Source organism: Mesorhizobium sp. WSM3864 (assembly GCF_002294955.1).
Taxonomy (GTDB): domain Bacteria; phylum Pseudomonadota; class Alphaproteobacteria; order Rhizobiales; family Rhizobiaceae; genus Mesorhizobium.
In genome coordinates, this window is the sequence record NZ_NSGD01000009.1 from 1 (window position 1) to 110611 (window position 110611).

Here is a 110611-nt window from a genome sequence, read left to right on the forward strand (position 1 = left end):
AGCCTCTCAAGAATCCTTCTTTTGCGGCTTGGCAATAGCCAATCAACTTATCTGCGATTCCCCTGCCCTCGAGGGGGGAGATCTGCGCGGCTCAGCTCTTGCTACTTGCCAGCACCAGCACCGGCTTCTCGCTGTAGAGCGCGGGAAACAGCGCTTTCAAATTCTCGATCTTCGGCAGGTCGTTGTAGACGATGTAGGGGTAAGTCGGGTTCAGCGTCAGGAAATCCTGATGGTAATCCTCGGCCGGATAGAAGGTCTTGCCGGTTTCCAGCGTCGTCACGATCGGCTTCGAAAACACCTTGGCCTTGTCGAGCTGGGCGATGTAGCTCTCGGCGATCTTCTTCTGCTCGTCGTTCTCGGCGAAGATCGTCGAGCGGTACTGCGTGCCCTGGTCCGGCCCCTGGTAGTTGAGCTGCGTCGGGTTGTGCGCGACCGAGAAATAGACCTGCAGCAATTGGCCATAGGTCACCTTCGACGGATCGTAGGTGATCTCGACCGATTCCGCGTGGCCGGTGCGGCCGGTGCCGACGACCTCGTAGACGGCGTTCTCGGCGCTGCCGCCGGCGTAGCCGGAGACGGCCTTGCTGACGCCCTTGACGTGTTGGAACACGCCCTGCACGCCCCAGAAGCAGCCGCCGGCGAAGATCGCTTTCTCCCTGCCGCTGGCGGCCTTTTCATCCAAAACCGGCGGCGGGATCACCACCGCGTCCTCGGCCGAACGCGCCGGCGTCTGCCAGAAGACGGCCGCGGCCGCCGTCAGCACCAGCGCTGCAAGCGGGGCCAGCGAGCGCCGCGCCGCCTTTTTGTCGATGCCGTTCATGTCGGATCTCCTTGTTCGTTGTTCCACTATATACGAAGCAAGCCGCCGCTGGTTTCTCACTTTGCCGTGCGGCGGCTTCTGGCCGATGGCGATTGTTGCCAAGAGACCGGGCCGCTGACTTATTGCGCCGGCGCCATCGCGTCGGCAGGCTTCATCGCATCCGTCACGGGCTTCATCGCATCCGCGGGCTTCATGGCATCCGTGGCGGGTTTCATCGCCTGGGTCGCCATCGCATCGGGCTTCATTTTATCCGCGGGCTTCATCGCGCCGGTCGGCATCATAGCATCGGTCGCCGGCTTCATGGCTTCGGTCGCCATCGCATTGGCGGGCTTCATCGCGTCGGTCGTGTCGTCGGCGCGGGCGCCGGCAACGAACGCGGCAGCGGCAAGCGCGAAAGCCAGCGCCGGCAGCGTAAGGAATTTGGTCATGCTAGTTCTCCTTGGGTTGCGGCGCGCGGATGCGGGCCCTTGGTTAAGCGTTGCCGCTCTGATGCGGCCCGCGCGAAAAGAAAAATCAGTTTGCCGCGGCGGCCAGGATCGGCCCGCCGGCCGGCGTCTGCACCAGCACTGCCGTGCTCAAGCCCTTGGGTGCCGCAGGCAGCGGCAGCGTCGTCGCCTCGCCGTTCCAGCGGCCGAGCCTCTGCAGCGAATGCACGACATTGGCATGCGGCAGCGTGCGTCCGGTGTTCTCGCCGCGCGCCACCGGCACCTCGACGACGCCGCGTGCGTAGCGCACCAGCCAGACATCGGCCGCCCTGCCGGGCGCTGTGCCGGCGCCGATGCTCACCTTGCCGTCGCCGAGCGAGAGCGCCGGACCCTTGGCGTACGGGGTTGTCGAGATCAGCCGCTCGATCTCGCCGGGCGCCGCACCGACGGCGTCGGCGCTGCCGTTCACCACCACCTGCGGCGTGAACGGCCCGTCATGGCCGAGCGGCGGCTCGTAGGCGACCTGGCGCTGGGTGAATTCCTGCCGGCCGAAACTGTCCTTCCAGCCGAGATAGTCCCAGTAGGTGACGTTGAAGGACAGCGCCAGCACGCCCGGCCGGTCCTTGACCTTGATCAGATTGGCATTGGCCGGCGGGCAGGACGAGCAGCCCTGGCTGGTGAACAGCTCGACCACGGTAAGCGGCTCAGCGGAAGCGGCATCGAGCGTGGCGGCAAGCGCAGCAAATGCCGCGCCGGCAAGCAGGCCGATCCTTGTCTTCAATCCGGTCATTGGAAGCAGTCTCCGTAGCGGGGCAATGCTCCCATTTCGCCGCCGCGGAGGACTTCGTTACAGCTTCACCGGTTTGTGATTGAGAGGCGCCTTCCCCTTCTCCCCTTGTGGGAGAAGGTGGATCGGCGCGCAGCGCCGAGACGGATGAGGGGCGCTCCAGCGGAGTGAGACGCTCGCGAGCGCGTCTGCTAGATTCTTGTCTAGACTTAAGGCGCCGCCAAGCTGGAGCACCCCTCATCCGTCGCCTTCGGCGACACCTTCTCCCACAAGGGGAGAAGCGAGGGCGCTACTGCGTCAGCACCGTCTCGGACGGCCGCTGATCGAAGGCGCATTTGCCGGTCACATTGTAGAAGAAATCGGCATTGGAAACCGGCGCCGGCACCGGGTTGCCGCCGTCTTCCCAGGCCTGGTAGCCGGTCTGGCCGCAGGGCACCGAGGTGAAGATGTCGACTTTCTGGCCGGTCGCGACCTCGGGCATATCGGTGGCGCTGGTGCCGATATAGAGCCGGTTCGAGGTGTTGGGATCGTTCGACTTCAGCACCTTCGGGTTGCCCGAGGGAACATCCATTTGCAGATAGAGCTGGTCCATCTGGCTGACATCGATCACAGCGCCGGCGCCATTGGCCGGATAGAAGGTATCGGCGCAGGTCGTGACGTACTTGTTGCTGCCGCTGGTCTGGGTGATCGCCCCGCTCGGCAGATTGTTGAAATTGTCGACCGTCGAGGTCGTGCAGACCTGTTTCTGCACCACGGTCGTGGTCGACCCGTTGATGGTGCTCACCGTGGTTGTGCCGTAGCCCTTCGGGTCGCCATAGCCGTTGTAGTTATAGCTGATCGTCATCAGCGGCTTGGCCTTGGTCTGGCCGAACTGGGTGCCGTAGAGCGTCATCGTCTTGTTCCAGTAGCCCGACACCTTCGTCACCTTGAAGGTGGACTGCACCAGCGTCGGCATCTTGCGCACCGAGGAGCCGACGCCGACATCGACCGAATTGATCCTGGCGATCTGCATGAAACTGGTTGGCATCGGATAGGCCGCCGTGGCGCTGAAGGTCGCCGTGCCGTCGGCGGCGACGTTGACGGCGGTGAGCGTCGCGTCGCCCAGCCCGCTATTGGCGACATAGGCCTGCTGCAAGGCCGTCTGGCGATCGGCCTTCGAGGTCGTGGTCGGCAGCGTGGTGATCGACAGGATCGCGGCGTCAAGCGCCTGCTGCATGTTGCTCCTGGTCGTCACCGCCGAGGTGTAGTCGACGGAAAAGCCGACCGCGAGCAGCAGCGGGATCGCCAACAGCGCCATCATCGGCAGCATCGAGCCGCCTTGCGATCGAACGAAATCTCTTGCCGACGAGAACATGCCCCAACCCCATACACACCGGCAATGCAACCTGCCTGCCACCAGAGGTGGAGATATGCCCAAAATGAGTGCATGAAAGTTTAAGTGGATTTGAATTTTTGCGCGGAGGCGCCCTAACCTTCAAACGCTTGCGCTGCCCCTCACCTGCCTGCCGGCATCCTCTCCCCGTATGGTAACGGGGAGAGGGGCGCCCCCATCGACGATTTCGCCAATTTGGAACGCTGCAAGAAAGGTACCGAGGCGGCGGCCAGCCCCTTCTCCCCGTCACTTACGGGGAGAAGTGCCCGGCAGGGCGATGAGGGGCAGCGCCGGCCTCCGATCATTGGCCGTGTTCAGACATTGGCGAGCGTGTTTGCCTGCTCTGCTCCGATCTCCCCGGGCCCACCGCTTGCCCCTCAACCCCGCCCCTGCTAAAGCGCGCCGCATGACGACGCCCCTCGACCACATCAGAAATTTCTCCATCGTCGCCCATATCGACCATGGCAAATCCACGCTTGCCGACCGGCTGATCCAGCTCACCGGCGCGCTGGAGGAGCGCGACATGAAGGAGCAGGTGCTGGACTCGATGGACATCGAGCGCGAGCGCGGCATCACCATCAAGGCCCAGACCGTTCGGCTGAACTACCGCGCCAAAAACGGCGAGGACTACGTGCTGAACCTCATCGACACCCCCGGCCATGTCGACTTCGCCTACGAGGTGTCGCGCTCGCTCGCCGCCTGCGAGGGCTCGCTGCTGGTGGTCGACGCCTCGCAAGGGGTCGAGGCGCAGACCTTGGCCAATGTCTATCAGGCGATCGACAACAACCACGAGATTGTCGTGGTGCTGAACAAGGTCGACCTGCCGGCGGCTGAACCCGAGCGCATCCGCGAGCAGGTCGAGGAGGTGATCGGCCTCGACGCCTCCAACGCCGTGCTGATCTCGGCCAAGACGGGGCTTGGCGTGCCGGACGTGCTGGAGGCGATCGTCCACCAGCTGCCGCCGCCGCGCGAGGGCGACATCGCAGCGCCCTTGAAGGCGATGCTGGTCGACAGCTGGTATGACGCCTATCTCGGCGTCATCGTGCTGGTGCGCGTCATCGACGGCGTGATGAAGAAGGGCCAGACCATCCGCATGATGGGCACCGGGGCAAAGTATCTCGTCGAGCGCACCGGCGTCTTCAAGCCGGCCCGCGTCAATGTCGACGAGCTCGGCCCCGGCGAGTTCGGCTTCTTCACCGGCTCGATCAAGGAAGTGGCCGACACCCGCGTCGGCGACACCATCACCGAGGACCGCCGCCCGACGCAAAAGGCGCTGCCCGGCTTCAAGCCGGCGCAGCCGGTGGTGTTCTGCGGCCTGTTCCCGGTCGACGCCGCCGATTTCGAGGATCTGCGCGCCGCCGTCGGCAAGCTGCGCCTCAACGACGCCTCCTTCTCCTACGAAATGGAGACCTCGGCCGCGCTCGGCTTCGGCTTCCGCTGCGGCTTCCTCGGGCTGTTGCACCTGGAGATCATCCAGGAGCGGCTGGAGCGCGAGTTCAACCTCGACCTCATCGCCACCGCGCCGTCGGTCGTCTACCGCATGAACCTCATCGACGGCACGACGAAGGAACTGCACAATCCGGCCGACATGCCCGACGTGGTCAAGATCGCCTCGATCGAGGAGCCGTGGATCCGCGCCACCATCCTGACGCCCGACGACTATCTCGGCGGCATTCTGAAACTCTGCCAGGACAGGCGCGGCATCCAGGCCGATCTCTCCTATGTCGGCAAGCGCGCCATGCTGACCTATGATCTGCCGCTCAACGAGGTCGTGTTCGATTTCTACGACCGGCTGAAGTCGATCTCCAAGGGCTACGCCTCCTTCGACTATCACCTGACCAACTATCGCGAGGGCGACCTGGTGAAGATGTCGATCCTGGTCAATGACGAGCCGGTCGACGCTTTGTCCATGCTGGTGCACCGCTCAGCGGCGGAAAAGCGCGGCCGCGCCATGTGCGAGAAGCTGAAGGAGCTGATCCCGCAGCATCTGTTCAAGATCCCGATCCAGGCCGCGATCGGCGGCCGCATCATCGCCCGCGAGACCGTCTCGGCGCTCAGGAAGGACGTCACCGCCAAATGCTACGGCGGCGACGTCTCGCGCAAGCGCAAGCTGCTCGACAAGCAGAAAGAGGGCAAGAAGCGGATGCGCCAGTTCGGCAAGGTGGATATCCCGCAGGAGGCGTTTATCCAGGCGCTGAAGATGGGGGATTGAGGGGGCGGGTATCAGACCGGCCCATAGCGTGGAAAGATTTCAATTCCGATCATTTTTATCGCCGATTCCAGGGTCTTGGTGAGTGCTGCCACGTCGGCACCACCATAGTCCTTGTCGTTTAAGCAAATTGAAATATGGGACTTGCTGATGTCAGGGCTACCACCGATAACATGAAGGTGAGGGCTTCGTTTGTAAAAATAGGAAACGTCGCCTGACTTAATCAGCGGATCGCAGTGAAGACAGAGCAGCTGCTTATCAGCAAACGTCTTCGATATTTGATGGATATGCAAGTATGCACGCTCTAAGACATAGTCTCCCTTCTTATTGAGATCTACCCAAACCTCATAGTAGTTAAAATATATTCCATCGACCTTTGTTTTGACTCTAGTGGAGCCGGCATCAGTTATGGATGCTGCTGACACACCATTGGATATAACGCCAAGAGTATAATTCTGACCAGATCCTATGGGCCTTATTTCAATTTTGTTTTTGTCGACCACTAGCGGCGAAAGAATGCGTCGAATATCTCTCTGCCGATTAATGAGTTCCCGAGCAGCGAGGCTATTCCCAGCCATTATTGGATACCCAACAGAATCTTTCGCTCGCTTTGATTGAAACCGTATGCCTCAGCTATAAGAGCATCGAGTTCACTCTCTAAATTATCTGAATCTCTTCCAGACTGAAACCTGTCAACGGCATCAATAATCCGATTTGTAGTGGCAACGTCGACCTTCAGCAAGTTAGGGATCGGAATTCGCTTAAGCAAGTTTGTTTCTATGCGACTATAGCCTCCCGCGTATTTTGGTGCGTAGGTCCTTAAAAACCAATTGCAAACGGACGAATTAAGAATACCAACAAAAAGCTTCAACAACTGCGCATCATCAAACTGCCCCTTGGGAACGATAAACGGCGAGCGGCTCACCGTAAACGACCCCTTCCAGTCCACTGCGAAACGCGGTGTCAGCATCAAATGCGGACAAACGATTTTGGGTCCTTTGATCTGCTGAGGGTTGCGTGGTCTTTCCGGGCGCCACCAAGGCGTATGGCCGGCACGCACGGGTCCGCGACTCTCCAGTCGCGTGCGGTTGCTTAGCAGGTATTCCCACGTCTTCGGATACCGGTCCCGTAGCTCGTCTTCAGAGAGAGCCTGCATTTTCTCGAAGGGGTAGAGGATTACTTGATCGGAACGCGTGGGAAGCGAAAACTTGGCGATCTGTCGATCAGGTAGATAGTTAATATATATAGCCTCTTCCCCCTTAGGGATATCAGCTCGGCGTATCATAAAAATGTCGTCAGCACCGGTAACAACACCTTGGAGAACCTTCATATAATCTGACAAGGTCGGAAGACTTTTGAGCTTGTCATCAATAGACATCTGCTCGGGGCTGACTATAACCCAGTCGTGGCGCTGAAAGAAGCTCTGGTTGACAGAGAAAACTCTATAGAACGGCGAGTCGACCGTTATTCCATCGAGGCATGCTTGCAATGCTGAGCCCACAAATTCGGTAACGTGAGCCACTTGCGCTGTAGCAATGACTTTCGAAGGATCCAACCTCTTTTGTACGATCAGAAGTATACTGTAAGCCCCAACGCCTTCAAACACGTCAACGGAGCTGAGGTCGACCAAGCAACGGATATCGAATCGTTCCGAGATGAGGCGGCGAATAGGAAATGAGTTCTCAGCGTTCAGGAAAGTTTGCGGCAAAACCATGCATACGAATCCATCGGGTTCGACAGCATTGAGCGATAGCTTCAGAAACGCGATATACGCGTCAATACGCCCCCCAAACTCGTCACCCAGATATTTGGAATATAGCTCTCGGTCCTGAGGGGCCAGATGGTCATATTTGATATAGGGCGGATTAGTAAGCACTGCACCGTAGGCATCGGTCTCAATCTGGTGAGTGTATGCCTCCGCGATCGCATCAACTGCTTTTATTGGAAGATTTGTTGGAAGTTCGTCGGTTGCGACTAGATGCAAAAGCGCCAGTGACAAGCGTGTGGCAGCGCAGGCGTTGGGATCCTTATCAAGGCCTTCAGTACGCTGGAATGCCTCCTTGATCGTGGCGCCAGTAGTGCCCGGGATCGTCGGGTTGCATTGCAATTCGAGCAGAGTTCTCAGGAAAATTCCGGATCCGCACGCAGGATCAATAACTCGAAGAGAACGAAATCGTCTGGGCGTTACGTTGTCCTGAATGTAGCGGGAGAAGAACCCCGCGATAAATTGAGGGGTGTAAACTGCACCGGTTCGAACGGGAACGTAGTCAGCTGATGAAGGGTTTATAAATGAAAGCTGGGCTTGGTCATTCTCCTGTTCCGGCCCGAGAAGCGCGACATAACGTTCATAGATTCGGCTCAGCGCATGTTTGGACATTAATGCAAAATTAAAATCGTAAGACGCATCCCTTGGCGCATAGAAATCTCGGCAGAGATTTAGTGCTGTCGCTCGGTCGACGGCCCCGAATGGGGCGAGCAACGCCATGTCTATGAAGTCCGATATCGGGCGGTCGACGCCGGTTGCATTTAGCGATTCGGACAGTAGGCCACCCAGATCGATTTCCGCCTGTGGCCACCGCCCGAGTTTTGTCATTAGCGCTCGATCGGTTCGATGCGGTCTGTCGAGGTTTCGATCTTCACAACCACGTACAAATATCAGCGCGTTGAAGAGAGCCGATAGATTTTCGTTCTGCGCATTCGGGTAGTCTGCTCTTAGTAGGCGCTTCCAGCGAGTAAGGACTTGAACCAGCGCCTCATCACAAGGCCGAAGAGTCCGTCGGAAATTCTCAACTTCGATTAGGCGAGTAACTTCGGCGGAGGAGAGCCGCCTTTCAAAGTCGGCCGGAATAATTGGAAATATGCGGTCAGCTAACGGCTCCGAAGGGGATTCAGCCAAGTTGTTGACTTGCCTAATATCCGTCTGTGACACGAAAATATGCCACTCGACTAGGTTGTTGTAGGAAATAGCCAGCAATGACCGCAATTGTGCAGGACTGAGGTCGCTGGCGCGATATGGCGCCTTCAAAAAGGAAATGATTGCAGAGTTTTCAAGGCCGTGTTCAACGACCAGATGGTCTTCTGCGGCGTCCACACCAAAAGAGGCTTTAAACTCATAGCTAGGGGTCCACTCGAGTTGCTCAGCAAAACCACGCATTGCAAGCAACTTCATGTCAGAGGGCGTTGCGCTATCAACGATGCGCAAAAAATTGTCGTATGCAGTCGACATGGCTGACCCGTTCACAATCTGCGATTTCTATGACTCGCAGGCAACCCAGAGGCAAGTCAGCAACTGGCAATTCCCGACAACGATTTGTCAGGACGACGATGGGCCAATTCCCTATTCCATTAAAGTGAACCGGAAGGAATGGTCCACGTCGAATACGACCCAAGTGGTCGGTCGAATTCAATCTGTGCCTCTTTCCTCAAGAATTTGCATTGAGATCGTGTTGAGCCTCGATCCTCGGTGTTGCGGGCCGAATCGCCGCCCCTTTTGGAACGCCTGACCTCGTTGTATCCTCTCCCCGGCTCGGGGAGACATCACATGCGCTCCACCTCGGACACCGTCGCCGCGATCGGCCTCGCCATCGGCGGCGCGTTGGGCATGGCAGGCGCCTTCGTTGCAAGCGACGCGCTGCGCGAAACGCTGTGGACCATCGACGGCGTGGGCGTCGTCGTCGCCACTGCGCTGCTCACGATGAAATACCAGCGGCTGGGCAATGACCTCGTCGCGGCCGGCTTCCTCACCTACCTCGCCGGCGAAAGCCTGCTTCTGGCCGGCAATGCGGCGGGCCTTGAGGCCAGCGTGCCGTCCTATGTCGGCGGCATTGCGCTGTGGGCGGCGGGGCTCACCATGGTCAGCGCGCCAAAAACCTTCGCGCTGTGGATGCGGCTCACCGCTTTCGTCGCGGCCGTGCTCTTCGTCGTCTCGGCGGTAATGATGCTCTGGGGCGCGCCGCTTTTGCCCACATCGGCGCCTTTGCCCGCCGCCGGCTATCCGTTCCTGGTCCTCACCTTCATCGGCTGGATCTGGACGCTGCTGAAATCGCAGCGCTGAGCGGGCGAAAAATGGCCGCGCCGCTTGAAATCCGCAACAGCGCATCGGGTAAGATCCTGCCCGCGGTGGGACCGTTCCTGATCGGCGGCATCTTTGGCTTCGGCGCGCTGCAGGGCGTCGCCTCGGGCACGTCCGGCGGCCATGTGCTGTGGATCGCGCTGCTCGGCGTCGCCTTCCTGGCGCTCGGCGTCTTCATCTCGCGCGGCGCTTTCGACAATTCGGTCAAGGTCACGCTTGATCAGCGCGGTTTTCGCGATGCTCGCGCCGGCGATGTGCTGGTGCCGTGGAACAAGGTGCGGAGCGTGCGCCTCGCCTCCGGCGGCAAGGGCGCGGCGATGCTCAATTTCGAACTCACGGAGGAGCCGCCCGACGCAATCAAATACGCCGCCGCCAATGCCTTCGGCCTGATGCCCTTCGGCAAGACCACCGTGCACATGGAGATCTCCTCGCTCGACATCCACGACCAGGACTTGATCGAGGCGGTGAAGACATTCGCGCCGCATGTGGTGGTGAGGCGCTGATCTCCCCCCTCGAGGGGGAGATGTCGCCAAAGGCGACAGAGGGGGTCGCCGCGCGTGGAGCGCCGACGCCGTGCGGCACGAGATGAGGTCGGCGTTCTACGCGCAAGGACCCCCTCTGACCGCTTCGCGGCCATCTCCCCCTCGAGGGGGGAGATTACCGGTGCTTCCCGTGCTCTACTCCCATCGGGGACCTCGCCATGATTCGCGCTCTGCTCGTCGCTCTTCTCCTCACCGCGCCGGCCTTCGCCGCCGACATGTCGGTCTTTGTCCGCAACCAGCGCTCCGACGGCGTCGCGCTGGAACTGTTCAGCCGCGACAGCGAAAAGGTCTGGCCGGGCGGCGACAAGGTTTTTCTCATCCGCCCGCAGGCGCGCAAATCCGTGCCGATCTCCTGCGAGCCCGGCGAGCACATCTGCTGGGGCGCCTGGGTGGCCGGCAACGATTCCGTCACCGCCGGCGTCGGCCCCGACAACGACCAGCCCTGCGACACCTGCTGCTTCATCTGTACTGACCACTCGACCGAGACGGTGGATCTGGCGGAGTGAAGCTGCCAATCTCCCCCCTCGAGGGGGAGATGTCGCCAAAGGCGACAGAGGGGGTCGGTCCGACCGGACTCGGCCTCCGGCTGCAGAACGAGGCTGGCGCTCCATGCGAGATGACCCCCTCTAGCCTGCCGGCCATCTCCCCCTCAAGGGGGGAGATCAGCTGTCACACCGGCCCTCGCCTATTGCCAACATTGCAGGAATGGCGCGGCGCGGAAGTTGGCCAATCTCCCTCCCTGAGGGGGAGATGTCCGGCAGGACAGAGGGGGGTGGCTTGGCGCTGGCGTCTCAGCAAACTCTTCGAAGCCGCACCATCTCTGCTCTTGGCCCATCGCTCCCGCCTTTATCCGCCGGCCCGTATCGGCTAAGGGGCAGGCACCAAACCTCTTGCCCGGACTTGCCACCGCCAAATGACCGCCAAGCCAAAACCGCTCTTCCTCGGCATCGACACCGGCGGCACCTATACCGATGCCGTGCTGTGGTCGGAGGAGGGCGGGCCCCTGGACAACCCAGATAAGGGCAAGGTGCTGGCCAAGGCCAAGGCGCTGACCACGCGCCACGACCTCGCCGTCGGCATTTCCGGCGCGGTCGACGCGGTGCTGGAGAAATCCGGCACCGACCCGGCCGCGATCAAGCTGGTGTCGATGTCGACCACGCTTGCCACAAACGCGCTGGTCGAGGGCCAGGGCGGGCGCGTCGCGCTGGTGATGATCGGCTTTTCCGAGGCCGACCTCGCCCGCGACGGGCTGAAGACGGCTCTCGGCAGCGATCCGGTGGTGTTCTGCCCCGGCGGCCATGACGTACACGGCAATGCCGCGAAGCTCGATCTTTCCGGCCTCGAGGCGGCGTTGCCGGAGCTTGGGGGTTCGGTGTCGGGTTTCGCCGTCTGCGCCTATTTCGCCACCCGCAACCCGGCGCATGAGCTCGCCGCGCGCGACCTGATCCGCGAAAAGACCGGCCTGCCGGTCACCGCCAGCCACGAGCTTTCGGCCAAGCTCGGCGGGCCGCGCCGCGCGCTCACCACTTTGCTCAACGCCCGGCTGATCTCGATGATCGACCGGCTGGTCGCGGCGACCGAAGGCTTTCTTAGCCGGCGCGGCATCGCCGCACCTTTGATGGTGGTGCGCGGCGACGGCGCGCTGGTGTCGGCGGCCTTTGCCCGCCAGCGGCCGATCGAGACGATCCTCTCCGGTCCGGCCGCCAGCCTGGTCGGCGCCCGCCATATGACCGGGCTCGACGACGCCATGGTCTCCGACATCGGCGGCACCACCACCGACGTCGCCGTGCTGGATAGCGGCCGGCCGCGGCTCGATCCGGAAGGCGCCACCGTCGGCGGCTTCCGCACCATGGTCGAAGCCGTCGCCATGCGCACCTTCGGCCTCGGCGGCGACTCCGAAGTGGCGCTGGAGGACGGCGCGCTCGACCCGAAGATCCTGCTCGGGCCGCGCCGCCTGGTGCCGCTGGCGCTGGCCGGCTTGGCGCATGGCGAGGGGGTCACCGCCGAGCTGGAGCGGCAGCTGCGCGCGCCGAATCCCGGCCGCATGGACGGGCGTTTTGCCGTGCGCACCGGCGTGCCGGATCGCCTCGCCGCCGGCCTCACCGCGCCGGAAGCGAAACTCTACGAGGCGATCGGCGCGACCCCGCTGGCGCTTGACCGGCTGCTCAGCTCCAACGCCCAGAACGCCACGCTGAACCGGCTGGTGGCGCGCGGCCTGGTGCACATCTGCGGCTTCACGCCGTCCGACGCCGCCCATGTGCTCGGCAAGCAGTCGAACTGGGATCCCGCCGCCGCGCGCCTCGGCGCCGAGCTGTTTTCCCGCCGCCGCGACGGCCGCGGCCAGCCGATCGCCGCGACGCCGGAAGTGCTCGCCCAGCGCGTGCTCGTCACGCTGACGCGCTGGTCGGCCGAATACATCCTCGAAACCGCTTTTGCCGAGGATGGGCTGGACGGCGCCGCGACCGTCGCGCATGCGCTGGTGCAGCGCGCCGTCGATGCGCATCCCGGCATCGCCCGCTTCAGCGTCGCGCTCGACCGTCCGGTGATCGGCCTCGGCGCCTCGGCGCCGCTGCATTATGCCGGCCTGCCGCCGCTGATCGGCAATGGCTGCATCGTGCCGGAGGACACCGACGTCGCCAACGCGCTCGGCGCGGTCGTCGGCCAGGTCCGGGTCTCGGCCGAGGCCCGCGTCAGCCAGCCCAGGGAAGGGCTCTTCCGGCTCGCCTCGGGACAGACGGTGCGCGACTTCACCGAGGAGGAGAAGGCGATCGCCGCGGCGGAAGCCGACGTGCGGGCGATCGTTGCCGAGCGCGCGAAGAATGCCGGCACCGACAGCGCCGAAATCGATGTTTCCACCGAGTTCAAGGTCTCGACGGTCGAGAACCAGCGCATGTTCATCGAGGCGCATGTGGTGGCGGTGGCGTCAGGGCGCCCAAGGATTGCGGTTTAGAAGCAATCTCCCCCCTTGAGGGGGAGATGTCGCCGAAGGAGACAGAGGGGGTCGGCCCGACTGGGCCCGGCCTGCTGCAACGAATAGAGCTCGCGCTCCACGCGAGGCGACCCCCTCTGGCCTGCCGGCCATCTCCCCCTCAAGGGGGGAGATTCGCTTGCCGCCAAAATCCGCACCTTCACCCTAAGCCGAATTGACCCTTGAACCCCAAACATGTCAAAGCCCCGGCAAAGCCTTACCCATCTGGAGACGTGCTGATGACCGACCGCATCGAGATCGCCGGGTTGCAGATTGCCCGGGAGCTCCATGACTTCGTCGCCGAGGAGGCAGCAGTCGGCACCGGCATCGATCCGGAAAAGTTCTGGACCGGCTTTTCAGAGATCGTCCACGACCTCGCGCCGAAGAACCGCGCGCTGCTCGCCAAGCGCGACGCCATGCAGGAGAGGCTGGACGACTGGTACCGCGCCAACGGCGCGCCGGTCGACATGGAGCTGTACAAAACTTTCCTCGAAGAGATCGGCTATCTGGTGCCGGAAGGTCCGGCCTTCAGCGTCTCGACCGAAAATGTCGATCCGGAGATCGCGGTCGTCGCCGGGCCGCAGCTGGTCGTGCCGGTGATGAACGCGCGCTATGCGCTCAATGCCGCCAATGCGCGCTGGGGCTCGCTTTATGACGCGCTCTACGGCACCGACGCCATTCCCGAGACCGCAGGCGCCGAAAAGGGCAAAACGTTCAATCCCACGCGCGGCGCCAAGGTGATCGCCTGGGTCAGGGACTTCCTCGACCAGTCCGTGCCGCTCACCACTGGCAAATGGGCCGGCGTCAACGGGCTCTCGGTGGCGAACGGCGCGCTGAAGGTCGGCGAAGGCGCCGGCGCCACCACGCTTGCCGATCCAAAGCAGTTCGTCGGCTATCGCGGCGACGCCGACACTCCGGAAGCCGTGCTTTTGGTAAAGAACGGCCTGCATATCGAGATCGTCGTCGATCATGCCAGTCAGATCGGCAAGACCGATGCGGCCGGCATTGCCGACGTCATCCTCGAGGCCGCCTTGACCACCATCCAGGACTGCGAGGATTCGGTCGCCGCGGTCGATGCCGAGGACAAGGTCGTCGTCTATCGCAACTGGCTCGGCCTGATGAAGGGCGACTTGGCGGAAGAGATCACCAAGGCCGGCAAGAGCTTTGTCCGCAAGCTCAATCCGGACCGCCGCTACACGGCGCCGAATGGCGGCCAGCTGCTGCTGCCCGGACGCTCGCTGATGCTGGTCAGGAATGTCGGCCACCTGATGACCAATCCGGCGATCCTCGACCGCGACGGCAATGAGGTGCCGGAAGGCATCATGGACGCGGCGCTCACCGCGCTGATCGCGCTGCACGATGTCGGCGACAACGGCCGCCGCGCCAACTCCCGTGCCGGCTCGATGTATGTGGTGAAGCCGAAGATGCACGGGCCGGAGGAAGTCGGCTTCGCCGTGGAAATCTTCGACCGCGTCGAGGCCCTGCTCGGCATGGCCAAGAACACCATCAAGATGGGCATCATGGACGAGGAGCGGCGGACCACCGTCAACCTCAAGGAAGCGATCCGCGCCGCAAGGGAGCGCGTCGTGTTCATCAACACCGGCTTCCTCGACCGCACCGGCGACGAGATCCACACCTCAATGGAAGCCGGCCCGATGATCCGCAAGGGCGACATGAAGCAGGCGGCCTGGATTTCCGCCTATGAGGCGTGGAACGTCGACACCGGCCTCGAATGCGGGCTCGCCGGCCACGCCCAGATCGGCAAGGGCATGTGGGCGATGCCGGATTTGATGGCGGCGATGCTGGAACAGAAGATCGCGCATCCCAAGGCCGGCGCCAACACCGCCTGGGTGCCCTCGCCGACCGCGGCGACGCTGCACGCCACGCACTATCATAAAGTGGATGTGCACGCCGTGCAGGCGGCGCTGAGGAGCCGGCCGAAGGCCAGGCTCGACGACATCCTGTCGGTGCCCGTGGCGGTGCGGCCGAACTGGACGCCGGACGAGATCCAGCGCGAGCTCGACAACAACGCGCAAGGCATTCTCGGCTATGTCGTGCGCTGGATCGATCAGGGTGTCGGCTGCTCGAAAGTGCCCGATATCAACGATGTCGGCCTGATGGAAGACCGCGCCACGCTGCGCATTTCCTCGCAGCACGTCGCCAACTGGCTGCGCCACAAGGTGTGCTCGGAGATCCAGGTCCGGGATTCGCTGCAGCGCATGGCGGCGATCGTCGATCGCCAGAATGTCGGCGACCCGTTCTACCGGCCGATGGCGCCGGATTTCGACAAGTCGATCGCCTTCCAGGCCGCCTGCGACCTGGTGTTCAAGGGGACAGTCCAGCCCAACGGCTACACCGAGCCGGTGCTGCATGCGCGCAGGCTGGAGCTGAAGGCGAGGGACCGGGCGGGGTAGCGCCGCGAAGCTCGCCAGGGACCTTACGCCGCCTGCGCCATGCGCTCCGCGCTCATGCGGTAGGAGATCGCCTCGGCGAGATGGATGCGGCCGACGGTTTCGCTGGCGTCGAGATCGGCGAGCGTCCGCGCGACCTTCAGCACGCGGTGATAGGCTCGCGCCGAGAAGGCGAGCTTTTCGCTGGCGTCCTTGAGCAGCGTCAGCCCGGCGGCGTCGGGCCTGGCGATCGCCTCGACGACCGAAGGCGGGCAGTGCGCGTTGGTGGTGGCCGCAGCACCCAGCCTTTCCAGCCGCTCGCGCTGCATGGCCCGGGCGCGCGCCACGCGCTGCGCCACAGCGGCGCTGGTCTCGGCCTTGTCCGGCCGGATCAGGTCGCTCGCCGAGACCGCCGGCACCTCGATCCTGAGATCGATGCGGTCGAGCAGCGGGCCGGAAATGCGCGCCTGGTATTCGGTGCGGCAGCGCTCGCCGCGCAGGCAGCGATAGCCGGGCTCGCCCGACATGCCGCAGCGGCACGGGTTCATCGCCGCCACCAGCTGGATGCGCGCCGGATAGGTGACGCGGTGGTTGGCGCGCGCGATCACGCAGTCGCCGGTCTCCAGCGGCTGGCGCAGCGCGTCCAACGTCTGCGGCGTGAATTCCGGGAATTCGTCGAGGAACAGCACGCCGTGATGCGCAAGCGACACTTCGCCCGGCCGCACGCGCAAGCCGCCGCCCACCATCGCCGCCATCGACGCCGAATGATGTGGCGCGCGGAACGGCCGTCGGTCTGTCAGCTTGCCTTCGCCGAGCTCGCCCGCCACCGACGCGATCATCGAGACTTCGAGCAGCTCCTTCGGCGCCAGCGGCGGCAAGATCGAGGGCAGCCTTTGCGCCAGCATCGACTTGCCCGAGCCCGGCGGTCCGACCATCAGGAGATTGTGGCCGCCCGCCGCCGCCACTTCCAGCGCCCGCTTGGCGCTTTCCTGGCCCTTGATGTCGGCAAGGTCCGGCAGATCGCGCGCGGCGACCTGGATGCCTGCCTCGGGACGCGACAGCACCTGGGTGCCGCGAAAATGGTTGGCGATGGCGATCAGGCTGCGCGGCGCCAGGATATCGAAATCCTTGCCGGCCCAGGCTGCCTCCGGCCCGCAGGCGAACGGACAGATCAGGCCTTTGCCTTCGGCGTTGGCGCCGATCGCCGCCGGCAGCGCGCCGGCGACAGCGGCAATGGTGCCGTCGAGCGACAATTCGCCGAGCACGACATAGCCGGCCAGCATATCGCCCGGAATGGCGCCGAGCGCGGCCATCAATCCGAGCGCGATCGGCAGATCGTAGTGGCTGCCTTCCTTGGGCAGGTCCGCCGGCGCGAGATTCACCGTCACCTTCTTCGACGGCATCGACAGGCCGGAGGCATGAAGCGCGGCCTGCACGCGTTCCCGGCTCTCTGCCACCGCCTTGTCCGGCAGGCCGACGATCTGCATCCCGACCTTGCCCGGGGCGATCATCACCTGGACATCGACCGGCACGGCCTCGATGCCCTGGAAAGCCACCGTGCGAACCCGCGCTACCATCTTGTCTCAAGCCCCCGGATACCGGCTCGCTCGCCGGCCCTGCGATCAGGCGGCGAGCGGGTTTGGTTTAGACAACCACAGATTTTCGGCTTAAGCAAGAACATTACGGGAACATACGGTCCCGCCCACCGGGCAGCTGAGGGGCGCTACTTCCGCTTCCCTTCCACGCAGTCCCAGAACAGGGCAGCAATGTCCGCGCCGCCGAAGCGCCGCACCTCGCGCACGCCGGTCGGCGAGGTGACGTTGATCTCGGTCATGTAGTCGCCGATGACATCGATGCCGACGAGGATGAAGCCGCGTTCCCGGAGCGCCGGCCCGATGCGGGCACAGATCTCGCGTTCGCGCTCCGTCAGCTCGGTCTTCTCGGCGCGGCCGCCGACATGCATGTTGGAGCGCGAATCGTGCTCGGCCGGCACGCGGTTGATGGCGCCCACCGGCTCGCCGTCGATCAGGATGATGCGCTTGTCGCCCTTGCGCACGTCCTTGAGATAGCGCTGCACGATATAGGGTTCGCGGAACAGCTGGCCGAACATTTCGAGCAGCGAGGCAAGGTTTCGGTCGGCCTCGTGCAGATGGAAGATACCCGCCCCGCCATTGCCGTAGAGCGGCTTGACGATGATGTCGCCGAACTCCTTGCGGAAGGCGGCCACCTCCTGAGGGTCCTTGGTGATCAGCGTTTCCGGCATCAGGTCCGGGAATTCGGTGACGAAGATCTTTTCCGGGCTGTTGCGGACCCAGGCCGGGTCGTTGACCACCAGCGTGTTCGGATGGATGCGTTCCAGAATGTGGGTGGTGGTGATGTAGTTCATGTCGAAGGGCGGGTCCTGCCTGAGCAGCACCACGCCCATCTCCGACAGATCGGTGCGCACCGGCTCGCCCAGCGAATAATGGCTGCCCTTCTCGTCGCGCACCTGCATCTCCTCGGCGCGCGCGAACACCTTGCCGTCCCGCATCGACAGGCGGTCGGGCGTGTAGTGGAAAAGCTTGTGGCCCCGCCGCTGCGCTTCCAGCGACAGCGCGAACGTGGTGTCGCCGGCGATCGACACCGTGGAGACATGGTCCATCTGGACGGCGATTTTCAACGGCATCTCGGGTCTCCGGCAATCTCTGCCGCCGATATAGGGAAATCGGCGGCTTCTGCCAATCGGCCAGAGATTATCGGTCGAAGACCAGCCGGGAATAGCCGACGAAGGACAGCGCCATCGCGACCAGCGAGGCGACCGTCAGCGCCGCCAGCGGCGGCAGGGAGGGCAGCCCGAACAGAAGGGCACAATAGACGAGATAATTGACGATGCTGGTGGCGACGCCGACGCCCCCGTAACGCGCGCCTTCCTGCGCGATGCCTCGGCTCGACGGCGCAAAGGTCAGATGCCGGTTGATCTGCCAGGTGACGGTGAGCGCGAAGCCGATCGACAGCACGCGCGCCGCCAGCGGCCCTAGCGGCGTGACGGAAAGCAGCAGCCAGAGCGCGGCCGCATCGGCAACGAAGCCGATGCCGCCGGCAAGCACGAAGCGGCCAAGCCGGACCATCAGGCGGCTCGCGAGGCCTTGCCCGGCTCCCTCTTCCGGGAGGCCTCGCCGTTGAAGCCCGCGCGTCGCTCGATGCGGCCGGCAGGGATGGAAAGATAGAAGATGCGCTTCTGTTCGGCCCGGCCGCGCGACACCGAATCGAGGATCAGCCCGGTGACCATCGCCAGCATGGACAAGAGGAGCAGGCCAACGGACAGCACCCAGGTCGGCATGCGCGGAACAAGTCCTGTCTCGGCGAACTCGATCAGCACCGGGATCATCAGCCCGATGCTGGCCGCCAGGAAGAACAGGGCAAACGTGCCGAAGAAACGCAGCGGCTGCGTCTCCTTCACCAGCATGGCGAACATCCATAGGATCCTGGCGCCGTCGCGGAAAGTCGACAGCTTCGACGATGAGCCTTCCGGGCGGCGGCCGTAGTCGAGCGCCATCTCGTTCACCGGCAGCTTGAGCTGCGAGGCATGGACCGACATCTCGGTCTCGATCTCGAAGCCGCCGGAAACCGCCGGGAAGCTCTTGACGAAGCGCCGCGAAAAGACCCGGTAGCCGGAAAAGATGTCGGTGAAATCGGCGCCGAACAGGCCCTTGTAGAGCCGGTTGAAGATGCGGTTGCCGAAGGCGTGGCCGGAGCGGCCGGCGTCGTCGGTGACGCCGCGCCGGGTGCCCACCACCATGTCCGAGCGCTCGGTCAAGAGTGTGTTGATCAGCTCCGGCGCATCTTCCGGCGCGTAGGTGCCGTCGCCGTCCGCCATCACATATATGTCGGCGTCGATGTCGGCGAACATGCGGCGCACCACATTGCCCTTGCCCTGGCGCGGTTCGCGCACGACGACCGCGCCGGCCGCGCGGGCCCTGAGCGCGGTCAGGTCCTTCGAATTGTTGTCGTAGACATAGATCGTCGCGGAGGGCAGCGTCTCGCGGAAGCGCCGCACGACCTCACCGATCGTCAGCTCCTCATTGTAGCAGGGCAGGAGCACGGCGATCGCCGGCTCGTTGCGGACCTCGTGCGGCATGCCTGTCTCCGGTGCCCGGGCCCAGCCGACCAGCCGCGCCAATGCCGGCGTCTCCGGGCCGCTTTACTATTTATTGAAGCTGTTAATGCCCGGTTTAAGCCTCCACCGCCAAAGACCCTGGACCGCCAGGCGTGGCGCCAAGACCCTTTCCGCATCTTCAGAAAATCGATTTTCCGATACCTTTCCTAAACGCTTTGCTGCCAGTCTGGTCACAAATTCCCCCGTCAGAACAGGAACATGATGCAAACGACGTTTGGCACCGGGCAGCCAGGCAGGGAAAACGCGGATCTGGCCTTCACCGATCCGCTGACCGGACTTGGCAACCATCGTCGCTTTTACGACAAGGTCGATCGCCTGATCAGCGACCGCGCCGACGATCCCGCGCCCTTCACCGTCGGCATTCTCGATCTCGATGGCTTCAAACCGATCAACGATCTGTTCGGCCACAAGGCCGGCGACGACATCCTGATCCAGGTGGCTATGCGCTTGCGTGCCTCGATGGATGGCTATTCCACCGTCTGTCGCATCGGCGCCGACGAGTTCGCCTTCCTCTACCCGATGGTGTTCAGCGAGGAGCAGGCGGCCGAAAAATCGCGCATGCTGATCGAGATCCTGTCGGCGCCCTATGATGTCGGCGAGCGCACCGCCAGATTGTCGGCTTCGGTCGGCTGCTCGCTGTTTTATTCCGGCGACGAGACCACAGAGATCCTGATCAACAAGGCCGAGACCGCGCTCTACCACGCCAAGCGCTCGGGCCGCGGCCGCGTCGTCGTCTACACACGCGAGATGGAGGAGGCCGCCAAGCGCGTCACCCGCATCGAGCAGGCACTGCGCCGCGCCGTCTCGGCCGGCGAGGTCGAGCCGCATTTCCAGCCGATCGTCGACCTCACCAGTCGCCGCACCATCGGCTTCGAGACGCTGGCTCGCTGGACCGACCGCGATCTCGGCATGGTGCCGCCGAGCGTGTTCATTCCCATCGCCGAGGAGCGCGGCATCATCGGCCCACTGTCGCAGCTGGTGCTGCGCAAGGCGACCGAGGCGGCGCGCAACTGGCCGAAGGACCTGTTTTTGTCCTTCAACCTGTCGCCCTCGCAGCTTGTCGACCAGAACACCGGCCTGCATATCCTGGCGATCCTCGACCGCACCGGCTTCGATCCGCGCCGGCTGGAGATCGAGATCACCGAAACCGGCCTGATGACCGACCCGGCTTCGGCCGAGAAGATCGTCGAGGATCTGCGCCGCGTCGGCATCCGCGTCTCGCTCGACGATTTCGGCACCGGCCAGTCCTCGCTCGGGCGCCTGCGCGAATTCCATTTCGACAAGCTGAAGATCGATCGCGCCTTCGTTTCCTCGATCCTCGACGACCGCCCCTCGGAACACATCATCCGTGCCATTCTCGCCATGTGCGAAGGACTCGGCATGGACGTTGTGGCCGAAGGCATCGAGGAGGAAGCGCAGGCCGACCGCCTCGTCCAGTTCGGCTGCGCGGGTGGCCAAGGGTACCTGTTCGGCAAGCCTGTCGATGCCGACGCCACGCTTGGCTATCTGCGCGATTCCTATCGCGGCGCGCTGCGCGCCAAGGCGATCTGATCAAGCCAACCCGCGATCCAAGCCCACCCGTCCGCGCCTCGCGGAAGCGCGGCTGCTATTTTGTCAGACATATTGCCGCCGAAATCGCCTTTTCACCCTTGCTCCCGAGGCCGGCATGGCTAGGATGCGCGCCGGCCAAAGGGAGACAGAAATTATGATGCCATCGGCGCGTTTCGCCGACCTCGACGGCGCCTCGGTGTTGATCACCGGCGGCGGTTCCGGCATCGGCGCGGCGCTGACCGAGGGCTTCATGCGGCAAGGCGCCAAGGTCGCCTTCATCGACATCGCCGACAAGCCCAGCACGGCGCTGGCCGACCGTCTGGAAAAGGAGCTTGGCCAGCGTCCGCTCTATCTCAAGACCGATCTGCGCGACGTCGAGGCGCTGCGCGCCGCGGTAGCGAAGGCGGCAAAAGCGCATGGCGATGTCATTGCGCTGGTCAACAATGCCGCGCTCGACGATCGCCATGAGGTGAAGGATGTCACCATCGAGTTCTGGGACAACAACCTAGCCATCAACCTGCGGCCGCATTTCTTCACCGCCCAGGCGGTGGCGCCGGGCATGAAGCGCGCCGGCGGCGGCTCGATCATCAATTTCAGCTCCACGTCCTACCTCATCAACCATCCCGATCTGCCGGCTTACACCGCCGCCAAGGCCGGTATCCTCGGTCTCACCAAAGGCCTTGCCGGCAAGCTCGGCGCCGACGGCATCCGCGTCAACGCGGTTGCGCCTGGCTGGGTGATCACCGAACGTCAGCGCGAGCTTTGGGTCACCGAGGAGGCGCTTGCCGCCCATGTCGCCAAGCAATGCATCAAGGAGCCCATGCAGCCCGACGACATTGTCGGCACGGTGCTGTTCCTGGCGTCGGACGCCTCGCGCATGCTGACCGCGCAAATGCTGATCGTCGACGGAGGCGTGCTGTGAGCGGCGCGCCTGCGGTCGCCGCCCTCGACTGGGGCACGACCAGGCTCAGGGCCTGGCTGCTTGACGGCGCGGGTCAGCTGCTCGCCGAGCGGCGCGGCGACGACGGCCTGATCACCGCGCGCGAAAAGGGTTTTGCGACGGTGCTGGAGGGCCATCTCGCCGCCATGGGCGCGCCGGAGTCCCTGCCCGTCATCATCTGCGGCATGGCGGGTTCCCGCCAGGGCTGGATCGAGGCGCCATACGTCACCGTGCCTGCCCCGATCGGCGCCATCTTGGCAGGCGCCGCCTGCATCGAAGGCGAGCGCCGCGACATCCGTATCGTGCCCGGCCTCGCCCAGCGCCTCGCCGACGCGCCGGATGTGATGCGCGGCGAGGAAACGCAACTTGCCGGCGCGAATCTGCCGCCAACGGGGCGCCACATCGTCTGCATGCCGGGCACGCATTCCAAATGGGTCGTGGTCGAGGACGGCGCGGTCGCCGGCTTCGGCACCTGGCCGACCGGCGAGTTGTTTTCGGTATTGGCCGCGCATTCGATCCTGAAACATTCGCTGGGCGAGCATCCGGCGCCGGTCACGGCGGATAGTCCGTTTTTCCGCCAGTGGTGCGAGCGGGCGCTGAGCGAAGGCGGCGACGTCACGTCACAGCTGTTTGCGATCCGCGCCGCCGGGCTGCTGCAGGATTTGAAATCCGACGAGGCGGCGGCTTGCCTGTCCGGGCTGTTGATCGGCGGCGAAATCGCTTCGGCGAAGCGGCGCTACGGCGTCGGTGGAGCGCCCGTCGTGCTGATCGCTTCCGGCGCGCTGGCTTCGCTCTATGGCGCCGCTCTTGGCTTCGCCGGTCTTGCTTTTCGGGTCGTCGATGCGGATGAAGCGGTGCGCGCCGGCCTTGTCGAAGCCGCGCGCGAGAACCGCATGATCGGAGGCGACGCGTGACGCAGACAGCACCCTTTCCCAGACTGAAACGCGGGCTGGTCGCCATCTTGCGTGGCCTCAAGCCGACCGAGGCGATCTCAATAGGCCAGGCGATCTTCGACGCCGGCATCGAGGCGATCGAGGTGCCGCTCAATTCGCCGGAACCGTTTTCGTCGATCACCAGGATCGCCGAAGTCCTTCCGGAAACCGCGCTGGTCGGCGCCGGCACGGTGCTGACGGCGGCCGATGTCGATGCCTTGCACAAGGCCGGCGGCCGGCTGCTGGTCAGCCCCAACATCGATGCCGATGTCATGGGCCGCGCCATGCAGTATGGCATGGTGACGATGCCGGGCGTGTTCACGCCCACCGAGGCCTTCCAGGCGATCAGGCTCGGTGCTTCGGCGCTTAAATTCTTCCCGGCAAGCGTGCTCGGCGCTGGCGGCATTTCGGCGATCCGCGCCGTGCTGCCGGCAACGGCGCTGATCGGCGCCGTCGGCGGCGTTTCGGACAAGGATTTTGCCGGCTACAAAGCCGTCGGCGTCAGCGTCTTCGGCTTGGGGTCGAGCCTTTATAAGCCGGGCGCCAGCGTCGATGAAGTGGCTGAGCGCGCCCGCGCCGCGGTCGCGGCCTGGGACGAAGCCTTCGGAGGGATTTGATGGACAGCGTTTCGGTCTTCAGCGATCACATTTGCCAGTTGGGGGAGGGACCGAGCTACGATCCCGGCACCGAGACACTGTTCTGGTTCGACATCGTCAATGGCAAGCTTCTGGAAAAGCCGCTCGCCGGCGCGCTGAAAATCCATGATCTCGGCGTGATGGCCAGCGCCATCGCCGTCATCGACGATGCCCGCCAGCTGATCGCCACCGAGACCGGCCTGCAGGTCCGCGATGTGGCGACCGGCAAGTTGACGCTGCACACGCCGATCGAAGCTGACAATCCGCTGACCCGCTCCAACGATTCCCGCGTCCATCCCTGCGGCGCGTTGTGGACCGGCACGATGGGCAAGGACGAGGGCAAGGGCGCCGGCGCGATCTACTGGTTCTTCAAGGGCGAGCTTCGCCGACTGTTCTCCGACATTACCGTGTCCAACTCGATCTGCTTTTCCGACGACGGGACGATCGCCTACTACACCGACACCGCGACCGGGCTTCTGATGCGCGTCGCTTGCGATCCGGCGACCGGCCTGCCGACGGGCGAGCCGAACATCTTCGTCGATCATCGTTCGCAAAAAGGCTATGTCGACGGCTCGGTCGTCGACCGCGACGGGGTGCTGTGGAATGCCGTCTGGGGCGGCAAGGCGGTGAAGGCGTATTCGCCGGACGGCATGCTGCTGCGCGAAATCCCGATGCCGGTAACCCAGCCTTCCTGCCCCGCCTTTGTCGGGCCGAACGCCGACCGCCTTGCGGTGACATCGGCCTGGAAAGGCAAGGACGACAAGCAGCGCAAGCTCGATCCTCAGGCCGGCATGACCTTCCTGCTCGACATTCCGGTCCGGGGCCGCTTCGAGCCGCGCGTGCTGATCGCCTGAGCGGCTTGCGCATTATCGCTCGCTCAGGTCGGTTTCCTGAAAGCCGATTGCAACCGCCATGCGATGGTAGCACCAGACTTTTCTGGGAGCTTCCATGCCGAGCAACGGGCCGACGCTGATCCTTGTCCATGAGCCGGAGAAGGCTTGCTTCGACCGGCTGGTCGCAGACGGCTATCCGGGGGAACGCGCAACCGAGATCTCGTCCTATCTGGCGCAGTCGACCGACCTCGCGCCCGAATTAGGCCAGCTCGCCGCCGCTTGCGAGACGCGCGGCCTAACCTTCATGGCCGTCGAGCTGGACGACGCCGCGACCGTGTTGGCGAACGCCGATCCCGCCAAAACCCTGGTCTGGACGCTGACCGACGGCATCGCCTATTTCCGCGGCGGCGCTTCGCCTGCGCTGGCAAGGCTGAATGGACTGAAGACGATCGGCGCCGACGATTCGTTGTTCGCGCTCTGCCAAGACAAGTTCTGCTCCGGCGCCGTGCTCGGCGCGCTTGGCCTGCCGGTGCCGCCGGCCGGGCTGGCCCGCAATGGGAAATGGCTGGTCGAGCCACCGGCCTCGTCCGCCGGCTGGTTCGTCAAACCCAACCGGCTCGGCGCCAAGATCGGCATCTGGCCGGATTCGCGCTGTCGCGATCTTGGTCATGCGCAGGAGCTCAGCCGGCGTGTCTTTGACCATTATCGCGACGATGTCGTCGTCCAGCCTTATGTCGCCGGCCGCAATGTGCGGGCAAGCTTCCTCGGTCTGAAGCCGGATACCGGCGTCGAGGCGCTCGGCATCGCCTTCGTCGAGTCCGGCGGCGACTTCCAGACCATGGCCGACTCTATGGCGCTCTATGGCGATAGCGGCCAGGCCGCCAGGGACGCAGGCACCTATGCCGAGCCGGAGCTCGAGCAGGTCGCCGTCCGACAGCCGGCGGCCGATCGCGCTATCCGCGCCATCGCGCAGGAGCTGATCGCCGGGCTTGGCCTGAAGGACGTCTTCTCGGTGGACTTCAGGGTCGAAGCCGACGACACCGTCCATCTCATCGAGTTCGAAGTCTGTCCCGGCCTGCCCTGCTTCGATTTCCGCGACTATTGCCGCAGGCAATGGAGCATGAGCCTGGCGGATGCGATGGCGGAGACGGCGACCAGCCGGCTGAGGGCATAAGCTTAGGGATTGGACCGGCCTGCGGCTGCGGAGCGGCTTTGAGACGCCGGCGAAGGATCGCTGCAAATCTCTATTCTGCGCCACCGCCTTCCTTGATCATGTCAAGGCAGAACGATTCAGACGAATTAAACGCCCTCGACCAGCACGATCTCGCCGTCGGCCACTTTCTGGCGAATGTCGACGGCGCGCTGATATTCCGGCGAGTGGTAGCAGTCATGCGCGGCGGCAAGCGATTCGAACTCGATGATCACGTTGCGCGCGCGGCCGGGCCCCTCGGCCTTCTCATGCTTGCCGCCGCGCGCCAGGAATTTCGCGCCGAAGCGCTCGAAAGCCGGTTTGGCGGCGGCGACATAGTCCTTGTAGCCTTCCGGGTCGCGCACATCGACCCGGGCAACCCAATATCCCTTTGGCACTCTTTTCTCCTGTTTCTTTTCGCGAGCAGACGGACTTATGCCGAGCACATTTCGGCCAAGATAGCCTCAGCCGCCGCGCGCCGGTCCGCAGCCTTGACGATCGGCCGGCCGACGACAAGGTGGCTGGAGCCGTTGCGGATCGCTTGCGCCGGCGTCACCACACGCTTTTGGTCGCCATGGTCGCTGCCGCTCGGCCGTATACCCGGCGTGACCACGGCCATGTCGGGACCGACGATCCGGCGCACGGCTTCGGCCTCCTCGGCCGAGCAGACGATGCCGCCCATGCCGGCATGCAGCGCCTGTTCGGCGCGCCTCAGCACCAGCGTGTGCGGATCGTGTTCATAGCCGGCATCGATCATGTCCTGCTCGTCCATCGAGGTCAGCACGGTCACCGCGAGCAGGCAGAGATCGCTGCCCTTGGCTGCTTCCACCGCCGCCTGCATAGCCTTGGGATAGGCATGCAGTGTCAGCATCGAGACCCCCATCCTGACGATATTCTCGACCCCCTTGGCCACCGTGTTGTCGATGTCGAGCAGCTTCATGTCCAGGAAGACCTTGGTGCCGCCGCTGGCGAGCTCGCGCGCGAAATCGAGCCCGCCGGCAAAGGCGAGCTGATAGCCGATCTTGTAGAAAGAGACGCTGCCTTCGAGCTCGCGCACCGTCTGTTCGGCTTCTTTCAGCGTCGGCACGTCGAGGCCGACGATCAGCCTGTCGCGCATGGTCTCGACCGGATGCATCAGACCTCGATCCTCACGGACAGCATGCGCGAGGTTTCGATCAGTGTACGGCATAGGCGCTCCATCGATTGATGCAGTCTGGCGTCGCGGAATTGTCCGTCCTCGGCGAAGGCTTCATCGGCGCCGGAAACCGAGCATTCCGGCGTGATCACTTCCATCTGGCAGCGCACCAGCACTGCGCGCAGGTGGTTGATGCAGCGTATGCCGGCAAACTTGCCCTCGGAGGAGGAGCAGAGCGCGACGGGCTTGCCGTAAAGCGGCCTGAACGAGCGGCTGCCGTCGCGCCGGAGCCGGCTCACCCAGTCGATGGAATTCTTCAAGAGCGGCGGGATCGAGCCGTTATATTCAGGCGTCGCGATCAGCAGCCCGTCATGGGCGGAAATCTGATGGCCGAGCTTCACGGCATTCTCGGGAATGCCTTTGTCCTTCTCAAGATCCTCGTCCATGATCGGCAACGGATAGTCGCCGAGCGAAATGCGGGTCACCTCCGCACCCTGCATGGCGAGTTCCTTTTGCGCGACATCGGCCGTCCGGCCGCTGAAAGCGCCGGTGCGGATCGAGCCTGCGAAAACGAGGATTCTTGGGATTACTGCCATCGGCCACCTGTCGAACGACGTATAGGCCGAAGAGCGATCAATCCCCAAGCGCTTTCGATGGCCAAGCGCTTTCGGTCAACATGCCTCGCGTCGGTAGATCCACAGCTGCGTCGGCGGAATGTTGCGGATGATGAAATCGAAATGCTTGACCGTGTAGTCGCCGCGGCCGGGCGGGATCGGCGACAGCGGGCCGTAGGTCAGCTGCACGATCGGCCGGCCGACGGGAATGCGGTCGAGCAGGCTTTCGATGTAGGCGATGCGCTGGGCGACAGGGAAATTGAGCAGCGGCACGCCGGAGACGACCGAATCGAACACCATGTCGCGCTTGTCGCCGAGTGTTGCGTCGAGGTTGAAGGCGTCGCCCTCGATGACGTTGACGCGCGGGTAGAGCCGGCGCAGATGGCGCACGAAGTCGGTCGAGTATTCGATCGCATAGAGGTTCTCCGGCTTCACGCCCTGGGCGAGGATGGCACGGGTGATGACGCCGGTGCCGGGGCCGACCTCCAGCACCGGCAGGCCCGATTTCGGGTTGACGATCGAGGCCATCTTGCGGGCGGTGACGGAACTGGTGGGAACGATCGAGCCGACAGCTTTCGGCTTGTCGATCCAGCCTTTGAAGAACTTCAGCTCGTCGTCGAATTTTTCCGTCAGCGCTTTGCGCAACCCGGGACCACGTGCCATGCGAGCTCTCCTCAACGCTCCCCGACTCGCTACTTAGCAGCTAGGTGGAACAAGGCAAGGCAAGATCTGGCATAAGATGTTGATGACGTTGAGGCAGCGCGTTAACCCCTGCCGCATCCCACTCAGGGTTCGCCGAAGGATTCGAAAAAGTCCTTCATGCGGGCGAAGAAGCCGCTCGACTGGGGCGAATTGTCCTTCGAGGAGAGCTGCTCGAACTCTTCCAGGAGCTCGCGCTGGCGCCGCGACAGGTTCTGCGGCGTCTCGACCGCGGTCTGGATGTAGAGATCGCCGACATTGGGCTGCCGCAGCACCGGCATGCCCTTGCCCTTCAGCCGGAACTGGCGGCCGTTCTGGGTGCCTTCCGGCACTTTCACCTTGGTCTGAGTGCCGTCGAGCGTGGTGACCTCGAACGAGCCGCCGAGGGCGGCGGTCGTCATCGAGATCGGCACCTTGCAGTAGAGGTCGGCGCCGTCGCGCTGGAAGAATTCGTGCGGCTTGACGGCAAGGAAGATGTAGAGGTCGCCCGATGGGCCGCCGCGCAGGCCGGCCTCGCCCTCATTGGCAAGCCGGATGCGGGTTCCGTCCTCGATGCCGGCCGGGATGTTGACCGACAGCGAACGCTCCTCGGTGACGCGGCCCTGGCCGGCGCATTTCGGGCAGGGGTCTTTGATCGTCTGGCCGCGCCCCTGGCATTGCGGGCAGGTGCGCTCGATCGAGAAGAAGCCTTGCGTTGCCCGCACCTTGCCATGGCCGTGGCACATCGCGCAGGTGACCGGCTGCGTGCCGGGCTTGGCGCCGCTGCCGGAGCATTCCGAACAGGAAATCGATGCCGGCACGCGGATCTGCGCCGTCTTGCCCAAAAACGCCTCTTCCAGCGAGATTTCCATGTTGTAGCGCAGGTCGGCCCCGCGCTCGCGGCCGCCCGACGAGCGGCGCTGGCGGCCACCCATCATGTCGCCGAAAATGTCTTCGAAGATGTCGGCGAAGCCGCCGGCGCCGAAGCCGTGCGCGGCGCCGTTCATGCCGCCCTGCTCGAAGGCGGCGTGGCCGAAACGGTCGTAGGCCGCGCGCTTCTGCGGGTCCTTCAGCGTCTCGTAGGCTTCGTTGATTTCCTTGAACTTGTGCTCGCAGGCATGGTCGCCGGGGTTGCGGTCGGGATGGAACTGCATGGCGAGTTTGCGGAAAGCGCTCTTCAGCTCCTTGTCGTCGGCGCCTTTTTGCACGCCCAGCGTTTCGTAGAAATCAGCTTTCATTTTTTCCCGCTGTCCGGATGCTCAATGTCTTCAAGCATTGTCGCGTCGTCGCCGGCACGTTGTTCGATTTAGGAGCGATGTTGCCCGGATGCCAGAGCCGAGCCGGGCTCACCGGTGTTTTTCCGTCAATTTTTGGGCCAGGTCCGCACTTTTTCGGTGAAGGTTGCAAAAAAGCCCGGCCTTGCGCCGGGCTTTTCGCATTATTTGGCCGTCAGCCGGCTCAGGCCGACTTCTTCTTGTCGTCGTCTTCGTCGATTTCCTCGAAGTCGGCGTCAACCACGTCCGAATCCTTGGCGGCGTCCGCCTTGGCGTCGGCTTCGGCCGCTTCCTTCTGCGAGGCCTCGTACATGGCCTGGCCAAGCTTCATCGAAGCTTCGGCGAGCGACTGCGACTTGGCCTCGATATCGGCCACGTCATCGCCTTCGGCTGCGGACCTCAGCGCCGCAATCGCGTCGGCGATCGCGGTGCGGTCGGCCTCCGAGACCTTGTCGCCATAGTCCTTGAGCGACTTCTCGGACGAATGCACCAGGGATTCGGCCTGGTTGCGGGCCTCAACGAGGGCGCGGCGCTTCTTGTCGGCCTCGGCATTTGCCTCGGCGTCCTTCACCATCTTCTCGATGTCGGCATCGGACAGACCGCCCGAAGCCTGGATGCGGATCTGGTGCTCCTTGCCGGTGCCCTTGTCCTTGGCAGAGACGTTGACGATGCCGTTGGCGTCGATGTCGAAGGTGACCTCGATCTGCGGCACGCCGCGCGGAGCCGGCGGAATGCCGACCAGGTCGAACTGGCCGAGCAGCTTGTTGTCGGCCGCCATCTCGCGCTCGCCCTGGAAGACGCGGATGGTGACCGCCGACTGCGAATCCTCGGCCGTCGAGAATACCTGGCTCTTCTTGGTCGGGATCGTGGTGTTGCGTTCGATCAGCCTGGTGAACACGCCGCCTAGCGTCTCGATGCCGAGCGACAGCGGCGTCACGTCGAGCAACAGCACGTCCTTGACGTCGCCCTGCAGCACGCCGGCCTGGATGGCGGCGCCGAGCGCGACGACCTCATCCGGGTTGACGCCCTTGTGCGGCTCCTTGCCGAAGAACTGCTTCACGATCTCCTGGATCTTGGGCATGCGGGTCATGCCGCCGACCAGCACCACTTCGTCGATCTCGCCCGCCTTCAGGCCGGCATCCTTGAGCGCCGCCTTGCAGGGGTCGATGGTGCGCTGCACGAGGTCCTCGACCAGGCTCTCGAACTTCGCCCGGGTGAGCTTCATCGTCAGGTGCTTCGGCCCGCTGGCGTCGGCAGTGATGAAGGGCAGGTTGATCTCGGTCTGCGTCGTCGACGACAGCTCGATCTTGGCCTTCTCGGCCGCTTCCTTCAGGCGCTGCAGGGCGAGCTTGTCGGCCTTGAGGTCGATGCCTTGCTCCTTCTTGAACTCGGCCGCCAGGTACTCGACCAGGCGCATGTCGAAGTCCTCGCCGCCGAGGAAGGTGTCGCCATTGGTCGACTTCACCTCGAAGACGCCGTCGCCAATCTCGAGCACCGAAATGTCGAACGTGCCGCCGCCAAGGTCATAGACGGCGATGGTCTTGCCGTCCTTCTTCTCCAGACCATAGGCAAGTGCGGCAGCCGTCGGCTCGTTGATGATGCGCAGCACTTCGAGGCCGGCGATCTTGCCGGCGTCCTTGGTCGCCTGGCGCTGGGCATCGTTGAAATAGGCCGGAACGGTGATGACCGCCTTCTCGACCTTCTCGCCGAGATAGGCTTCCGCCGTTTCCTTCATCTTCTGCAGGATCATGGCCGAGATCTGGCTGGGCGAAAGCTTCTTGCCGCCAGCCTCGACCCAGGCATCGCCATTGTCGCCCTTGACGATCTTGTAGGGGACAAGCTTCTTGTCCTTCTCCGTCACCGGATCGTCATAGCGGCGGCCGATCAGGCGCTTGACCGCGAAGATGGTGTTTTCAGGATTGGTGACCGCCTGGCGCTTGGCCGGCTGGCCGACGAGGCGTTCGCCATCGCTGTTGATGGCGACGATGGAAGGGGTCGTGCGCGCGCCTTCCGCATTCTCGATAACCTTGGGCTCCTTGCCGTCCATGATGGCGATGCAGGAGTTGGTGGTTCCGAGGTCGATACCGATTACTTTTGCCATTGTTCTAGTCTCTCCTCTAAGCAGGCTCTCAGGACCCTGATAAGGCGTTCCGACGAAAGCCCCTGTTCACAAGAAATTCCGCCACGGTCCCCGGGTTTTCAAGGCCGGGCGGTTGGCGCGTATATAAGAACAGGCGGCACGAGGCGCAAGCATCCTGCGCAACGCATCCACCAAGCCGATCGCCTGCCGGGAACGGTGCTAAATCGCCAATTTTGCGGCCGATTTGCCGCCCGATACGCCCGGACCGAGGTAATCCGGCGCGGGCAAAAACGTCGCAGTCGCCATGATCCGGGCGTGAATGCCTGCGAACGGAGTTGCGCGGAGCTTCAGAAAGATGTGTTTTCCGCCGGCGATCGCTCTTTCGCCCCGGCTGACAGGCGGCCCAGCGGTCAGGCCGCTTGCGACATCGATCTGTGCACGTCTGCCAGGATCTCGAAGGAGCGCACCCGCGCGGTGTGGTCGAACATCTGCGCCGTCACCATCAATTCGTCGGCGCCGGTGCGGCGTACGAAGGCGTCGATGCCCTGGCGGACCGTCTCCGGCGACCCGACGACGGCACAGGACAGCGCCTGGGCCAGCATGGATTTGGCCACGGGATCAAGGTCGCGGTCGTAGTTTTCGACCGGCGGCGGCAGCTGGCCGGGCCGGCCGCTGCGCAGGTTGACGAAGGCCTGCTGCAGCGAGGTGAACAAAAGCTTCGCCTCGGCATCCGTGGGCGCCGCAAAGACATTGAGGCCGAGCATCACATAAGGCTTGTCGAGCTGCGCCGACGGCTGGAAGCGGGTGCGATAGACCTCCAGCGCGTGGTCGAGTTCGGCCGGCGCGAAATGCGAGGCAAAAGCATAGGGCAGCCCAAGCAGCGCCGCGAGCTGCGCGCCATAGAGGCTGGAGCCAAGGATCCAGACCGGCACGTCCTGGCCTTCGCCCGGCACCGCGCGGATGCGCTGGCCTTCCTCGGCCGGCTGGAAATAGCCCATCAGCTCGACCACGTCCTGGGGGAAGTTGTCGCTGGCCTCCAGGTTGCGGCGAAGCGCCCGCGCCGTCATCATATCGGTGCCTGGCGCGCGACCGAGGCCGAGATCGATGCGGCCGGGGAAAAGTGCTGCCAGCGTGCCGAACTGCTCGGCAATCACCAGCGGCGCATGGTTGGGCAGCATGATGCCGCCGGCGCCGACGCGGATAGTCTTGGTGCCGCTGGCGACATGGGCGATGACAACCGACGTCGCGGCACTGGCAATGCCCGGCATGTTGTGGTGCTCGGCGAGCCAGTAGCGCTTGTAGCCAAGCCGCTCGGCATGGCGGGCAAGGTCGAGCGAATTGGCCAGCGACCGCGAGGCATTGTTGCCTTGCGTGATCGGCGACAGGTCGAGAACCGAAAGGGCCGTCATTGGTCAGGTCTCCGCGATTTGCTTCTGCCGCAACCGGGCCTCGAATTCGGCGCGGTCGGGAATGACGATGGCGAACTGGCCTTCCAGCACGTCGGCGAGTCCGGTCGCCGAGGCGATTTCCCGCTGCTCGCTGCGGCCGCCGAGATGATGGATAGACAGGCGGTTGTTGCGCAGCGCGAGATCGAAGTCATTCATGCAGGCGGGTCCGGCTAGACCGGACCGATATAGGCACTCGCCATGGGCGCCGCAAACAGCCGGCCGGACATGCAGATTGGGCCAGGCCTCACGCGCCGGATTTGTGGTTGTTATCGCCGGCCTCGTCGTCGATCGCCATGGTCTGCTGCGCGGCGAGGAAATTGCCGACATGGCTGAGGCCATCGAAATGGTCGCAGAACACCTTGATGACCACCAGCAGCGGCACCGCCATCAGCGCGCCGACGAAACCCCAGAGCCATGACCAGAAGGCGATGGCGATGAAGATCGCCACCGCGTTTATCTCGAGCCGCCGGCCGACCACCGTCGGGGTCACGAACTGGCCCTCGACGATGTCGCACAACAAAACGAAGGCGGGTGCCAGCAACGCGTAGGGGATCGTATCGAAGCTGATCAGCGCGATGATCGTGACCAGCAGCAAGGTGATCAGCCCGCCGACATAGGGCAGGAAGTTGAGCAGCGCCGCGGCCGCGCCCCAGACCTGCGGGTTCGGCATCCCAAGTCCCCAAAGGCCAAGTCCGATCACCGTGCCGAGGCCGGCATTGATGGCCGCCACGGTAAGCAGGTAATGGGAAATCTCGTGCTCGACGTCATAGACGATGCGCAGCGCGCGCTTCTTGTCGCTGAGGTGGGCGAAGGACTGGACGATCTTCTCGTAGAACAAGGTGCCGGAGGCGAGCAGGAACAGCGACAGCACGAAGACGAGGGTGATGCTCGTGCCGGCTCCCAGAATGTTGCTGGCCGCCGTCGACAGGATGCCGGACGGCGCCAGCGCGACCTTCTGCACGCCCGGTTCCTGCGATGTCTCGGTCAGGGCCTGCAGTTGACGCGAGAGATCCATGACCCTCTCGAGCGGACGCTTGAAAGGCGCCAGCCGCTCGGTGAGTTGCTCGCCGATCGAGTAGCTGTTGTTGATGAGGTCGATGACCGGGCCGCTGAGCAGGTAACCGGCGCTGGCGAAGACGAAGAGGGACAGCAACACCAGCAGTGTCGCGGAGGCCACCTCGGGGATGCCGCGCTTGCGCAGGAAGCGCACGATCGGGGTCAGCGTCAGCGCCAGCAGGAAGGCGAGGATCACCGGCATGAAGAAGGCGCGGGCGAAATAAAGCGCGGCGATCGTTATCAGCACGAAGATGCCGATCAGCAGCAATCGAATCAGGCGCAATTCGGCGCGGGCGCTGGCGCGCTCGTCCGGGCTTTCGGCAACGTTCGAACCCGAAGCGCTCGTTTCGACCTTCATCCGTTCCCTCGCGATCGCCGAGGAAAACGTACGCGCCGCCGCCAAGGTTCCTTAGCCGGCGGTGAGGGCGCATCTTGCCGGGCAGGCGTCCTCAGGCGACGGGCGCCGGCGCGGCCTTCGCCGTTTCCTTGCGCACGACCGGCGCCACCTTGGTGCCGTAGAGCTCGATCGCCTTCATGACCTTGGCATGCGGCATCGTGCCGATCGCCATCTGCAACAGGAAGCGGTCGTTGCCGAAGATCTTGTGCTGGGCGACGATCTTTTCCGCCACCTGTTCGGGATCGCCGACGAACAGCGCGCCGTTCGGCCCGCGCGACTGATCGAAATGCGCCCGCGAGGTCGGCCCCCAGCCGCGCTCGCGGCCGATGCGGTTCATCACCTCGGCCTGCGGTGCGTAGAAATCGTCGGCCGCCTTCTCGGTCGTCTCGCCGACGAAGCCATGCACGTTCAAGCTAGTCGCGAGCGAGGCGGGATCGTTGCCGGCGCGCCTTGCCGCCTCGCGATAGATCTCGAACAGCGGCGCGAAGCGGGCCGGCTCGCCGCCGATGATGGCAAGCGCCAGCGGCAGGCCGAGCACGCCGGCGCGGGCGGCGGACTGCGGCGTCCCGCCAATGGCGATCCAGATCGGCAGCTTGTCCCGGAAAGGTCGGGGATAGACGCCGCGGCCGTTGATCGGCGCGCGCAGCTTGCCCTGCCACGTCACCTTCACCTGGTCGCGGATGGCAAGCAGGAGATCGAGCTTCTCGGCGAAGAGCTCGTCATAGTCCTCGAGATTGTAACCGAACAGCGGAAACGATTCGATGAAGGAGCCGCGCCCGGCCATGATCTCGGCGCGGCCGCCGGACAGAAGGTCGAGCGTCGCGAACTGCTGGAAGACCCGCACCGGATCGTCGGAAGAAAGCACCGTGACCGCGCTGGTGAGCTTGATCCGCTTCGTCCGCTCCGCGGCCGCGGCCAGCGCCACGACCGGCGCCGAGGCTGCATAGTCGGGGCGATGGTGTTCGCCGAGGCCGAACACGTCGAGACCGACCTGGTCGGCCAGCTCGACCTCCTCGATCAGGTTGCGCAGCCGTTCGTGCGGGCCGATGGCGCCGGGGCCCGGCTCCGGGCTGACATCCGCGAAAGTGTAGAGGCCAAGTTCCATTTTCATGCATCCTGATGCGCCGCTTGGGCGTTGATTGTTGGCGCTAGAGGTAGCGACCGGCCCCCAGAGCCGCCAGAGGCGCGATTTGTGAACAGTGCATCGCGCCGCAACGACGTATCCCGACGGCAACAGCCCAGATTTTCATGGCTGGCATACCGTTTTGGCGCTTGAACTCACCGCTTTCGCGCGTATGTAAGCGTCGCGAATTGACTTCAGGGAAGTGGACTTGGCTATTTACAGGGAAAAAGACATATTCGAGCGGCGCAACGCCGCGAACGAGGCAAAGAAGGCGCTCCTGGAGCGCTTCAAGTCAAAGCCGGCGGCGGACGATCCAGCGGTTCTGGCGCGTCAGGCGGAACGCAAGGCGATCCTCGAGGCCCGTGCGATCCGCGAGGCCGAGAAGGCCCGATTGAAGCAGGAAAAGCTGGCGCGCGAAGCGGCCGAGAAGGCTGAACGCGAGGCAGTGGCCGAAGCGGCCCGTATTGCTGCCGAAGAGGCAGCGGCTGCCGAGGCCAAGATCCGCGAAGCCGAGGAAACCGAACGCATCGCCCGCCTGCTCGCCGAGGAGGCCGAACGCAAGGCCAAGCGCGATGCGCGCTACGCCGCCCGCAAGGCGCGCGTCGGTCGCACGCCTCCTGGCTTCTCGGCCCGCTAGGTTCGAGTTCGTTCGAAAAATAAATCAGGGTCGCCAGGAGCGGCCCTGAGTGCGTTCGTGCTGCATCAGGCGACGAGCTTCAGCCCGACGATGCCGCAGACGATCAGCCCGATGCAGGCAAGCCGCACCGCGGTCGCCGGCTCGCCGAGCAGCCATATGCCGAGCAAGGCCGTGCCGACAGTGCCGATGCCGGTCCACACCGCATAAGCCGTGCCGACGGGCAATGTCTTCAACGCAAGCCCGAGCAGGCCAAGGCTGACGATCATCGAGACGATCGTGAGCACGGTCGGCAGCGGCTTCGAGAAACCATCGGTATATTTGAGGCCGATCGCCCAGCCGATCTCGAACAGGCCGGCGAAGAAAAGGAAGTTCCAGGACATTGCGAACGCTCCATCGATCGAGCATCGAATGCTCGACGTTTGACGTGGCGGGTCGTCCCGGCCGGGTTTCGGGGAAGCGAGGTCGTCCTCGCGGTACCGATATAGTGAGTTCTGTACCCCGATCAACAAAACACCGGCAGCATTCGCATGCCGCCGGTTCAAATCCGCATCGAGACGGATCGGCCGCGCTGACGGCCTACTTCTCCTTGATGCGCATCGCCTTGACCGGCGGCGCCTTCGGAGCCGGGGCCGCGGCCGGTTTCTTGGCGTCCTTTTTCGGCTTGCGGGGTTCCTTGCCCGCCTTCATCGCACCTTTCGCCATGATTCGCTCCTCCGATTTGTGGGCAGCACAAGTGAAACAAGAGAAGCGCCCGACCGCAAGAGGCCGCTTGCAGCTTCGAAAGCCGGCTTGCGCTATGTCAACCGTTTTCCCTTGATCCCGCGACCTCGGGATCGATCAGGCAACAGAAATGCATAGGGGCATCTGAACCTCGGAGCGGCTGGCGCATTGTCGGTGGAGCTTTGGGCGGCGGCCGCTGAGCTCCCACTTGGAAGAGGATCGGAAGCGCATGGCAGGGCATAGCGGCTCGAAAAGAGTGATCTACGCCGCGCTCGCCGGCAATGTTGCGATCGCCCTGACCAAATTCGCCGCAGCGTTCTTCACAGGCTCTTCAGCCATGCTGTCGGAGGGCGTGCATTCGCTGGTCGACACCGGCAATGGCGCGCTTCTGCTTTACGGCATGCGCCGTGCCGCGCGCCCGCCCGACCGCACGCATCCGCTCGGACACGGACGCGAACTCTATTTCTGGAGCTTTATCGTCGCGCTTCTGGTTTTCGCGCTGGGCGCGGGCGTTTCCTTCTATGAGGGCGTGATCCACATCATGGCGCCCGAGCCGATCGTCAACGCCAAGGTCAACTACATCGTGCTTGGTCTTTCTTTTCTGTTCGAAGGCAGTTCCTGGCTGGTGGCGCTGAAGGAGTTCCGGGGACAGAAGGGAAGGCTGGGTTGGTTCGAGGCGGTCCGGATGAGCAAGGATCCCAGCATCTACACGGTGCTGTTCGAGGACAGCGCCGCGCTGCTCGGCCTCGTCGTCGCCTTCGTCGGCATCCTGTCTGCCGAGCTCCTGGGTATCCCCGAGCTCGACGGCGCCGGCTCGATCGGCATCGCCGTCATCCTGGGCGCCACCGCCATCTTCTTGGCGCGCGAGAGCAAGGGTCTGCTCATCGGTGAGCCCGCTTCGCCCGAGGTGCAGCGCAAGGTTCTGGCGATCGCTCAGGAAGACCCGGCCGTGCAGCGGGCGAACGGCATACTGAGCGTCCATATCGGCCCGGAGGAGATCGTCGCAGGCCTAAGCATCGAATTCGAGGATCATCTCACGGCGCCTGAGATCGAAGCCTGCGTTGAACGCCTGGAGGCGCGACTGAAAAGCGACATGCCCGAAATCACCAGGCTGTTCGTCAAGCCGCAGGCGACCGGCACATGGGAGCGCAGGCGTAAGGCTATCGCCGGGGCCTTCGAAGAGGATTAGATTTGAGCGAAGCAATCTTTTGGGAGCATGCCGAATGAGAATCGACGGCGGGTGTCATTGCGGCGCCATCACCTACGAAGCGGAAGTCGATCCCGAAAAGACCTCGATCTGCCATTGCACCGATTGCCAGCAACTGACGGGAACGGCCTTTCGCGTGACGGTGGGCGCGCCAGAAGAGGATTACCGGATTACCAAGGGCACGCCGAAGGTCTACATCAAGACCGGATCCAGCGGCGCCAAGCGCGCTCAGGGGTTTTGCGGCGAATGCGGATCGCATCTCTATGCCACGTCGGTCGGCGATGGACCGAAAATCTACGGCATTCGGGTGGGCACGGCGCGCCAGCGCGACCAGCTGGTGCCGAGAAGACAGGTTTGGCACCGCTCGGCGTTGCACTGGCTGCCGGAAATCGAAGGCATCACCACCATCGAGGAGCAGTAACGGAGTTACGACAGCTCAGTCGTCGCCTTCGACGACGCGCAGCCTGAGCTGACCCGTCTTGGAATCGGCCACGCGCGCGCCCGCCTCCACCTTGGCAGGCCCGCGTGGCGGTTCGGGTTCGCCCTCGGCGAACTCCAGCGCCTCGATCTTCTGCCCGCGTTTGGTGACCTTCGTCGTCGAGACGAGGATGTCGTCGATATCCCTGGCCGCCTGGCCGAAATGCGTCTGCAGGCGGCGCACGCGCTCGTCGACTCGCGCCACGTCCTCCATCAGGCGGATGACCTCGCCCTGGATCAGATGCGCCTGCTCGCGCATGCGCGCGTCCTTCAGGATCGCCTGGATGACCTGGATCGACAGCATCAGCAATGACGGCGAGACGATGACGACGCGGGCGCGGTGCGCCTTCTGCACCACGGCCTCGAAATTCTCGTGAATCTCGGCGAACACCGATTCCGAGGGCACGAACATGAAGGCGGTGTCCTGCGTCTCGCCCTGGATAAGGTATTTTTCCGCGATATCGCGGATATGCACCTCGATGTCGCGCCGGAACGCCTGCGCCGCCGCCTTCTGCAAGTCAGCGGCTTCGGCGGCACGAATGGCATTCCAGGCCTCCAGCGGAAACTTGGCGTCGATGGCGAGCATCGGCGCGCCGTTCGGCATCCGCACCAGGCAGTCGGGCCGGCTGCCGTTGGAAAGGCTCGCCTGGAACTCGTAGGCGCCGTGCGGCAGGCCGTCGGCAATGATCGCCTCCATGCGCGACTGGCCGAAGGCGCCGCGAGTCTGCTTGTTGGAGAGGATCGCCTGCAGCTGCACGACCTGTCCGGCTAAAGACTGGATGTTGCCCTGCGCCGTGTCGATCACCGCCAGCCGCTCCTGCAGTTTGGCCAGGCTCTCATGCGTCGACTTGGTCTGCTCGGCCATGGTCTGGCCAAGACGGCCGGTCATGGCGTCGAGCCGCTGTCCGAGCGATTGGGTGAGCTCGGCCTGCCTGGCGCCGAACACTTCGGCGATAGCGCCCATGCGACCCTGCATCTCGGCCTGCGCCTGAAGAATGTCCGCCATCCTGGCCTCGGTGTCGCGGGCATGGTCGGCCGCTTCGGCCGCCGCTGCCGCGCCCGCCTTTCCCGCGCGCCACAACGCGATGACGAGCGCCAGGAACAGCGTCAGCAGCAGCAGCGCTCCGAAGCCAAGCGCCTCGCCGAGCCTGATCGTGGTGGCGCCGAGCCGCGCGACGGGTTGCGAAAAGATCGAGGTCATGTCGTTCATTTGGGCAGCATAGCCGATTCGCTCTGCTGGCACAGATCAAAACGTGAACAAGTCAAAGCCGCCCCGGTTGACGCTTTTCCATCGACGTCTTAGGTGAGACGCCATGTCGATCAAGCCGCTCATCATCCTTCCCGATCCGATCCTGCGCCAGGTTTCCAAACCGGTCGAGCGCGTCGATGGTGACTTGCGCAAGCTCACCGACGACATGCTGGAAACCATGTATGACGCGCCGGGAATCGGGCTGGCGGCGATCCAGGTCGGCGAGCCGCGGCGTTTGCTGGTCATCGACCTCGCCAAGGAAGGCGAGCCGCCGGCGCCGCATGTCTTCATCAATCCGGAAATCCTCGAAAGCTCCGACGAGCGCTCGGTTTATGAGGAAGGCTGCCTGTCGATCCCTGACTACTATGCCGAGGTCGAGCGTCCCGCAGCGGTGCGGGTGAAATATCTCGACCGCGACGGCAAGCTGCAGGAGATGCAGGCCGAAGGCCTGATGGCGACCTGCCTGCAGCACGAGATCGACCATCTTAACGGCGTGCTGTTCATCGACCACATCTCGAAGCTGAAGCGCGACATGGTGGTCAGGAAATTCAAGAAGCTCGCCAAGGACAAGGCGCCGGGCAAGATGGCGGGCTGAACCTCATTCGAGCATTCCACGCAGGATCCAGTCTTTCCCGACTTCGATGGCTTTGGAAGCCAATTCAAACGCAAGCGCGCGAGACTTTGGCGAGAATATTAAACCACGACTAATGCCACTGCAAAAAGCGGCGTGAGGTAGACAGCGAATGCTCGCTCACGTCGTTTGGACAACTCGCCCTTCGTAGATTCCTCATCGAGCGATTTGAACCTGGCGTACGACACGCCCCAATGTCTTTTGACGAGTCTTCATATGAATGGCTCCGAAGGGGCAAGAGGCCCGAATCATATAAGGAAAGCATTCGAACTTGGTTACCGAAGAGTCTTTAAGCGCCGCGCAAACCCGTGCTGGGTATGATTGAGCAAATCGCCTAACCATGATATCATGATATCAAATTGGAGGCTTAGCCTTGAGCGATATGCTAATCAGAAATGTACCAGAACCCCTAAAGCGCGAAATTGAGCAAGCCGCTCGAAAAGTCGGCCAGAGCCTATCGGGCAAAGCCATCGATCTTTTGTGGAAGGGCATGAGTGTGGAAAAGGAAAGAAGGCTAGAGCCAAACTTCTCAGCATGGGAGAGTATCCGCTCCGCATTCGCAAACGAAAGCGCAATTGACAACGAGTTTGCTGAGACAATGGCTGAAATCGAAGCTGCGAGGAAACAGGACTTTGGCCCCTTGGTCGAGGGTTTCGATTGATTATTCTCGATACCAACGTCGTTTCCGAAGCAAGCAGGATCACACCTGATCCGAACGTGGTCGAATGGTTTCGCAAACAGGATCTGCTCAATCTTTACCTGTGCGGCCCGGTCGTCATGGAACAATCTTTCGGCGCCGAAAGATTTCTGAATAAGACCGGCTCTGATCGACACGTTCGTGCTCTCGACCATCTGATCTCGAAGCAGTTTTCGGGTCGCATCGTTGACTTTGCTGGCTCGGTACCTCGCCTTACCGGCAAGCTTCGGGCAATGCGGGAAAATATCGGTCGTCCGGTCAGTCTTTCCGATGCCATGATTGCGGCTATCTGTCTGGCCCATGACGCTACGCTTGCGACACGCAATGTTCGCGACTTCGACGAGCTTGGCCTGAAGCTCGTGAACCCGTTTGAAGCGGACGCCTGAACATAGCATGGCAGGAGAAATGCCCCTTCGCGTCATCTTCATGGGCACGCCGGAGTTTTCCGTGCCGACGCTCAGCGCCATCGCCGAGGCCGGCCACGAGATCGCCGCCGTCTATACGCAGCCGCCGCGCGCCGCCGGCCGGCGCGGGTTGGAATTGACGCCCTCGCCCGTGCAGCGCGAGGCGGAACGGCTCGGGCTCGAGGTGCGCACGCCGACATCGCTCAAGGCAGAGACGGAGCAGCAGGCCTTTGCCGGTTTGCGGGCCGATGTCGCCGTGGTCGTCGCCTATGGCCTCCTTCTGCCGAAACCCGTTCTTGAGGCCACCAGGCTCGGTTGCCTCAACGGCCATGCATCACTTTTGCCGCGTTGGCGCGGTGCTGCTCCCATACAGCGCGCCATCATGGCCGGCGATGTCGAAACCGGCATGATGGTGATGCGCATGGAAGAGGGGCTGGACACCGGCCCGGTGGCATTGGTTGAAAAATGCGTCATTGGTCCCGATATGACCGCCGGGGAATTGCATGACCTCCTCATGGCTCGAGGCGCCTCGCTGATGGTGGATGCGCTCGCACAGTTGGGGATAAATTGTCTGACATTTGCCCCGCAGGCGACGGAAGGGGTGACCTATGCGCGAAAGATCGATAAATCGGAGACACGCGTAGACTGGACGCGGCCTGCCGGCGAAGTCCACAATCACATTCGCGGCCTGTCGCCCTTTCCGGGCGCGTGGTGCGAGGTCGAAATTGGTGGCCGCGTGGAGCGGCTGAAACTGCTTCGCTCGACGCTTTCCAACGGCGTCGGCGAGTCGGGAGGTATTCTCGATGATCGGCTGACGGTCGCCTGCGGGTCAGGCGCGGTGCGGCTGGTCGAAGTTCAACGGGCGGGTGGAAGGCCCGCCGCCGCGCAGGAGTTTTTGCGCGGGGCCAAGATCGAAAAAGGAACGAAACTCCAATGAGCATGATGTCGATACGTGCGGCGACGCCGCGGGATCGCGAGGCGATCCGCCTCGTCGAAGAGCATGCCTTCGGCCAGCAGGCGGAGGCCGGCCTGGTCGATGCGCTGGTCACCGGCGGCGACGCCGTCGTCGAGCTGGTTGCGGAAGAAGATGGCCAGGTCGTCGGCCACATTCTGTTTTCCAGGCTTTTTGTGCAGAACGGCGGCAAGCGCTTCGCGGCCGTGGCGCTGGCGCCGCTGGCCGTCGAGCCGTCCTTCCACGGCACCGGCATCGGCGGCGCGCTGATCCGCGAGGCGCATGTCCGTCTGAAGGAGGCTGGCGAGGCTTTGGCGGTGGTGCTCGGCGATCCGGCCTATTACGGCCGCTTCGGCTACACCCACGCCCGCGCCGAGAAATTCGAGAGCGAATACCAGGGCGAGGCGCTGCAGGCGCTGGCCTGGGGCGACGCGCCCGAGGCCGGCAGACTGCTATACGCTTCGGCCTTCACCGCGCTGGCCGCCTAGGCGAGCGCCAAACGCAGAGCTGGCATGCCGCGTTTTCGGCTCGATATCGAATATGACGGCAGCCAATTCGCCGGCTGGCAGCATCAGGCGGACCAGCTTTCGGTGCAGCAGGCGATCGAGCAGGCGATCGAAAAGTTCTGCGGCGAAGAGGTGCGAATACGTGCCGCCGGCCGCACCGATGCCGGCGTGCACGCGACCGCCCAGGTGGCCCATGTCGATCTGGCCAGGGACTGGGCGGGCGACAAGGTGCGCGACGCCGTCAACGCCCATCTGCAGGCGGCTGGCGCGCGCATCGCCATCCTCAAGGCTGCCGTCGTCGCCGACGATTTCGATGCGCGGTTTTCCGCCACCGGCCGCCATTATCTCTATCGCATCCTCAACCGCCGTGCCCCGTCGGCGCTTGAAAAGGGCAAGGTCTGGTGGGTGCCGAAACGGCTCGATGCCGAGGCCATGCACGAGGCGGCGAGGGTGCTGCTCGGGCGGCACGATTTCACCACCTTCCGCTCCACCCAGTGCCAGGCCGAAAGCCCGGTGCGCACGCTTGACCGGCTCGATGTCACCCGTGCCGGAGATCTCCTCGAGGTGCGAACCTCGGCGCGCTCCTTCCTGCACAACCAGGTGCGCTCGATGGTCGGCTCACTGCGCAGGGTCGGCGACGGCTCCTGGAGCGCCGCCGATCTCAAGGCGGCGCTCGAAGCGCGCAACCGGGCAGCCTGCGGACAGGTAGCGCCGCCCGACGGCCTGTTCTTGGTCGGGGTGGACTATCCAGAAGACGTCTGAGGCGGCGTCGATCAGCCGGCGTCGTCCCCGGCGAGTTCGTCCGACCAATTCGCGCCGCCATAGAAGAGGCGCAGAATCACGACGCGCTCAGGCTCCACAACGAAAGCGACAGTTATCCGGCGCTCAAATCCGACGACGCGAAGGTCCGGCCGCACGTCATCACGGCGCGTGCCGCGTTCTGAGCCATGCTCGAGGCGCTCGCAGAACGCGCGGATGCGAGCGTCGTAGCGGTCTGCAAGGATGGGATTGCTGGCTTGAGCAATGAAGGTGTAAATGCGATCGAGATCGTCGCCGGGATCAAGCGTATAGACGACGGTCCGACGCCTCACGGTTTCTTTTGCGAATAGCGCTCGTGACGCTTGCGCGCCCGTTCTGCCATTTCCTCCGGCGAAATGCCTTTGCCGGGGTTTGCCTTCCACGCATCATAGGCCGGAGCGACCTCCGCGCGCAGCCAACGCTCCACCGCGGCGTCGCGCTCCTGAAGGGCGCGAAGCCCGGCGCGGATGACTTCGCTGCTGGTCGCATACGTGCCCGAGCGGACGAGCTGATCAATGAAGGCCGCTTGCTTGGCCGGCAGGCTGAAGGCGCGTTTTTCGGTAGCGGACATGGCTAGCGCTCCGGGAGGACAGTGGTGTGAAACTATCATACCCCCCTGTTTCACAGAAAAGACTCCGTCAGCCGGCCAAGATCAGCCCCTCGCGCCGTCCGGAATGTCGATGCCGAGCAGCGCCTGCAGCCCGAACAAGACGAGCAGCGAGGCGACGAACATGCCGACAAACACCGCGGTGCCGGCAGCCGCGCCCTTGCCGATCGTCGCGTTGGTCATGCGCCAGGTCAGCACCATCGACAGCGCGAACAGCAGCAGCGAGACCAGGCCGCTGACCTCGTCGGTCGAAGGGAGGAACAGCCTCAGCAGCGCCGAGGGCAGCATCAGCCAGGCGATGATCGCGGAAGCCCAATTGGAGGCGACGACGTAGTGGACGAAGCGGCCGCCGATGCCGGCGCGCGGCGCGACCAGCGCAAGCGCCACCAGCGGCAGCACCCAGGAACCGATGTCGACGGTTGCCAGCCGGAGCAGCATGCCGAGCCGCCCGGCGAACGCATTCGGATCGCCTATCTCATTGGCGATCCCGACCCAGCCGACGATCAGCGCCGGCGCCGCCACGACGATGGCGAAGAAGGAATTCCAAAAACCGTCCGCGGACAGATCGAGCATGCGCAGGCCGTCGGCCCTGCCGAGCATCAGCCGCCAGGCGCCGGCCAGCGAAGCAAAGGTTTCGTCCGTTGAGAGCATGGTCACGTCAGACCTTGTCCGAACCAGTCCTCGATAAAGCGCTCGTATATCCCTGTCAGCGTCTCGAGATCGGCGACCGCCACGCGCTCGTCGACCATGTGCATGGTCTTGCCGACCAGCCCGAACTCGACCACCGGGCAAAAATCCTTGATGAAACGCGCATCCGAAGTGCCGCCGGAGGTGGAGAGCGAAGGCCTCTTGCCGACCACCGCGGCCACGGAACCGCTCAGCGTGTCGATCAGCTTTTCGTCGCGGGTAAGGAAGACATGGCTCGGCCGGTCGCGCCAGACAAGCTCGTAGTCGACGGCGGTCTTCTTGCCCGGCCGATATTTCTTGCGGCCCGCCGCCTGGTCGAGCCGGTTGTGGATCTCGGCCTGGACGGTCTCGGCATCCCAAGTGTCGTTGAAGCGGATGTTGAACGTGGCGGTGGCCTTGGCCGGGATGACATTGGTCGCGGGGTTGCCGACGTCGATCGACGTCACTTCCAGATTGGTCGGCTGGAAATCCTTTGTTCCCCTGTCGAACACCGGATGGAGCAGCGCGTCGACAAGGCTCATAAGCCCGCGCACCGGGTTGTCGGCAAGTTGCGGATAGGCGGCGTGGCCCTGACGGCCATTGACGATGACGCTGCCGGAGAGCGAGCCGCGCCGGCCGATCTTGATCATATCGCCAAGCGCATCCGGATTGGTCGGCTCGCCGACGATCGAGGCGTCCCATTTCTCGCCCTTGGCGGCAGCCCAGTCGAGCAGCTTCACCGTGCCGTTGATGGCCGGCCCTTCCTCGTCGCCGGTGATCAGCAGCGAGACCGAGCCTTTCGGGCCGCCATTGTTCTCGATGTGGCGCGCCACCGCGGCGATGAAGCAGGCTATGCCGCCTTTCATGTCGACGGCGCCGCGGCCATACATCTCGCCATTGGCGATCTCGGCGGCAAAGGGCGGATGCGTCCACGCCGCCTCGTCGCCGACCGGCACCACGTCGGTATGGCCGGCAAACATCAGATGTGGGCCGTTGCCGGAGCGGCGCGCATAGAGATTTTCGATGTTCGGCGTGCCATCTTCCGAGAATATCGGCCGCTCGACGGCGAAGCCGAGTGGCTTCAGCATGTCTTCCAAGGTCTGCAGCGCGCCGCCTTCGGCGGGCGTCACGGAAGGGCAGCGGATCAGGGCGGCAAGGTTCTGGGCGGGGTCGGTCGGCAATTTCATGGCAAAGCGATAGTCGAAAGCGGCAGGCCTGTCACGGTGGCAGATGTTCGCCGAGCAAGCCGCCGACAATATGGTTGTCGTGTCGTATAGTCGCGCGGGCCAGGACGGGATGATCGCATGGCCAAAGAAGGAAAGACGATCGCGATAGCCGGCGCCGGCAGCATCGGCTGCTATGTCGGGGGCTGCCTGGCGCTCGCCGGGCGTAAGGTCGTCTTCCTTGGCCGCGGCCGCATTGTGGAGGCGTTGCGCAAGGACGGGCTGCGGATCAGCGATCTTGACGGCCGGGACCGACGCATCGGGCCTGAGACGCTGGCGGTCAGCGACGATCCGGCGCTGGCGCTGCGCAACGCGGATATCGTTCTGGTCACCGTAAAGAGCGGCGCGACCGAGGAGATGGCGGCGCTTGTTGCGGCTCATGTCCGCCCCGATGCCTTTGTGGTCAGCCTGCAGAATGGCGTCGACAATCCGGACAAACTGCGTGGAGCGCTTCCCGCGCATCGCGTGCTTGCCGGTATGGTCGCGTTCAATGTCGTGCAATCGCCGGATGGCGAGACGCCGTTCAGCGTCCGCCGCGCCAGCGACGGCATGATCATCATCGAGAATACTGAGCCAGGCCTTTCAGCACTGCTCAATGTCGAAGGACTTGGGGTCGAAACCCACGCCGACATGAGGGCTGTGCAGTGGAGCAAACTGCTGATGAACCTCAACAATGCGCTGGTCGCGCTCTCCGACCTGCCGCTGGCAACCGAATTGGCGGACCGCGGCTGGCGCGTCATTCTGGCGGACCAGATCGACGAGGCCCTGGCTGCAATGAAAGCTTGCCGTATCGAGCCGGCGCGCATCGCTGGGCCGCCACCATGGCTGCTGCCGAAAGTGCTGCGGCTTCCGGACTGGCTGTTCGGAATCCTGGCCCGGCGGCTGCTGGCGATCGACCCCAAGGCGCGCTCCTCGATGTGGGACGATCTCCAGCGCGGCAGGCCGACCGAGGTCGACGAATTGCAGGGAGCGATCCTGCGGCACGCGCAAAAGACCGGCGTGCCGGCGCCTGTGACGAAGCGCATCATGGCGCTGGTGCGTCAGGCGGAAGCGGACAGGCGCGGTCCGCCCGGATTGACGCCCCACGAGGTCAGCCGCGGTCCTCGATCAGCGTGATATTTGCGCGACAGGTTCGAGCTCAAATTCTCGGTCTCGTTGACGCCAAGGATGACGACATCGTCATTGACCGATTACATCACGCGTTATCTCTGTGATTTAGAGCCGGATCAGATTTGAGGTCGAAACGACCTAAAAATCATCCGGCGCTAGCGGTCGGCCGGCGCATTCGTGCGGCTGCCGTAGCGATTGGATCCGGGCTGTCCCGGAAACAGGCAGAGCACCAGGAAGGCAACGATCGACACGACGGGAACGAACAGCACCAGCGCCGCGATGCCCGGCTTGTCGAGGTCGTGCAGCCGCTTCACTGCCAGCACGACGTTCGACCACAACGAGGCGAGGAACGTGAGGAAGAAAACGAACGACCACATGTTGCTCTCGGCCGAACCTTCCGGCACCAGCGTGAAGCGATAAAGCGGAAAGGCCTGGACGATAGCAACCAGCAATCCGCCGAGAAAATAAGCCGCGCGGCTGACGCGGCCCGAGGTTTTGAAGAAGAGCCAGATGAAGTCTGCTTTTTCAGGCAAGCGGGTCCGGTCCGTATTGATTGGCGCCCCTGGTGCCTTCGAGCATGCCCAGTTCGATGAGCAGCCAGATGCCGCCGATGATGGGTATAAGGCCGATCAGTGTCCACCAGCCCGACTTCTTACGGTCGTGCCAGCGTTTGGCATAGAGAGCAATCGCGAAATAGATCGATGCCAGCGCGACCAGGATGCCGAGGATGCCGATCTGGTCGCCGCCGGCGGTGGTGAAACGTGTGCCGAGGATCGAGTCGAGAATGAACGCAATGATGGCGATGACGATGAATATGCCGATGCCGGCCCAGAACTTGGCCCGGTTGATGCGGCCGTCGAAACTCGTCAGCAGATACTTCCAGTCCATGACGCCCCTCCGTTGAACCAGCGCGACGGAATGTCGCGCCGGCGGAGGGTGCGTCTGTTCGCGGGAAAGATCAATCGCGCAGCAATTCGTTGATCGACGTCTTGGAGCGGGTCCTGGCGTCGACGCGTTTGACGATGACGGCGCAGTAGAGGCTCGGCCCCGGCTCGCCATTGGGCAGCGGCTTGCCCGGCAGCGAGCCGGCGACGACCACCGAATTTTCCGGCACTTCACCGTAGAAGACCTCGCCGGTGGCGCGGTCGACGATCTTGGTCGACTGGCCGATGAACACGCCCATGCCGAGCACCGAGCCTTCGCGCACGATGCAGCCTTCGACCACCTCGGAGCGCGCGCCGATGAAGCAATTGTCCTCGATGATGGTCGGACCGGCCTGCATCGGTTCCAGCACGCCGCCAATGCCGACGCCGCCGGAGAGATGCACGTTCTTGCCGATCTGGGCGCAAGAGCCGACCGAGGCCCAGGTGTCGACCATGGTGCCTGTATCGACATAAGCGCCGACATTGACGAAGGACGGCATCAGCACCGCGCCCGGCGCGACATAGGCCGAGCGGCGCACGACCGAGGACGGCACGGCGCGGAAGCCGGCCTTCTCGAAATCGACCGCGCCCCAGCCCTCGAACTTCGACGGCACCTTGTCCCACCATACCGAGTGGCCCGGGCCGCCCTTGATGATCTCCATCGGGTTCAGCCGGAAGGAGAGCAGCACCGCCTTCTTCAGCCACTGGTTGACCAGCCATTTGCCGTCGTCCTGCCGCTCGGCGACGCGAACCACGCCGCGGTCGAGCAAGTCGAGCGCCGACTGGATGGCGTCGCGCGTTTCGCCGCGGGTCGCGGTCGAAATCGTATCGCGCTCCTCGAAGGCCTTTTCGATGGTCTTTTCGAGGCTCGCCAGATCGGGCTTCGACATGAATTTGCTCCATTACAAAGCTGTTAAGGCCTGCGCCTTAACCTGTTTTGAAATCGCGCGGACCCTATGTGAAGCCTTAATGGGGGTCAATCGCGACTGCGTCACGGGACGGCGCAAGTAAAGGAATTAGGACGGTGGATTCGATGACACCCATGGAAAAGGCGGGCTGGACGCCGCTGCCCCATTCGGACGAGGATCTCGAGCGGTCGAAAAGCGTGCCGGACACGCCGCAGACGCGGGCCGAAACCTATCGCCTGGCCTGGAACGATCCCGACTTCATGACGCGGCGCGAATTGCGTCCGGTGCGCCTGCAACTCGAGCTCTTGAAGCCGGAGATGATCCTTGCCGAGCGCGGCATCCGCTCGACCGTCATCCTGTTCGGCGGGGCGCGGCTTCCCGAGCCGGGCGGCGCCGCCTGGGCCGCCAAGAACGAGACGCAGAAGAAGAACCTCGAGCTGAACAGCAAATATTACGAAGAGGCGCGCAAGTTCGCCCGGCTGTGCTCGCAGCAGTCGGCCACATCCTATTATCGCGAATTCGTCGTCGTCACCGGCGGCGGACCGGGAGTCATGGAGGCGGGCAATCGCGGCGCCGACGATGTCGGCGCGCCGTCGATCGGCTTGAACATTGTGCTGCCGCACGAACAGGCGCCGAACGCCTATGTGACGCCCGAACTCTGCTTCAACTTCCACTATTTCGCCATCCGCAAGATGCATTTCGTCATGCGCGCCAAGGCGGTCGCCGTTTTTCCCGGCGGCTTCGGCACGATGGACGAATTCTTCGAGACGCTGACGCTGATCCAGACCGGGCGCATGGAGCGCGTGCCGGTGATCCTGTTCGGCAAGGCGTTCTGGCAACGGGCGATCGACCTCGACTTCCTTGCCGAGCAAGGCACGATCTCACCCGGCGACCAGGACATCATCGATTTCGTCGACACCGCCGACGAAGCCTGGGACATCGTTCGCCGCTTCTACAGCCTCTGAGCGCGTGCTCGTCGTTACCGCAATGACCAGCGAGTTCTGACGACGGCGCCGGCAATCTGGAGTTGGGTCAGCCCGGGACCTCGACGATTGCGGTCAGGAAGCCGGCGAGGTCGTCGGTGACGAAATCCACGTCGTCCTCATTCGCCGGGTCGCGCTCCCAGATCTCGGAGAAAGTCGGCTCGAAATTGCGCGGCACGACCAGCACCGTCGTCATGCCGAGCGATTTCGGCACCGAGAGGTTGCGCGCCAGGTCCTCGAACATCACCGCGTTGTGGCCGGTCACGGAATGCAGCTCGGCGAACCGCTCATAGGTCTGGCGGGCCGGCTTGGGGTTGAGACCCGCCGCGACGATGTCGAAGATGTCGTCGAAATGATCCAATACGCCGAGCTGGCGCGCGGCGCGCTCGGCATGCTTGCGGTCGCCATTGGTGAAAATGAACTTGCGGCCCGGCAATTGGCGGATCGCGGCACCGAGCACCGGATCGGGCACCAGCCAGGAATAGTCGATGTCGTGCACCTTCTCGAGGAAGTCGTCGGGGTCGATGCCGTGGCGCGCCATCAGCCCGTTCAGCGTCGTGCCGTACTCCAGGTAGAGCTCTTTCTGCAGCTTGCGCGCCTCCTCGCGCGAGAGCGTCAGCAGCTCGCCGACATAGGCGGTCATCTTCACGTCGATCTGCGCGAACAGATTCGAGTGATGCGGATAGAGCGTGTTGTCGAGGTCGAATACCCAATCCGTGACATGGGCAAAACGGGCGGGCTCGGGTGTCGTCGTCATGGCCTCCTTATGGCATGCGGACGCGGAGTTTATCCACAACTTCCGCGCGTCTTGCGTCGTGAAAATGGCGCCTCGCTTCAAATTTTAATCGTCCCGGAAAGGTCACCTTCAGCGCTTGCTGGCACAGAGGCAGTCCGTTGGGAGACAGCGATGAGTCGCATAATCTTGAAGTCTGCAGTCGTCGCGTTCGCTTCGGTCGCTGTCTCGCTCTTGTTGACGCTGGTTGTGGTCCCGGCCATGGGCTTTCCGATCAGCCGCACCGTCTGGCTGACGGCCACAGTTTGCCCTTTGATTCTCGCCTGGATCGCTAGCGTCGGCACCTTCTGGCAAAGCGACCGGCTGAAAAATGCGCATCGCGAGCTTGCCCGCGCGCATGCTCAGCTCGCCGCGGCCCACAGACGCCTGTCGGAGAAGGCAAGCCGCGACGACATGACCGGCATGCTCAACCGCGAGACCTTCTTCGCCGCGCTCGACGGTTCCCGGCGCAAGGCCGATCGCGGCGCCCTGCTGATCATCGATGCCGACCATTTCAAGACCATCAACGACAATTACGGTCACCTGACCGGCGACGATGCGCTGCTTCTGATCGCCGGCGCCATCGAGCGCGGCGTGCGCAGCGGCGATGTGCTCGGCCGAATCGGCGGCGAGGAGTTCGCCGCCTTCCTGGTTGGCGCCACCGAACCGGAAGCAAGGCGCGTGGCCGAGCGCATCCGCCGCGAGGTCGAACTGATCCGCTTTCGCCCTGTCGACGAGCGGACCGTGCCTTTGACGGTCTCGATCGGCGGCATCACCTGTGGCGAGAGCGCCACCGTGTCGGAGCTGATGCGCGCCGCCGACCGCAGGCTCTACGAGGCCAAGCATCGCGGCCGCAACCTGTCCGTTCTCGATCGCGACCTTTCGGAAGCCGCCTGAGGGCTTGCGGCTCTTCGGCACGACCATGGCGCGGAAGAATCTCGGCCGCGTGCGCATCGCCGACTGGATCGGCAAAGGCGGCGATTATCCGACGAATGAGGGGACGGCGGGCCATCACCATATGGGCGGCACCCGCATGGGTACCTGCCGGCTGGGCGGCCACCTCAGGAAGGTGATCACAGTCTGAACTCCCGACAGGCGGGCGGCGCCGGCGCCTGCAATGGCAACCGGCGCCGCCCTGGCGCGCCTTTGGGGGTCGGATCTACAGTCCGTAAACGGCGACCCGCACCAGCACGGCCGCGGCGGCAAGTGCCACCAGCAGGATGCCGAGGCCGATGGGCGAGCCCCAGCCATACCATTCCATGGCCAGCTTGGCGTATCTGTACTCCTCCTCATGCGAGAGAGGGGGGCGCTGTTGAATCAAGCTCATTGTTCACTCCTGTCGGCGACTTTGCCCTTGCTTCGCAAAGGGTGGCATCGCATATTGATACGATAGTCTGAATGTTAGACAACTTGATAGTTAGATGATCGAACTAAATTCGTCAAGCATGAATCGTGCTGAGATGACGGCCGCCGTCAGCCGTGCCGTCATGCGCTGGCAGGACGCGACGCAAGCCTATGACGAGGCGGTCGGGGAGCGGCTTGGGCTGATCGCGGCCGAGCGGCATTGTCTGGGCTTGCTCTACGCGGGGCCGCAATCGGCCGGCGCCGTGGCGGCGGCGACGGGGCTGACGCCGGCAGCGGTGACGGCCTTGATCGACCGCCTTGAGGCGCGTGGGCTCGTTACCCGAACCCGCAGCCTGGAAGACAGGCGCAAGGTGGTGATCGAGGCGACCGAGCTGACCAGAGAATTTTCGGAGCGCTACTATGGCGCCATCGCGCGCGAGGGCGAGAAAGTGATGGCGGGTTTCAGCGACGCCGAGTTGGCGACCGTGCTGCGCTTCATCGACGCCGCGCTGAAGCTGCAGAGCGAGCAGTTGGCGAGGATCAAGGCCGAGCCGGCTTCGGCCGGCTGATGCCCGAGCGACCCAACACTGGCGGCTTGCTTCCGCAAAACCCAGAGCGGCTCAGTCGCCTTTTAGCCACCGAACCGCTCTGACGGCCGGCTGGGCGAAAGCCGGACCCCGAAGCGCGCCGCACCGAACGATTTCGGGCTCGCGCATTTTGTTTCAATGCCTAGACCGTGGCGGGGTCGAGCGCCGGCTGACCCTTGAACCGCGTGACGATCCCGGCGAGGTCGTCGCCGGCGAATGCATCGCGCAATGCGTCGAAGGACGGCAGAACGAAGTAGGCGCGCTGGAACTTGTCGATCTCGTAGCCGGTGCGCATCACCGTCTCCAGGTCGAACGGCACATGATGGGCGTCCTTGCTTTCGACCGCGAATTGCAGCTCGGTGAAAGACGACATCAGTCCTGCGCCGAAAGCCTTTACCGGCTGGCCGGCTTCCTGGATGAGGCCGTATTCGGCGCTGTACCAGTAGAGCCGGGTGATCATCTCGTCGCCGCCCAGCGCGATCATGTCCTCGGCCTTCTCACCATACATCTGCATGAAATCGGCGAACACCGGCTGCGTCAGGATCGGCACATGGCCGAAGAAGTCATGGAACATGTCCGGCTCGACGATGTAGTCGAGTTCCTGCCTGGTCCGCAGCCAGTTGGTGACTGGGAAACGGCGGTTGGCGAGATGGTCGAAGAAGGGGCCGGCGGGGATCAGCCCGGGCACCGCCACGATTTCCCAGCCCGTGAGCTTGCGCAATTTCTCGCTGATGGCGTCGAAATCCGGAATCTTGTCGAGCAGCCCGAGCGTCGCGACGCCGTCGAGATAGGAACGGTGCGCCAGCCTCTGCGTCAGCTTCGTCTGGCGATCGCAGAGCGTGCGCCACACTGCCTGCTCGTCGGCGGAATAGTCGTAATCCTGAGCCACTGTGAAGTCGGCGCGGCACACCGAATAGTCGCCGCGAAGGCCTTGCGCCGCGCATTCGCGGGCATAGTCGGCAACGCTGATCGTCATTTCTTCCTCCTGAAAAAAATCGTCGGTTCCCGGATGGTGGCGTCATCGTAGCCGCGGCTCGTGAGGCAAATCAGCCTTGTTTGTAGCCAAGCGAGGGATTTTGAGGTAAACTTCGCTCAAATTTAAACGTTTAGGAGGGAAAATGCCTCAGTTGGATGAGTTCGAAATAAGAATGCTGGACACCCTGCAACGCGACGGGCGCAAGGCCGTGTCGGAACTCGCGCAGGAGATCGGCCTGTCGACCACGCCCTGCGCGCGGCGCTTCGAGGCGCTGCAAGGCGCCGGCGTCATCAAGGGCTTTGCCGCCGTGCTCAGCCGACGCGCGCTGGGGCTGACGGTCGAGGTGTTCATCCAGGTCCGCCTGGTGAGCCACAGCGACGGCTCGCCGGAAAGTTTTATCGCCGCCGTGCAGCGCATGGACGAGGTCTCGTCCTGCTGGACGATGACCGGCGACCACGATTTCCTGCTGCATGTGATGGTGCCGTCGGTGGACGATCTCAATGCTTTCGTCATGCACCGACTGATGCGGCTGCCCGGCGTCCGCGACGTCCATACCCAGCTTGTGCTGCAGAACATCAAGGGGCCAGGCCACGTGCCGCTCAGCCATCTGCGGCGGTAATCGTACCTGAAACGGTTCTCCGCAAAGAACGGCCGACAATGTGGTCGGAGCGAATCTACTTCGGGACGATTTCCCCGATATCAACTGAAATTAAGGTTACACGAATCTTAACAAAAGACGCGCTCGGAAATTTACGCAATGTTTCGTGCGTCGTCTCTTGCGATCTGGAGAAAGTGTGACCATGCATTATTCGGTAACTCATGATTGTTGCATGGAATCCTTAGCGGGTCGCTAGGCCGGTGCAATTGCATGATCCGTTTACCGGCGGTTAGCAACATTAGTGTCTTATAATGAACCAGGCTTGCCTTCGTCCTTCCGTAAGGACTTGACGGACTTCGCTTGCTCGAACCCGTTCATGCGGAGGATGATCGCAAAGGAGCATTGCATGCAACTGACGGAGGACGTGGCTCAGAGGGTCACTGAAGCGATTTCACGCCCGCCGTGGAAATCCGCCGATCCGACGCTTTTTGCGATGCTGCTGCAGAAGAACGCGGATCAGAATCGCAAGGTCGTGCGCTGGGGCATAGCGGCGGCTGTGTTGAGCTACATATGCTACGGGGCCTTCGACTGGTTCCTTTTCCCGGACATCGCCGACCGTGTGATTCTGACGCGCCTGACGTTGGGATTGACCTTCCTGGTGCTTGTCGAACTTGTTGCTCGACGCGATTTTGCCGTCACCACTCTGCACTACGTTGCTGCTCTGGCGATCGTGGCGGGCGCGATCGGATGGCTGCTGTCGGCCCTCGGAACGACGCATCAGGAGGCGCTGTCCCATTTCATCATCTTCGGCACGGTTTTCATTCTCGGTGCCAACCTTTTCTTCAACTTCCGGCTATGGCTCTCGGCGCTGTCGTCCGCAACCGTGACAATAGCATTCCTCGGCGCCACGCTGTTCTTGCTTCAAGCCGATCTTGGCACCCGTCTGGTGCTTGCAACCTATTTCGTGAATTGCCTTGTTTTGTCGCTTTATCTTTCATGGCGCCTCAGCATGGAGCGCTACCAAACCTTCCTGCATGCCCTTCAGGCGCAGATCCAGGAGCAGGTCGCCATCGAAAATGGTCAAAAGCTCATCGAGATCGCAGACACCGACCCGCTTACCGGGCTTAAGAACCGCAGGGCGATCACCCGGGAATTCGCGGAGTTGTGCAAGGAATGGGCCAGGGACAATGACGAAATAGGCGTCATTCTCATGGACGTGGACTACTTCAAGCGGTTCAACGACCGGCTCGGCCATCAGGCCGGCGACGACTGCCTGATCGAGCTTGCCCGAGCCTTCGACGAGACGGCGGCGTCCAATCACGCCATCGCGGGACGGTACGGCGGCGAAGAATTCGTCGTGCTCTGCAAGGTCGCCGGACCGGATCACCTGCGCGAGGTGACCCATCAATTCTGCCGGGCCGTCGAGGACTTGAACATCTCCCATCCCGATCGGGACGATAAACTCAACATCGTCACCATCAGCGCTGGCGCCTCGTTGACGCGCGCCGATCAAAGCATAGAGCTTCGGATCTTGTTGCAGGAGGCCGATCGCGCGCTTTACGCCTCCAAGTTTTCCGGTCGCGCGACCGTCACCATCTATGATGCGCAGGCCATCGATCAGAAGCGCGCCAGCCAGAATCTTTCGGAACTGCTCAAGCAAGCCGTTTCGGAGGGACTGGTCTCCGTCGTCTATCAGCCGATCTGCGATGCGATATCCGGCAAGGTGCTTGGCCATGAGTCGTTGATGCGGCTGCGCGATTTCGACGGCAGCGTGATCAGCCCGTCCGTGTTCATACCTGTCGCCGAGCAGACCGGCGGGATCGAGGAACTCGGGATATGGGTGATCGATCGGGCTTGCGGTGACATGGTCGAGCACGGATTGGGATCGGTCGTGTCCGTGAACGTCTCGGTCGTCCAGCTCAAGGCTCCGAATTTCCCGCTTCACGTCACCGAGATCCTTGGCCGCCACGGCATGGCGCCTCAGAGGCTGGCGCTCGAGGTCACCGAAGGCAGCGATATATCTCTGGAGGCGCAGGCCGCCAGAAGTATCGAGCAGCTTCGAAATCTGGGCGTTCAGATCTGGCTCGATGATTTCGGAACCGGATTTGCAGGTCTGGCCTGGCTCCGTCGTTTCAAGTTCGACGTCGTCAAGATCGATCGGAGTTTCTTGCACGATTGCCAGACGGTTCGAGGCCTGAGCCTGTTGCAGGACATGGTCAGACTGCTGCGCAATCTGGGCCATACGGTCCTTGTCGAGGGTGTCGAGACGAAAGAGCAGCAGAATTTGCTGCAGCACATGGGCATCCAGTCGATCCAGGGCTTCCTGACCGGACGTCCCGTCCCGATCGAAGAGATCATGCAGGCCAGGCAGGACCTCGTCGCTTAACTCAAAGCAGTGCGGCAGGAATGTAGGGCGGCGCCATCTCGGCGAAACGAGGACGCCGCGCGCTGCATCAGAAGTCGGGCCGCTGCACGGCCCGACTTGAAATCGGAATGTGAAGCGGCTCCGCTATCGCTCCATGGCGGGCGCCGCGAAATCCACGCGTTTGCGGATCTTGCCGTAGACGATGTTCCTATTCGATCCGTAATAGACCTCGGCTTCGACGCGGTTCTTGTCCACCGCGGCATTGATGATGTCCCACATGTCGCCGGCCGACCGCAGGATGAGCGGCCAGTCCATGAACGTCTCCATGTACCCGTCGGTCGTGATCTCGTCGCTGAAATTGGCGAAGAGGAATTCGCCGTCCGGCTTGACCAGTTCCATGGCGCGCTGCAGCAGGCGTGCGCCGACCGGAAGCGGCAGGTAGTCATACAGCCCGGACGCATAGACGAGATCGAATGTGCCAAGCGGGTAGGCGCGCCGCAAAAGACCGCGCACGGATCCGTCCACGGCTTCCACTGCCGTACCGGCGAGGTCGCGGTTGACCGTGCCGACGCTCACCGGGTCCTGGTCGAGACCGATCCAGCGCTTTAACCTTCTCTCGGCGAGTGCCTTTGAGAGTTCGGCTTCCCGCAAATGGCCGCAGGCGATTGCCAGCACCTCGGCGTTTTCTACCCGGGCAGCCGTTTCGTCGACCGTTTTGGCCAGTATCTCGCGGCGCTCGCGCCCCGCCACCGAGCTTGCCGCTTCGCTCGTATAGGCAAAGATCTCGCGGCCGAGTTCGCTCGACGATGCCACGATCTCGTCCGCGCTCGGGTGCTTGTAGTAGATGTCCAGCAGCGTCGCGTCGCCCGAATAGCCGCGCGGCTTTTCGAAGGACCAGCGCGTGAACGGATCCTGCTTCAGGTAGGCCGCCACGCGGTGCTGCTGAGCGAGCGGGATCAGTTCCTGCCAAAGAGCCGGAGCGACCTCCCGGCGCAGTTCATGCAGTCGACCCGCCAGGCGCTCGACGATTTGCCCTGCGGGCTCCTGGCGCGCGAAAGCCTGATGAGCGAGGTCCAGCACCAGGGCGAGCTGGGCCGCCCGCGCCTTGAGCTCGGCGGCGTCGACCGCCTCCGCGGACGCCGCCTTGTGCTTCTTGATCAACGTCGATGTGATGAGGCTCGCCTCATCGATTTTCAGATCGGGATTCAGCGCCATATGGGCATTTCCTTGTGGTCCCCCACCGACAATTATAAATGCTTAGAGTTTTAATAAAAGTTTAGGGTCAACTGCATTAGTTGATGCTAATACTCTCCTTGCCGAAGGTTTGAAGCGCTGAAAACCAGAGCTCGATCGAGCTGCGCAACGCGCACGTCCTTAACCTTTTGTTATGCACTGGGCTGACGCGGTCTCCCGCTCTGCGCGACGTTTCGGGTGTGCCCATCAAATCTGTGGGAAAGCTGCATCGAAACTGCTGAACCGCGCCAAGGCGGCTTCGACATCGCCAAATACGACCGGCGGACCGACGCAACGGAGGTCCGCCATGAACATCGTGCTGGTCAACCCGCCGCATACGGCTATCGGCAGCCGCGTGCCCGACGATCACCTGCCGCCTTTGGGCCTGCTGGCGATCGGCGGTCCGCTGCTCGATGCCGGCCATCGGGTGCGCCTGGTCGACGCGGAGTTCGGGCCGATGCCGCTTTCCACGCTCGTCGATGAGGCCCTGAGCGATAATCCGGATTTCGTCCTGATCGGCCATTCCGGCTCGACCTCGGCGCATCCGACCGCGCTGCGGATCGCGGAAATGATCAAGGCCCGCGCGCTAGGGGTCGTCATCCTCTATGGCGGCGTCTTCCCGACCTATCATTGGCGCGACGTGCTCGCCGCAACGAACGTCTTCGACTTCATCGTGCGCGGCGAGGGTGAGGCGACCGCGCTGGCGCTGGTCGAGGCGCTGGAAAGGCGCCGGCCGGTGTCGGGTGTCGCCGGCATCGCCTATCGCGACGATTGCGGCCGACCCTTTGCGACGCCACCTGCGATGACGATTACCGATCTCGACGCCTGCCGCATCGGCTGGGATCTGATCGAGCATGGCCGCTACAGCTATTGGGGCGGCAAGCGCGCCGTGGTCATGCAGTTCTCGCGCGGCTGTCCGCATCTGTGCAACTATTGCGGCCAGCGCGGCTTCTGGACCCGCTGGCGACATCGCGATCCGGTCAGCTTCGCCAAGGAGATCGCCTGGCTGCACCGCGAGTATGGCGTCGAGCTGGTCAATCTGGCCGACGAGAACCCGACCTCTTCGAAGAAGGCCTGGCGCGCCTTTCTCGATGCCATGATCGCCGAGAACGTGCCGGTGCTGATCGTCGGCTCGACGCGCGCCGACGATATCGTGCGCGATGCCGATATCCTGCACCTTTATCGCAAGGCCGGCGTCATCCGCTGGCTGCTCGGCATGGAGAACACCGACGAGGCCACACTGTCGCTGATCCGCAAGGGCGGCAGCACCAAGTCCGACCGCGAGGCGATCAGGTTGCTTCGCCGGCACGGCATATTGTCCATGGCGACCTGGGTCGCTGGCTTCGAGGATGAGGGTTTTCGCGATCTCTGGCGCGGCTTTCGCCAGCTCATCGCCTATGATCCCGACCAGATCCAGGCGCTCTATGTGACGCCGCATCGCTGGACGCCGTTCTTCCGCATCGCCAAGGAGCGCAGGGTGATCCAGAAGGACATCCGGCTCTGGGATTACAAGCACCAGGTGCTGCATATGACCCGGCTGAAACCGTGGATGCTGTTCTTCGCTGTCAAGCTGATCGAGCTTGCCGTGCAGTCACGGCCGAAAGCGCTGGCGCGGGTCCTTTTCCATCCCGATCCAGAGCAGCGGCATTCGATGCGTTGGTACACCAAGATGGGCCGCCGCGTCTGGTTCCGCGAGGTCTGGGGTTTTCTGGTCCGCGACCGCCGCGTGGCCGCGGGCCCGACGCTTGCCGAATTCTGGGGCGCGCCGCAGGACACCGACGAGGAATCGATGGTCTTTCAGCGCCCGGCGCGAGAGCCGGCCCTGCCCGTCGCGGAAGATAAGCGGGCGGAAAGCAGAAGGATAGCCGGCTAAATAATCGCTACGGCACGATCAGCGTGCCGGCCCCGTGCTCGGTGAACAGCTCGAGCAGCACCGAATGCGGCGTCTTGCCGTTGAGGATGACGACGCCCTCGACGCCGCGCTCGATCGCCTCGATGCAGGTCTCGACCTTCGGGATCATGCCGCCCGATATCGTGCCGTCCTTGATCAGCGCCTTGGCCTCTCCGACCGTCAGCTCGTCGATCAGCTTCTTGTTCTTGTCGAGCACGCCGGGCACGTCGGTCAGGAACAGCAGGCGTGAGGCGCGGCAGGCGCCGGCGATGGCGCCGGCAAAGGTATCGGCGTTGATGTTGTAGGTATGGCCGTCGCGGCCGGGCGCCACCGGCGCCAGCACCGGGATCATCTCGGAACGGGCCAACAGATCGAGCAGAGTGCGGTCGACCTCGACCGGCTCGCCGACGAAACCGAGATCCAGCACCCGCTCGATGTTGGAATCCGGGTCGATCATGGTCTTGCGCGCCTTTTCGGCGAAGACCATGTTGCCGTCCTTGCCGCAGAGCCCGATCGCCCATTCGCCTTCGGCGTTGATCAGCGCCACGATTTCCTTGTTGATCGAGCCGGCCAGCACCATCTCGACGATCTCGACCGTCTTCTGGTCGGTGACGCGCAACCCGCCCTCGAACTTGGATTCGATGCCCATCTTGTTGAGCATGGCGCCGATCTGCGGCCCGCCGCCGTGAACGACGATCGGATTGACGCCGGACTGTTTGAGCAGCGCGATGTCGCGGGCAAAGGCCTTGCCGAGCTCGTTGTCGCCCATGGCATGGCCGCCATACTTCACCACCACCGTCTTGTTCTCGTAGCGCTGCATATAAGGCAGCGCTCTGGAAAGCAGCGCGGCCTGCATTTCGGCGTTGGCGGCGATGTCCGTCATCGGTGCTTTTCCCTAGGTGGCAAGGATGGCGGGCGTCTTAGCGGGAATTGCCGCAGGTCGCAAACCGCTTTGCGCTCACAATGACGAAATCGGCGGGTTTCAAGGTCTGTCGAGATTCAGGTCAGGTCGAGTCGAGAATGGCGGATTTCGAGAACCGGAACAGAGCGTACTTTCTGCTACGTGAGTACCGGAAGCGCAGAAAACCGCCATTCGCAGGCCGGCATCACCTGAATATCGACAGACCTAGCCGGGCACCTTGAGCGGTGCGCGGCGTTTCAGCCATCCTGAAATCTTCTCCATCTGCGCGGCGAGCGACAAAAGCGTCTCCTCGTCGCCGGGCCGTCCCGCGGCTTGGATGCCGAGCGGCAGGCCACCTGCGGTGACATGCACCGGCAGCGCGATCGAGGGCTGGCCGCTGACATTGTGGATCGCCGGCCAGGGAGTGAACCACAGGCTCTTGTCCATCAGTTGGCCGAAAAATGATTTGATCCTGAGCAGCCCGGTAAGATGCAGTTTGTCGAGGACGTTCTCGACGATCTCGTCGGCGCCTTTCGGATCCATCGCGCCGCAGGCGAGCGGCGGGTGCGCAATGATCGGCATCAGCACGGCATCGAAGCGCGCCGTGTCTTCGATCATCTGCCGCGCGGTGGCGTTGAGCCGCTGCACGGCGTCATAGACCTCGCCGGCGGACAGCATTTCGCCGAGGCGGCCGAGCACGCGCGTCGCACGTTCGACCTCGCCGGTCACCGGGCGGCCGACGCGCTTCGCCTCGGCACGCATCATGCCTGCGACGGCCGAGGCGACGCTCTTGCAGAAATCGGCGATGAAGTCGCGGCCGATATAGGGCAGGTCGATCTCTTCCACGATGTGCCCGCCCTCGCGCGCCAGCGCCACCGCGGTGTCAAGCGCTTCGATCGTCTCAGCCGAGATCGGCAGGCCGAGCGGCGATATGCGGTAGACGGCGAGGCTGAGCTTGCCAGGATCGCGCACCGCTGCGGCGGCGAAGGCGCCCTTGGGCTCCCGCGCCGCATAAGGCGACAGCGGATCAGCGCCGTGCGTCAGGTCGAGCAGGACGGCTGTGTCGCGCACCGATCGGCTGACCGCATGGTCGACGACCATGCCGTACCAGCTCTCGCTGGTGAGCGGCGTCAGCGGCACCCGGCCGCGCGAGGTCTTGAGCCCGACCAAGCCGCTGCAGGCCGAAGGCACCCGGATCGAGCCGCCGCCGTCGGAAGCGTGCGCCGCCGGCACCACGCCGGCCGCCACGAGCGCCGCCGATCCGCCGGACGAGCCACCGGTGGTGTGGCCGGTGTTCCAGGGGTTGCGGGTGATGCCGAAGCGGGCCGATTCGGTCATCAGCCGCAGCCCATGCTCGGGCGAGGTGCTGGTAGCGATCGGGATCAGGCCCGCGGCCAGATAGCGCTCGACCATCACCGAGTTGAAATCGGCCGTGAAGGCCGGGATGCGGCTGCCGCCATGGATCGGCACGCCCTTGATGCCGATGCCGAGATCCTTCAGCGCGAAGGGCACGCCGGCGAGCGGCTGCTTGCGGTCGATCGCCTTCGCCCGCGCCCTGGCGGCGTCATAGAGCGGCGTCGCTATGGCGTTGATGTCGGTTCTTGTCGCCTCGGCGCGGGCGATCGCGGCGTCGACCAGCTCCTGCGGCGAGATTTCCCCCTTGTGGACGAGCTCGGCAAGTCCGCTCGCATCCTGTTCCCAAAGCACGCGTTCGATCGACATTGCCGCTCCCCTGTTTTGGCGAAGGCTATCGCATGAAGCCGCAAATCGAAATCCGGATTTGCGTTGATCATCTCGCATTGCGGAAGATGACTTCAGATACTGACGCTGCGGCAGCCTTGGGTGGACAACACCGTCGGCGCCGTTGCAAATAGATCGCAATCTTCTAATTTGCCTGCATGGGGCCTCAGGACATCAGCAAGCTGATCGTCCGGACTTCGATGAAGGACCGGGCTGCGTTCGATCTGCTCTACAAGCAGACCAGCGGGAAACTTTTCGGCGTCTGCCTTCGTGTATTGAGGGACAAGAGTGAGGCGGAAGAAGCGCTGCAGGAGGTCTTCGTCAAGATCTGGACCAAGGCCGATCGTTTCGCGATTTCCGATCTCAGCCCGATTTCCTGGCTGGTGGCCATTGCGCGCAATCATGCGATCGACCGCATCAGGGCCCGGCGCGGTCCTTCCGCCAATATCGATGCAGCGCTCGAGGTCGCCGATCCGGCGCCGGGGCCTGAGGCCATGGCTGTCGCGGGCGGCGAGACCGAACGCATCTACCATTGCCTCGACGAATTGGAGAAAGACCGGGCGGCGGCGGTCCGGGGCGCCTATCTCAACGGCGAAAGCTATGCCGAGCTGGCGGAGCGCCACAAGGTCCCGCTGAACACGATGCGGACTTGGCTGCGGCGAAGCTTGCTCAAACTGAGAGAATGCCTGGAAAGATGACGCTGGCGGAAGAAAACGGACCGGAACGCGGAGGCGACGACCTGCTCGCCGCCGAATACGTTCTCGGCGTTCTGGCAGCCGACGAACGCCAGATCGCCTCCCGCCGCATCGATACCGAGGCGGGTTTTGCCCGCCTGGTCGATGCCTGGGATGCCCATTTCGCGCCGATAGCGGCTGCCTACGCTGCGGTCGAGCCGCCGGCTTCGGTGAAGGCGGCGATCGACCGCCGGCTGTTTGCCTCATCAGTGGTCAACTCCACCGCGCCCAGCACCGGCCTGCTGGGGAGCCTCGCCTTCTGGCGCGGGCTTGCCGCCGCCGCGCTTGCCGCTTTGGTCGTCTTTGTCGCCCTGCCTCTCGTCAATCCGCCGTTGCCGCAGCCCGAGACCAGGCTGGTCGCCTCGCTCGCCGCCGACAACAGCAACGTCAAATACCTCGCTGTCTATGACGCTGCGCGCCAGGAGGTCGGCCTCTCGCATGTTTCCGGCGAACGCGGCGCCGGCAAGGATTTCGAGCTGTGGATGATCGAGGGCAAGACTGCGCCGGTCTCGATGGGCGTCATCCCGGCCGGTCAGAGCGCGCGCATGGCCGTCACGCCGGCCGTGCAGGAGAAGCTGGCGCAAGGCGCCGTGCTCGCCGTCAGTCTCGAGCCGGCCGGCGGTTCGCCGACCGGCCAGCCGACCGGCCCCGTCGTCGCCGCCGGCGATCTGAAGGGCATCTGACGACATTTCGGAAAAGAAATTGGAGACTAGCCCAAGTCTATCCACCCGACATGTGTCGGCAGCAGCGCTTTCGTGCGCTTAGACGCGGTACGTTTGCATCCGGGCCGACGAATAAAAAATCTTCGAAGTTCGCGAAACTAAGTTTTTGACGCGTCGTATCTCCTCGCGTTCCCAGGGATGGGGAAAACAACCCGAGGAGACTGATACAATGCGTAAACTCGCCACCCTTCTGCTTGCCTCTACAATCGGCCTTTCGGCGCTTGGCGCCGTTGCCTATGCCGCCAATCCGATGGTCGGCGGCGCCCCGATGTATGCCAAGAAGAACATCATCGAGAATGCCGTCAATTCGAAGGACCACACCACGCTGGTCGCCGCCGTCAAGGCCGCCGGCTTGGTCGACACGCTGCAGACCCGCGGTCCTTTCACCGTCTTTGCCCCGACCAACGAGGCCTTCGCTGCACTTCCGGCCGGCACCGTCGAGACGCTGCTCAAGCCCGAGAACAAGGACAAGCTGACCAAGATCCTCACCTGCCATGTCATTGCCGCCAAGGCGCTGGCCGCCGACGTCGCCAAGATGGCCAAGGCCGATGGCGGTGCGCATGAGGTCAAGACCGTCGGCGGTTGCGCCCTGACGCTGAAGTCCGAAAAGGGCAAGGTCACGGCGACCGACGAGAACGGCAACGTCGCTCATGTCACGATCGCCGACGTGCGCCAGTCGAACGGCGTCATCCACGTCATCGACAAGGTTCTTCTGCCGAAGATGTAACAAAGCGCGTGCGGCCGGCGAAGTGGCGTATGTCCGCGTCGGCCGCACGGTCTCCCTCCCACGATCCGTGTTGCCGTCAAGCGCCGCTCCGCATCGCCAGCGCTTCGGTCGACGCGGGTGGCGCGCGAACCGTCAACGGCTTTTGCTTTTCCGGTGGCGTCCTAGTTTGTAAGATCACGTCAGGAGGAAAGGCCATGAACCGTCGCGACTTTCTCTGGAGCGGTGCCGCCGCCACTGCCCTCACAATCGGAGCCGGAGCGGCGTTGCGCATGGGCGGCGCGAAGCCGGCTCTGGCCGCCGAGATCTTCGAGATCACCAAGACCGACGCCGAATGGCGCGCCATCCTTTCGGATGCCGCCTTCGACGTGCTGCGCAGGGAGGGCACCGAATATCCGGGCACCAGCCCGCTGCTCAACGAACACCGCAAGGGCATCTTCGCCTGCGCCGGCTGCGACCTGCCGGTCTATCCATCGGAAACGAAGTTCGATTCCGGCACCGGCTGGCCGAGCTTCTGGCAGGAGATCCCCAATGCAATCGGCAAGACCGAAGACCGTTCGCTCGGCATGACGCGCACCGAGGTGCATTGCCGCCGCTGCGGTGGTCATCTCGGCCATGTCTTCGACGACGGCCCGCCGCCAACCGGCCTGCGCCACTGCATCAACGGCGTGGCGCTGACCTTCAAGCCCGCCGCGGCCTGAGCGGACTGCGATCTGCCCAAAGAAATGACCCCGGAAATCGGCGACGATTTCCGGGGTCACGCGTTGAGGACGCCAGGCGGGGGTTCCGGCTCCTCAATGGCCTCCGCCGCCACCGCCGCCTTGCTGCGCCGGCTTGTTGATGAACAGCACGAAAAATCCGAGCGAGGCGAACAGCACGGTCAGCATCATGAACACGTCCATGAACGACAGCAGCGCCGCCTGCTGCTGCACCATGCCGGACAGCTTTGAAATGGCGGCGGTCGTGGCGTCGAGGCCGGCGTTTTGCTGGAAGGTCAGCGTCATGTTCTGCAGCTTGGTCTGCGCGGCCTCGCTGCCCCACTGCACATGCTCCGAAAGCCTTGCATAGTGGAAGGCATTGCGGTCGATCAGCACCGTGTTGATGACTGCCAGGCCGACGGCACCGCCGAGATTGCGGGTCAGGTTGAACAGGCCCGACGCATTCTTCAGCCGCTCCGGCGGCAGCGTGCCGAGCGCGATGTTGTTGATCGGCACCATGCACAGCATCATCGAGCAGCCGCGCAGGATCTGCGGGATCAAGAGCTCATAAAAATCCCAGTCGGCGGTGAGATGCGTCATCCACCATGTGCCGGTGGCGAAGCCGATGAAGCCGACCATCATCATCAGCCTGAGATCGATCTTGTTCGACAGGATGCCGGCAACGGGCGCGGTGAAGAACATCGCCAGGCCGCTGACGAACAGCGCCTCGCCGATCATCATCGAATCGTAACCGCGGATGCGGCCGAGGAACACCGGATAGAGGTAGGTCAACCCGTAAAGGCCGATGCCGACCACGAAGGAGAACAGCGAGCCGAAGGCGAAATTGACATTGTTGAAGGCCCGCAGATCGACGATCGGCTCCTCGGCGGTGAAGACGCGCCAGAAGAAGATGAGACCGCCTATGGTCATGATGATGGCGCAGGCAAAGACGGCCGGCTCCTGCAGCCAGTCATGGTTCGGGCCTTCCTCCAGCACGTATTCCATGCAGCCGAGGAAGGCGGCCATGCCGATCAGGCCCCACCAGTCGAACTTGGAGAACAGCTTGAGGTTCGGCTTGTCGAAATCGATCAGCGACCAGGCAGCCGTCGCCACCAGTATGCCCGGCACGACATTGATCAGGAACAGCCAGTGCCAGGACATGGCATGGCTGATATAGCCGCCGACCGTCGGGCCGATGGTCGGCGCGAGCGTCGCCACCAGGCCGATCATCGGCGAGACGACGGCGCGGCGCGACGGCGGGAAGATGGTGAAGGCGGCAGCGAACACGCTCGGAATCATGCCGCCGCCGATAAAGCCCTGGATGGCGCGGTAGACGATCATCTGGTCGATGTTGGTGGCGGTCGCGGCCAGCGCGCTTGCTGCTGTGAAGCCGGCGGCCGCGGTCGTGAACAGCACGCGCGTCGACAGCATGCGGCTGAGGAAGCCCGACAGCGGGATCATCACCACTTCCGCGATCAGATAGGCGGTCTGAACCCACGGGATCTCGTCGGAGCTGGCGCTGAGGCCGGCCTGGATCTCGGCCAGCGATGCCGAGACGATCTGGATATCGAGGATCGCCATGAACATGCCGAACACCATCGCCAGGAAGGCGATGACGCGGCGCGCCGGCATGTGGTCGGCGGGGGCGGCGGCTGCCGGCCGGGCCGGCGCTGCTCCTGCGGTAATGGTTGCGGTTGCCATCGCATGGCCTCCCTAACGGCAGCTCCAAAAGGTGCGGAGCGTTTTCCGCCCGGAACTGCGTCAAAACAGGCTGGGCGGCTCGGCGCTCAATTGGCCACCGGGCCGCCCCCCAAACTGCTCAGTTGGTCGTCGTGGCCGGCGCGGTGCGGCTGTCGGCGGCGACGATGACGCTCAGGCCGGCGCGCAACTTGCCGGTCTTCAGCACGTCGGCCGGCACGTCGATGCGAACCGGCACGCGCTGCACGACCTTGGTGAAGTTGCCGGTGGCGTTTTCCGGCGGCAGCAGCGAGAACACCGCGCCTGAAGCCGGCGCCAGCGACGAAACCGTGCCCTCGAAGGTCTGGCCGTCGATGGCATCGACCGTGATGCGGACCTTCTCGCCAGGCACCAGCCGGCCAAGCTGCGTCTCCTTGAAGTTGCCGACGATGTAGAGCTTGTCCATCGGCACGACGACGGCGAGCTTCTGGCCGGGGGTGACGAGGTCGCCTTGTTCGACCGAGCGGTTGCCGACGACGCCGTCATAGGGCGCCTTGAGCACTGTGAAGGAAAGGTCGCGCTGCGCCTTGTCGCGGGTGAACTGCAGCGAGGCGAGCGTGCTGGCGGATTCCGCACGCTGGGCTTCGAGCACGCCGATATTGGCCTGCGCGGCGGTGATCTGCGCGTCGGCGCCGGCGAGGGCTGCCTTGGCCTGGTCGAGCGCCGTCTGGGCGTCGTCGAGTTGTGCCTGCGTGCCGACATGCGTCTTGAGCAGCTGCGCCGCGCGGGCCTGTGCGCGTGCCGCATTGTCGGCCGCCGCCTGGTCGGCGATCTTCTGCGCCTGTGCTTGCGCCAGCGAGGCCTGCGCCGCCTTGGTTTGCGCATCGATGCGGTCGAGTGTCTTCGCCAGCGTGGCGATCTGCGCCTCCGCCTGGCCGACCGCGATTTTGTAGTCGCCGTCATCGATGACGAACAGCGGATCGCCGGCCTTGACCCTCTGGTTCTCGCTCACCAGCACCTTGTCCACATAGCCGGAGATTTTCGGCGACACGAACGACATGTCGGCCTGGACATAGGCGTCGTCGGTGGAGATCATGAACCGGCCGTCGGTCCAGTAATCGTAGCCGTACCAGGAGCCGGCGCCGAGGAGGCCCAGCCCGATGATCGGCAGCAGCAGCGAGCGGACAGAGCGCTTCTTCTTGGCCGGCGCTTCGGCAGGCGCGGGAGGAGCGGGCAGTACAGGCGCTTCCGGAGCTTCGGTCGACGGCTGGACCTTGGCGTTGGGGAAATTGCGGACTTCGGCGGTAGCGGGCGCATTCGAGGACATGATAATCTCTCTGGGACAAGTCAGTCAGACTGAACCGTTCGGTTCGAATTGGTGATTGACATAGCGCGAAAAGAGGCCCATATCAAGAGCAAATCGAACCGGTTGGTTCGAAATATTTCGCGAGGTTTGACTTCGATGGTCGAAACGACAGCCGAAAGCGATCTGCTCGACCTGCGCAAAGGCCGTCCCGCGGCCGGGCAGGATCCGATCAAACGGGCCCAGATCATCGAAGGCGCGCGCCGCGTCTTCATCGACAAGGGCTTCGAAGCCGCGTCGATGAACGACATCACGCGCGAGGCCGGCGTCTCCAAGGGCACGATCTATGTCTATTTCGCCAACAAGGAAGAGCTGTTCGAGGCTCTCATCGAGGAAGAGCGTGGCACCATCTTCAAGAATATGTATGAGGTGCTCGACCATTTCGACGATCTGCGCAAGACGCTGGTGAAGTTCGGCATGGTGCTCTCCGCCAAGATCACCTCGGCCAAGGTCATCCAGGCGCAGCGCACCGTGGTCGGCGCTTCCGACAGGATTCCCGAGCTTGGCGCCCGCTTTTACGAGCGCGGTCCCAAGCGTGGCCACGACAAGGTGATGATCTTCCTCAACGAAGCCGTCGAACGCGGCCTGCTGAAGATCGACGATGTCGATCTCGCCGCCTATCAGTTCACCGAGCTCTGCCTCGCCGGCCTCTTCCGCCAGTGCATTTTTTCCTACCGCACCAAGGCGCCGAGCCAGGCCGAGATCGAGCATGTCGTTCGCTCCGGCGTGAACGTCTTTCTGAAGGCCTACGGCACCGAGAAGCTCGCGGCCGAGGAGCAGGCCTCGCTCTCGGCGTGAACCTGCGGCGCGCAGCGATTGCGAAGGAACGCGAGGCGCTTTGACGACGCTACGCCGCCGCGGCAGCCGACTTCGATGCCACCGGTCACCTCCTTCTTCCAGCCCAACTCGAACCGTCGACCGGCACTTTCCCGGCCCTTCCGGAAGAGCTTGTTAACCATCGGTTCCTATGTCTCGGACACGTTTGTTCGACGAATCTCGAGTGTGACATCCATGCGTTTTACCCGTGCCAATCCTTCCGGCGCTTCCGCTTACGGCGACAACGACGACAGCAGCTCGGAAGACGCGCGGCACCATGGCGCTGCCGTGCCGCCGCAGCGGCAAACGGGGCAGGTCGTCACACTGCGAGCCGCCGCTGACGGCGAATCGAACGCCGCCGATTCGGCTGGCGGCGACGAGTTCGGCGGCCAGGCCTGGCAGCAATATTTCTTCCTCGCGCCCAATGTGCGCTTCACTCGCACGCCGGATTCCGACAAACGGCCCGTACCGGAGCCAGTTGATGAAGCGCCGGCCAAGGCGGTGGCTTCCCGCGGGCTCCCCATTCGCCCGGCGCCGCCGGCGCCCCAGCCGACCAATCCGGGCCGGGCAGTCCCCGCCGCGGCCGCCACCGCCCCGGCCAAGCCGCCGCAGGCCATCGTCAAGCCGCAGCAGGCCAGCGCCGCGCCGCCGCGGGCGGCAGCCACTCCGGCGCAAAAGCCGCAGCCGCCGAAATTTCGTTGGTCCTATCTCTCCGACGATGCGTTTTTCGAGTTCAGCCTGCCCTTGCTCGCCGAGCGCCTGGCGCGGGCACGGCTGAACGATCCTTTGCAGACGCCCGCGGCTTCCGCGCGGGTGAGTCCTGCGGCGCAACCGAGCTCGTTCCGCCCCGCCGCAATCGGCGAGGCGACCTCGTTCTACCGCGTCATCGAATGGCGATCGCACGGGCCGGCCGCAAGTCTGGCCCCGCTGACGGCGCCGGTCGATCTGCCCGCGCTCCGGTCCGCTCCTGGGGAAATCGAATCGCGCGCGCCCGCGCCTGAGTCCGTCGCGCCGCGTCCCATCGCAAAGAGCGCCAAGGCCGCCAGACCCGCGCCGTCCCTGCCCGTCGCCGGCAAGGTCGCGCCGCAGCCCGCTTCGGCCGGCTACGAGCTTCCGTCCGAGGAATTGCTGCAGATGCCGCCGGAAGGCCAGGGCTTCTACATGTCTCAGGAGCGGATGGAACAGAACGCGGACCTGCTCGAAAGCGTGCTGGAGGATTTCGGCGTCAAGGGCGAGATCATCCATGTCCGGCCGGGTCCGGTCGTCACGCTCTACGAGTTCGAGCCGGCGCCGGGCGTGAAGTCCAGCCGCGTCATCGGCCTGGCCGACGACATCGCCCGCTCCATGTCGGCCATCTCGGCGCGCGTCGCCGTGGTGCCGGGCCGCAATGTCATCGGCATCGAGCTGCCCAACGAAACGCGCGAGACGGTCTATTTCCGCGAGCTGATCGAATCGGCCGGCTTCCGCAACACGTCGTGCAAGTTGGCGCTGGGGCTGGGCAAGACCATCGGCGGCGAGCCGGTCATCGCCGACCTCGCCAAGATGCCGCATCTGCTGGTCGCCGGCACCACCGGCTCGGGCAAGTCGGTCGCCATCAACACCATGATCCTGTCGCTGCTCTACCGGATGAAGCCGGCGGAGTGCCGCCTCATCATGGTCGATCCCAAGATGCTCGAATTGTCCGTCTATGACGGCATCCCGCATCTGCTCACGCCCGTTGTCACCGATTCCAAGAAAGCGGTCACCGCGCTCAAATGGGCGGTGCGCGAGATGGAAGAGCGCTACCGCAAGATGGCGCGCCTCGGCGTGCGCAACATCGACGGCTACAACCAGCGCGCCGCGGCCGCCCGCGACAAGGGGGAGGTCGTCGTCATGCAGGTGCAGGTCGGCTTCGAGAAGGGCACGGGCGAGCCGCTGTTCGAGGAGCAGGAGATCGACCTCGCGCCGATGCCCTACATCGTCATCATCGTCGACGAGATGGCCGACCTGATGATGGTGGCCGGCAAGGAGATCGAAGGGGCCATCCAGCGGCTGGCGCAGATGGCGCGCGCCGCCGGCATCCATTTGATCATGGCCACACAGCGCCCGTCGGTCGACGTCATCACCGGCACCATCAAGGCCAATTTCCCCACCCGTATCTCCTTCCAGGTGACGTCCAAGATCGACAGCCGCACCATCCTTGGCGAGCAGGGCGCCGAGCAGCTGCTCGGCCAGGGCGACATGCTGCACATGGCCGGCGGCGGGCGCATCGTGCGCGTGCACGGTCCCTTCGTCTCCGATCTCGAGGTCGAGCACGTCGTGGCGCATTTGAAGGCGCAAGGCCGCCCGGAATATCTCGATACGGTCACCGCCGGCGAGGAAGAGGAAGAAGATCCGGCCGACACGGGTCCAGTCTTCGACAAGGGCTCGATCGACGCCGAAGATGGCGACGCCCTCTATGAGGAGGCGGTCAAAGTGGTCAAGCGCGACAAGAAATGCTCGACCTCCTACATCCAGCGCCGCCTCGGCATCGGCTATAACCGCGCCGCCTCGCTGGTCGAACGCATGGAGAAGGAAGGCCTGGTCGGCGCGCCCAACCATGTCGGCAAGCGCGAAATCCTTGCCGGCCGGCGCGACCATGCGCCGGAGCGCGACGAGACGGATTGAGCGGGCGTTAGGGCGCGCAGTCAGGTCGGCCGATCGCGGCTGGTCCTGCCCGTCCTTGTTCTATCTGGGGCCCTCGGGGAGAGGTCAGCCGGGCGAAGCGGAGACTGGGTGAGGGGGAGCGCAGTACGCGGCTGCCCTGCTCCAAGGCGAAAAATGCGTCAGCCGCCGTTCGCCACCAAGGCGATCGCCGCGCGCAGATCCTCGAGCCCTGAGGCCTTTTCCGACGAAGTCGCGAGCACCGCCGGGAACGCCGCCGGCCGTTTCTTGATCTTGGCAAGCGTCTCCTCGATCAGCTTCGGCACGCCGGCTGCCTTGATCTTATCGGTCTTGGTCAGCACGATCTGGTAGGACACCGCCGCCTTGTCGAGCAGCGACAGCACCTCCTCGTCCTTGGCCTTGATGCCGTGCCGGGCGTCGATCAGCACATAGACGCGCTTCAGCGTGACGCGGCCCTGCAGATATTCGAAGATCAGCTTCGTCCAGGCATCGACCTTGTCCTTCGGCGCGCTGGCGTAGCCGTAGCCCGGCATGTCGACCAGCGCCATCGGCGGCAGGTCGGCGCCTTCGCCGGAGAAGCCGTCCGGCACGAAATAGTTCAGCTCCTGCGTACGTCCCGGCGTGTTGGAGGTGCGCGCCAGCCCCTTCTGGCCGACCAGCGCGTTGATCAGCGACGACTTGCCGACATTGGAGCGGCCGGCAAAGGCGATCTCCGGCGGCCCTTCCGGCGGCAGGAATTTCATCGACGGCACGCCGCGGATGAAGATCCACGCGCGGGTGAACAGCTCCGGACTTATGGCAGTTTCGCTCGTGGTTTTATCCGGCGCGTTCAAACGGCGGCCTCCAGCTTGGAAATATCGGCGCCGCGAATGGCGTTGAGGTTGCGGCTGACCTTGTCGACCGGCCAGTTCCACCAGGCCGCTTTCAAAAGCCGTCGCACCGTGAACTCGTCGAAGCGCATCTTCACCACCTTGGCCGCATTGCCGGCGACGATCGCATAGGGCGGCACGTCGTGCGTGACAACCGATTTCGCGGCGACGATCGCGCCATGGCCGATCTCGATGCCCGGCATGATCACCGCATCCATGCCGATCCACACGTCATTGCCGACGATCGTGTCGCCGCGGATCTCTTTCGACCAGGTCTCGGGGTCAAAACCTTCCTCCCAGCCATGGCCAAAAATGTTGAACGGATAGGTGGAGAAGCCGGACATGGCGTGATTGGCGCCGTTCATGATGAAGCGGGCACCCTCGGCGATGGCGCAGAATTTGCCGATGATCAGCCTGTCGCCGATGAAGGGATAGTGGTGCAGCACGCACCTCTCGGCGAATTTGTCCGGGCCGTCGGGATCGTCGTAATAGGTGAAGTCGCCGATCTCGATGTTCGGCGCATTGACCAGCGGCTTCAGGAAGCCGACGCGCGGATGCATCGCAATGGGATGCTTGATGTTGGGGTTGGGTCCGGTCATCGCGGTCAGTCCGTAGTTGGCAGGCACGAGGCGGCGCCCTGGCGACGCTGTCTCCCGATCAAACTACCGTGATCCGGCTGCAGCACCAACCCGCGCTCAGCGGCTGCCGCGACAGATCACGATCGGGTTGGAAAGCGCGCTGTCGAAACCGCTGCCCTGATAGACCTGGACGTTGGAGGCGCCGGGCGGCAGCGTGAAACTGCCGTCGACGACTTTCTGGTCGCCGGCCGAGGTGTGCAGGGCCCAGCTATAGGTGCAGAACTGCGGCGGAGCCTTGGGTTGCACGTGGCTGCAGTTGAGCTGCGCGCCGCCGAGCATTGCGGCGCCGCCGCAGCTCACCGCTTCCTTGGCGGCGGCCGGAAACGCGCATGTCAGGAGGGCAGCCACGGTCGCGATCCTGAGCCGGTTCATCTTCATTTTTCGTGCGTGCCTCTGCCGGCCTTCAGTTGCGCCACGTCGGCGCGACGTTTGCTCCAGGCGGCTTAGCTGGTCTTGCGCACCGCGTCCAGCAGGATTATGTGCATGATGATAATAAGCATGCTCACGAAAGCTTGTCTGCCGACTCCGAAGTTCCTCCCATGCCTTCCTCGCTCACCAGCAGCTTCGTCCTGCACGACGTCGCGCGCCTGCCCGGAAAACGCTTCGAGCAGCGCTCGCGCCGCTCGAGCCTGACTCGCGGGCATTGGCAGGTGCGGCCCTATCTGTCTCGACAGCAAGGCATTCAGCTTTCCGCGGACGCGCGGCAGGAGCTGCAAACACTTTGTCTGATCAAATCCAATCTGCTCGAGGCCTGCGCCCAGCCGGCTGTCGACCGGGAGAAAGTCCATGTCTGAACCAGCCTCACCACGCAAACCCGCCGACGGCGACAATGCCGGCGACAGAAGCAGCGACCAGGTCATTCGCCTGGACAGCCAGCGCGAGCAAAGGCGTGCCGCCAATCCGGCGATCGAAAACGATGAGCTGGAAGCTCCTGTCGCGCCGGAACCCGCTGCGCTCGAAGCACCCTCGGCCCAGCCGAAACCGGCCGCCGTCACGATAGCTTCGCCGGCCCGAGCCAAGCCCCGGCGCAGCCTGACCCGGCCCGTCCTGTTTGCGCTGCTTCCTGTGGCGCTGGCGGTCGGGGGCTATTACTACGTCGTCGGCGGTCAGGTCATGACCACCGACAATGCCTATATCCAGGCGCAGTCGCTCGGCGTCTCCACCGATGTCTCCGGCACCGTGCAGGAGATCGACGCGCATGACAACGAGGCGGTTAAGAGGGGCCAGGTGCTCTTCCGCTTGCGGCCGGCCTCGTTCGAGACGGCGCTGGCCGGCGCTCAAGCGCAACTCGGCACGGTGCGCAACCAGGTGTTGACCTTGCAGGCGAGCTACCAGCAATCGCTGGCGCAGATCGCCCAGGCCGAGGCCGACATCCCCTATTACGAGTCGGCCTTCCAGCGTCAGCAGGACCTGCTCAAGACCTCAACCGCCTCGAAGGCGACTTTCGACAGCGCCCAGCACGATCTCATCGCCGCCCGGCAGAAAGTCATCGTCGCCAAGGCGCAGGCGCAGGCAACGCTCGCCCAGCTCGGCGGCGACGCCGACCAGCCGGTCGAGAAGAACCCCTTCTACCTGCAGGCCAAATCGGCGGTGGATGATGCCGAGCGCAATCTCGGCGATTCCGTCGTCAAGGCGCCGTTCGACGGCGTCGTCACCAATGTCGATGCGCTGCAAGTCGGCAAGTACCTGCCCGCCTCACAGCCGGCCTTCAGCCTGGTCTCGTCGACCGACATCTGGATCGCCGCCGAGCCGAAGGAAACCGAGCTCACTTATGTCCGGCCGGGGCAGAAGGCGACGATCAGCATCGACGGCTATCCGGGCGAGGTCTGGCATGGCGAGGTCGGCAGCATCAGCCCGGCCTCCTCGTCGAGCTTCTCGCTGCTTCCGGCGCAGAACACCAGCGGCAACTGGGTCAAGGTCGTGCAGCGCATTCCGATGCGGGTGACGATCGACGACCCGCAAGGCAAGCCGCCGCTGCGCGGGGGCATGAGCGCGGTTGTCAGCATAGACACCGGCCATGCCCGCGGCCTGCCCGATTTCGTGACCGACCTCTTCAAGCGGTTTGAGCAAAAGTGATGAGCACCGTCGCCACGGGCACGCCTGCGGTCGCCAATCGCGGCGCCATCACCGCCTGCGTCATCCTGGCGGTCATCATGCAGGCGCTGGACACCACCATCGCCAATGTGGCGCTGCCCTATATCCAGGGCAGCGTGTCAGCGAGCGCCGACCAGATCAACTGGGTGCTCACTTCCTATATCGTCGCCGCGGCGGTGATGACGCCGCCTTCGGGCTATCTTGCCAACCGCTTCGGCCGCAAGCGCATCCTGCTGGTCGCCATCACCGGCTTCGTCGTCGCCTCGGTGCTGTGCGGCTTTGCCCAGTCGCTGCCGCAGATCGTCGGCTTTCGGCTGCTTCAAGGCCTGTTCGGCGCCGCCCTTGTACCGCTGTCCCAGAGTATCCTGCTGGACATCTACAGCGTCGAGGAGCGCGGTTCGGCCATGGCGCTGTTCGGCGTCTCGGTGATGGTCGGCCCGGTGCTTGGGCCCGTCATCGGCGGCTGGCTGACCGAGAATGTTTCCTGGCGCTGGGTCTTCTACATCAACGTGCCGATCGGCGTGCTGGCTTTCGCCGGCGTCTCGATGTTCGTGCAGGAGACCAAGCTCGACCTCAAGGCACGGCTCGACTGGTTGGGTTTCGGCATGCTCAGCGTCGCCATCGCTTCGCTGCAGATGTTCCTCGACCGCGGCGAGCAGCTCAACTGGTTCTCCTCGTCCGAGATCATCCTCGAGGCGCTGGTCTGCGCGTCGGCCTTCTATATCTTCATCGTCCACACCTTCACCGCCCGCGACACCTTCGTGAACCCGCGGCTGTTCCTCGACCGGAATTTCGCGGTCGGCATGGTGTTCATCTTCATCATAGGCATCACCTATCTCGCCTCGCTGGCGCTGATGACGCCCTACCTGCAAACGCTGATGGGCTATCCCGTGGTGACCGCCGGCATCGTCATGGGGCCGCGCGGCCTAGGCACCATGGCCTGCATGTTCCTTGTCGGCCGGCTGGTCGGCAAGGTCGACACGCGCTGGCTGCTGTTCACGGGGCTCGCGGTCACCGCCTGGGCGATGTACGACATGACCGGCTGGACCCCGGACGTTTCGCAATGGACGATCATCCGCACCGGCTTCATCCAGGGCGCCGGCTTAGGCTTCCTGTTCGTGCCGCTCACCACCATCACCTTCGCCACGCTGGCGCCGGAACGGCGCGCTGAAGGGACGGGCCTCTACAATCTGTCGCGCAACATCGGCTCCAGCGTCGGCATCTCGGTCGTCACCGCGCTTCTGACGCAGAACCAGCAGATCAACCATGCCAACATCGCCGACTATGTGACGCCCTATAATCCGGCGTTCGGCGATCCGGCGATCGCGCAGGCGCTGAGCCCTTACACCGCCGCCGGCCGCGCCGCGCTCGACGGGCTGGTCACGCTGCAGGCAACGATCATCAGCTATGTCGACGACTTCGAGCTGATGATGTTGCTCTCGCTCGCCGCCATCCCGCTTGTGCTTCTGCTGCGCAAGCCTGGCACACCGGCCAAGGTCGACCACAGCGCCGTCATGGAGTGAGCTGGTGCATGTCGCCCAAAAGCGTGGAGCGGTTTTGGGAAAACGACACTGCATTAAAACAAAGTCCCTAAAGCGCGTCGCGCTTTAGGAGGAAAAACCGGGGTCCCCCCGCGGGACCCCGGCCTGCCGGACGGCCTTCCCAACACCGGCGTCGCTGCGCCGGAAGCCGTCGCGGCTTTTGGGGAGGACCGGGGAAGCTACGAGGCAGGCCATGCCGCAGTTTCGCGGGGGCAGGCCAAATTCCGAAAGACGGCTGCGCGAAGTTCTGTCCGGAGCGCCATAGGGCAAGCCGCCAACGAAAAACCCCGGTCATGCCGGGGTTTTTGGTGTTAGGGCCGGGGTGCCATCTATTCCGCCGGCGATGGTTTCTTGCGGAACATGGCCGCCAGATTGTCCCACAACTCGATCTTGGCGCCCTGGCGCTTCATGATCACGCCCTGCTGCAGGATCGAGAGCAGGTTGTTCCAGGCCCAGTAGATGACGAGGCCGGCCGGGAAGGAACCCATCATGAAGGTGAAGAGGACCGGCATCCAGGTGAACACCGCGGCCTGCGTCGGGTCCGGCGGCGTCGGGTTCATGCGCATCTGCAGGAACATGGTGATGCCCATCACGACCGCCCAGGCGCCCATATGCGGGAGGAAGGCCGGCGGCGCGAAGGGCAGCAGGCCGAACAGGTTGAACACCGAGGTCGGATCGGGCGCCGCGAGGTCGTGGATCCAGCCGAAGAACGGCGCGTGCCGCATCTCGATGGTGATGTAGAGCACCTTGTAGAGCGAGAAGAAGACCGGGATCTGCAGCGCCACCGGCCAGCAGCCGGCCAACGGATTGATCTTTTCCGTCTTGTAGAGCTCCATCATCGCCTGCTGCTGCTTCATCTTGTCGTCCGCGTATTTCTCGCGGATTTCCAGCATCTTCGGCTGCACCTTCTTCATGTTCGCCATCGACGCGTAGGACTTGTTGGCCAGCGGGAAGAAGATGGCCTTGACGATGACGGTCGTGGCCAGGATCGCTAGGCCGAAATTGCCGAAGAATTTGTACAGCGTGTCGATCAGCCAGAACATCGGCTTGGTGATGAAATAGAACCAGCCCCAGTCGATCAGCAAATTGAACTGGCGAATATGGCGGTCAGCCTCATAGGCGTTGATCTTGGCGACTTCCTTGGCGCCGGCGAACACTTCGGTTTCGATGGTTGCGGACTGGCCGGCCTCGATGTTGATCGGATCAGTGAGGAAGTCGGATTGGTAGCGATGGCGCCCGTCCTCGAAATAGCCGTAGCGTGGCTGGAAGGGCTGCTTTTCGGTCGGCACCATGGTGACGGCCCAGTACTTGTCGGTGATGCCGAGCCAGCCGTCGGTCGACTTGCCTGGCTTGACTTCCTTGTCCTTCTCGATGGCGGCGTATTTGTATTCCGTCAGCCCCTCGGTGCCAGTAACGCCGATCAGGCCTTCATGCAGCACATAAGTGCTGGCGACCGCCGGCTTGTCGTAGCGCGTGACGCGACCGTAGTTGAACAGGCTGACGGCAGCGCTTCCCGAATTCTGCACGGTGTCCGAAACGGTGAACATATAATCGTTGTCGACCGAGATGGTGCGCTTGAAGGTCAGGCCCTTGTCGTTGGTGTAGGTCAGCGTCACCGGCGTCGACGGGGTCAGCGTCGGATTGCCCTCAACGCTCCACACCGTGTCGGAACTCGGCACCGCGCCGGTCTTGTCGGTGCCGACGAACCCGATCTCGGCGAAATAGCCGGTCGGTAGCGCCTGCGGATTGAGGAGTTGGATCTCGGGCGAATTCTTGTCGACCGTCTCGGTGTAGTGCTTGAGCTTGAGGTCGTCCAGGCGAGCGCCGGTGAGATTGATCGAGCCCTCGAGGCTCGGCGTGTCGATCTTGATGCGCTTGGTCGCGGCAACAGCCTGGTCACGGCTCTCTACAGTGACTGTCTCGCCGCCAGGTGCGGTCGGGATGGCGCCCGGAGCCGGCGCCGGCGTCCCGGCCGCGCCCGGATTGGTCCCCTGCGCTTCCTTCTTCTGCGCCTCGACGCGCTGCTGCTCGATGCGGGCCTGCTCGCGTTGCTGCTCCATCTTGGGGTTCATGTAGAACACCTGCCAGAGCGTCAGGATCAGCACCGACAGCGCGATGGTGATGAAGAAATTGCGGTTGTTTTCCATCGAAAGCCCTTGGCCTATCGTGTTCCGCGCAGCCGGCGGGAAAGCTCGGCCTTCAACTGGCCGAACGGAATGGCAAGCACGTCTTCGCGCCCGACGATGACATAGTCACTGCCGGGCGCCATGTCATCGGCGGCATGTCGCACGGCTTCTCTCAGCCGCCGCCGGACGCGGTTGCGCACCACGGCGTTGCCGACCTTCTTGGTCACGGTGTAGCCGACGCGTGGCGCACAATCGTCGCCCCGGTCGAGAACCTCGACGAGAAAAAGCCGCCCGCGGCGCTTCTCGCCGCCGCGCACAGCCATGAAATCCGCGCGTTTCAGAAGCCGCCCGGGAGTTTTCCCCTTTGGCTTGCCGGTTGCGGGCAACGATCTCGTCTTTCGTTCAGGCGCTGAGCCGCTTGCGGCCGCGGTTGCGGCGGGCTGCGACGACGCCGCGGCCACCCTTGGTGGCCATGCGGGCACGGAAACCGTGCCGGCGCTTGCGGACGAGTTTGGACGGTTGGTAGGTACGCTTCATTTGTTTTAATACCGCGGCGTGCGGCCCTTCTTGATTCTGTCACACTGTAACAGGAGCTTTGCCGGGCCAGTTATAGGCGCGATCGAAACCGCGCCGGGACGGAAGGCCCGAGCGTGAGCGGGCTTATAGGAAGAAGGATTTTGGAAGTCAATCCAGACCGCCCAAAGGCATTTTTTCACTGGCTGGCGGCGAAATTGGCAAAAAAGCCGCAAATCGCATAATCTTGCTCGATCAAGCCTTCGTGAAAACCGCGTCATGACAATTGAAGTCCTGTCAACGGATGAAAAGCCACGCCCCGCGGCGGCAAGCTCGCCGCGCCGGGTGCCGCTGTCGCGCGGTCTTTCGACCAAGCTTCTGCTTCTCACCATCGTCTTCGTGCTGCTCGCCGAAATCCTGATCTTCCTGCCCTGGATCGCCAGCTACCGGGTGAACTGGCTGAAGGAGCGGCTGAGCACCTCCGCCGCCGTGTCGATCGTGTTGCTGCAGGGCGAGCCCAACTCGCTGTCGCACACCGCCCAGAACGACGTGCTGATGGCGATCGGCGCCAAGGCGATCGCGGTGCGCGACGGCGGCGTCTCGCGGCTGCTGGTCGTGGCCGACATGCCGCCGAAGGTCGACGAGCATATCGACATTGCCAATGTCGGCCTGGTCAACGGCATGACCGGCGCGCTGGAAACGCTGTTCGCCGGCGGCAACCGCATGCTGCGCGTCTTCGGTCCGGTCGGCGACAGCGACAAGGAATTCGAGCTGATCATGCCGGACTATAGTCTGCGCAACGCCATGCTCAGATATTCGCGCAACGTCGCCGTCGTCTCGCTGCTGATCTCGCTGTTCACCGCCATGCTCGTCTATGCGGCGATCGATCTGATCATGATCGGCCCGATCCGCACCATGACGCGCTCGATCCTGTCCTTCTCCGAGGCGCCGGACGATCCCGGCCGCATAATTTGCCCGACGGAGCGTGCCGACGAGATCGGCGTCGCCGAGCGCGAGTTGTCGCAGATGCAGGATCGGCTGCAAAAAATGCTCGCCGAGCAGAAGCACCTCGCCAATCTCGGGCTTGCCGTGTCCAAGATCAACCACGACATGCGCAACATCCTGGCTTCCGCGCAGCTTATGTCGGACCGGTTGCGCCAGGTGAAGGATCCGACCGTGCAGTCCTTCGCGCCGAAGCTCCTGCGCGCGCTCGACCGCGCCGTCGCCTATTCGGAGGGCGTGCTTGCCTATGGCCGCACACAGGAGCCGGCGCCGTCGCGCCGCCGCTTGCGGCTGCGCCAGCTGGTCGACGACGTGCAGGGCCTGCTCGATATCGAGGAGGGCATCGAATTCATCAATGCCGTCGAGCTCACCTTCGAAGTCGACGCCGATTCCGACCAGCTCTTCCGCGTGCTCACCAATCTGTGCCGCAACTCGGTGCAGGCAATGGCGGCCGACACGGAGAGCGCGGTGGTGCGTCGGCTCGCCGTCTCGGCCGAGCGCTTGGGCAGCGTCAGCCGCATCACCGTCAGCGACACCGGCCCCGGCCTCCCGCCCAAGGCGCGCGAGAATCTGTTCGCCGCCTTCCGCGGCTCGGCGCGCAGCGGCGGCACCGGCCTTGGCCTGGCGATCGCCCATGAGCTGATCCGCGCTCATGGCGGCACGGTGGAGCTGGTCGAATCGATCGGCGGCCGCACGGTCTTCGCCGTCACCATCCCCGACCAGCCGGTGCGGCTCGATCAGGCCCGCAACGGCCTGCGCCGCCCGGCTTGACCGTGGCAGGCCAGGGAAGACGTTCCCGCTTCGGAGTTCCGCGAAGCAAAGACCCCGGTCGGAATGTGATCCTGTAAACGCCTGCGACAAAACTTTTGCCGGGCCGGCTTGCTTTTCCGAAATTCAGTCGTTAGGGAACACTCCACATCGCGGCCGGCGTCTCGACCGGATCGCGGGGCCTGTGTCTCACACGGCCTGATGCGCGCCCGTAGCTCAGCTGGATAGAGCACCAGACTACGAATCTGGGGGTCAGGAGTTCGAATCTCTTCGGGCGCGCCATTTTGTAATGCACATACCAATGTGGTGCGGACGTCGTCAGGCTTCCTAAGGTGGCCGCTTCCAGACCCTTTCCGCACATTCCAGTCCGTTTCGGTCCGATGACCGGAGTTGGCCGGTGGCGGTCTCTCCGCTCTTGGTTACCGCTTCTCGAAAGCAGACGTCGGCATGCAGTGCGTCGACGGCTCATTTGTGGCGGCAAGCGGTGACCAAATCTGTGCGTCTCCTCAGGCGCCGGGTGTACTGCGGGGTCAGCCGGCCAGTCGGTTTTCCATGACACCGGCCCGCAACCTTCAGAATATGATAGCTCGCGGCAAGGAAGCCGGTGTTGGTTTATCAGAAAGCCCCGCAGGCGGCAGCGGCGGAACAGTCAGAGCCAGCGGCGAACCTCGGCCTTATAGCGGCGGTAGTCGTCGCCGAACTTCGCTTCGAGATAGCGCTCCTCGCGGTCGATCACCTGCGTCTGGATCGCGATCAGCACCAATGGGAGCAACGCGAAGGCGATCGGCCCGTCGAAGCCGATCGCAAGGCCGGCATAGATAAGCGCCATGCCGAGATACATGGGATTGCGGGTCCACCGATAAGGGCCGGTCGTTGCGATGAGGGTCGTTGGCTGCGACGGCGGAACGTTGGTGCCCAGCCGCCGGAACAGCCCCGCCGCCGCAAGCATCATCGCCGCGCCGGCAACGAACAGCAGCGCGCCCGTCGCGACCAGCAACCGCCAGTCGATGTCGAAAGAGCGCAGGGTGACGAACCGCTCCGCCGCCAGCCCCAACAGCAGCGCTCCCAGATAGACCAAAGGCGGAGGGAAGCGCACACCCGCGCTGTCCGGTTCGACGGCCATGCTCCTCTCCAATCTCTGCTCTCAAACCAGCATGGACTGCTGGGCGAAGATACCTGCCATCGCGCCGTGCGATGATGCCAGGGTAACCGATGGCGGCGTGAGGGGGTTGGCGAGGTCGCCGGCGGCGTAGATGCCGGGCATGCTGGTTTCGCGGCGCTCGTCGACCTTGAGGATGATGCCGACGGGCGTATCGACCGTGGCGAGGCCCAGTGATTGATGCAGGCTTGCGGACGGTTTGTTGCGCGGATGCGCGAACAGGATGTCGACCGCGACATTCGGGCCGGTATCGAGCTTGACGGTGGCGTTATGGCCCCCGTGATGGGCGATCTCGATGATCCGGCCATCGACGACAGGTGTGTTGCGGCGCGCCAGATCGGCCCGGATATCGGGCGGAATGTCATGACCATCGGCGAACACCGTCAACCTGTCGGTCCAATCGTGGAACAGCCTGACCTGATTGTGCGACTGCCGGCCGGACCAGACGAGGCCCCAATGCTGGCCGGCGACTTCAAAGCCGTCGCAATAGGGGCAGGGCACGATGGACGTGCCCCAGCCTTCGGCAAAGCCCGGCACATCAGGCATCTGGTCGATGACGCCATAGCTCAGGATCAGACGGCGCGCCCTAAGGGTTTCGCCATCATCAGTGACGACTGAGAAATCGTCGATGGCGCCGGAGACGCTTTCGGCCCGGGCATTGACCAGCTTGACCGTGGGATAGCGGGCCAGCTGCTGCCGCGCCTCAGCCAAGATGTCCAGCGGTGGCTTGTGATCGTGGCCGAGCAGACCATGCGAGTGGCCGGCGAAGCGGTTGCGCGGCAGGCCGGTATCGAGAACGGTGACCTTGCGGCGGGCACGGCCGAGCTGCAGGGCGCCAGCGAGACCGGCAAAGCTGCCGCCGATGATGATGACGTCATCCATGGTGATGGGCTCCGTGTTGTGGTTGGAGGGGGTTGGGTTGGGCCTGGCGCGCAATATCGTCCAGCGAGTCGCCCATCACTGCGTTGACGATGCCGCATTCGATATCGCCGGGCGGCCCGGATTTGGAGGACATGGTTGAAACCTACCCAATGGCTTGCGCATTTAAGAAACTGTATGGTATCGTAATTCGGGAATTAGGATACTGTCAAGGACTGTAATTGTGGTAACCGCGAAAATCACCCGGGCCCGACGCGGCCGGCCCGCCAACGAGGCGCTTGGCCAAACGATCGTCGACACCGCGGGCGAACTTTTTGCGGAACTGGGTTTTCAAGCGACGACATTGGACAAGGTCGCCCAGCGAGCGAAGATATCCAAGCTCAGCATCTATCGGCACTTCGAGAACAAGGAGACGCTGTTTGGCGCGGCGTTTGCGGCCCGCTGCAATCAGTTAATACCACAGGCCCTTTTTGAAGGCGTCGACGGTTCGGCCGAAGATCAGCTCATGGCGGTGGGATCATCACTGCTTCGCACGCTGTTGCGCCCGGACGTCCGCAATGTCGAAGCCATGGTCATGGCCGACATGACGAGTCAAAAGTCGTTGAGCAAGCTCCATTACGAAGCCGGCCCCGCCCATATCATCGCCCAAATCGAGGCCCTGTTGCGTCAGTTGCACGCGAAGGCGGTTCTGAACGTGCCCGATCCTCTCCGGTCCGCCCGTTTGTTTGCCGCGCTTTTCAAAGGCTCCGATCTCCTGATTATCGCACGCTTCGATGAGGCGAGAGCAGAGGACGACAACGAGATCGAATCCTATTGCCGGTCGGCCGTCGCCATGTTCATCGCCGCGCACGGTGGCAATGACCACGCGGGCGGATAACCTAGCCTAACCTCGTGTCCACCGAACCGGCAGCAGCTCAGTCCAAACCTCTACGCCTTGGGCGGTGTTCCAGGACCTGTGACCGGCGTAACCGCTACCACCCCGTTCGGGGCCTTAGTGCCGGCTTAGGCAGACCGTCAGCTCTCGGGAAGCTGCAACGGTGGTCTGAATGGCGAAAATGGTGGCGCAAAGCGGACGTTCCGTCAGGAATCTGAAGTAACCACAATGGCATACGAGTTCCCAGTTTCATCCTCTCCGGTGCGCCAATTAATCAAACTGAACTCCCGCGCATTTGCCTCGCCGGCCGAAGCGGTCGCTGGCTGCCTACGCTCACGCGGCGAGGTTCACGTGGCGTATTAATCCACGATCCTGATCGGGTCGGCAGTGGTGCCCGGAGCGTTCTTGAGTTCTGCTTTTTTTCATGCACCCTTGCTCGTCTCCAGCCGCAGGCGGCGGCGCGGCCTAAGTCCGCCGGGCGCGAGGCAGTCATTGGCGTTACTAACCCCCTAGCTGTTGCAGCTTGCGACAGGCACGCCTTGCGCCTTCACGGCATCTCTGGCGACACCTCTCCTTGTTGCCATCCCTGCATCGCCCCACGGATTCCGGTTTAGCTGGTGCGCTCGTTTTTGCCGAACGATTGGAAGGTTCATCGATAGGCAACGACACTTGCGGCTTGCGACTGACTTTCTTTGGCAGGATCTTTTTGCGTGGCGGCGTAGGTGCTTGGAACTTGGCAATTCGGCTCTTTGCAATTTCGACGAATGCACCATTCGGAAATGCCGCTAGATAAGCACGATACATCGAGACATCGGATGTATCCTTGATTGATTTCCAGAATTCAAGCTCTGCCGCCGCGTTGATGTCTGGCTGATAGGCGTCTGCCGAAGACGGACTAGACGCGGCATCTGGGTTGAATGAGAATCCCGGCTCCACTAGGGACGAGTTGCTCCAGGGAACCTGCTTCCCAGAAGTCGCGTTCATGACGTCCAACCGGACGCGACGCATGAGAATTTCAATGTCGATCGAAGGAGTCTTTATCCGCTTCACAAGAGAGTCTGCAAACGGACTATGATTGACGGCTCCATCGAGAGCCACGTTGCCGGGTTGTGTTGCAAAGCCGATAAAGACTCCCCTGCCGGCATCCAAGGCTCCCAGCCCCTTTCCTATGGCAAGGCCGCGACTTTGACCCGGTCCACTCAATTGCTTAACGAAAGGATTGTCCCGACAGGCATCGAGAAGGACGATTGCGATATTTTCCTCGGCCGTCATCGCGGCGATGATGTCTTGCAGGCGCTCAGCCTCCAGAGCCAAGTCGGCCGGACGTTGAAGGGCGGCGTCAACCGGCAATAGGTAGTTCTCCCCGTTCGCTTGGAGCCCGTGTCCGGCGAAGTAAAAAAGCGAGACGTCACCCGGCCGCAAGTTTCGCCTGAATTTTCCGATGAGTTCCCTGAACGTTGATGCGTCAGTATCCAGTCCAAGGGTGACGTCGAAGCCCGTCTCTTGCAAAACTCGGGAGATGGCATTCGCATCATTTACCCCGTTGGGAAGCGATGACGCATAACGGTAGGCCGAGTTACCGATTACGAGCGCATGTCTATGGCTGCGTTGACCGATCTGGGTCTCAGAGGAAGCCGGTGTCGACAAGCCGGCCAGCAAAAGAAGGCACGCGCACAGCAAACAAACCTTGGACATTGCGACCTTCCCGAGTAACGGAGAATATTAGCATCCGTTAAAGCGCGTGGGTACCCGTTGTAAGGGCCATCTTGCTTGGGGAAGAGGCCAAACTTGCCGGAGGCCGCTTGGTATGAGGTCTCCGTGCATCGTCAACGCCCTTTCCGGCATCGACTTCAAACACCATCAATCCCCGGAATGAGGCCGCAGCATACAAGGTGGGCAGGCCTCACGAGCTTGTGGCAACACCGTTCGATCGTTCAGCCGACCGCCTTCGTCGCCGCCCTTCCGGCGCTGCGGCCGGAAAAGATGCAGCCGCCGAGGAAGGTCCCTTCGAGCGCCGCATAGCCGTGCACGCCGCCGCCGCCGAAGCCGGCGACCTCGCCCACCGCGTAGAGACCAGGCACCGGCTCGCCCTCCGCGTTGAGCACGCGGCTGTCGAGATCGGTCTGCAGGCCGCCCAGCGTCTTGCGGGTGAGGATGTTGAGGCGGACCGCAATCAACGGACCGTTCGCCGGATCGAGCATCTTGTGCGGCTTTGCGGTGCGGATCAGCCTGTCGCCGAGATAGGCGCGCGCGCCGCGCAGCGCGGTGACCTGCGCATCCTTGGAGAACGGGTTGTCGAGCTGCATGTCGCGGGCGCGGATCTCGCGTTCGACCTGCGCCACATCGAGCAGCGGCTCGCCGGCCAGCCCGTTCATCCGCGCCACCAGCTTCGAAAGGTTGGCCTCGACGATGAAATCTTCGCCCTTTTCCATGAAGGCTTTCACCGGGCCGGGAATGCCCGACGTGGCGCGGCCAAGCACCTGCCGCCAGCTCTTGCCGGTGAGGTCCGGATTCTGCTCCGAGCCCGACAGCGCGAACTCCTTCTGGATGATCTTCTTCGTCAGGATGAACCACGAATAATCGAAGCCGGTGCTCATGATATGGCTGAGCGTGGCTAAAGTGTCGAAGCCTGGGAAAAGCGGCACCGGCAGCCGTCTGCCGCGCGCGTCGAGCCATAGCGAAGAGGGACCCGGCAGGATACGTATGGCGTGATCGGTCCAGACCGGCGCCCAATTCTTGATGCCCTCGACATAGTGCCACATGCGGTCGCGGTTGATGACCCTCCCGCCCGCTGCTTCGGCAATTGCCAGCATGCGGCCGTCGACATGGTCCGGCACGCCGGTGATCATGCGCTTCGGCGGCGCGCCGAGACGCTGCGGCCAGTTCGTACGCACCAGCTCGTGGTTGCCGCCGATGCCGCCGGAAGCGACGATCACGACCTGGGCGTGGAGCTCGAAATCCCCGGCCACGTTGCGCGAGCTCTTGCGTCCACGCTCGACCGTGCTTGGCTCCAGCACGTCGCCGCGCACCCCGGTCACCGTCTTCCCGGTCCGCGTGATCTCGTTGACCCGGTAGCGGAACTTGAACTCGACGAGCCCACGCTTCTGCGCCTCGCGGACGCGCAGCACGAAGGGCTCCAGCACGCCGGGCCCGGTGCCCCAGGTGATGTGGAAGCGCGGCACCGAATTGCCGTGGCCGCAGGCATTGCCGCCGCCGCGCTCGGCCCAGCCGACGACGGGGAAGAATTTCAACCCGCGCTCGATCAGCCAGGAGCGCTTCTCGCCGGCGGCGAAGCCGAGATAGGCTTCAGCCCATTTGCGCGGCCAAAAATCCTCAGCGCGGTCGAAGGCGGCGGTGCCCATCCAGTCTGCGAGCGCGAGGTCGTGGGAATCGCGGATGCGCATGCGCCGCTGCTCGGGCGAGTCGACCAGGAAGAGCCCGCCGAACGACCAGAAGGCCTGGCCGCCCAGCGATTGCTCGGGCTCCTGGTCGACGATGATGATTTTCTTGCCGGCATCGGCAAGTTCTGCCGCGGCGACGAGGCCTGCCAGCCCCGCGCCGACAATGATGACATCCGCGTCGTCAGCCATCTTCGTTCCCCCCAAGCGCCCTTCCGACGGCTGTCAGACGGGCTCCCAGCCGTCCTTGTCGCCGGCGCGGAGGATGGCGTCGATGACCTTCTGGTTGAGGACCGATTCCTCCAGCGTGAAGACACGGTCCTTGCCGCCCTGGGCCGCGCGTACGAAGGCCTCGCATTCCAGCCGGTACTGCTGGGTGCCTGGGAAGCGGAACACCTGCGCTTCGGTGTGGTTCTGGTTGTGCAATTCGATGCGGTGGTGGTCGTAGAGCCCGGCATTGAACGGGCCAAAGACCTCGATGAAACCCTTCTCGCCATGGAACACCATCACCTGCCGCGCCGCCATCTGCGTCGACAGGTAGAAGGACAGTTCGAAGTCGCCGAAATCGGCGCGGATCGAGGAATAGATGTCGGTGCCGAAGGTCTTGTCGCGCTCGATGGTGGCTTGCACGCGGACCGGTTCCTTGCCGGTCGAGAAGCGCGTCGACACGGTCGGATAGACACCGATGTCGGGCAGCGCGCCGCCGCCAAGATCGAGCTGGTTGCGCATGTTGCTGGGATCGACATTGTAATAGGAAAACGCGCCCTGCACGTGGCGCAGGCGGCCGATCGCGCCGCTGGCAATGAGGTCGCGCACCTTGATCCACTGCGGGTGGTAGACGACCATGAAGGCCTCGCAGACCAGCACCTTCTTCTCGTCGCGCAGCTTGATAAGCGGCGGAATGTCCTTGGCGTCGAGCGCAAGCGGCTTCTCGACCAGCACATGTTTTCCCGCCTCGATTGCCTTTGCCGTCCATTCGACATGCTGCGAGGTCGGCAGCGGGATATAGAGGCCGTCGACCTCCTTGGAAGCGAGCAGTTCCTCATAGGTGCCGAAGGCATGCGGCGCGCCGAAACGCTCGCCCAGTGCCTTGGCCTTCGACAGGTCGCGGCTGGCAATCGCCGACAGCACGCCGTTCTCCGAATCTACGATCGCCGGCAAAAGCTGCTCGCGGCCGATCTTGGCCGTCGACAGAACACCCCATCGGAACATCATGCTTCTCCATGTCGGTTACGTCGATGGAGGTGTGCCCCAATTCCGGAGAAAAGCCAATCGCAGACGCGGGCCACAAAGCGCCTTCGTCATCCTCGGGCTTGATCCGAGGATCCATTCCGTGACCTATGACGTAAAGTGCAGGGATGCAGAATTCTGTAACCGTCGCTTCGCTCCTTGCTCCGCCCTAGGATGACGAACCCGAGGATGCGCGACCAGAGCTAACCCTTTCTCCCTGTCAGGGTCATGTCGAAGTCGACGACGTTGGAATAGATCGGCGTGCCGACATCCATGCCGTAGCGCGATCTGAGCACCTTGCCGGTGACATGGAACTTGATGGTTCCTGACTTCAGCCCATCGAGCTCGGCCGTGAACTTTTCCGAAAACGTCTTGCCGCGCGCCGTCAGCCGGCCGGTGACCACGGCGGTGGTCTCGCCGGTGCGGGTCACGTTTGTCGAGCGGAACTGGATCTCCGGATTGTTGGCGCTGTCGAAGACGGCGTCGGAACGCAGGAAAGCATCGATGCGGCCCTGGCCGGTGCCGACGCTTTCCGGAAAGATGGTGAGGTCGACCCTCGAGCGTCCGACATCGGCATTGTCGATGCGGATCGTGCCCTTGAAGCGGCCGAAGGCGCCGCCGAAGCCGCCACCGCCGGCCTTGCCGATGGTGAAGCGGATCGAGGAGCCAGCCGGGCTGATTGTGTAGCTGCCGGCGGCGTCACTGAGCGCCACCGCGGCGTAAACCGGCGCGGCAAGGCAAGCGGCAAAGGCCGCCAATCCGAGGATGCGCGCATGCATCGACATCTTTCCTATCCTGAACCAGCGCATTGCTGTCTTCCCGCCACCAACGAACGGGCGGCCCGCCCTATTCCCGGGCTGACGAAGGCGTGATTATGCGCGTGAGCACGCTGTCGCGCAGCAGGAAATGGTGGCGCATCGCAGCAAGGATATGCAACGCGACCAGCGCGATGCCGGCATAGGCAAGATACCAATGCGCGGCCGACCAGAAGCTTTCCGCGGCGTCGGATTCGGCGAGCGGCAGGTCGGGCATGACGAACTGGTTGAACGGCATCGTCGGGATTTCCAGCGTCGAGACCGAGACCAGCGCCCAGCCGGAGAGCGGCAGCGCAACCTGGAAGGCGTAAAGCGCGAAATGCGCCAACGGCGCTGCCTTGCGCTCCAATGTTCCCACCGAAGGCGGGAGTACTGGCGCCGCATCGCCGACACGCCAGGCGATGCGCAGGATGACCAGCCCAAGCAGCAGGAAGCCGAAGGACTTATGCAGCTGGATCAGCTCGAATGATGTCCGCTGGCTGTCGATCCGCATCATCACGAAGCCGAGCACGAACTGGCCGATGAAGATGAGGCCGATCAGCCAGTGAAGGATGATCATCGCCCAGCCATAGCGGGTGGCGGTGTTGGTGATGGACGATTGCATGGTCGAAAAACGTCGCTGAAATCACCTTTCTTCCAGCCCTCCCCACAATCGGAAGGGTGGAGCCTACCCGCTCACCTTGAAGAAATCGACGAAGGCCCGCAACGCCGGCCGCATCTGGCGGCGGCTTGGGTAGTAGACGAAGAAGCCGTCGAAGGCGGGGCACCAGTCCTCCAGCACGCGCATCAGCCGGCCATCGACGAGCGGCGCCTTCACATAGTCCTCGAAGACGAAGGCGAGCCCGGCGCCGTCGATCGCGGCCTGGGCGATCAGATGGTCCTCGTCGAGGATCAACGGCCCTTGTGCTGCGATCTCGATTTCCTCGCCGTCCTTCTCGAACTCCCAGCGGTAGAGGATGCCGCTGGAGAAGCGGAAGCGGATGCAGCGGTGATCGGCGAGATCGCGCGGATGACGCGGTTTGGGCATGGTCGCGAAGTAGGAGGGCGCGCCGACTACCGCGCCGCGGATGTTCGGCCCGATGCGCGCCGCGATCATGTCGCGCTGCAGGCTTTCGCCCAGCCTGACACCGGCGTCGAACCCACCCTCCACCACATCCGTGAAGCGGTCCTCGATGACGACCTCCAGCACGATCTCGGGATAGGCGGCCATGAAGGCAGCGAGCCGCGGCGTCAGCACCAGATGCGCGGCGGTGCGCGGCACGCTGAGCCTGAGATTGCCGGCCGGGCGGTCGCGCGCCTCGACCGCCGTTTCCAGCGCCAGGTCGATCTCGGACAGCGCCGGCCGCAGGCGCTCCAACAGCCGCGCGCCTTCCTCGGTCGGGGCGACACTGCGCGTGCTGCGCGCCAGCAGCCGCACGCCGAGCCGCGCCTCCAGGCTCGCCACGGCATGGCTGACCGCCGACGGCGCGATGCCGAGCTCGCGGGCAGCGCCGCGGAAGCTGGCGCATTGCGCGACCGCGGCGAGAACGGCCAGCTGGGAAAGGTTCGTCCGGTTCATTGTTCTATTTCATAGAGCATGCCGTGCAAAAGAGACAGAATTATCGAACGCACTGCGAGGCGCTATCTCTCTGCTATCGCAACAAGGAGATGCGCCATGCAAACCCGCAAACTTGGAACTGAACTCGAAGTCTTCCCCGTCGGCCTCGGCTGCATGGGCATGAGCTTCGGCTATGGCGGCCAGCCCGAGGCCGAGGCGATCGCCACGCTGCGCCGCGCCGTCGAGATCGGCGTCACCTTCTTCGACACGGCCGAAGTCTATGGCCCTTACGAGAACGAGATCCTGCTCGGCAAGGCGCTGAAGCCGGTGCGTGAGAAGGTGACGATCGCCACCAAGTTCGGCTTCAAGATCGCCGAGCAAGGCTCAGGCACCGACCGGATGATCGGCGTCGACAGCCGCCCCGAGCACGTCAAGGCGGTGGCCGAATCCTCACTGAAGCGCTTGAACACAGACGTCATCGACCTCTATTACCAGCACCGTGTCGACCCGAACGTGCCGATCGAGGACACGGTCGGCGCCATGGCCGAACTGGTGCGCGAGGGCAAGGTGCGGGCGCTCGGCCTGTCGGAAGTGAGCGGCGCCACGCTGCGCCGGGCGCATGCCGTGCACCCGATCGCCGCCGTGCAGAGCGAGTATTCGCTGTGGAGCCGCGATCCCGAGGACGAGGTCTTTGCCGTTTGCCGCGAGCTCGGCATCGGCTTTGTCCCCTACAGTCCGCTCGGCCGCGGCCTGCTCACCGGCACCATCGCCAAGCGCGATACGCTCGGCGCCGGCGACTGGCGCCTCGGCCTGCCGCGCTTCCAGGCCGAAGCCATGGAAGCCAACAATGCCGTCATTGCCGTGCTGGAAAAGTTGGCGATGGAAAAGGGCGTGACAGCGGCGCAACTGGCGCTCGCTTGGGTGCTGCACCAGGGCGATTTCATCGTGCCGATCCCCGGCGCGCGCAAGATCCGCCATTTGGAGCAGAACACGGCAGCGGCCGGGATCAAGCTGAGCGCCGCCGAGATCGCGGCCATCGGCGACGCGCTGTCGCCCGACAAGGTCGTCGGCAAGCGCTATACCGAAGAGCTGCTGGCGCTGGTGAATGGTTAGACATTTCAGCTTGCTTTGAGACGCTGGCGGGACAGCGCCCCCCTCTGTCCGGCAGGACAGAGGGGGGCGCCTCGCGCTGACCTACCAAGGCACGACGCTGATCTCCGGCCAGTTCTCTCGCGCCCTCCTCCCCTTCGCCTCATGCGTCCGCTGGTTGTCCAGCACCCGGTTCGGCGTGATGCGGAACGAAAAAATGTCGTCGAGCCCGAACGGCGCCACCAAATCTAGGCATCCCTCGGCACCGTACCGCACGCCAACCGCATGCGTCTTCGACGCGAAATAGCCGACCGATTCACTCGCGCTCGTGTAGCGCGGGCATGCCTGGCCGAACTTGGCCGGATACCACAGGTGCACGCGTGCCTGGTTGCGCACCTCCACCGGCAGCGTCAGTCCTTCGAAATGCTGCGCCGCCCGGCGGATCACCGCGTCCTCGGCCTCGTAGGAGAGATCGGTGCCGTCGAAATAGAACAGATCGACATCCTTGATGCCGTAGCCTGAGGGCCTGCCGGTGAGATGGTTCCAGATGCTGTTGTAAAGCGCGCCGGAAACCACCAGCCAGTCCGGCAACGCCAGTTCACGCACTCGCGCCAGCGTTTTGGCCAGCAGCGGGTCCGCCGCCACGATTTCGAGGAACGCCGCGCGCTGCTCCTCGAAAGGCAGGCCGGAATAGCGGAGATGGTGCATCGCCCTTTGGAGGGCGATTCGCCACCTTCCGGCAATCCTTTATGCTCTCAGCACGCCGCCCGTCTGCTTGTTGACGTTCTCGACGATGCGCTTGGCCAGCGCCTCGAGATCCTCGTCGGTCAGCGTCTTTTCGACCGGCTGGATCGAGACTTCGATGGCGATCGACTTCTTGGCGGCGCCGAGCGCAGCGCCCTCGAAGACGTCGAACACCGAAACGCCGGTGACGAGCTTCTTGTCGGCGGCCAAAGCTGCCCGCACCAGCGTGCCGGCCTCGACCGTCCGGTCGACGACGAAAGCAAAATCGCGCTTCACCGCCTGGAAGGGTGAAAGCTCCAGCTTCGGCTTGGTGCGCGTCGGCTTGGCCTTCGGCTCCGGCACGGCATCGACAAAGACCTCGAAGCCGCAGAGCGGCCCGGAGGCGTCGAGCACTTCGAGCGTCTTTGGATGGAACTCGCCGAAAGTGCCGAGCACGGTCTTCGGCCCGAGCTTGATCGTGCCTGAGCGTCCGGGATGGTACCAGGCCGGGCCGCCGGGCTCGATCTGCAGCCTGTCGACCGGCGCGCCGCAAGCTTCGAGCGACGCGATCGCATCGGCCTTGACGTCGAACACCCCGACCGGCCCGGCATTGCCGGCCCAGCTGCGGCTCGAGCCTTCGAGCTTGGCGGTGCCCCGCCGCACGCCGGCGGCGACGCGCCGCTGCTGGTCTGCCAAGTCGCCTTCATAGGTGCCGGAGACCTCGAACAGCGCCACGTCGCCGATGCCCCGATCGGCATTGCGCTGGGCGGCGCTGATCAGCCCAGGCAGCAGCGACGGCCGCATGTCTGACATGTCGGCGGCGATCGGGTTGGCGAGCTTCAGCCGGTTCTGGCCGCCGCCGAACAGCTCGGCGTGTTTCGCCGGAATGAACGACCAGGTGACCGCCTCCATCATGCCGCGCACGGCGAGCGCGCGCTTGGCGGCCCGGGTGCGCACCTGCAGCGTGGTCAGGATCCTGCCGTTGACCGCGTCATGCGAGGTGAGCGGCTGCGGCGCTATGTTGTCGACGCCGTGGATGCGCATCACTTCCTCGACGAGATCGGCCTTGCCGTCGACATCCGGACGCCAGGAGGGGACCTTCACCTCGACGGCGTCACCCGAGCTGCGCGGCTCGAAGCCGAGTCGGGTTAGGATTGCGAGCGCTTCTTCTCTCGGCACCTCGATGCCGGTCAGCCGCTTCACTTCCGACAGCGGGAAAGAAATGATCTTCGGCTTGTGGCCGGCATAGCCCGCCACCTCGATTTCGGTCGGCGTGCCGCCGCAGAATTCCAGCACCAGCTTGGTCGCGAGCTCGACGCCGGGAACCATGAACTCAGGGTCGACGCCGCGCTCGAAGCGGTAGCGCGCATCGCTGATGATGCCGAGCGTGCGACCGGTGCGGGCCGTCGTGATCGGGTCCCAGAGCGCCGATTCGATCAGCACGTCGGTGGTGTTCTCGTCGCAGCCCGAATGCTCGCCGCCCATGATGCCGGCAATCGATTCGATGCCGTTGTCGTCGGCGATCACGCACATCTCCGGCGTCAGCGAGTATTCGCGTCCGTCGAGCGCCAGCACCTTTTCACCGTCCCTGGCGCGGCGTACCACAAGGTTGCCGGCGACCTTCTTCGCGTCGAACACATGCAGCGGCCGGCCGCGGTCGAAGGTGACGTAGTTGGTGATGTCGACCAGCGCGCTGATCGGCCGAAGCCCGATGGCGATCAGCCGCTGCTGCAGCCATTTCGGCGACGGGCCGTTCTTCACGCCCTTCACCAGCGTCAGCGCGAAGCCGGGGCAGAGTTCCGGTGCCTCGATCTTGACCTTGACCGGGCACATGCCGTCGCCGGCATGCGGCATGATCGCGCCGCCGGTCAGCCGGCCGAGGCCGCTCGCCGCAAGATCGCGCGCGATGCCGTAGACGCTGGTGGCATCGGGGCGGTTCGGCGTCAGGTTGATCTCGATCACCGGATCGTCGAGATGGGCGTAGGCGGCGAAGCTGGTGCCGACCGGTGCGTCTTCGGGCAGGTCGATGATGCCGGTATGCTCGTCCGAAAGCTGCAGCTCGCGTTCGGAGCACATCATGCCATGGCTCTCGACGCCGCGAATCTTGCCGACCGAAAGCGTCACGTCGATGCCGGGAATATAGGTGCCGGGCGCAGCAAAAGCGCCGACAAGGCCGGCGCGTGCGTTGGGCGCCCCGCACACCACCTGCACCGGCGGCCTGCCGTCGCCGGCATCGACCGTAAGCACCCGCAGCCGGTCGGCGTCGGGATGCTGCACGGCAGTCAGCACCTTGGCTATGACAAAGGGTTTTAGGCCCGCCTTGTCGTCGACATGTTCGACTTCGAGGCCGATCGCCGTCAGCCGCTCGACGATTTCGGCAAGCGAGGCGTCGGTCTCGAGATGGTCCTTGAGCCAGGAGAGGGTGAATTTCATGACTGTGTTCCGTAGGAAGGGCTTTGCGCGTCAGGTCTAGCCACGCTCGTCTTGAGGTGCCGCGGCAGTGAATCGGGCATATGCAGGAAGGGCAGCTGCTCGCGCACATGTGCATGCAGCGTCGGCCTGAAATAGGCAGGCATGTCCATGGCGCCGAGCGTGAAGTAAATATGGCCGGCGAGCCGCTCGTCGCTATAGGCGATCGGCGAGCCGCAAATGCCGCAGAACGAGCGCGCCACCGGGCCGTTCCGGTAGCTCTTCAGCGACTTGCCTTCGAGCGCGATCTGGTCGGCCGTGAAGCCGATAAAGGCCGACACCGGCGCGCCGCTGGCGCGCCGGCAATCGCCGCAATGGCAATAGCTGATGTGGTGCGGCTCGGCCGAGGCCTCGAACCGCACCGCGCCGCAGCGGCAACCCCCGGTGTGGGGAGCGGTCATGTGGAAAGGCCCCCGAACAGCGTCGGCATGTCGAGCGGCCGGAAGCCGTAATGCGTGAGCCAGCGCACGTCGGCGTCGAAGAAGGCGCGCAGGTCCGGCATGCCGTATTTCAGCATGGCGATGCGGTCGATACCCATGCCCCAGGCAAAGCCCTGGTATTCGTCGGGATCGAGCCCGCCGTAACGCAACACGTTGGGATGCACCATGCCGCAGCCCAGGATCTCCATCCAGTCGGAGCCTTCGCCGAAGCGCACTTCTCCCGGCCGCGAGCGGTCGCACTGGATGTCGACCTCGAGGCTGGGCTCGGTGAACGGAAAGAAGGACGGCCGGAAGCGCATCTTGACGCTCGGCACTTCGAAGAAGGCCTTGCAGAATTCCTCCAGCACCCACTTCATGTTGGCGATGTTGGCGGTCTTGTCGATTACCAGCCCCTCGACCTGATGGAACATCGGCGAGTGCGTTGCGTCCGAATCCTGCCGGTAGGTCTTGCCGGGGATGACGATGCGGATCGGCGGCTTCTGCTGCTCCATGGTGCGGATCTGCACGGGCGAGGTGTGCGTGCGCAAAAGCTTGCGTTCGCCCTTCTCGTCCGGCTGGAAGAAGAAGGTGTCGTGCATCTCGCGCGCGGGGTGGCCTTCCGGGAAATTGAGCGCGGTGAAATTGTAATAGTCGGTCTCGATGTCCGGACCTTCCGCGATCGCGAAGCCGAGGTCGCCGAAGATCGCGGCGATTTCGTCGATCACCTGGCTGATCGGATGGATGCGGCCGCGCTCGGCCGGCGACTGGCGCACCGGCAGCGTGACGTCGACCGTCTCGGCGGCGAGCCGCGCCGCGATCGCCACGTCCTTCAGCTCCGACTTGCGCGCCGTCAGCGCTTCGGTGACGCGGTTCTTCAGCCCATTGATCGCCGGACCCTTGACCTGGCGCTCCTCGGCGCTCATGGCGCCGAGCGTTTTCAGCATTTCGGAGACCGAGCCCTTCTTGCCCAGCGCCGAGACGCGCACAGCCTCGATCGCCTGCTCGTCGGCCGCGGCCGCGATGTCGGCCATCAAAGAAGCTTCAAGGGTTTCAAGATTTCCAGCGGTGGCGTTCACGGCGAAACTCTCTCGATCGGGCAACCACCGGGGTTCGGTGCGTCACCAATTTGGTTGCATCAGGCATAAGAAAAACCCGCGCCAGCCGTGCCAGCGCGGGTTCCCCAAAATCAGAATAGCGAATGCTTGGGAAGCGCTGGCTTAGGCGACAGCGCTCTCAAAAGCATTCGGCGTGGTGTTCTTCAGATATTCGAGCGCCACCTTGGCCTTGGCCACAAGGGCTGCGAAAGCCTGCGGCTCGTGAATGGCCATGTCCGAAAGGACCTTGCGGTCGATCTCGATGCCGGCCTTGTTGAGGCCGTCGATGAAGCGGCCATAGGTCAGGCCGTGCTCGTGCACCGCTGCATTGATGCGCTGGATCCACAGCGCGCGGAACGAGCGCTTGCGGTTCTTGCGGTCGCGATAGGCGTACTGCAGCGACTTTTCCACCGCCTGCTTGGCGATGCGGATGGTGTTCTTGCGACGGCCGTAGAAGCCCTTGGCGGCTTTCAGGACCTTCTTGTGCTTGGCGTGGGCGGTGACGCCTCTCTTCACGCGTGCCATGTCATGATCTCCTTAAAACGCTGTTCCGGACCGAATGCTTAAAGGCCGTTCGGCAGAAAATTCTTGATGACCTTCTTGCCGTCCGGTTCAGCCAGAACCATCGTGCCGCGGGCATCGCGAATGAACTTGTTGGAACGCTTGATCATGCCGTGGCGCTTGCCGGCGGCAGCCGACAGCACCTTGCCGGTGGCGGTAATCTTGAACCGCTTCTTGGCGGCCGATTTGGTCTTCATCTTGGGCATTTTGCTACTCCGTAATGTGGCGCACCATCGCGCTTCTTTTCTCGCTTCGGGCCGACCAGAGCCCGAAAAGCAAATGAAACCGCCACGGCATGCCCTGCCGGGCGGTTTTTGTTTTTGCTCTGCGTATCGTGCTTTCCGTAAATCAGAGATGATTTCCGGCCCGATACGCAGAACGGCGGTCCTATAGATCAAACAGGGCTCGTGCGCAACACCTCACGCCCTGCGGTAGTGTCTCAGTTTGAAATATGCGCTTCCGCCTAGGGGTTATCGCCTGCGCCGAACTCCTATGTACTTACCGCAAAGCACAAGACGCTGAAGATGACGCCGGCAATGGCCGCTGGCGTGTCCAAGACGCTCTGGTCGATGGACGACCATTGCGCGAAGATGGACGCCGTTGCTCCGAAGCCGGGCAAGCGCGGTCCCTACGGGAAAAGTACGAAAGGCCAAATGAGCATCCACGTATTGAAAATCATAGCCTGCGCGAACAGGCACACCCAGTATCCCGATGGGGAACGCCACGCACTTTTGGTCTACATCAATGCCCACGACTTGGGGACTGCACTCTCATCATCACCACGGTTTCTGGCCGAATGCGGATGGGAGCTGATCGAGGTAAGAGGCTCGAAAAGGCTGGAAATCGAAATTTCTTCGATCAGCGACGAACCGTTGCGAAACGCAGCTGCGACTGCGGTCCAAGAGGGTTACGGTATCGTCGTCTATGCGACTCCGATTGCTGATCTCAATTCCTAATTTCAAACTGAGACACTACCCGCCCCGCGGCGCGCTTTCCCGTTCAGGGCAGCGTGAACCACACCGGCAGCACCCCCGACTGCTGCGCGCCGTCGATCAGTTCGAAGGCCGGCAGCGCCACCAGGAACACCAGCCCGTCGAGCAGCGTGTTCAACAGCAGGCGCGGCTTGAAGCTGCCGGTGTCGCCTTCCTGGTAGAGTGAAAGCTTCGGAAAGAAGCGAGGCACGCGCGCCAGATAGGCTTTGTAGGGAGCGCCGAGGACTTCCTTGAGATAGCGCTCCTCGCGCAGGATGACGACGTGGAAGGCGCCGGCGCAAAGGACCGCGAAGAGGATGATGCCGGAAAACGAGCCGATCTGCGCGCCAACGCCGGCTGCCGCCACGGTCGAGAACAGATAGAGCGGGTTGCGGGTGATCGAATAGGGCCCGCCGGTGACCACTTCGGAGGATTTGCGGCCGCCGATGTAGAGCGTCGACCACAAGCGCCCGACGATGCCCAGGAAGATCAGGAGCACGCCGAACATCTCGATCGTCTCGTGCACGGGCGTCTCGGGAGGGAACGTCGACTGGCCGAACAGGAGTGCCGCAAACAGCACCACGATGAGCACCGCCAGCACGATGCGGCGCATATACTGGTAGCCGCCCAACCCTTCTATCTGGTTGTCGGTCGGGATCTTTGTTTCATCGACCATGGCCAATCCGATCGTCGTGTTTTGATCGCGATCGGGAACACCCGATCGTCGATTTGCTCGCGATCAAGGAGCTCGATCGTCGAGGAGCCGGCGATCGGATAGAAAAACAGGCGCCCCCGCCGATCGTCGGGTCGCCCTGCGCGGCAATTCAGGCGGATTTTGGAGCGCCAAGCAGCGCCGGCCGGTCAATTCTCTCTCGCGAAACCGTGATCGGCGCGACAGCTTGCGGCGATCGCGCCGGAATGGCTCCAGGACGGAAAGGAAAACGTGAGGCGCACCGTCAGCGGGGCGCCAGCACCATCATCATCTGTCGGCCTTCGAGCTTCGGCTCGGCCTCGACCTTGGCGATCGGCGCGACTTCCTCGCGCACCTTGTTCAGGAGCTGCATGCCGAGTTCCATATGCGCCATTTCGCGGCCGCGGAAACGCAGCGTCAGCTTGACCTTGTCGCCGTCCTCGAAGAAGCGCCGCACGGCCTTCATCTTGGTTTCGTAGTCATGGCTGTCGATGTTCGGGCGCATCTTGATCTCCTTGATCTCGATGACCTTCTGGTTCTTGCGCGCCTCGGCCGCCTTCTTCTGGTTGGCGTATTTCAGCTTGCCGAGATCGAGGATCTTGACGACGGGCGGCTGCGCGTTGGGCGATATCTCGACGAGATCTAGCCCGGCCTCTTCGGCCAGCAGCAGCGCGTCGTTGATGGAAACTTCGCCACGGTTGTGGCCTTCTGCGTCGATGAGCTGGACCCGGGGCACCCGGATGTCTCGGTTGGAGCGCGGACCGTCCTTGGTCGGGGCCGCTGCTTTGAAAGGTCTGCGAATGGTCGTGGTCTCCTCGGCCGTTTCGTTCAGGGTTTCTTTGAGTTCAATCGCTTGGACGCGCCTATGTGGTGAGCGCGCGGCCGGAGTCAATAGCACAGCCTCGCCAGGAAATCACCTCAAAGCTTGCCATTGCCTGCACCAAGCAAAGAAAAGGTGCGAGCACTTTTCCGCGAACCGCCGGATGTGCCAAAAGACCGGCCGGAAGGACGAGGTCATGGACGCCAGCGCACCAGTTTTCATCGACGTGAACGGAACGCAGATCGCTGTCAGGCAGGCGCCGGGCTCAGCGCCGGGCATCGTCTGGCTGGGCGGCTACAAGTCCGACATGCTCGGCACCAAGGCCGAGGCGCTGTCGGCCTGGGCGAGCCGCGAAGGCCGCGCCTATCTGCGCCACGACTATTCCGGCCACGGCGAATCGGGCGGCGAATTCGCCGAGGGCACGATCTCGAAATGGCTGGCCGAGAGCCTCGCCGTCTTTCGCCGCTTCAGCAAGGGCAAGCAGATCCTGGTCGGCTCCTCGATGGGGGCGTGGATTGCGCTGCGCATGGTGCAGGAATTGCGCAAGGCCGGCGACGACCGCATCGCCGGCCTGGTGCTGCTTGCGCCGGCGCCCGACTTTACCGTCGAGCTGATCGAGCCGGTGCTGACCAGGGCGCAGAAGCGCGACCTTTCGAAAAAGGGATTCTTCGAGGAACCGTCCGACTATTCCGCCGAGCCCTATATCTACACGCGCGCGCTGATCGAGGACGGCCGCGCGAACCGGGTGATGACCGGGCCGATCGACACTCATTGCCCGGTGCATATCCTGCAGGGTCTCGCCGATCCCGACGTGCCTTCCGGCCATGCGCTGAAGCTCGCCGCACTGCTGCCGGCCGATGACGTCACGCTGTCGCTTATCCCCGACGGCGATCATCGCCTCTCCCGCCCGGAGGATCTCGACCTGCTCAACCGCGCCGTCGGCGACCTGGTCCAGCGGGTTTCATGAGCATGCGCATTTCAATCCCGATATCCGCCTTCGTTGCGGCCATCGTCGGCTTTGGCGGCACTTTAGCCATCGTCATTGCCGCCGCCAAGGCGATCGGCGCCACTCAGGTCGAGACCGCGAGCGGGGTGACGGCGATCTGCCTGGCCATGGCCCTAGAATGCCTGTGGCTGTCCTGGCGCACGAAAATGCCGGTCATCACCGCCTGGTCGACCCCGGGCCTGGCGCTGATCGCGGTCTCCAGCGGCTTCACCATGGCGCAAGCCGTCGGCGCTTTCATCGTCACCGGCATCCTCTTGATCGCCACCGGCCTGTTCAAGCCGCTGACCCGGCTGATCGCGCAGATTCCGGCCTCGGTGGCGTCCGGCATGCTGGCCGGCATCCTGGTCGGCTTCGCCATCAGTGCGGTCAAGGCCATTCCCGCCGATCCGTGGCTGATCCTGCCGCTGATCGCCGCCTTCTTCGTCATCCGGCTGTTCAACCCGGCGGTTTCGGTCCTTGTCGTGCTGATCGGCGGCGGCCTTGCCGCCTTCCTCACCGGCCGCGTCGGCGGCCTGCCGGCGCCGGAATTGTCGACACTGACGCTGATCGCTCCGCAGTTCACCGTTTCGGCGATCATTGGCCTGGCCTTGCCGCTCTACCTCGTCACCATGGCCTCCCAGAACCTCTCCGGTCTCGCGGTGCTGAAAGCCGCCGGCTACCACCCGGAACCTGGCCCGCTGATCGGCGTCACCGGGCTGTTCTCGCTGCTCTCGGCGCCGTTCGGCGCCTCGACGACCAATCTGGCGGCGATCTCCGCGGCGATCTGCACCGGCCCGGATGTCCATCCGGATCCCGCCGAGCGCTGGAAGACGGGGCCGTTCTATGCGCTCGCCTATCTGGTCTTCGCCATCTTCGGCGCTTCGCTGGTGGCGATCTTCGCCGTCCTGCCGCAGAGCCTGATCGTGCTGGTCGCCGGCCTGGCGCTGATGGCGCCTTTAGCCAACGCGCTCTCGATCGCGCTCCATGATGCGGGCGAGCGCATGCCGGCCACGCTCACCTTTGCGGTGACGGCCTCAGGGCTCACCTTGTTCGGCGTCGGCGCGGCTTTTTGGGGGCTGGTCGCCGGAATGGCAGTGCTTTTCCTCGAGAAACTCAAAAAGCGATAATCATTTCAGGCCTTTCGCCGGTTTTGGCCGGACTTGCCTTGAATCGCCGATTTCGCCTTCCCATTTCGATTCCACGCAGCCGGTTTGGCTGTCTCCAACGGAAGGATTGGGAGAAAATGAACACAAGTGCATTGATCCGTCCGGCCTGGACGCCGGCGACCATCGCGCTGATGGTGATCGGCTTCATGGTGTTCTGGCCGCTGGGCTTCGCCATGCTTGCCTACATCATCTGGGGCGACCGGCTCGAAGGCTTCAAGCGCGATGTCAACCGCGCCACCGACGGCATCTTCGCCGGCTGCCGCCGTGGCTCGGAAAAGGCGGCCCGCTGGGGCCATGGCTCGTCCCGCACCGGCAACGTCGCTTTCGACGACTGGCGCGAGAAGGAACTCGAACGCCTCGCCGAGGAGCGCCGCAAGCTCGACGAGATGCTGAACGAGTTCGACGAGTATGCCCGCGAGCTGCGCCGTGCCAAGGACCAGGAAGAGTTCGACCGCTTCATGGCCGAGCGCAACAAGCGGACCGCGCCGACGACGACGAGTGGTCCGACCGGAGCGACGGGGCCGAAGCGCGGCAAGGGCTCGAACCTCCTTGACGACTGAGCCTCAATCATAAGGCTCGGCCGACATGCGGCGTCGCGCAAGCGGCGCCGTTTCTTTTTTGTTCCCCATGTAGCCTCACTCTACTGGTCGTTTTTCTCGAATCGCGTATCGTCCGGCCATGACCCTCGGCTTCTTTCGCAATCTGACCAAGCCAGAACCCAAGCCCGTCGTGGAGCGCGAGCATTGCGTCGCCGGCCGCACCCTGCCGCTCAAAATCGTCGAGAGCGCGAGGGCCCGGCGGTTGACGCTGCGTATCGATTCCGGCGGCCAGGGGCTGCGCATAACCGTGCCGCCCGGCTTGCGCCGCGGCGAGGTGGAGAAGTTCCTCGACCGCCATCAGGACTGGCTGGAGCAGCGCCTGGCCAAGGTGCCGATGCGCCCGCAGGTGCGGCCCGGCATCAAGATCCCGATCCGCGGCGTGCCGCACCGCATCGTCCATGAGCCGGCGAAACGCGGCACCGTCACCATCGCGCGCGACGAGCGCGGCCCGCTGCTCATCATCCATGGCGAGCGTGTCCACCTGCCGCGCCGCATCGCCGATTATCTGAAACGCGAGGCCAAGCGCGAGATCGAGAAGCTGGTGGTCAAGCACACCGAGGCGATCGGCAAGCGCGCCAAGGCGATCCGCTACAAGGATACCTCCAGCCGCTGGGGGTCATGCACCTCGGAGGGCAATCTGTCCTTCTCGTGGCGCATCATGATGGCGCCGCCGCCGGTCATCAATTACCTGGTGGCGCATGAGGTCGCGCATCTGAAAGAGATGAACCATGGCCCGAAATTCTGGAAGCTGTGCGAAAAGCTCTGCCCCGACACCGATCGCTGCAAGGACTGGCTGAAGCGCAACGGCGGCGCGCTGCAGGCGATCGTGTTTGAGTAGGCGTCGCCCTGGCACCCGTATAGCTGGCGGCCCACCGAAGCCGCTCAATCGTCATTCGCCGCGTTGAGTTCCTCCGGCCGCAGCCCTTCCTCACTCGCATGGGGCCACGGCAGAAAATTCCGGTCGAACGCGTCGCTGCCGAAATAGTCGAGCGCCCGGTGCGCCTCGGCGCCGTTGAAAGCGGACTTGTCCATCAGATGCACGATCACCTCGCGCGCCTGCGCGATCTTCTGCCTGAGTTCGGCGACGGTCTTGTCGGTCATGATCTTTCTGCTCCCGCCTGTGTCCCTACTCGAAAGGTAGCGCTTTCCGTCGGCCCGGCAACGGCATGCTTTTTCTCGACTCTTGCGGCTTTTCGTGCCAATCCCGCGCCATGACGCTCGACATCAAGATCTGCGGATTGAAGACCGACGCCGCGATGGCCGCCGCGCTCGCCGGCGGGGCCAGCCACGTCGGCTTCATCTTCTTTGCCAAAAGCCCGCGCTTCGTCCATCCGGCCGAGGCCGGCCGTCTGCGCCAGGCGGCCATCGGCAAGGCCAAGGCGGTTGCCGTCACCGTCGATGCGGATGATGACTTTCTCGACGATATTGTCGCGAAGATGCAGCCGGATATGCTGCAACTGCATGGCTCCGAAACGCCGGTGCGTGTGGCGGAACTAAAGGCTCGCCATGGCCTGCCGGTGATGAAGGTGCTGTCGGTCAGCGAAGCTGCGGATCTCGAGCGGATGAAGCCCTATGTCGGCGTTGCCGACCGCTTGATGTTCGACGCCAAGCCGCCCCAGGGATCGCAATTGCCTGGCGGCAATGGCGTCGCCTTCGACTGGCGCATCCTTGCCGGCCTTGACGCCGGCCTCGATTACATGCTTTCCGGAGGGCTCAACGCCGCCAATGTCGGCGATGCCCTCAGACTGGCCAATCCGCCCGGGATAGACATCTCCTCCGGCGTGGAGAGCGCTCCGGGCGTCAAGGAACCGGCGCTGATCGAGCAGTTTTTCCGGGCCGTCAGGGCCGCGCGCGACGACCGCGCCGCCTGAGGAAGTTTTCAAACCCGAGCATGTCCCGGAAAAGTGGGAACCGGTTTTCCGATAAGGACGTGCTCAGAAGCAAAGACTCAGGAGATCGGCGATGAACAGGCCGGCTATGCCCAATTCCTTCCGCACCGGGCCCGACGAGCAGGGCATGTTCGGCATTTTCGGCGGCCGCTTCGTCGCCGAGACGCTGATGCCGCTGATCCTCGATCTCGAAGAGCAGTGGAACAAGGCCAAGAATGATCCGGAGTTCAAGGCGGAGCTGGAGAACCTTTCGACCCATTATGCCGGTAGACCGTCGAAGCTCTATTTCGCCGAAGGCCTGACAAGGCATCTTCGGGAGGTTTCCTCGGCGAAGGGCCTCGGGGGCGGCGCCAAGGTCTATTTCAAGCGCGAGGACCTGAACCACACCGGCTCGCACAAGATCAACAATTGCCTCGGCCAGATCCTGCTCGCCAAGCGCATGGGCAAGAAGCGCATCATCGCCGAGACCGGTGCCGGCCAGCATGGCGTCGCTTCCGCCACGGTCGCTGCGCGCTTCGGCTATCCTTGCGTGGTTTACATGGGTGCCACCGACGTCGCCCGCCAGAGCCCGAACGTCTTTCGCATGAAGCTGCTCGGCGCCGAGGTGCGCCCGGTCACCGCCGGCCACGGCACGCTGAAGGACGCCATGAACGAAGCTCTGCGTGACTGGGTCACCAATGTCGAGGACACCTATTACCTGATCGGCACCGCCGCCGGCCCGCATCCCTATCCGGAGCTGGTGCGCGACTTCCAGTCGGTGATCGGCACGGAAGCGCGCGCCCAGATGCTGGAGCAGGAAGGCCGGCTGCCCGACGTCATCATCGCCGCCGTCGGCGGCGGCTCCAACGCCATTGGCCTTTTCCACCCGTTCCTCGACGACAAGGATGTGCGCATCATCGGCATCGAGGCCGGCGGTCGCGGCCTCGACGGCGTCGAGCACTGCGCCTCGATGAATGCCGGCGCGCCGGGCGTGCTGCACGGCAATCGCACCTATCTCTTGCAGAATGCGGATGGCCAGATTCTCGACGGCCATTCGATCTCGGCCGGTCTCGATTATCCGGGCGTCGGGCCCGAGCATGCCTGGCTGCGCGATTCGGGTCGCGTCGAATATGAGCCGATCCTCGACGACGAGGCGCTGGAGGCCTTCCAACTGACGACCCGGGTCGAAGGCATCATCCCGGCGCTGGAATCGGCGCACGCCATCGCGCATGCGATGAAGATCGTGCCGAAAATGGACAAGGACCAGATCGTCATCGTCAACCTGTCCGGCCGCGGCGACAAGGACGTGCACACGGTGGCCAAGATGCTGGGCATGGAGATCTGACAATGACGACCCGCATCGACCGCCGCATGGCGAAGCTCAAATCCGAGGGCCGTCCGGCTTTGGTCACCTATTTCATGGGCGGCGATCCCGACTACGAGACATCTTTGGCTATCATGAAGGCGCTTCCCGGCGCCGGCAGCGATGTCATCGAGCTCGGCATGCCGTTCTCCGATCCGATGGCCGACGGCCCGGCCATTCAGGCGGCGGGTCTCAGGGCGCTGAAAGGCGGCCAGACGCTGGTCAAGACGCTGAAGATGGCGTCCGAATTCCGCGCCGGCGACGACGAAACGCCGATCGTGCTGATGGGCTACTACAACCCGATCTACATTTACGGCGTCGATCGTTTCCTGGCTGACGCCAAGGCGAGCGGCATCGACGGCCTGATCGTTGTCGACCTGCCGCCGGAAATGGACGAGGAGCTCTGCGTTCCGGCGCTGAAGGCGGGCATTAATTTCATCCGCCTGGCGACGCCGACCACCGACGACAAGCGCCTGCCGAAGGTGCTCGAGAACACCTCCGGCTTCGTCTACTACGTGTCGATGACGGGCATCACCGGCTCGGCCTTGGCCGACACTGCCAAGGTGTCGGCGGCGGTCAAACGCATCAAGGGTCACACCGCGCTGCCGGTCTGCGTCGGCTTCGGCGTCAAGACCGCCGAGCAGGCGCGTACCATCGGCGCCTCCGCCGACGGCGTCGTCGTCGGCACGGCCATCGTCAACGCGGTCGCCAATGTGCTCGGGCCCAAGGGCGAGAAGACCGCCGATCCGGCCGAAGCGGTCGCCACGCTGGTCAGCGGGCTTGCCCAGGGCGTCCGCTCGGCCCGCCTTGCTGCCGCCGAATAGTCTGACTATTTGTTTTTACGCAATTCCGGACGGAAAACCGCCACACACTTTTCCTGGAATTGCTGGACGTCTCTTCGTCGGGACAGGAGCCGAAGCGATGAACTGGATCACCAACTACGTTCGACCGAAGATCAATTCGATGCTCGGCCGGCGCACCGACATGCCGGAAAATCTCTGGATCAAGGATCCCGAGACCGGCGAGATGATTTTCCACAAGGACCTCGAATCCAACCAGTTCGTCATCCCGTCTTCCGGCCACCATATGAAGATCTCGGCCAAGGAGCGGCTGAAATACTTCTTCGACGACGGCAGATACGAGACGCTGGAAAACCCCAAGGTCGTGCAGGATCCGCTGAAGTTCCGCGATGAGAAGCGCTACACCGATCGGCTGAAAGAGGCGAAAGCCAAGACAAGCCTCGAGGACGCGATTCTTAACGCAGTCGGCACCATCGAAGGCCTGCCGGTGGTGGTTACCGTGCAGGATTTCGCCTTCATGGGCGGCTCGCTCGGCATGGCCGCGGGCGAGGCCATCGTCCATGCCTTCGAGGTCGCTTTGCAGCGCAGGCGGCCGCTGATCCTGTTCGCCGCCTCGGGCGGCGCCCGCATGCAGGAAGGCATCCTCTCGCTGATGCAGTTGCCGCGCACCACGGTCGGCGTCGACCGGCTGAAGGAAGCCGGCCTGCCCTATATCGTGGTGCTCACCAACCCGACCACCGGCGGCGTGACCGCGTCCTATGCCATGCTGGGCGACGTTCACATCGCCGAGCCCGGCGCGCTGATCGGCTTCGCCGGGCCACGCGTCATCGAGCAGACGATCCGCGAGAAACTCCCCGATGGCTTCCAGCGCGCCGAATATCTGATGGAACACGGCATGGTCGACATGGTGGTCTCGCGTCTGGAGATGCGCTCGACCATCGCACGACTGTTGAAGATGCTGCTCAAGACCCCAGTGGCCGAGACGCCATTGGAGCCTGAGATCCTGCCGCCGGCGGTCGTCAACGCCGAATCCCGGCCGCAGGCCTGACGCGACATCGTTTGCCGCCCACCGCGATTGCGCCAGCTGCGCTGCGCAGTAGCTGTTTGCGCATGATCCCTTTCCAAAACCGATCCCGGTTTTCGGGCTCATGCGCCAGAGCAATTCCAGCAAGAGTGCGCAGCGGTTTTGCGTCCGGAATTGCACACGAACGAAAAGCATTGAAGGCGATCCTGTTCTTTCGCCGCAAATGCTCTAGGATTCCGCCATGACAACGCTCGCCGCCGCTCGTGAAATCGAACATCTGATGACGCTCCATCCGAAAGGTTTCGACCTTTCGCTGGACCGCATCGCCCGCCTGCTCGAGCGTCTCGGCAACCCGCAGGACCGGCTGCCGCCGGTCATCCACATCGCCGGCACCAACGGCAAGGGCTCCTGCGCCGCCTTCTCGCGTGCGCTGCTGGAGGCGGCCGGTCATCTCGTCCACGTGCACACCTCGCCGCATCTGGTGAACTGGCACGAGCGCTACCGGCTGGCCGCCGAGGGCGGCGGCAAGCTGGTCGACGACGATGTCTTTGCCGAGGCCATCGCGCGCGTCGCCAAGGCCAATCAAGGCCAGAAGATCACCGTTTTCGAGATCCTCACCGCCGTCACCTTCATCCTGTTTTCCGAGCATCCGGCCGAGGCGGCGATCATCGAGGTCGGGCTCGGCGGCCGCTTCGATGCCACCAATGTCATTTCGCGGCCTGCCGTCTCGGTGATCATGCCTGTGTCGATGGATCACGAAGCCTATCTCGGCGACCGCGTTGAGCTGATCGCGGCCGAAAAGGCCGGCATCATGAAGCGCGGCTGCCCGGTGGTGATCGGCGCGCAGGAAAGCGAGACCGCGCTGGAGGTGCTGATCGAGACCGCGGAGCGGCTGGATTGCCCGACCGTCGTTTACGGTCAGGATTTCCTGGCCTTCGAGGAGAACGGCCGCATGGTCTATCAGGACGAGGACGGTCTGATGGACCTGCCGCTGCCGCGCCTGCCCGGTCGGCATCAGTTCGCCAATGCCGCCGCGGCGATCGCCGCGGTCAAGGCCGCCGGCTTCGAGATAAGCCATCGCGCTGCCGAAAAAGCGATGACCAGCACCGCGTGGCCGGCCCGGATGCAAAAGCTGACGCAGGGCAGGTTGGTTGAGCTTGCCCCAAAGGGCGCCGAGATCTGGCTCGACGGCGGCCACAATCCGGGCGCCGGCGTCGTCATCGCCGAAGCGCTGGCCGAGCAGGAGGAAAAGAATCCGCGCCCGCTGATCCTCATCGCCGGCATGATCAACACCAAGGACCAGACCGGCTATTTCAGCGCCTTCAAGGGGCTTGCCCGCCATGTCTACACGGTGCCGGTGAGCAAGAGCGATGCCGGCGTGCCCAATGACGAGCTCGCGCTGCGCGCCACCGAGGCCGGCCTGTCGGCCGAGCCGGTCAACTCCGTCGCCGACGCGCTGATGCTGCTGCGCGACAGCTGGGACGGTCCGGCGCCGCGCATCCTCATCGGCGGCTCGCTCTATTTCGCCGGCGCTGTGCTGGACGAGAACGGCACGCCGCCGACCTGATAGCGCCGAGGCAGCCGCGAGGAGCAATCGTGATCAAGGTGAACCAACTGGCCCATGTCTGCATCTTCGCGCATGACCTTGAGGCGACGCGCGGCTTCTACCGGGATGTGCTCGGCATGGACACCCGGTTCAACTTTATGCGCGACGGCAAGATCTTCGGTTTCTATCTCGATTGCGGCGGCCGCAGCCATGTCGAGGTGTTCGAGAAGGCCGAAGCCCGCTACAGCGAGGCGAACCAGATCAACCACTTCTGCCTGGAGGTGGAAGACATGGACGCCGCGATCACCCATATCCGGTCGCAAGAGGTCGAGGTCACGGCGAAGAAGCTCGCTTGCGACGGCACCTGGCAGGCCTGGATCAAAGACCCCAACGGCGTGAAGATCGAGCTGTTCGAATACACGGACAAAAGCGCGCAATTCATCGGCGGCGATCGCGTCGCCGATTGGTAGCGGCGCCTGCCTCGAAGGTTATTTCAGCTCGATCTCGATAAAGGCGTATTCGCCGTCATTGGCGTTGATGACATCGTGCTCGACGCCTTCCCGGCGGAAATAGGGCGCGCCTTGCTTCATCTCCGCGAAGGATTCGCCGTCCTTGGTCACCAGCTTCACCTTGCCGTCCATCAGCGGCACGATGACATAGTCGTGGCCATGGCGGTGCCAGCCGGTGTTGGCGCCCGGGGCGAAGCGGTATTCGGTGACGATCACGCGCTCATTGTCGACGTGAACTGTGGCCTTGGCTGTTCCGGTCATGGGGCTCTCCTTTTCTTAAGGAAAGGAGATGGCTGCCCGAAGCGTCAGGGCCAGAGCGCCGTCAGCGATGGCGCCAAGGAAAAAGCCCGGCGCGATGGCCGG

113 protein-coding genes, 1 tRNA gene and 1 pseudogene are annotated in these 110611 nt (G+C 63.8%); 53 read left to right on the top strand and 62 right to left on the bottom strand.

Translation table 11 applies throughout. The annotated features are described in order from the left end of the window. Positions 1-91: 91 nt before the first annotated feature. The 4 genes from msrA to CK215_RS18960 form a co-directional block, all read right to left on the bottom strand. Positions 92-820, bottom strand: coding sequence for a peptide-methionine (S)-S-oxide reductase MsrA (gene msrA / locus CK215_RS18945; RefSeq protein ID WP_095831823.1), 729 nt, complete (start codon positions 818-820; stop codon positions 92-94). 119 nt (positions 821-939) lie between these two features. Next, a complete protein-coding gene (locus CK215_RS18950; protein WP_095776802.1) occupies positions 940-1248 on the bottom strand; it encodes a hypothetical protein in 309 nt (102 codons plus the stop codon). Positions 1249-1333: 85 nt separating this feature from the next. After that, positions 1334-2035, bottom strand: a complete 702-nt coding sequence (locus tag CK215_RS18955) for a DUF1223 domain-containing protein (protein ID WP_095776803.1) — start codon at positions 2033-2035, stop codon at positions 1334-1336. Between the two features lie 286 nt (positions 2036-2321). After that, complete coding sequence (locus CK215_RS18960; RefSeq protein WP_095831824.1) at positions 2322-3386, bottom strand: pilus assembly protein TadG-related protein; 1065 nt, start codon at positions 3384-3386, stop codon at positions 2322-2324. 424 nt (positions 3387-3810) lie between these two features. On the opposite strand from CK215_RS18960, the gene lepA reads away from it, so the two are divergent. Next, complete coding sequence (lepA, locus tag CK215_RS18965; protein ID WP_095831923.1) at positions 3811-5616, top strand: translation elongation factor 4; 1806 nt, start codon at positions 3811-3813, stop codon at positions 5614-5616. Positions 5617-5627: 11 nt separating this feature from the next. On the opposite strand, the gene CK215_RS18970 is transcribed toward lepA, so the two are convergent. Then, the gene (locus CK215_RS18970) at positions 5628-6191 is read right to left on the bottom strand and encodes a hypothetical protein (RefSeq protein WP_095831825.1); all 564 of its coding nucleotides are present in this window, start codon (positions 6189-6191) and stop codon (positions 5628-5630) included. Next, positions 6191-8839, bottom strand: a complete 2649-nt coding sequence (locus tag CK215_RS18975) for an N-6 DNA methylase (protein ID WP_095831826.1) — start codon at positions 8837-8839, stop codon at positions 6191-6193. The genes CK215_RS18970 and CK215_RS18975 overlap by 1 nt, the downstream gene beginning before the upstream one ends. Before the next feature lie 315 nt (positions 8840-9154). Between CK215_RS18975 and CK215_RS31350 the strand changes: the two genes are divergently transcribed. From CK215_RS31350 to CK215_RS19005, 5 genes are all read left to right on the top strand, one after another. Further along, positions 9155-9667, top strand: coding sequence for a hypothetical protein (locus tag CK215_RS31350; protein ID WP_170950330.1), 513 nt, complete (start codon positions 9155-9157; stop codon positions 9665-9667). An 11-nt stretch (positions 9668-9678) separates the two neighbouring features. Further along, positions 9679-10188 carry a hypothetical protein gene (locus CK215_RS18985; RefSeq protein WP_095831827.1) on the top strand — a complete coding sequence of 170 codons (510 nt, stop codon included), beginning with the start codon at positions 9679-9681 and terminating at the stop codon, positions 10186-10188. Positions 10189-10385: 197 nt separating this feature from the next. Further along, positions 10386-10733, top strand: a complete 348-nt coding sequence (locus CK215_RS18990) for a hypothetical protein (RefSeq protein WP_095831828.1) — start codon at positions 10386-10388, stop codon at positions 10731-10733. Between the two features lie 407 nt (positions 10734-11140). Then, positions 11141-13177: a hydantoinase/oxoprolinase family protein gene (locus tag CK215_RS19000; protein ID WP_095831829.1), complete on the top strand. Its 2037-nt coding sequence runs from the start codon at positions 11141-11143 to the stop codon at positions 13175-13177. A 257-nt stretch (positions 13178-13434) separates the two neighbouring features. After that, on the top strand, positions 13435-15609 hold the full coding sequence (locus CK215_RS19005) for a malate synthase G (protein ID WP_095831830.1): 2175 nt from the start codon (positions 13435-13437) through the stop codon (positions 15607-15609). 23 nt (positions 15610-15632) lie between these two features. Here the strand turns inward: CK215_RS19005 and CK215_RS19010 are convergent, their stop codons facing one another. The 4 genes from CK215_RS19010 to CK215_RS19025 form a co-directional block, all read right to left on the bottom strand. Beyond that, positions 15633-17162, bottom strand: a complete 1530-nt coding sequence (locus CK215_RS19010; protein WP_095831831.1) for a YifB family Mg chelatase-like AAA ATPase — start codon at positions 17160-17162, stop codon at positions 15633-15635. Between the two features lie 146 nt (positions 17163-17308). Next, positions 17309-18250 carry a glutathione synthase gene (gene gshB / locus CK215_RS19015; RefSeq protein WP_095831832.1) on the bottom strand — a complete coding sequence of 314 codons (942 nt, stop codon included), beginning with the start codon at positions 18248-18250 and terminating at the stop codon, positions 17309-17311. A gap of 67 nt (positions 18251-18317) precedes the next feature. Then, complete coding sequence (locus CK215_RS19020) at positions 18318-18692, bottom strand: GtrA family protein (protein ID WP_095831833.1); 375 nt, start codon at positions 18690-18692, stop codon at positions 18318-18320. Further along, positions 18692-19702 carry a glycosyltransferase gene (locus CK215_RS19025; protein ID WP_095782363.1) on the bottom strand — a complete coding sequence of 337 codons (1011 nt, stop codon included), beginning with the start codon at positions 19700-19702 and terminating at the stop codon, positions 18692-18694. Before CK215_RS19025 ends, CK215_RS19020 begins: the two co-directional genes overlap by 1 nt. A gap of 240 nt (positions 19703-19942) precedes the next feature. On the opposite strand from CK215_RS19025, the gene CK215_RS19030 reads away from it, so the two are divergent. The 6 genes from CK215_RS19030 (at position 19943) to CK215_RS19055 (ending at position 25806) form a co-directional block, all read left to right on the top strand. Continuing rightward, positions 19943-21292, top strand: a complete 1350-nt coding sequence (locus CK215_RS19030) for an EAL domain-containing protein (RefSeq protein ID WP_067003303.1) — start codon at positions 19943-19945, stop codon at positions 21290-21292. Between the two features lie 154 nt (positions 21293-21446). Further along, the gene (locus tag CK215_RS19035; protein WP_095831925.1) at positions 21447-22214 is read left to right on the top strand and encodes an SDR family oxidoreductase; all 768 of its coding nucleotides are present in this window, start codon (positions 21447-21449) and stop codon (positions 22212-22214) included. Further along, a complete protein-coding gene (locus CK215_RS19040; RefSeq protein WP_095831834.1) occupies positions 22211-23146 on the top strand; it encodes a 2-dehydro-3-deoxygalactonokinase in 936 nt (311 codons plus the stop codon). Before CK215_RS19035 ends, CK215_RS19040 begins: the two co-directional genes overlap by 4 nt. Beyond that, positions 23143-23781, top strand: a complete 639-nt coding sequence (locus tag CK215_RS19045) for a 2-dehydro-3-deoxy-6-phosphogalactonate aldolase (RefSeq protein ID WP_095827319.1) — start codon at positions 23143-23145, stop codon at positions 23779-23781. The genes CK215_RS19040 and CK215_RS19045 overlap by 4 nt, the downstream gene beginning before the upstream one ends. After that, the gene (locus tag CK215_RS19050; protein WP_170950331.1) at positions 23781-24653 is read left to right on the top strand and encodes an SMP-30/gluconolactonase/LRE family protein; all 873 of its coding nucleotides are present in this window, start codon (positions 23781-23783) and stop codon (positions 24651-24653) included. Before CK215_RS19045 ends, CK215_RS19050 begins: the two co-directional genes overlap by 1 nt. Positions 24654-24747: 94 nt before the next feature. Beyond that, positions 24748-25806, top strand: coding sequence for a D-alanine:D-lactate ligase-like protein (locus CK215_RS19055; RefSeq protein WP_095831836.1), 1059 nt, complete (start codon positions 24748-24750; stop codon positions 25804-25806). Between the two features lie 125 nt (positions 25807-25931). Here the strand turns inward: CK215_RS19055 and CK215_RS19060 are convergent, their stop codons facing one another. From CK215_RS19060 to CK215_RS19105, 10 genes are all read right to left on the bottom strand, one after another. Then, the gene (locus tag CK215_RS19060) at positions 25932-26219 is read right to left on the bottom strand and encodes a DUF1330 domain-containing protein (protein WP_095831837.1); all 288 of its coding nucleotides are present in this window, start codon (positions 26217-26219) and stop codon (positions 25932-25934) included. Between the two features lie 35 nt (positions 26220-26254). Then, positions 26255-26956 (bottom strand): orotidine-5'-phosphate decarboxylase, encoded by a 702-nt coding sequence (gene pyrF, locus CK215_RS19065; protein WP_095831838.1) that lies wholly within the window; start codon positions 26954-26956, stop codon positions 26255-26257. Continuing rightward, positions 26956-27552 carry an NADPH-dependent FMN reductase gene (locus CK215_RS19070; RefSeq protein ID WP_067323746.1) on the bottom strand — a complete coding sequence of 199 codons (597 nt, stop codon included), beginning with the start codon at positions 27550-27552 and terminating at the stop codon, positions 26956-26958. The genes pyrF and CK215_RS19070 overlap by 1 nt, the downstream gene beginning before the upstream one ends. Positions 27553-27627: 75 nt before the next feature. Then, positions 27628-28233 (bottom strand): phospholipid N-methyltransferase PmtA, encoded by a 606-nt coding sequence (gene pmtA, locus CK215_RS19075; RefSeq protein WP_095776821.1) that lies wholly within the window; start codon positions 28231-28233, stop codon positions 27628-27630. Positions 28234-28355: 122 nt separating this feature from the next. Next, the gene (gene dnaJ, locus CK215_RS19080) at positions 28356-29486 is read right to left on the bottom strand and encodes a molecular chaperone DnaJ (RefSeq protein WP_067003083.1); all 1131 of its coding nucleotides are present in this window, start codon (positions 29484-29486) and stop codon (positions 28356-28358) included. 220 nt (positions 29487-29706) lie between these two features. Continuing rightward, positions 29707-31623 (bottom strand): molecular chaperone DnaK, encoded by a 1917-nt coding sequence (dnaK, locus tag CK215_RS19085; RefSeq protein WP_095776822.1) that lies wholly within the window; start codon positions 31621-31623, stop codon positions 29707-29709. 389 nt (positions 31624-32012) lie between these two features. Beyond that, positions 32013-33011, bottom strand: coding sequence for an LLM class flavin-dependent oxidoreductase (locus CK215_RS19090; RefSeq protein WP_095831839.1), 999 nt, complete (start codon positions 33009-33011; stop codon positions 32013-32015). Between the two features lie 3 nt (positions 33012-33014). Beyond that, positions 33015-33206, bottom strand: coding sequence for a hypothetical protein (locus tag CK215_RS19095; RefSeq protein WP_067003077.1), 192 nt, complete (start codon positions 33204-33206; stop codon positions 33015-33017). 88 nt (positions 33207-33294) lie between these two features. Next, positions 33295-34464, bottom strand: coding sequence for an AI-2E family transporter (locus CK215_RS19100; protein WP_067003075.1), 1170 nt, complete (start codon positions 34462-34464; stop codon positions 33295-33297). Positions 34465-34555: 91 nt separating this feature from the next. Further along, the gene (locus CK215_RS19105; RefSeq protein ID WP_067003073.1) at positions 34556-35608 is read right to left on the bottom strand and encodes an LLM class flavin-dependent oxidoreductase; all 1053 of its coding nucleotides are present in this window, start codon (positions 35606-35608) and stop codon (positions 34556-34558) included. Positions 35609-35834: 226 nt separating this feature from the next. Between CK215_RS19105 and CK215_RS19110 the strand changes: the two genes are divergently transcribed. Next, positions 35835-36263: a DUF6481 family protein gene (locus tag CK215_RS19110; protein WP_095776825.1), complete on the top strand. Its 429-nt coding sequence runs from the start codon at positions 35835-35837 to the stop codon at positions 36261-36263. 65 nt (positions 36264-36328) lie between these two features. Here CK215_RS19110 and sugE read toward each other — a convergent pair whose 3' ends face one another. After that, positions 36329-36643 (bottom strand): quaternary ammonium compound efflux SMR transporter SugE, encoded by a 315-nt coding sequence (gene sugE, locus CK215_RS19115; protein WP_095831840.1) that lies wholly within the window; start codon positions 36641-36643, stop codon positions 36329-36331. A gap of 196 nt (positions 36644-36839) precedes the next feature. Then, a complete protein-coding gene (locus tag CK215_RS32265) occupies positions 36840-36965 on the bottom strand; it encodes a hypothetical protein (RefSeq protein ID WP_082953831.1) in 126 nt (41 codons plus the stop codon). 247 nt (positions 36966-37212) lie between these two features. On the opposite strand from CK215_RS32265, the gene CK215_RS19125 reads away from it, so the two are divergent. Both CK215_RS19125 and CK215_RS19130 read left to right on the top strand, forming a co-directional pair. Continuing rightward, complete coding sequence (locus CK215_RS19125) at positions 37213-38172, top strand: cation diffusion facilitator family transporter (RefSeq protein ID WP_095831926.1); 960 nt, start codon at positions 37213-37215, stop codon at positions 38170-38172. A gap of 34 nt (positions 38173-38206) precedes the next feature. Then, positions 38207-38611 carry a GFA family protein gene (locus CK215_RS19130; RefSeq protein ID WP_067323761.1) on the top strand — a complete coding sequence of 135 codons (405 nt, stop codon included), beginning with the start codon at positions 38207-38209 and terminating at the stop codon, positions 38609-38611. A gap of 15 nt (positions 38612-38626) precedes the next feature. Here CK215_RS19130 and CK215_RS19135 read toward each other — a convergent pair whose 3' ends face one another. Beyond that, entirely contained in the window at positions 38627-39877 is a 1251-nt protein-coding gene (locus tag CK215_RS19135; RefSeq protein ID WP_095831841.1) for a DNA recombination protein RmuC, read from the bottom strand. Positions 39878-39980: 103 nt separating this feature from the next. Between CK215_RS19135 and def the strand changes: the two genes are divergently transcribed. From def to truA, 6 genes are all read left to right on the top strand, one after another. After that, positions 39981-40511 carry a peptide deformylase gene (def, locus tag CK215_RS19140; protein ID WP_067003060.1) on the top strand — a complete coding sequence of 177 codons (531 nt, stop codon included), beginning with the start codon at positions 39981-39983 and terminating at the stop codon, positions 40509-40511. A 418-nt stretch (positions 40512-40929) separates the two neighbouring features. After that, positions 40930-41208, top strand: coding sequence for a plasmid stabilization protein (locus tag CK215_RS19145; RefSeq protein ID WP_082953832.1), 279 nt, complete (start codon positions 40930-40932; stop codon positions 41206-41208). After that, positions 41205-41630: a type II toxin-antitoxin system VapC family toxin gene (locus tag CK215_RS19150; RefSeq protein WP_095776830.1), complete on the top strand. Its 426-nt coding sequence runs from the start codon at positions 41205-41207 to the stop codon at positions 41628-41630. The genes CK215_RS19145 and CK215_RS19150 overlap by 4 nt, the downstream gene beginning before the upstream one ends. Positions 41631-41649: 19 nt before the next feature. Next, positions 41650-42585, top strand: coding sequence for a methionyl-tRNA formyltransferase (gene fmt / locus CK215_RS19155; protein ID WP_067003054.1), 936 nt, complete (start codon positions 41650-41652; stop codon positions 42583-42585). Further along, the gene (locus CK215_RS19160; RefSeq protein WP_067323775.1) at positions 42582-43088 is read left to right on the top strand and encodes an N-acetyltransferase; all 507 of its coding nucleotides are present in this window, start codon (positions 42582-42584) and stop codon (positions 43086-43088) included. Before fmt ends, CK215_RS19160 begins: the two co-directional genes overlap by 4 nt. A 24-nt stretch (positions 43089-43112) precedes the next feature. Beyond that, entirely contained in the window at positions 43113-43868 is a 756-nt protein-coding gene (gene truA / locus CK215_RS19165; protein WP_095827310.1) for a tRNA pseudouridine(38-40) synthase TruA, read from the top strand. A gap of 11 nt (positions 43869-43879) precedes the next feature. Here the strand turns inward: truA and CK215_RS19170 are convergent, their stop codons facing one another. From CK215_RS19170 to dapE, 4 genes are all read right to left on the bottom strand, one after another. Next, on the bottom strand, positions 43880-44197 hold the full coding sequence (locus CK215_RS19170; protein ID WP_095831842.1) for a type II toxin-antitoxin system RelE/ParE family toxin: 318 nt from the start codon (positions 44195-44197) through the stop codon (positions 43880-43882). After that, complete coding sequence (locus CK215_RS19175; RefSeq protein ID WP_095827308.1) at positions 44194-44475, bottom strand: type II toxin-antitoxin system ParD family antitoxin; 282 nt, start codon at positions 44473-44475, stop codon at positions 44194-44196. The genes CK215_RS19170 and CK215_RS19175 overlap by 4 nt, the downstream gene beginning before the upstream one ends. 81 nt (positions 44476-44556) lie before the next feature. Continuing rightward, complete coding sequence (locus CK215_RS19180; protein WP_067323778.1) at positions 44557-45162, bottom strand: transporter; 606 nt, start codon at positions 45160-45162, stop codon at positions 44557-44559. Positions 45163-45164: 2 nt separating this feature from the next. After that, positions 45165-46364 carry a succinyl-diaminopimelate desuccinylase gene (dapE, locus tag CK215_RS19185; protein WP_067003044.1) on the bottom strand — a complete coding sequence of 400 codons (1200 nt, stop codon included), beginning with the start codon at positions 46362-46364 and terminating at the stop codon, positions 45165-45167. A gap of 117 nt (positions 46365-46481) precedes the next feature. On the opposite strand from dapE, the gene CK215_RS19190 reads away from it, so the two are divergent. Further along, positions 46482-47516 carry a 2-dehydropantoate 2-reductase gene (locus CK215_RS19190; protein WP_095831843.1) on the top strand — a complete coding sequence of 345 codons (1035 nt, stop codon included), beginning with the start codon at positions 46482-46484 and terminating at the stop codon, positions 47514-47516. 149 nt (positions 47517-47665) lie between these two features. On the opposite strand, the gene CK215_RS19195 is transcribed toward CK215_RS19190, so the two are convergent. The 3 genes from CK215_RS19195 to dapD form a co-directional block, all read right to left on the bottom strand. Further along, the gene (locus tag CK215_RS19195) at positions 47666-48043 is read right to left on the bottom strand and encodes a DUF805 domain-containing protein (protein WP_067003040.1); all 378 of its coding nucleotides are present in this window, start codon (positions 48041-48043) and stop codon (positions 47666-47668) included. Next, on the bottom strand, positions 48036-48398 hold the full coding sequence (locus tag CK215_RS19200) for a DUF805 domain-containing protein (protein ID WP_095831844.1): 363 nt from the start codon (positions 48396-48398) through the stop codon (positions 48036-48038). The genes CK215_RS19195 and CK215_RS19200 overlap by 8 nt, the downstream gene beginning before the upstream one ends. Positions 48399-48468: 70 nt before the next feature. Beyond that, positions 48469-49323 carry a 2,3,4,5-tetrahydropyridine-2,6-dicarboxylate N-succinyltransferase gene (gene dapD / locus CK215_RS19205; RefSeq protein WP_095831845.1) on the bottom strand — a complete coding sequence of 285 codons (855 nt, stop codon included), beginning with the start codon at positions 49321-49323 and terminating at the stop codon, positions 48469-48471. A gap of 143 nt (positions 49324-49466) precedes the next feature. Between dapD and CK215_RS19210 the strand changes: the two genes are divergently transcribed. Continuing rightward, positions 49467-50306 carry an LOG family protein gene (locus CK215_RS19210; protein WP_082953833.1) on the top strand — a complete coding sequence of 280 codons (840 nt, stop codon included), beginning with the start codon at positions 49467-49469 and terminating at the stop codon, positions 50304-50306. A 67-nt stretch (positions 50307-50373) separates the two neighbouring features. Here CK215_RS19210 and CK215_RS19215 read toward each other — a convergent pair whose 3' ends face one another. Then, positions 50374-51081, bottom strand: coding sequence for a pyrimidine 5'-nucleotidase (locus CK215_RS19215; RefSeq protein WP_067003034.1), 708 nt, complete (start codon positions 51079-51081; stop codon positions 50374-50376). A 150-nt stretch (positions 51082-51231) separates the two neighbouring features. Here CK215_RS19215 and CK215_RS19220 point away from each other — a divergent pair, with 150 nt between their 5' ends. Both CK215_RS19220 and CK215_RS19225 read left to right on the top strand, forming a co-directional pair. Then, the gene (locus CK215_RS19220; RefSeq protein WP_067323795.1) at positions 51232-51993 is read left to right on the top strand and encodes a GGDEF domain-containing protein; all 762 of its coding nucleotides are present in this window, start codon (positions 51232-51234) and stop codon (positions 51991-51993) included. Next, positions 51992-52138: pseudogene (locus CK215_RS19225) on the top strand (GMC family oxidoreductase); the annotation flags it as partial. The gene CK215_RS19220 and the pseudogene CK215_RS19225, both read left to right, overlap by 2 nt. 117 nt (positions 52139-52255) lie before the next feature. On the opposite strand, the gene CK215_RS31355 reads toward CK215_RS19225, so the two are convergent. Continuing rightward, the gene (locus CK215_RS31355) at positions 52256-52423 is read right to left on the bottom strand and encodes a hypothetical protein (protein ID WP_164747443.1); all 168 of its coding nucleotides are present in this window, start codon (positions 52421-52423) and stop codon (positions 52256-52258) included. 94 nt (positions 52424-52517) lie between these two features. On the opposite strand from CK215_RS31355, the gene CK215_RS19230 reads away from it, so the two are divergent. Beyond that, complete coding sequence (locus CK215_RS19230) at positions 52518-53009, top strand: MarR family transcriptional regulator (protein WP_095831846.1); 492 nt, start codon at positions 52518-52520, stop codon at positions 53007-53009. Positions 53010-53169: 160 nt separating this feature from the next. Here CK215_RS19230 and phhA read toward each other — a convergent pair whose 3' ends face one another. Beyond that, positions 53170-54003: a phenylalanine 4-monooxygenase gene (gene phhA / locus CK215_RS19235; RefSeq protein ID WP_095776841.1), complete on the bottom strand. Its 834-nt coding sequence runs from the start codon at positions 54001-54003 to the stop codon at positions 53170-53172. A 142-nt stretch (positions 54004-54145) separates the two neighbouring features. Here phhA and CK215_RS19240 point away from each other — a divergent pair, with 142 nt between their 5' ends. Together CK215_RS19240 and CK215_RS19245 are read left to right on the top strand one after the other, a co-directional pair. Beyond that, on the top strand, positions 54146-54622 hold the full coding sequence (locus CK215_RS19240) for an Lrp/AsnC family transcriptional regulator (protein ID WP_095776842.1): 477 nt from the start codon (positions 54146-54148) through the stop codon (positions 54620-54622). A gap of 385 nt (positions 54623-55007) precedes the next feature. Further along, on the top strand, positions 55008-56987 hold the full coding sequence (locus tag CK215_RS19245; protein WP_095827546.1) for a GGDEF and EAL domain-containing protein: 1980 nt from the start codon (positions 55008-55010) through the stop codon (positions 56985-56987). Positions 56988-57110: 123 nt separating this feature from the next. On the opposite strand, the gene CK215_RS19250 is transcribed toward CK215_RS19245, so the two are convergent. Beyond that, positions 57111-58181 carry a class I SAM-dependent methyltransferase gene (locus CK215_RS19250; RefSeq protein WP_095831847.1) on the bottom strand — a complete coding sequence of 357 codons (1071 nt, stop codon included), beginning with the start codon at positions 58179-58181 and terminating at the stop codon, positions 57111-57113. Positions 58182-58506: 325 nt separating this feature from the next. Between CK215_RS19250 and bchE the strand changes: the two genes are divergently transcribed. Further along, a complete protein-coding gene (bchE, locus tag CK215_RS19255; RefSeq protein ID WP_095831848.1) occupies positions 58507-60072 on the top strand; it encodes a magnesium-protoporphyrin IX monomethyl ester anaerobic oxidative cyclase in 1566 nt (521 codons plus the stop codon). Between the two features lie 7 nt (positions 60073-60079). On the opposite strand, the gene argB is transcribed toward bchE, so the two are convergent. Further along, positions 60080-60973: an acetylglutamate kinase gene (argB, locus tag CK215_RS19260; RefSeq protein ID WP_067003018.1), complete on the bottom strand. Its 894-nt coding sequence runs from the start codon at positions 60971-60973 to the stop codon at positions 60080-60082. A gap of 243 nt (positions 60974-61216) precedes the next feature. Beyond that, entirely contained in the window at positions 61217-62713 is a 1497-nt protein-coding gene (locus CK215_RS19265) for an amidase (RefSeq protein ID WP_095831849.1), read from the bottom strand. Positions 62714-62889: 176 nt separating this feature from the next. Here CK215_RS19265 and CK215_RS19270 point away from each other — a divergent pair, with 176 nt between their 5' ends. The 4 genes from CK215_RS19270 (at position 62890) to msrB (ending at position 65612) form a co-directional block, all read left to right on the top strand. Next, complete coding sequence (locus tag CK215_RS19270) at positions 62890-63429, top strand: sigma-70 family RNA polymerase sigma factor (RefSeq protein ID WP_095831850.1); 540 nt, start codon at positions 62890-62892, stop codon at positions 63427-63429. After that, a complete protein-coding gene (locus CK215_RS19275) occupies positions 63426-64148 on the top strand; it encodes an anti-sigma factor (protein WP_095831851.1) in 723 nt (240 codons plus the stop codon). The genes CK215_RS19270 and CK215_RS19275 overlap by 4 nt, the downstream gene beginning before the upstream one ends. A 208-nt stretch (positions 64149-64356) precedes the next feature. Then, positions 64357-64914, top strand: a complete 558-nt coding sequence (locus CK215_RS19280; RefSeq protein ID WP_067323809.1) for a fasciclin domain-containing protein — start codon at positions 64357-64359, stop codon at positions 64912-64914. A gap of 194 nt (positions 64915-65108) precedes the next feature. Continuing rightward, positions 65109-65612 carry a peptide-methionine (R)-S-oxide reductase MsrB gene (gene msrB, locus CK215_RS19285; protein WP_095831852.1) on the top strand — a complete coding sequence of 168 codons (504 nt, stop codon included), beginning with the start codon at positions 65109-65111 and terminating at the stop codon, positions 65610-65612. Between the two features lie 93 nt (positions 65613-65705). On the opposite strand, the gene CK215_RS19290 is transcribed toward msrB, so the two are convergent. Together CK215_RS19290 and CK215_RS19295 are read right to left on the bottom strand one after the other, a co-directional pair. Beyond that, positions 65706-67310 carry a DHA2 family efflux MFS transporter permease subunit gene (locus tag CK215_RS19290; protein ID WP_067003293.1) on the bottom strand — a complete coding sequence of 535 codons (1605 nt, stop codon included), beginning with the start codon at positions 67308-67310 and terminating at the stop codon, positions 65706-65708. Positions 67311-67428: 118 nt separating this feature from the next. Beyond that, positions 67429-68613, bottom strand: coding sequence for an HlyD family secretion protein (locus CK215_RS19295; protein WP_095831853.1), 1185 nt, complete (start codon positions 68611-68613; stop codon positions 67429-67431). Positions 68614-68748: 135 nt separating this feature from the next. Here CK215_RS19295 and CK215_RS19300 point away from each other — a divergent pair, with 135 nt between their 5' ends. Then, positions 68749-69447 carry a TetR/AcrR family transcriptional regulator gene (locus tag CK215_RS19300; protein ID WP_067003003.1) on the top strand — a complete coding sequence of 233 codons (699 nt, stop codon included), beginning with the start codon at positions 68749-68751 and terminating at the stop codon, positions 69445-69447. Positions 69448-69660: 213 nt separating this feature from the next. Beyond that, positions 69661-72111, top strand: a complete 2451-nt coding sequence (locus CK215_RS19305) for a DNA translocase FtsK (RefSeq protein WP_095831854.1) — start codon at positions 69661-69663, stop codon at positions 72109-72111. A 158-nt stretch (positions 72112-72269) separates the two neighbouring features. Here the strand turns inward: CK215_RS19305 and yihA are convergent, their stop codons facing one another. The 3 genes from yihA to CK215_RS19320 form a co-directional block, all read right to left on the bottom strand. Continuing rightward, positions 72270-72941, bottom strand: coding sequence for a ribosome biogenesis GTP-binding protein YihA/YsxC (yihA, locus tag CK215_RS19310; protein ID WP_067002997.1), 672 nt, complete (start codon positions 72939-72941; stop codon positions 72270-72272). Then, positions 72938-73576, bottom strand: a complete 639-nt coding sequence (locus tag CK215_RS19315; protein WP_095831927.1) for a CatB-related O-acetyltransferase — start codon at positions 73574-73576, stop codon at positions 72938-72940. Before CK215_RS19315 ends, yihA begins: the two co-directional genes overlap by 4 nt. A 96-nt stretch (positions 73577-73672) precedes the next feature. Continuing rightward, entirely contained in the window at positions 73673-73987 is a 315-nt protein-coding gene (locus CK215_RS19320; protein ID WP_095825578.1) for a hypothetical protein, read from the bottom strand. Positions 73988-74022: 35 nt separating this feature from the next. On the opposite strand from CK215_RS19320, the gene CK215_RS19325 reads away from it, so the two are divergent. The 3 genes from CK215_RS19325 to CK215_RS19335 are packed head-to-tail and all read left to right on the top strand — an operon-like array spanning position 74023 to position 77232. Beyond that, positions 74023-74409, top strand: coding sequence for a hypothetical protein (locus tag CK215_RS19325; RefSeq protein WP_245418736.1), 387 nt, complete (start codon positions 74023-74025; stop codon positions 74407-74409). Continuing rightward, positions 74402-75691, top strand: coding sequence for an HlyD family secretion protein (locus CK215_RS19330; RefSeq protein ID WP_095831856.1), 1290 nt, complete (start codon positions 74402-74404; stop codon positions 75689-75691). The genes CK215_RS19325 and CK215_RS19330 overlap by 8 nt, the downstream gene beginning before the upstream one ends. After that, entirely contained in the window at positions 75691-77232 is a 1542-nt protein-coding gene (locus CK215_RS19335) for a DHA2 family efflux MFS transporter permease subunit (RefSeq protein WP_095831857.1), read from the top strand. Before CK215_RS19330 ends, CK215_RS19335 begins: the two co-directional genes overlap by 1 nt. Before the next feature lie 347 nt (positions 77233-77579). On the opposite strand, the gene yidC is transcribed toward CK215_RS19335, so the two are convergent. The 3 genes from yidC to rpmH are packed head-to-tail and all read right to left on the bottom strand — an operon-like array spanning position 77580 to position 79913. Next, on the bottom strand, positions 77580-79397 hold the full coding sequence (gene yidC, locus CK215_RS19340; protein ID WP_067002989.1) for a membrane protein insertase YidC: 1818 nt from the start codon (positions 79395-79397) through the stop codon (positions 77580-77582). A gap of 14 nt (positions 79398-79411) precedes the next feature. Continuing rightward, positions 79412-79762, bottom strand: a complete 351-nt coding sequence (gene rnpA / locus CK215_RS19345; RefSeq protein ID WP_095831858.1) for a ribonuclease P protein component — start codon at positions 79760-79762, stop codon at positions 79412-79414. 16 nt (positions 79763-79778) lie between these two features. After that, positions 79779-79913 (bottom strand): 50S ribosomal protein L34, encoded by a 135-nt coding sequence (rpmH, locus tag CK215_RS19350; RefSeq protein ID WP_008833937.1) that lies wholly within the window; start codon positions 79911-79913, stop codon positions 79779-79781. Between the two features lie 255 nt (positions 79914-80168). Here rpmH and CK215_RS19355 point away from each other — a divergent pair, with 255 nt between their 5' ends. Both CK215_RS19355 and CK215_RS19360 read left to right on the top strand, forming a co-directional pair. Further along, complete coding sequence (locus CK215_RS19355) at positions 80169-81662, top strand: HAMP domain-containing sensor histidine kinase (protein ID WP_095831859.1); 1494 nt, start codon at positions 80169-80171, stop codon at positions 81660-81662. 202 nt (positions 81663-81864) lie between these two features. Next, positions 81865-81941: transfer RNA gene (locus CK215_RS19360), tRNA-Arg, on the top strand. A gap of 367 nt (positions 81942-82308) precedes the next feature. Here CK215_RS19360 and CK215_RS19365 read toward each other — a convergent pair. Together CK215_RS19365 and CK215_RS19370 are read right to left on the bottom strand one after the other, a co-directional pair. Further along, the gene (locus CK215_RS19365; protein WP_067002982.1) at positions 82309-82782 is read right to left on the bottom strand and encodes an isoprenylcysteine carboxylmethyltransferase family protein; all 474 of its coding nucleotides are present in this window, start codon (positions 82780-82782) and stop codon (positions 82309-82311) included. A gap of 21 nt (positions 82783-82803) precedes the next feature. Beyond that, positions 82804-83700 (bottom strand): NAD(P)/FAD-dependent oxidoreductase, encoded by an 897-nt coding sequence (locus tag CK215_RS19370; protein ID WP_095776856.1) that lies wholly within the window; start codon positions 83698-83700, stop codon positions 82804-82806. A 220-nt stretch (positions 83701-83920) separates the two neighbouring features. Here CK215_RS19370 and CK215_RS19375 point away from each other — a divergent pair, with 220 nt between their 5' ends. After that, positions 83921-84574 (top strand): TetR/AcrR family transcriptional regulator, encoded by a 654-nt coding sequence (locus CK215_RS19375; protein ID WP_067002978.1) that lies wholly within the window; start codon positions 83921-83923, stop codon positions 84572-84574. 498 nt (positions 84575-85072) lie between these two features. Here the strand turns inward: CK215_RS19375 and CK215_RS19380 are convergent, their stop codons facing one another. The 6 genes from CK215_RS19380 to CK215_RS19405 all read right to left on the bottom strand — a co-directional run bounded on the left by CK215_RS19380 (position 85073) and on the right by CK215_RS19405 (position 91572). After that, entirely contained in the window at positions 85073-86266 is a 1194-nt protein-coding gene (locus CK215_RS19380; RefSeq protein ID WP_095831860.1) for a caspase domain-containing protein, read from the bottom strand. A gap of 239 nt (positions 86267-86505) precedes the next feature. After that, complete coding sequence (locus CK215_RS19385) at positions 86506-88161, bottom strand: FAD-binding dehydrogenase (protein WP_095831861.1); 1656 nt, start codon at positions 88159-88161, stop codon at positions 86506-86508. Positions 88162-88194: 33 nt separating this feature from the next. Beyond that, the gene (locus CK215_RS19390; protein WP_095831928.1) at positions 88195-89181 is read right to left on the bottom strand and encodes a Gfo/Idh/MocA family oxidoreductase; all 987 of its coding nucleotides are present in this window, start codon (positions 89179-89181) and stop codon (positions 88195-88197) included. Positions 89182-89402: 221 nt separating this feature from the next. Then, positions 89403-89978 (bottom strand): YceI family protein, encoded by a 576-nt coding sequence (locus tag CK215_RS19395; RefSeq protein WP_095831929.1) that lies wholly within the window; start codon positions 89976-89978, stop codon positions 89403-89405. 67 nt (positions 89979-90045) lie between these two features. Further along, the gene (locus tag CK215_RS19400) at positions 90046-90618 is read right to left on the bottom strand and encodes a cytochrome b (protein ID WP_095831862.1); all 573 of its coding nucleotides are present in this window, start codon (positions 90616-90618) and stop codon (positions 90046-90048) included. A 63-nt stretch (positions 90619-90681) separates the two neighbouring features. Next, positions 90682-91572 carry a LysR family transcriptional regulator gene (locus tag CK215_RS19405; protein WP_095831863.1) on the bottom strand — a complete coding sequence of 297 codons (891 nt, stop codon included), beginning with the start codon at positions 91570-91572 and terminating at the stop codon, positions 90682-90684. A 96-nt stretch (positions 91573-91668) separates the two neighbouring features. Here CK215_RS19405 and CK215_RS19410 point away from each other — a divergent pair, with 96 nt between their 5' ends. Beyond that, on the top strand, positions 91669-92664 hold the full coding sequence (locus CK215_RS19410) for an aldo/keto reductase (RefSeq protein WP_095831864.1): 996 nt from the start codon (positions 91669-91671) through the stop codon (positions 92662-92664). A gap of 81 nt (positions 92665-92745) precedes the next feature. Here the strand turns inward: CK215_RS19410 and CK215_RS19415 are convergent, their stop codons facing one another. The 6 genes from CK215_RS19415 to rpmI form a co-directional block, all read right to left on the bottom strand. Continuing rightward, positions 92746-93348, bottom strand: a complete 603-nt coding sequence (locus tag CK215_RS19415) for a nucleotidyltransferase family protein (protein ID WP_095831865.1) — start codon at positions 93346-93348, stop codon at positions 92746-92748. Positions 93349-93387: 39 nt separating this feature from the next. Then, positions 93388-95796: a phenylalanine--tRNA ligase subunit beta gene (gene pheT, locus CK215_RS19420; RefSeq protein ID WP_095831866.1), complete on the bottom strand. Its 2409-nt coding sequence runs from the start codon at positions 95794-95796 to the stop codon at positions 93388-93390. Then, complete coding sequence (locus CK215_RS19425; protein ID WP_095831867.1) at positions 95793-96233, bottom strand: GFA family protein; 441 nt, start codon at positions 96231-96233, stop codon at positions 95793-95795. The genes pheT and CK215_RS19425 overlap by 4 nt, the downstream gene beginning before the upstream one ends. After that, complete coding sequence (pheS, locus tag CK215_RS19430; protein ID WP_245322440.1) at positions 96230-97282, bottom strand: phenylalanine--tRNA ligase subunit alpha; 1053 nt, start codon at positions 97280-97282, stop codon at positions 96230-96232. The genes CK215_RS19425 and pheS overlap by 4 nt, the downstream gene beginning before the upstream one ends. Positions 97283-97468: 186 nt before the next feature. Next, positions 97469-97870 (bottom strand): 50S ribosomal protein L20, encoded by a 402-nt coding sequence (gene rplT / locus CK215_RS19435; RefSeq protein WP_040968947.1) that lies wholly within the window; start codon positions 97868-97870, stop codon positions 97469-97471. 38 nt (positions 97871-97908) lie between these two features. After that, positions 97909-98112, bottom strand: a complete 204-nt coding sequence (gene rpmI / locus CK215_RS19440; protein WP_027166935.1) for a 50S ribosomal protein L35 — start codon at positions 98110-98112, stop codon at positions 97909-97911. Between the two features lie 318 nt (positions 98113-98430). Here rpmI and CK215_RS19445 point away from each other — a divergent pair, with 318 nt between their 5' ends. Beyond that, a complete protein-coding gene (locus CK215_RS19445) occupies positions 98431-98862 on the top strand; it encodes a hypothetical protein (RefSeq protein ID WP_095831868.1) in 432 nt (143 codons plus the stop codon). Between the two features lie 43 nt (positions 98863-98905). Here the strand turns inward: CK215_RS19445 and CK215_RS19450 are convergent, their stop codons facing one another. After that, positions 98906-99553 carry an isoprenylcysteine carboxylmethyltransferase family protein gene (locus CK215_RS19450; RefSeq protein ID WP_095776868.1) on the bottom strand — a complete coding sequence of 216 codons (648 nt, stop codon included), beginning with the start codon at positions 99551-99553 and terminating at the stop codon, positions 98906-98908. Between the two features lie 280 nt (positions 99554-99833). Then, positions 99834-100370: a translation initiation factor IF-3 gene (gene infC, locus CK215_RS19455; RefSeq protein WP_067003282.1), complete on the bottom strand. Its 537-nt coding sequence runs from the start codon at positions 100368-100370 to the stop codon at positions 99834-99836. Positions 100371-100584: 214 nt separating this feature from the next. Between infC and CK215_RS19460 the strand changes: the two genes are divergently transcribed. From CK215_RS19460 to CK215_RS19475, 4 genes are all read left to right on the top strand, one after another. Continuing rightward, positions 100585-101355, top strand: a complete 771-nt coding sequence (locus tag CK215_RS19460) for an alpha/beta hydrolase (protein WP_095831930.1) — start codon at positions 100585-100587, stop codon at positions 101353-101355. 2 nt (positions 101356-101357) lie between these two features. Next, positions 101358-102500, top strand: coding sequence for a benzoate/H(+) symporter BenE family transporter (locus tag CK215_RS19465; RefSeq protein ID WP_095831869.1), 1143 nt, complete (start codon positions 101358-101360; stop codon positions 102498-102500). A 116-nt stretch (positions 102501-102616) separates the two neighbouring features. Continuing rightward, entirely contained in the window at positions 102617-103099 is a 483-nt protein-coding gene (locus tag CK215_RS19470) for a DUF2852 domain-containing protein (protein ID WP_067002952.1), read from the top strand. A 118-nt stretch (positions 103100-103217) separates the two neighbouring features. Continuing rightward, on the top strand, positions 103218-103976 hold the full coding sequence (locus CK215_RS19475) for a M48 family metallopeptidase (protein ID WP_067002950.1): 759 nt from the start codon (positions 103218-103220) through the stop codon (positions 103974-103976). Positions 103977-104020: 44 nt separating this feature from the next. Here CK215_RS19475 and CK215_RS19480 read toward each other — a convergent pair whose 3' ends face one another. After that, entirely contained in the window at positions 104021-104239 is a 219-nt protein-coding gene (locus tag CK215_RS19480) for a hypothetical protein (protein ID WP_095782113.1), read from the bottom strand. A 110-nt stretch (positions 104240-104349) separates the two neighbouring features. On the opposite strand from CK215_RS19480, the gene CK215_RS19485 reads away from it, so the two are divergent. From CK215_RS19485 to CK215_RS19510, 6 genes are all read left to right on the top strand, one after another. Next, on the top strand, positions 104350-105009 hold the full coding sequence (locus tag CK215_RS19485; RefSeq protein WP_095831870.1) for a phosphoribosylanthranilate isomerase: 660 nt from the start codon (positions 104350-104352) through the stop codon (positions 105007-105009). A 91-nt stretch (positions 105010-105100) separates the two neighbouring features. Beyond that, positions 105101-106351, top strand: coding sequence for a tryptophan synthase subunit beta (gene trpB / locus CK215_RS19490; protein ID WP_095831871.1), 1251 nt, complete (start codon positions 105101-105103; stop codon positions 106349-106351). 2 nt (positions 106352-106353) lie between these two features. Next, the gene (gene trpA / locus CK215_RS19495; protein ID WP_067002941.1) at positions 106354-107193 is read left to right on the top strand and encodes a tryptophan synthase subunit alpha; all 840 of its coding nucleotides are present in this window, start codon (positions 106354-106356) and stop codon (positions 107191-107193) included. Positions 107194-107290: 97 nt separating this feature from the next. Beyond that, entirely contained in the window at positions 107291-108217 is a 927-nt protein-coding gene (gene accD / locus CK215_RS19500; RefSeq protein WP_067002939.1) for an acetyl-CoA carboxylase, carboxyltransferase subunit beta, read from the top strand. A 217-nt stretch (positions 108218-108434) separates the two neighbouring features. Next, positions 108435-109760, top strand: a complete 1326-nt coding sequence (locus tag CK215_RS19505) for a folylpolyglutamate synthase/dihydrofolate synthase family protein (protein ID WP_095831872.1) — start codon at positions 108435-108437, stop codon at positions 109758-109760. A gap of 29 nt (positions 109761-109789) precedes the next feature. Then, positions 109790-110209 carry a VOC family protein gene (locus tag CK215_RS19510; protein ID WP_095831873.1) on the top strand — a complete coding sequence of 140 codons (420 nt, stop codon included), beginning with the start codon at positions 109790-109792 and terminating at the stop codon, positions 110207-110209. An 18-nt stretch (positions 110210-110227) separates the two neighbouring features. Here the strand turns inward: CK215_RS19510 and CK215_RS19515 are convergent, their stop codons facing one another. Then, positions 110228-110509: a cupin domain-containing protein gene (locus tag CK215_RS19515; RefSeq protein WP_067002933.1), complete on the bottom strand. Its 282-nt coding sequence runs from the start codon at positions 110507-110509 to the stop codon at positions 110228-110230. Between the last annotated feature and the right edge of the window lie 102 nt (positions 110510-110611).

Excerpts from the sequence above, each read along its gene's own strand:
- CK215_RS19000 (WP_095831829.1), top strand. The coding sequence starts at position 11,141 with ATGACCGCCAAGCCAAAACCGCTCTTCCTCGGCATCGACACCGGCGGC.
- CK215_RS31355 (WP_164747443.1), bottom strand. The coding sequence starts at position 52,423 with ATGAGCTTGATTCAACAGCGCCCCCCTCTCTCGCATGAGGAGGAGTAC.
- CK215_RS19480 (WP_095782113.1), bottom strand. The coding sequence starts at position 104,239 with ATGACCGACAAGACCGTCGCCGAACTCAGGCAGAAGATCGCGCAGGCG.
- CK215_RS19090 (WP_095831839.1), bottom strand. The coding sequence starts at position 33,011 with ATGACGGCCCTTTCGGTTCTCGACCTGTCGCCGATCACGCAAGGCAAC.
- dnaK (WP_095776822.1), bottom strand. The coding sequence starts at position 31,623 with ATGGCAAAAGTAATCGGTATCGACCTCGGAACCACCAACTCCTGCATC.
- CK215_RS19320 (WP_095825578.1), bottom strand. The coding sequence starts at position 73,987 with ATGAACCGGCTCAGGATCGCGACCGTGGCTGCCCTCCTGACATGCGCG.
- CK215_RS19355 (WP_095831859.1), top strand. The coding sequence starts at position 80,169 with ATGACAATTGAAGTCCTGTCAACGGATGAAAAGCCACGCCCCGCGGCG.
- CK215_RS19050 (WP_170950331.1), top strand. The coding sequence starts at position 23,781 with ATGGACAGCGTTTCGGTCTTCAGCGATCACATTTGCCAGTTGGGGGAG.
- CK215_RS19270 (WP_095831850.1), top strand. The coding sequence starts at position 62,890 with ATGGGGCCTCAGGACATCAGCAAGCTGATCGTCCGGACTTCGATGAAG.
- pyrF (WP_095831838.1), bottom strand. The coding sequence starts at position 26,956 with ATGCATCCGGTCGAGACCATGCGCGACAGGCTGATCGTCGGCCTCGAC.
- CK215_RS19515 (WP_067002933.1), bottom strand. The coding sequence starts at position 110,509 with ATGACCGGAACAGCCAAGGCCACAGTTCACGTCGACAATGAGCGCGTG.
- CK215_RS19250 (WP_095831847.1), bottom strand. The coding sequence starts at position 58,181 with ATGGCGCTGAATCCCGATCTGAAAATCGATGAGGCGAGCCTCATCACA.
- CK215_RS19030 (WP_067003303.1), top strand. The coding sequence starts at position 19,943 with ATGCAAACGACGTTTGGCACCGGGCAGCCAGGCAGGGAAAACGCGGAT.
- CK215_RS19005 (WP_095831830.1), top strand. The coding sequence starts at position 13,435 with ATGACCGACCGCATCGAGATCGCCGGGTTGCAGATTGCCCGGGAGCTC.
- gshB (WP_095831832.1), bottom strand. The coding sequence starts at position 18,250 with ATGCCGTTGAAAATCGCCGTCCAGATGGACCATGTCTCCACGGTGTCG.
- CK215_RS19035 (WP_095831925.1), top strand. The coding sequence starts at position 21,447 with ATGATGCCATCGGCGCGTTTCGCCGACCTCGACGGCGCCTCGGTGTTG.
- CK215_RS19370 (WP_095776856.1), bottom strand. The coding sequence starts at position 83,700 with ATGGATGACGTCATCATCATCGGCGGCAGCTTTGCCGGTCTCGCTGGC.
- CK215_RS19380 (WP_095831860.1), bottom strand. The coding sequence starts at position 86,266 with ATGTCCAAGGTTTGTTTGCTGTGCGCGTGCCTTCTTTTGCTGGCCGGC.
- CK215_RS19475 (WP_067002950.1), top strand. The coding sequence starts at position 103,218 with ATGACCCTCGGCTTCTTTCGCAATCTGACCAAGCCAGAACCCAAGCCC.
- CK215_RS18990 (WP_095831828.1), top strand. The coding sequence starts at position 10,386 with ATGATTCGCGCTCTGCTCGTCGCTCTTCTCCTCACCGCGCCGGCCTTC.
- CK215_RS19130 (WP_067323761.1), top strand. The coding sequence starts at position 38,207 with ATGAGAATCGACGGCGGGTGTCATTGCGGCGCCATCACCTACGAAGCG.
- CK215_RS19135 (WP_095831841.1), bottom strand. The coding sequence starts at position 39,877 with ATGAACGACATGACCTCGATCTTTTCGCAACCCGTCGCGCGGCTCGGC.
- CK215_RS19400 (WP_095831862.1), bottom strand. The coding sequence starts at position 90,618 with ATGCAATCGTCCATCACCAACACCGCCACCCGCTATGGCTGGGCGATG.
- CK215_RS18970 (WP_095831825.1), bottom strand. The coding sequence starts at position 6,191 with ATGGCTGGGAATAGCCTCGCTGCTCGGGAACTCATTAATCGGCAGAGA.
- CK215_RS19405 (WP_095831863.1), bottom strand. The coding sequence starts at position 91,572 with ATGAACCGGACGAACCTTTCCCAGCTGGCCGTTCTCGCCGCGGTCGCG.
- CK215_RS19145 (WP_082953832.1), top strand. The coding sequence starts at position 40,930 with ATGCTAATCAGAAATGTACCAGAACCCCTAAAGCGCGAAATTGAGCAA.
- CK215_RS19395 (WP_095831929.1), bottom strand. The coding sequence starts at position 89,978 with ATGCATGCGCGCATCCTCGGATTGGCGGCCTTTGCCGCTTGCCTTGCC.
- argB (WP_067003018.1), bottom strand. The coding sequence starts at position 60,973 with ATGACGGACATCGCCGCCAACGCCGAAATGCAGGCCGCGCTGCTTTCC.
- CK215_RS19330 (WP_095831856.1), top strand. The coding sequence starts at position 74,402 with ATGTCTGAACCAGCCTCACCACGCAAACCCGCCGACGGCGACAATGCC.
- pmtA (WP_095776821.1), bottom strand. The coding sequence starts at position 28,233 with ATGGCACGTGGTCCCGGGTTGCGCAAAGCGCTGACGGAAAAATTCGAC.
- lepA (WP_095831923.1), top strand. The coding sequence starts at position 3,811 with ATGACGACGCCCCTCGACCACATCAGAAATTTCTCCATCGTCGCCCAT.
- dnaJ (WP_067003083.1), bottom strand. The coding sequence starts at position 29,486 with ATGAAAGCTGATTTCTACGAAACGCTGGGCGTGCAAAAAGGCGCCGAC.
- CK215_RS19280 (WP_067323809.1), top strand. The coding sequence starts at position 64,357 with ATGCGTAAACTCGCCACCCTTCTGCTTGCCTCTACAATCGGCCTTTCG.
- CK215_RS19240 (WP_095776842.1), top strand. The coding sequence starts at position 54,146 with ATGCCTCAGTTGGATGAGTTCGAAATAAGAATGCTGGACACCCTGCAA.
- CK215_RS19180 (WP_067323778.1), bottom strand. The coding sequence starts at position 45,162 with ATGCTCTCAACGGACGAAACCTTTGCTTCGCTGGCCGGCGCCTGGCGG.
- CK215_RS19245 (WP_095827546.1), top strand. The coding sequence starts at position 55,008 with ATGCAACTGACGGAGGACGTGGCTCAGAGGGTCACTGAAGCGATTTCA.
- truA (WP_095827310.1), top strand. The coding sequence starts at position 43,113 with ATGCCGCGTTTTCGGCTCGATATCGAATATGACGGCAGCCAATTCGCC.
- rplT (WP_040968947.1), bottom strand. The coding sequence starts at position 97,870 with ATGGCACGCGTGAAGAGAGGCGTCACCGCCCACGCCAAGCACAAGAAG.
- bchE (WP_095831848.1), top strand. The coding sequence starts at position 58,507 with ATGAACATCGTGCTGGTCAACCCGCCGCATACGGCTATCGGCAGCCGC.
- CK215_RS19290 (WP_067003293.1), bottom strand. The coding sequence starts at position 67,310 with ATGGCAACCGCAACCATTACCGCAGGAGCAGCGCCGGCCCGGCCGGCA.
- CK215_RS19450 (WP_095776868.1), bottom strand. The coding sequence starts at position 99,553 with ATGGTCGATGAAACAAAGATCCCGACCGACAACCAGATAGAAGGGTTG.
- CK215_RS18955 (WP_095776803.1), bottom strand. The coding sequence starts at position 2,035 with ATGACCGGATTGAAGACAAGGATCGGCCTGCTTGCCGGCGCGGCATTT.
- CK215_RS19010 (WP_095831831.1), bottom strand. The coding sequence starts at position 17,162 with ATGGTAGCGCGGGTTCGCACGGTGGCTTTCCAGGGCATCGAGGCCGTG.
- def (WP_067003060.1), top strand. The coding sequence starts at position 39,981 with ATGTCGATCAAGCCGCTCATCATCCTTCCCGATCCGATCCTGCGCCAG.
- CK215_RS19415 (WP_095831865.1), bottom strand. The coding sequence starts at position 93,348 with ATGCACCATCTCCGCTATTCCGGCCTGCCTTTCGAGGAGCAGCGCGCG.
- CK215_RS19300 (WP_067003003.1), top strand. The coding sequence starts at position 68,749 with ATGGTCGAAACGACAGCCGAAAGCGATCTGCTCGACCTGCGCAAAGGC.
- CK215_RS19210 (WP_082953833.1), top strand. The coding sequence starts at position 49,467 with ATGACACCCATGGAAAAGGCGGGCTGGACGCCGCTGCCCCATTCGGAC.
- sugE (WP_095831840.1), bottom strand. The coding sequence starts at position 36,643 with ATGTCCTGGAACTTCCTTTTCTTCGCCGGCCTGTTCGAGATCGGCTGG.
- CK215_RS19095 (WP_067003077.1), bottom strand. The coding sequence starts at position 33,206 with ATGAATGACTTCGATCTCGCGCTGCGCAACAACCGCCTGTCTATCCAT.
- yidC (WP_067002989.1), bottom strand. The coding sequence starts at position 79,397 with ATGGAAAACAACCGCAATTTCTTCATCACCATCGCGCTGTCGGTGCTG.
- dapE (WP_067003044.1), bottom strand. The coding sequence starts at position 46,364 with ATGAAATTGCCGACCGACCCCGCCCAGAACCTTGCCGCCCTGATCCGC.
- phhA (WP_095776841.1), bottom strand. The coding sequence starts at position 54,003 with ATGACGATCAGCGTTGCCGACTATGCCCGCGAATGCGCGGCGCAAGGC.
- CK215_RS19460 (WP_095831930.1), top strand. The coding sequence starts at position 100,585 with ATGGACGCCAGCGCACCAGTTTTCATCGACGTGAACGGAACGCAGATC.
- CK215_RS19070 (WP_067323746.1), bottom strand. The coding sequence starts at position 27,552 with ATGGCAGTAATCCCAAGAATCCTCGTTTTCGCAGGCTCGATCCGCACC.
- CK215_RS19425 (WP_095831867.1), bottom strand. The coding sequence starts at position 96,233 with ATGACCGCTCCCCACACCGGGGGTTGCCGCTGCGGCGCGGTGCGGTTC.
- CK215_RS32265 (WP_082953831.1), bottom strand. The coding sequence starts at position 36,965 with ATGGCGAAAGGTGCGATGAAGGCGGGCAAGGAACCCCGCAAGCCGAAA.
- CK215_RS19275 (WP_095831851.1), top strand. The coding sequence starts at position 63,426 with ATGACGCTGGCGGAAGAAAACGGACCGGAACGCGGAGGCGACGACCTG.
- msrA (WP_095831823.1), bottom strand. The coding sequence starts at position 820 with ATGAACGGCATCGACAAAAAGGCGGCGCGGCGCTCGCTGGCCCCGCTT.
- CK215_RS18985 (WP_095831827.1), top strand. The coding sequence starts at position 9,679 with ATGGCCGCGCCGCTTGAAATCCGCAACAGCGCATCGGGTAAGATCCTG.
- CK215_RS19365 (WP_067002982.1), bottom strand. The coding sequence starts at position 82,782 with ATGGCCGTCGAACCGGACAGCGCGGGTGTGCGCTTCCCTCCGCCTTTG.
- pheT (WP_095831866.1), bottom strand. The coding sequence starts at position 95,796 with ATGAAATTCACCCTCTCCTGGCTCAAGGACCATCTCGAGACCGACGCC.
- CK215_RS19020 (WP_095831833.1), bottom strand. The coding sequence starts at position 18,692 with ATGGTCCGGCTTGGCCGCTTCGTGCTTGCCGGCGGCATCGGCTTCGTT.
- CK215_RS19025 (WP_095782363.1), bottom strand. The coding sequence starts at position 19,702 with ATGCCGCACGAGGTCCGCAACGAGCCGGCGATCGCCGTGCTCCTGCCC.
- trpB (WP_095831871.1), top strand. The coding sequence starts at position 105,101 with ATGAACAGGCCGGCTATGCCCAATTCCTTCCGCACCGGGCCCGACGAG.
- msrB (WP_095831852.1), top strand. The coding sequence starts at position 65,109 with ATGAACCGTCGCGACTTTCTCTGGAGCGGTGCCGCCGCCACTGCCCTC.
- CK215_RS19100 (WP_067003075.1), bottom strand. The coding sequence starts at position 34,464 with ATGAAGGTCGAAACGAGCGCTTCGGGTTCGAACGTTGCCGAAAGCCCG.
- CK215_RS19215 (WP_067003034.1), bottom strand. The coding sequence starts at position 51,081 with ATGACGACGACACCCGAGCCCGCCCGTTTTGCCCATGTCACGGATTGG.
- CK215_RS19175 (WP_095827308.1), bottom strand. The coding sequence starts at position 44,475 with ATGTCCGCTACCGAAAAACGCGCCTTCAGCCTGCCGGCCAAGCAAGCG.
- CK215_RS19125 (WP_095831926.1), top strand. The coding sequence starts at position 37,213 with ATGGCAGGGCATAGCGGCTCGAAAAGAGTGATCTACGCCGCGCTCGCC.
- dapD (WP_095831845.1), bottom strand. The coding sequence starts at position 49,323 with ATGTCGAAGCCCGATCTGGCGAGCCTCGAAAAGACCATCGAAAAGGCC.
- CK215_RS19190 (WP_095831843.1), top strand. The coding sequence starts at position 46,482 with ATGGCCAAAGAAGGAAAGACGATCGCGATAGCCGGCGCCGGCAGCATC.
- CK215_RS19335 (WP_095831857.1), top strand. The coding sequence starts at position 75,691 with ATGAGCACCGTCGCCACGGGCACGCCTGCGGTCGCCAATCGCGGCGCC.
- pheS (WP_245322440.1), bottom strand. The coding sequence starts at position 97,282 with ATGGCCGACATCGCGGCCGCGGCCGACGAGCAGGCGATCGAGGCTGTG.
- CK215_RS19390 (WP_095831928.1), bottom strand. The coding sequence starts at position 89,181 with ATGTTCCGATGGGGTGTTCTGTCGACGGCCAAGATCGGCCGCGAGCAG.
- CK215_RS19105 (WP_067003073.1), bottom strand. The coding sequence starts at position 35,608 with ATGGAACTTGGCCTCTACACTTTCGCGGATGTCAGCCCGGAGCCGGGC.
- CK215_RS19315 (WP_095831927.1), bottom strand. The coding sequence starts at position 73,576 with ATGACCGGACCCAACCCCAACATCAAGCATCCCATTGCGATGCATCCG.
- CK215_RS19055 (WP_095831836.1), top strand. The coding sequence starts at position 24,748 with ATGCCGAGCAACGGGCCGACGCTGATCCTTGTCCATGAGCCGGAGAAG.
- CK215_RS19160 (WP_067323775.1), top strand. The coding sequence starts at position 42,582 with ATGAGCATGATGTCGATACGTGCGGCGACGCCGCGGGATCGCGAGGCG.
- fmt (WP_067003054.1), top strand. The coding sequence starts at position 41,650 with ATGCCCCTTCGCGTCATCTTCATGGGCACGCCGGAGTTTTCCGTGCCG.
- CK215_RS19465 (WP_095831869.1), top strand. The coding sequence starts at position 101,358 with ATGCGCATTTCAATCCCGATATCCGCCTTCGTTGCGGCCATCGTCGGC.
- CK215_RS18960 (WP_095831824.1), bottom strand. The coding sequence starts at position 3,386 with ATGTTCTCGTCGGCAAGAGATTTCGTTCGATCGCAAGGCGGCTCGATG.
- CK215_RS19295 (WP_095831853.1), bottom strand. The coding sequence starts at position 68,613 with ATGTCCTCGAATGCGCCCGCTACCGCCGAAGTCCGCAATTTCCCCAAC.
- CK215_RS19505 (WP_095831872.1), top strand. The coding sequence starts at position 108,435 with ATGACAACGCTCGCCGCCGCTCGTGAAATCGAACATCTGATGACGCTC.
- accD (WP_067002939.1), top strand. The coding sequence starts at position 107,291 with ATGAACTGGATCACCAACTACGTTCGACCGAAGATCAATTCGATGCTC.
- trpA (WP_067002941.1), top strand. The coding sequence starts at position 106,354 with ATGACGACCCGCATCGACCGCCGCATGGCGAAGCTCAAATCCGAGGGC.
- CK215_RS19385 (WP_095831861.1), bottom strand. The coding sequence starts at position 88,161 with ATGGCTGACGACGCGGATGTCATCATTGTCGGCGCGGGGCTGGCAGGC.
- CK215_RS19410 (WP_095831864.1), top strand. The coding sequence starts at position 91,669 with ATGCAAACCCGCAAACTTGGAACTGAACTCGAAGTCTTCCCCGTCGGC.
- CK215_RS19445 (WP_095831868.1), top strand. The coding sequence starts at position 98,431 with ATGACGCCGGCAATGGCCGCTGGCGTGTCCAAGACGCTCTGGTCGATG.
- CK215_RS19305 (WP_095831854.1), top strand. The coding sequence starts at position 69,661 with ATGCGTTTTACCCGTGCCAATCCTTCCGGCGCTTCCGCTTACGGCGAC.
- CK215_RS31350 (WP_170950330.1), top strand. The coding sequence starts at position 9,155 with ATGCGCTCCACCTCGGACACCGTCGCCGCGATCGGCCTCGCCATCGGC.
- CK215_RS19265 (WP_095831849.1), bottom strand. The coding sequence starts at position 62,713 with ATGTCGATCGAACGCGTGCTTTGGGAACAGGATGCGAGCGGACTTGCC.
- CK215_RS19220 (WP_067323795.1), top strand. The coding sequence starts at position 51,232 with ATGAGTCGCATAATCTTGAAGTCTGCAGTCGTCGCGTTCGCTTCGGTC.
- CK215_RS19470 (WP_067002952.1), top strand. The coding sequence starts at position 102,617 with ATGAACACAAGTGCATTGATCCGTCCGGCCTGGACGCCGGCGACCATC.
- CK215_RS18950 (WP_095776802.1), bottom strand. The coding sequence starts at position 1,248 with ATGACCAAATTCCTTACGCTGCCGGCGCTGGCTTTCGCGCTTGCCGCT.
- CK215_RS18975 (WP_095831826.1), bottom strand. The coding sequence starts at position 8,839 with ATGTCGACTGCATACGACAATTTTTTGCGCATCGTTGATAGCGCAACG.
- rpmI (WP_027166935.1), bottom strand. The coding sequence starts at position 98,112 with ATGCCCAAGATGAAGACCAAATCGGCCGCCAAGAAGCGGTTCAAGATT.
- CK215_RS19485 (WP_095831870.1), top strand. The coding sequence starts at position 104,350 with ATGACGCTCGACATCAAGATCTGCGGATTGAAGACCGACGCCGCGATG.
- rpmH (WP_008833937.1), bottom strand. The coding sequence starts at position 79,913 with ATGAAGCGTACCTACCAACCGTCCAAACTCGTCCGCAAGCGCCGGCAC.
- CK215_RS19200 (WP_095831844.1), bottom strand. The coding sequence starts at position 48,398 with ATGGACTGGAAGTATCTGCTGACGAGTTTCGACGGCCGCATCAACCGG.
- CK215_RS19230 (WP_095831846.1), top strand. The coding sequence starts at position 52,518 with ATGATCGAACTAAATTCGTCAAGCATGAATCGTGCTGAGATGACGGCC.